The following is a 91,202-nucleotide window of genomic DNA, read 5'->3' as shown; positions in this document are numbered from 1 at the left end:
TTCCGGATCATGCGACCCGAAAACCTATCCGGTATTAGCATAAGTTTCCCTATGTTATCCCGGTCTGAGAGGCAGGTTGCCTACGTGTTACTCACCCGTCCGCCGCTAGGGTCCGAAAAACCTCGCTCGACTTGCATGTATTAGGCACGCCGCCAGCGTTCGTCCTGAGCCAGGATCAAACTCTCCAATAAAATTTGTTTCTGGTTCATCGCTTTTTCAAGCTGGCAAATCATTAAATGATAGACTCATCAACGCTTTCGCTGTTCAGTTTTCAAAGAGCATTTTTGTCAATCGCGCTTGTGGCGTCGACTCTTTTAACTATATCAGGTCTTGTCTCAAAAATCAAGGGTTATTTTTAGAAGTTTAGCTTTTTTTCATTCTCCTTAAAATTACCCTCAAAAGCGACAAGATTTATCTTATCAAGTTGGCATCGAAAAGGCAAGCAGAAAAGCCAAAGAAATTTTAACTTTCCTGTCAGACATCCAAAATGACGCGCATTTCATGCACGGGATCAACCAGAGCAGACGACCGCAGCTCGCTCGGCAACTCGTTCCACGCGGCTTGCCTGTTTTCCCTTCTCTAATTTTGCGAGACACAGACAAAGGCCGCGCTTCTCTGGATCTTTCATACGTGCAAGAGGATGAAGGCACTTCACTGCCTTACGGAAGCTTCTGGTGTAAGAAAATGGCAGCTGCACCGCAGCGCTTTGTCAGCTGTACATCATGCTCCAGCCGATCCCCCGCATGAGCGACGACTTGCCCACCCGACTCACGGAGCCTCCCCCGCGAAATATCGGCCCAATCTTACGCCGCGACGCAGCGACCTTCCCAACTGCCTGCAGACCGGCTCTACAGCATCTGCCCAAGCATGAAAAAAACAGCACATACGGGTTCCGGCGACAGGTGTACCGTAAAAGGCAAGAGACCGCCATAGACGAGAAAAACAGAATAAAAAACACGGACAGAACGCTCACGTAGATGCTGCTTCATGCGTACGTCCCAAAGCTCACCCGTTTCCACACGTCCGCGCAGTTTGCCAGGGAGAAATGGCAGCCGAGTTGATGGCAAGGGGTCCGGCATACTTTTTGGCCGCTCCCCCGCGCAGAGTCGAGATACAGCTTCGGATTATCGGAGATGCCCTTTACATCGTCTACAGGCAGCAAGTATCCGCCATCCGCAATCGCGGTGGTCTCGGAGTACGAGCGCAGCTTGCCGGACCAAATTTGCTGCCTGACTCTTGTGCAACTCTCTATGCAGTAATATTTTAGTATGCATTCTCTAATTTCAGAAACAAATTTACGGCAAAACATAAAAAAAGAGACAGACGTTTTATCTGTCTCTTTCGCAGGAAAAACGGCGAGCCGCTTTCCTTACATCATGCCCATGCCGCCCATGTCTGGCATTCCGGCAGGAGCTTTGTTTTCTTCTGGTTTGTCAGCAATGACTGCTTCAGTAGTCAGGAACATAGCAGCTACGGATGCAGCATTGGACAGCGCGGAGCGGGTAACTTTGGCAGCATCTACGATACCAGCTTCCAGCATGTTTACATACTCTTCGGTAGCAGCGTTGAAGCCGATACCTACTGCTTCTTTTTTCAGGCGCTCTACGATGACAGAGCCTTCCAGACCTGCGTTCGCAGCGATTTGGCGAACTGGCTCTTCCAGGGAGCGGAGGACGATTTGTACACCTACTGCTTCTTCGCCTTCTGCTTTTACAGCTTCAACAGCTTTGATTGCGTTGATCAGAGTTGTACCACCGCCAGGAACGATACCTTCTTCTACTGCAGCGCGAGTAGAGTTCAGAGCGTCCTCGATGCGGAGCTTTTTCTCTTTCAGTTCGGTTTCAGTTGCAGCACCGACTTTGATCACGGCTACGCCGCCAGCCAGTTTAGCCAGACGCTCTTGCAGTTTTTCGCGGTCGAAGTCGGAAGTAGTGTCTTCGATTTGTTGACGGATTTGTGCTACGCGGCTGTCGATGGCAGCTTTGTCGCCAGCACCTTCCACGATGGTAGTGTTTTCTTTGGTAACGACGACTTTGCCTGCGCGGCCCAGTTGATCCAGCTTGGTGGATTTCAGGTCCAGACCCAGTTCTTCAGTGATAACTTCGCCGCCAGTCAGAGCAGCGATGTCTTGCAGCATAGCTTTGCGGCGATCGCCGAAGCCAGGAGCTTTTACCGCTACAGCTGTGAAGGTACCGCGCAGTTTGTTTACTACCAGAGTAGCCAGCGCTTCGCCTTCTACGTCTTCTGCGATGATCAGGAGAGGTTTGCCGCTTTGTACCACTTGCTCCAGTACAGGCAGAACTTCCTGGATGTTGGAGATTTTCTTGTCAGTGATCAGGATGAAAGGATTGTTCAGAACCGCTTCCATCTTGTCAGTGTCAGTGATCATGTAAGGGGAAGCGTAGCCGCGGTCAAATTGCATACCTTCTACTACTTCCAGCTCGGTTACGAAGCCTTTGGACTCTTCAACGGTGATAACGCCGTCTTTGCCCACTTTTTCCATAGCTTCTGCGATCAGGTTGCCCACTTCTTGATTGTCAGCGGAAATAGCCGCTACTTGTGCGATAGAAGCTTTGTTTTCAACCGGTTTCGCAATCGATTTGATTTCTTCTACAGCAGCGCGAACTGCTTTTTCCATACCGCGGCGGATCACCATCGGGTTGGCACCAGCCGTTACGTTTTTCAGACCTTCACGGATCATAGCAGCTGCCAGAACCGTTGCAGTCGTAGTACCGTCACCAGCGATGTCGTTGGTTTTGGTAGCTACTTCTTTCACCAGCTGTGCGCCCATGTTTTCATAAGCGTCTTCCAGCTCGATTTCTTTTGCGATGGTTACACCGTCATTGGTGATGAGCGGAGAACCGAATTTTTTCTCCAATACTACGTTGCGGCCTTTTGGACCGAGGGTCACTTTCACCGCGTTTGCCAACGTTTCCACACCGCGGAGCATCGAGCGGCGAGCGTCTTCAGAGAACTTTACTTGTTTTGCCATCTAATCTCTACCTCCTGTTATGTGTTTGCTTGTTCAACTTCCTATGACTTGCTATATCAAGTTCATTAACCGACAATCGCGAGGATATCGGATTCACGCAGCACGAGGTATTCTTTATTGTCTACCTTTACTTCAGTTCCGGCGTATTTGGAGAAGATCACTTTATCGCCTTCTTTTACTTCCAACGCGATGCGCTCGCCGTTGTCAGCAACACGACCGGAGCCTACTGCGATGACGCGGCCTTCTTGCGGTTTTTCCTTTGCCGTATCAGGCAGAACGATACCGCTCGCAGTCGTTTCGTCTTTGGAGATAGCTTCGATTACCACACGGTCACCCAATGGCTTAAGCACTAAAAACACCCTCCTCAAGAAATATAGGTAAACAGATTTATTGTTGTTAGCACTCGCTTCATATGAGTGCTAACACCCAACTCCTATAATAATGAATCACTATCTACTTTGCAAGTAGTTTCCCTCACTTTTTTCCATATCCCAGCCCTCCTGACGGCAACTCTCGCAAATCCTCATCTAGCAAAAAGTGTTCTGCCAAACCGTCGCGCTCATATAAATCAAATAGAGTCAGACAAGCTAACCAAGGAGGGATCTGCGCATGCGCAAATGGCTGCTGATTGGTGCGTGTGTTCTGTCGATTGCGGGCATCAGCCGTTTCTTCTCATCCGAGCATTCTTCCCTGATCCGGGTCAACCTCTACCCTGCTACCCTCTACTGGGACGGCCGCAAAGTCGTCTCGAACCAAAAGTCGGGAGCAAGCGCCGGTATCCTCCCTCAAGATGTGCCGCCTGCGCTGGAATACAAAGGCACGCTCTACGTTCCGCTCTCTGTCGTCGGCCGTCAGTTGAACAAGCCGGTGGGCTGGGACGCCGCTTCCTATTCCGCCTGGGTTGGACAGCCCCCCGCTGCGCTTGCCAAGCAAGTTTTGCCAGCATCGCCGCAGCCCGCCGTTCCCGCTATCACATCAGCGACGACTCCATCTGGTAACGCTGCTGCACCTGCCAGTACGACGGCGGCGGCATCGGCCAAGGCACCGCAGCCCAATAACCTCTTCGGACTTACACTCGGCATGTCCGCCGCTGACGTAACCAGGCAGCTGGGAGCGCCTGGGCGCAAAGAACCGAGCAGCCTTGGCTACCAATGGTGGATTTACAACAGCGATCCGGCCCGTTACGTGCAAGTCGGCATCGGAGCTGACGGCAAAGTCGTGGACCTGTACTCGCTCGCTCCGCAGGCCAGGCTGGGAGAGATCGGCATCGGCACGCCCCTGCAGGCTCTGGAGCGTTTGCACCCTCTGCAGAACGTGGTCTCCTTCTCATACATGGGCGCAAACGTGCAAATCACCAACCAGAAACAGCAGCGGCCGCTCGTCATGGAAAACGGTGTCGCTGCCATCTACTATCTGGACAAGCAAAACAACGACAAGGTGACCGCGCTGCGCCTGATCGATACACAGATGCTCCTGCGCGGGGGCTTTTATGAAACGAAGTGGACATATCAGGGACAAGCTCCTGATTTCGACCCGCCCGCCCTCTCCGTGCAGGAGCGGGAGATGGTCAACGCGGCGTACGAGCGGCAGATTCTCGATCTCGTCAACGTCTCCCGTTACCGCGCCAAACTGCCCCCGTTGCAATGGAGCGAAGCGGCCGCACAGGTGGCGCGAAGCCACAGCCTCGACATGGAGACCAACGACTTTTTTGACCACGTGTCGGCAACGACGGGCAGCACTCCGTTCGACCGCCTGAAGCAGGCGAAGATCTCCTACCGAATGGCCGGCGAAAACATTGCCGCAGGCTATCCGGATGCCATCGAAGCGCACGAAAGCTGGATGAACAGTCCCGGCCACCGGAAAAACGTGCTGGAAAAAGGCTTTACCCAGCTCGGCGTAGGCGTCATTTCCGACTACTACACCCAGACCTTCCTCACACCCGCAAAATAAAAGCGTTCCCGTACAATCGGAACGCTCATGGAAGCCGAACCTGTTCTTTCAACTTTTGGACACCGCGGGCAAACTCGACAACGACCGTCTCGTATTCTTTGGTATGCAGGATGAGCCATGGCGCCCTCCCGCCGCGCTTGGGCATGATGACAAACATTTCTGCAATATCCGCATCGATGCCGGCCGAGCGAAGCACCAGACGCTTGGGAGGCGTCAACGGGATTTTCACAATCATGACGTGGTCGAGAGAAGGACTGAACTCGAGGACACGCCCGCTTACGCTGTCCAGTATATGCTGCGCTTCCGCCTGCAGAGCTTCGCTGTTGTCGAATGTCGCCACCACTTTCTGCTGATCCGAGTCAAACAGTTCGATTTTCTCCGCCACTGCCGCACCGGGCGACGAGAAGAGCAGCGCCACACATAAAATCAGCCACATACTGCCGACACCTCCTGTCATAACCGTATTAGTATTGCCCGCTTCCATCCGGACATACGAAAAGGGGCGTCTCCAAGTCAAAAAATCGACTTTTGAGACGTCCCTTCGTCTTGATCTGCTAACGAACGGCTTCCTCCGTTTCGTAGCCGTATTCTCTTTCCCACTCTGCTTCTTCCCTGAGCTGCTTGCGATAGACAACCCGCGACAGCCAGATGCTCATCTCGTACAAGAGCAAGAGCGGGATGGTCACCAAAATGTCGCTCACGATCTCGGGCGGCGTCAAGGCAATCCCGACGACCGCGAGACCGAAGTAAGCAAAGCGGCGCATTTTCGCAAGCCTCATCGGGTTCAAAATGCGAAGCCGCGTCAGGAACATGACGATGATCGGGAGCTGAAACAGCACGCCGAACGGGATCACCATGTTGAAAAGAAAGCCGAAATACTCCGCAATGCCGTAGTTGGGGTCCGCGCCAATAGTCGCGGTCATGTTGGTCATGAACTGCATGATCATCGGAAAGACCACGTAGTAGCCGAACACAATACCGATCAGAAACAGGATGCACGCAGCCGGAATGAAGTAAAGCGCCCCCCGCCTTTCATTCTCTTTCAGCCCCGGAGAAACGAAGCGCCATAAATGGTACAGCGCCACCGGCAGCGTCACCACAACCCCGATCAAAAACGCGAACTGCATGTACACGCGCAGCGCGTCTGACGGATGCAGGGAGATGATCGGAACGCCATCAGCGATCGGCTCCTGCTTCAAATATTCAATGAGCGGTCCAGCCAAAAAGAAGCCGGCAACCAACGCGACAACAAATACGGCCAGCACCCACAGAATGCGCTTCCGCAGCTCTGCCAGGTGCTCAACCACTGTCATTTCCTGATCCTTCATGGCAGCCACCTTGCCCAATCAAGCCTTTTGTTGTTCCTTTTCCATTCGGGAACGCTCCAATTCCATCTGTTCCCGGATTTCTTTCTCGATGCGCTCCCGCTCCAGGCGCTCGCGAATCTCGCGCTCGATCTTTTCACGGTCAAGGGCATCCTTTTCCGTCACAGCCGCCGCTTTGGCAGCACCGTCTTTTCCTTGCTCCTTGCGCTTGGCTTCGTCCTCGTCATCGTCGTCGCTCGTCAGGCTGCGAGTCGCATTCTTGAATTCCCTGAGCGTGTGACCGACGGCACGCCCCAGCTCCGGAAGCTTTTTCGGTCCGAACAATACCAATGCCAAAATCAAAATAAGAATCAGTCCAGGAATCCCAATTGTACTCATGCTCGTTCACTCCTTTTTCCTGTTCATTTCCAGTCTAACCAACTAGGACTTCAGTAAACCGCCGTAACCCAAGCGCGTCATGTCCGCAGCCTCGATGCGCTCTCCAGCCAATATCCGCGGCAGAAAGACGTCAAAGGAGGTGACTTTCTCATGCATCACCGCGCCGGGCAGGCCGAGAATCGGCGTATCTCCCTTGTAGGCGACCATCAGCATCGAGCCGGGCAGCATCGGCGTCCCGTAGCGTACCACCTCTGCGCCTACACCGGCAATCGCTCCCGGCGTACGGTCGTCCGGATCGACAGACATGCCGCCGGTTACCAAAATCATGTCGACGCCTTGCTCAAGGAAGTAATGAATTTCCCGTTCAATCCATTCCTTGTCGTCAGGGGCAAAGCGCTGCTCCACGATCTCCGAGCCGAGCGCCTCCACCTTGTTGCGGATGACCGGCCCGAACTTGTCCGCGATTCGCCCGGAGAAGACTTCTCCCCCTGTAGTGACAAGGCCGATCCGCTTTTCCTGGAACGGCTTTACTTGCACGATTGGCCCGTCGAACTGCCTGGCCAGCTCTTCCAGTTCGACGATCCGTTTTTCTTCTATAATCAGCGGAATGATTCGGGTAGCGGCCAGCGTGTGCCCGGGATGGACCACCTGATCGCCGTAGATAGTGGAAAACGCGATGCCTTCCAGCTCGTTCAGCGCATGGACGGCGGCTGCATTGATCTTGGCCAGCCCTGTCCTCGATGCCTTCATGGAGACTTTGCCTTCGTACGGCTCCGTCAAAGTCAAGCCTGCACCCGCTACCGCCCTGGCGATCCGCAGGCCGGCCTCCTCCTCGTGAATAAACCCTTCCGGCATTTCCAGCACGTAGATGTGCTCCTTGCCGATGGAGAGCAGGGGCTCGATGTCTGCCTCCGTCACGACGTGGCCCTTTTTGAAAAGACGTCCCTTAAACTCGCCGGGCAAAATTTGCGTCATATCGTGCGGAAGCATCATGCCAATCGCCTCGCGCACCGGCACTTCTCGCAACTTCGGTTTCTCTACCATCCTAACCCGCCCCAATCTTCATTCGCCTTTCCCGTCCCCTGCAGGATGTGCAAGGCGTCCGACAGCATGTCCCCGATGGCGTTGTAACAAATCTCCACGCCCATCGGATTGCCTGGCAGGTTGATGATGAGAGAATTGCCCCGCGTACCCGCTACCGCTCGCGTCAGCATGGCACGGCGAGAATGCTGCAGACTGGCACGGCGCATTTCTTCGGCCAGCCCAGGTACCGGCCTGTCGATCACCCATCCCGTCACTTCCGGAGTGACATCCCGCGGACTAAGTCCCGTTCCGCCGGTGACAATCAAAAGATCGCATTTTTCCCGATCTACGAGCTCGATCATGTTTTCCTGCAGATCTTCCATATCATCCGCGACCGCCCGGTAGATCGCCACGTCTACATGCAACCATTCCGTCGTCAATTTACGAATAATCGGGATGCGGTCGTCTACGCGCGCTCCTCTGGCGATGGTGTCGCTTGCCGAAATAACGCCTACCTTCCATTTGCCCACAGCTCATTCCTCCGTTTGCTCATTCGATTGTATTGTACACTTTTTTGTTCCTGTTGTAGATAGTGCCCTCCGAAAAGAACACTCCTGACACAAAAGATTCACGATTGAATGAAGCCGCTCTCGGTTACCAGTCCATCCAGCAAGATGTCGTGCGGCTCCCGCGGAACTGCATCGACGACCTGCATGGCGAAAGCGACGCCCACGAGCAGCGGGCGGCGAACCAGACCTGCGAGAAACCGGTCGTAATAGCCTCCCCCATAACCCATCCTGCCGCCCTGCCGGTCAAATGCGACTCCGGGCACAAGCACCGCATCGAGCCGATCCAGATCGGCGGCAACGGACAGCGCCGGGTCGGGTTCCCATATCCCGTATACGCCTTGCTTCAGCATGTGCGGGCCTTCGTACCGGTACGGGACGATCCGCCTCCCGGAAGAAATGGTCAGAGGCAGCCAGATTTCCTGCCCCCTCGCCATCGCCTCCTGCACAAAAGGCAAGATGTCCAGCTCCGCTCCGAACGGGTGAAACGCCATGATCGCCCGCGCCTGCGCCAGTCTCTCGCTTGCGGCCAAATGGCGGCACGCCTGGGCGGAGTATGACGCGCGCATGGCGGCCGGCATCTGCTGGCGCTCCTCGATGATCCGCTTCCGAAGCTGTTGTTTTTCCTCTTTTTGTTCCATACCCGACCTCTCTCCTCTCCCGCTCCGCCGGTAACATGCCCCAAGGCTTGTCCCTGACGCTCTCTGTAAGCTACACTGGCATTAGTCTATAAAGAGGTGAACCTGATGATTTTGCTGCAAGCTGAACATATAGAAAAAACGTACGGCATTGAAACCATTTTACAAGACATCTCCTTGCAAATACAAACAGGGGAAAGAGTCGGCCTCGTCGGCGTCAACGGCGCAGGCAAATCGACGCTGATGAAAATTCTCGCCGGAGAGCTAAGCTGCGACTCCGGGACGATCCGCATCCCCAAGGACGTCACTCTCGGCTATTTGGCGCAAAACAGCGGACTGGAATCCGAGCGCAGCATCTGGGACGAAATGCTTTCTGTCTTCACACACCTGCAGCAGGAAGAGCAGGAGCTGCGGGAGTTGGAGGCCAAAATGGGCGATCCTGCTGTCATCGCGGACGAGAAGCGCTACCAGCAACTGCTGGAAAACTACTCCCACCGCTCCGAGGCGTTCAAGGAAAAGGGCGGATACAGCTACGAGGGCGCCATCCGCGGCGTGCTGCACGGCCTTCGCTTTGCGGACATGGATTACCAGACGCCGATCGGCACGCTGAGCGGCGGGCAAAAGACCCGCCTGGCACTGGCGAAGCTGCTGCTGCAGTCGCCGACCATTTTGCTTTTGGACGAGCCGACCAACTATCTGGACATCGAGACGCTGACCTGGCTGGAGACGTATTTGCAAAACTACCCGGGCGCGATCCTCGTCGTCTCTCACGACCGCTACTTCCTCGACAAGCTGGTGACGATCGTCTATGAAATCGAGCGCCATCGGGCCACCCGCTACGTCGGCAACTACAGCCGCTTTCTCGACCAGAAGGCCGCCCGACTCGAGCAGGAGTTGAAGCGGTACGAGAAGCAGCAGGAGGAAATCGCCAAGCTGGAGGATTTCATCGCCCGCAACATCGCCCGGGCGACGACGACCAAGCGCGCGCAGAGCCGGCGCAAAACTTTGGAGAAAATGGAGCGGCTGGACAAGCCGATCATGCAAAACAAGTCCGTCAACTTTTCGTTTGACGTGTCCAAAATGAGCGGGAACATCGTCATGAAGGCGCAAAATGTAGCCATCGGGTACCCGGGCGCCGTGCTGTCAAGCGGGCTGACCTTCGAGCTTGAACGGGAAGAGCGGGTCGCACTGGTCGGACCGAACGGCATCGGCAAGTCGACCCTGCTCAAGACGATCGTCGGCGAGCTGCAAGCGCTCAAGGGCGACGTCCGGTTCGGCAGCAACGTGACAATCGGCTACTACGACCAGGAGCATCGCAATCTGAACCTAAGCAATACGGTGCTCGGCGAAATCTGGGATGAGTACCCGCAAATGCCGGAAAAAGACGTGCGCACCTTGCTCGGCAACTTCCTGTTCAGCGGGGACGACGTACAAAAGCGGATCAGTGATCTGTCCGGCGGCGAGCGCGCCCGCGTCTCTCTCGCCAAGCTCATGCTCAAGCAGGCCAATTTCCTGATCTTCGACGAGCCGACCAACCATCTGGACATCTACAGCAAGGAAGTGCTGGAAAATGCACTGTACGACTATCCCGGCACGATCCTGTTCGTGTCCCACGACCGCTACTTCTTAAACAAAATCGCGACCCGCGTCCTGGAGCTGTCACCGGGCGGCGTCACGAACTACCTGGGCAACTACGATTACTACGTGGAGAAAAAACAGGAGCTGGCCGAGCTGGCAGCCGAGCAGGCCGCACAACCGGCGAAAAAGCAAGGGGCAGCCGCCCAGCCGGAGAAGTCTTCATACGAACTGGATAAAGAAGCAAAACGGCGCGAGCGTCAGCGCCAGCGCCGTCTGGAAGAAATCGAAGCGACGATCCAAAAGCGGGAAGCGGATATCGTCCGCTGGGAGGAAGAACTGTGCCTGCCGGAAATCTACAGCGACCACGTCCAGGCCAAGGAGCGCAACGACCTGATTCAGGCTGCCCGCGAAGAGGTGGAGCGGCTGTACGACGAATGGAGCGCTCTCTCCGAGGAATAGCGAAGCACATCCCCGTCATGTCGAGCACTGCTCGTCTTTCGGTTCTCCCAGCGCCGCGTACAAGGCGGGCACGACGAGAAACAGGATGCAGGTCGCAGCCGTGACGATGCCGGAGTCGTTGAGCGCAAGTCCCGCCAGCGAACCGGCGATGACTCCGGCGAAGCCTTTCATCAAAAACGGCGTGTCGGCAGCCAGATGGCGCAAAAACCTGTTGCTCCACAAGGCCAGAAGCCCAAGGACGAGAAGCGAGACGACGAACACCTTGCTCCAGATGGAGAGGCGGATCAACCGCACGTTCATCGCGATTTTGCGTTCGATCATCTGCCCGACCTCATCCCACTGGCCGTTCACGATCCGCTCGGCAACCATGCCGATATGCGTCAGCGGCTGATCGGTCCACAGACTGAAGGCGATCAGCGCCATAACTCCCCCCATGAGGCCCCCTGTCAAAAGCAGGAGGCCTTTTTTGCCAATCGTCCAGCCTTGCAGCCGCGAGATCGTCACGGAAAAGCCGACGAGCCCCGCCAGAAAACCGCCCGCATCCGTCCCCAGCCCCGGTGCCGCCATGTAATACAGCACCACCGCAAAAAAGAAAGTCGCCAAATACGGGCGCACGCTTTTCCAGGCGAGCTCATACAGCGCTGCCACCAGCATGATCGCGCTCCCGATCAACACCCCCTCGAACTCGTTGCCCAGCCCGTAAAACCTCGCGCCGATCACCGGGTCGTAGCCGAGATAGGAGCGGCTCATCAGGTGCGCCCCTGTCCATCCGTCCGCCAAAAGGCTTGCCACCGTCACGCCGCAGACGATGGCAGTCGTCTGCGCCAAGGAACGCTGCTCCAGCCAAAAAGCAGCAAGCAGCGCTGCCACGATGAGGGCTCCGAGCACGAGCGGACCGGGAGCCATCCAGCCAAGCGCTCCTTCCAGAAGCAACAGGACCGGAAAGCAGAGCATGGCGAGCAGGGACAGCCGCACGCCTCGCCGCAGCCGCTCCAGCCTGCAGGCTGCCTGCATCCGTTTACCGATCATCCATAACAGGGAGGCAGAAGCCAGCGTGATAATTTGCAGCATGACATACGAGTAGAGGACGGAAGGTCGCGTGGCGTAAGTGTGATGAATACGCTCGACCATCGGCAGCAGCTGCGCCACTCCTCCCCCTCCATCCGTGCGGAAAGGATGGCCGTCCACTCCTTTCGGGATCGGAATTTCCAGCCACGAGAGAACGGTCGGCAACACATCCAGGCCGCTGACGAGGCCGGGCTGGCGCGTCGTCGCGGAAGTCAGCAGTCCCGGTTTGCCCCCACCCCATACGAGCACGGGAGGAAGGAGCGCTTTTTCCTTGGCCGACCGCGGATTGACGGACGGTGCAAGCAGCAGCACAAGCTGGTTGTCCCGCCGCTTTGCAAGCAGCTGATCCAGAAAGTCTCCCAGCTGTGCCAACACCCGCCTGTACTGACTCTCGAACCGGTCCGGGTGCATCTCGTCCGCCAGCTGATACAGCCGGGACAAGTCGGAAAGCTGCACCGTCACCAGCCCTGATATCCGGTCTTCCCGCAGCTTCTGCATCAAGTAGGGATAATTCGTTTCCAAGCCGTAGGGAGCCATCGGATTGGCAACGAGCGTCCGGGTAGTCAGGTCGCCTGCCGGAACCTTCCCCTGTGCGTCCATGGCGAACAGGACGCTGTGCCGCTGCCGGATTCCTTCCCCGTAGTCTCCGTTGCCGTAGACCGCAACCGGTACTCCATGCTTGGCAAGCGTCGAGCCGAGCAGGCCGATCTGCGGGGAATACGGCTTGTCTGCATTGTCGGCGAGCAGGCGGAAAATACCGGGAAAAATGATCGATGAGCGCGCCAGCTGCTGCGCTTCTCCCGCTGCCCCCAGCTCCTGTGCGCGTTCGCCTGCCGTCTCGTTGGGCGACAGCGCCTCCCATGGATGATAGGCCGTTCCGCTGCGCTCCGTATAAAGCGCTTGCCCCCCGCTCCCCATCAGCAAACAGCCGTTTGCCGCCGTCCTTGCTCCCGGTGTCCGGATCGACAAGGCCCCAGCTCCGGCTTTGCCCAACCATTTATCCACATGTGGATACTCGCGCAGCCGTTCCAGGTCGGAAAACGACAGCCCTTCCACAAACAACGCGATCACCTGCCGTTGTTCCCTAACTCCGGCTGCATTTCCGTTTATTGCTCCTCCAAACAATATCAGGAATGACATACAGACCATGATGACCCTGTTCTTCACTGCTGACCTCCTGTTGATAACCGTACCGCTCTTATCCACATATTCCACAAAACAATCCACAGGGCTGAGGGCGATTTTCCCGGTCATTTTTCGTGTTATCACCAGTATTCACAGGAGGGGGTAGGAACAACCCGAAAAGTTATTCGGATGCTGTGGATAAATAAAAACATCCCCGTCCAGCCGCCTTCTGAAAGGCAAGCATGGACGGGGACCGTTCAGCCCTGTCAATGTCCGGACAGCGGCAGCCCCGGCACTCCGTTCAGATCGAGTGCGGCGAACTGCCCTTTTTCGTAGCGGATGTATCCTGCTGCAGCAATCATCGCGGCATTGTCCGTACAAAGAGACAACGGCGGAATGACCAGCGGGATTCCTTCTTCCTGGCAACGGCTCTGCAGCCGCTCCCGCAATCCGCGATTGGCGGCGACACCGCCCGCCAGCAGCACCTGCTTCGCCTTGTGCTCCCGGACTGCTCGCAGCGTTTTTTCCACGAGCACTTCTGTCACGGAGTCCTGAAAGCTGGCCGCCAGATTGGCCGGTTCGATGGTCTCGCCACGCTGCGCCGCGTTGTGCAGCGTATTGAGCACCGCCGACTTGAGACCGCTGAAGCTGAAGTCGTACGAATCCGGCTCCAGCCACGAGCGCGGCAAGGGCACATTGGGCACGCCTTCATGCGCGAGCCGGTCGATGTGCGGGCCGCCCGGATACGGCATCTGCAGCGCGCGCGCCACCTTGTCGTACGCCTCGCCCGCCGCATCGTCGCGCGTCTCGCCCAAAATCTCGAACTGGCCGTGCTCCCGCATCCAGACGAGCTCGGTATGCCCGCCGGAGACGACGAGCGCGATCAGCGGGAAGTCCATTTCCGCCACCAGCCGGTTCGCGTAAATGTGACCGGCGATGTGGTGCACGCCGATGAGCGGAATGCCCCGCGCCAGCGAAATCGCTTTGGCCGCCGCCACGCCGACAAGCAGCGCGCCGACCAACCCCGGTCCGTACGTCACCGCGATGGCGTGGATGTCGTCCAACGTCTTACCCGCTTCGGACAATGCTTCCTCGATCGTCAAGGTGATGTTTTCTACGTGGCGGCGCGAAGCCACCTCGGGCACTACCCCTCCGAAGCGCTTGTGGATATCGGCCTGCGAGGCGATTACATTGGAAAGCACTTCCCTGCCGTCGCGCACGACAGCGGCAGATGTCTCGTCGCAACTGGTCTCGATTCCGAGAATATAAGTCGGCTCTCCCGACTGTTTGTGCGTTTGGTACGCCTGTTGCACGCGCATATCGTAGCGCGACGTATATGTCCTGTTCATTACAATTTCACCCACATAATAATTGCGTCTTCGTCATTGTCGGAATAGTAGCGTTTGCGCACACCGTGCTCCTTGAAGCCGAGCTTGGTGTACAGGTTGCGTGCGACGGTATTTGACGGCCGCACCTCCAGCGTCATGCTCTTGGCGTGAAACATTCTCGCCACGTTCATCATCTTGATCATGAGGGAAAGGCCGATCTTTTTCCCCCGGTACAGCGGATGGACCGCCACGTTGGTAATATGCGCCTCATCGAGGATAATCCACATTCCGCAGTACGCCACGATGCGGTTTTGATGGACGACCACGACATACCGGGCATTGGGATTTCTCGTCAGCTCGCCGACGAAAGCTTCATGGGGCCACGGGGTGCTGAACGACAGCCGCTCCAGCTCTGCGACGGCAGCGACGTCCTGCATCGTCATAAAACGAAATTCCAGCTCGTGTTGTTGGATCATTGCCATTACTCCTTTGCGGAACCCTCCTGCTTTTGGGCCAGCCACTTGGCTTCTGCTTCCGCCAATTGAAGGTATTCAGGCACCAGCTCATGCGCGTTTTTGCCCTCCTGCAGCCGGCGCATCGCCAAATAGCCGATGTGCGCCGCTCGCGGGTGGTTGTGCGCCGGTGTGGCAAAGCGCGCTTGCTCGCCCAAGCCTTGCACGATCGCCTCCCGGTGCAGGCGAACATCTTCCCCGAGAAACAGAATCGGGTCACCTTGCGCCTGCTCGCGAAGCGCCGGCAGCCACTCCTGCAGAAGGATGATTTTCTCGCTCTCCTGCAAGGCGACGAAGTCCAGACCGTCTGTCCGGTAGCAGCCCGAGTAGACCTGTCCTCTGCGCGCATCGAACAGCGGCACGATCAGCCCGGGAAAGCCCGCGGCGTTCATGGCGACCGCCTGCAGGCTCGAAATGCCGACGACAGGCAGATTCAGCGACCACGCCATGCTCTTTGCAGTCGCCACGCCGATCCGCACCCCTGTGTACGAGCCGGGACCCTTGGCTACGCCGATTCCGCCAAGCTGCTCCGGAAGGGTATCCGTCGCATCCAGCAGCTCGGATATGCAGTCCATGAGCCGGGTTGAATGGTTTTTCTGCTGGTTGGTCGTCATCTCGGCCAGAACCCGTTCTTCGTCTACGACCGCTACACTCAACACCAGATTGGACGTGTCAATCGCCAGTACGCGCATCAAAATCAAACTCCTCACACAATTTCACGTAACGCTCGCCCTGCGGCACCAGCTCAATCAGACGTTCGTCCTCTCCGGCTGCACGCAAAAAGACCGTCAAACGGTCTGCGGGGAGCACATCCTCGATCAGGGAAGCCCACTCCACGACACAGACCCCTTCGCCAAAAAAGTAATCGTCCAGCCCGAGCGAGTCCACATCGTCGCCCACGCGGTACACGTCCATATGATAGAGCGGCAAGCGCCCCTGATATTCTTTTATGATCGTAAACGTCGGACTGTTCACCACTTGCCGCACGCCGAGTCCGCGACCCAGCCCCTGGGTGAACGTCGTCTTGCCTGCTCCCAGGTCTCCCTCCAGCGCCAGAAAGTCGCCCGGCTTAAGCGAAGCCGCGAGACTTTCCGCGAAACGGTGCGTTTCCTCTACGCCCGACAGCGTCCACTTGTACGCCATGCTTGTCCTCTCCTTTTCATTCACGCCGTCCAAAATGGTTGAAGCCCGCTTTCGCCAGCGGCATGCTCCTGCCTGCTCTTGCGCAGGTGACAGCCGGCTTGCCATCCGCACTCGCCTCCACGCTGCCGATGACGGCAAACGGAATCCCTGCTGCCGCAAACTGCTCCGCCAGCGCAGCCACGCCGTCCGCTTCGGCCGTCCCGACGAGCTGGTAGTCCTCGCCGCCGTAAAAAGCCCAGTCCAACGGGTCCTTCCCTGCCTCTGCGGCATAGGACGACACTTCCGCCCGGATCGGGACCTGGTCGGCGTCGATGGCGATCGCCACCCCGCTCGCCTCGGCAATTTCCCACAGTTCGGAGGCAAGCCCGTCGCTCACGTCGTTCAACGCGCCGCACGACCGGGAAGCCAGCAAAAGCCTTCCTGCCGTCACTTGCGCGGCAGGCCGCTGATGTGCCTCCACCAGCGGCTGCAACTCGGCGGGAAAGCGGCTGTTCGGGTCTTTTTGCTTCAGCAGCAGATGCAGTCCCGCCGCCGAGCTGCCCACATGCCCGGTCACGAAAACAGCCTGTCCCGGCTTGGCGTGGGAACGGCGCAAAGCACGCCCCTGCTCCACTTCCCCGAGCACCGTCACAGACAGATGCAGAGCATCCGGTGCAGAGACGGTGTCTCCTCCGATCAGCCGCACCCCGTACGCATCGCAGGCCGCGTAGATGCCCTCGTAAATCTCGCTCGTCTCATCGGCCGACCAGCCGGGAGATACCGCGATGCTGACCAGCGCGTACCGGGGCAGCCCGCCCATCGCCGCGACGTCACTGATATTGCTGATGACCGCCTTGTAGCCGATGTCGCTCGGGCGCATCGTCTCCTTCAAAAAATGGACGGTCTCGACCATCGCATCGCAGCACGCCACCACTTCCATGGCAGGCGACGGCGCAAAAACAGCGGCATCATCCCCGATTCCGACGGTCAAGCCGTCTCCCTCCTGTCCGTCCGAGCGGCTCGTCCATTGCCGGATCAAGGAAAACTCGTCGTGTGCCACTTCCAACGCTCCTTTACGGCATAGTCCATCCATTATAACGCTGCTGTCCAAAGGCGTGCAAGAAAGCCGCTCTTCCCCACGGTTCAGCACCCTTCACGTGGAAACCGGCTCTGGCAGCTCGCGCAAAACCAGCTTGCCGCTGCACCGGCCGCAGCGATAGCGGGCCGGATCCATTTTGCGCTTGCGCTTGTAGCTCATGCCGCACGCCTGGCAAACCAGCTCGTATCGATACGGCAGCCGCGTGCGTCCGCCGCCTACCTGCTGGCAGTAGCGGCTCCCGCCGACCTGCTTCAAGAGCTGCTGGAAGTCGCGGTCCGCGTGACGGTACCCCCGCTTGGCCAAATGCAGGTGGTAGTGGCACAGCTCGTGCTTGATGATCGCCACCAGCTCATCCATGCCGTGTTCCTCCCAATGCTTCGGGTTCAGCTCGATGTCGTGGGAGCGCAGCAAATACCGCCCGCCCGTCGTGCGCAGACGGCTGTTGAAGCGCGCCTGGTGGCGAAAGGGCACGGCAAAAAATTTGGCGGAGATGTCCTCCACCAGCTTCTGCAATTCCTGATCGGTCATCTCGTCTCCTCCGCTCCTGTCTTTCTTTCACCATAGCAGTTCCGGTTGAAAAGTGCCAGACAGATAGGCTACACTGATTCATAGAAAAGTAGAATGGTGGAGGAGCTTATGCGCTATTTGCTGTTGCAGGAAGGCACCGGACTTCGGTTCGTCGCGCTGCCTGAATCGCATATGTATCAACTGGTCGCTCTCTTCAAGCGGCTGCACAAGGAAATCGACAAACTGACTATCACAGATCGTCCCGAGCTGCCGCACGTCGTCGCGGAATGTGCCGACCTTGAGCTTATCAGCCAAGACTATGTGATCGCAGACGGGCTGGATTACGTGAGCCAACTGGAACGCCGCTTCGCTTCCTTGCAGGAGAACGAATACCCGCTCATTTCCCTTTTGACGGAAATCCGCGCCCTGCAGGCACAGCTGGAGTATTTGCAGGAAGAAGAGTAAAGAAAAAACAGGTACCTCCAGTTCGTCCTGTGCATACACTGGCCAGTAGACGAATAACTCCAGGAGGTACCTTCATGCCACAATGGATGCGCAGGCAATTGCAGCGTGCCTTCAGCGGGAAGGATGTTCGGCAGATCCGTCTGCTGAACAGTTGTTGGTTTTTATATTGGGAAAAACATGGCGGCCGTCCCGAATAGCAGGACGCCGCCTTTTTGTTGCCGTCATACGCGGCATCGCCTCAACCCTCTGTCGGCGCGATCAGCGTCAGCCCGACCCGTTGGCGCTTCTCGTCGATTTCCACGACCCACACATCCACGATGTCGCCCACCGTTACCACCTCGAGCGGATGCTTCACATAGCCTTTTTTCAGGCGCGAGATGTGCACCAGCCCGTCGTTTTTCAGACCGATGTCCACGAAGGCGCCGAAGTCCACGACGTTGCGTACCGTTCCCTGCAGCTTCATGCCCACGGCAAGATCGGATAATTGCAGCACGTCGCTGCGCAGCAGCGGCTTCGGCAACTCGTCGCGCGGATCGCGGCCCGGACGCAGGAGGCTTTCCACGATGTCCGCCAGCGTCGGCTCGCCGATGCCCAGCTTCTGCGCCGTTTCAGCGACGTTCAACGACTGCAGCTGCTTCCGGCACTGGTCGCTGCCGATTTCCTCCGGCGCGATTCCGATCATCTGCAGCAGCTGGTGAGTCGCTCCGTACGACTCCGGGTGAATCGGAGTCTTGTCCAGCGGATTGGTGCCGTCCATGATGCGCAAAAAGCCGATGCACTGCTCATACGTTTTGGCTCCGAGACGCGGCACGCCTTTCAGCTCGTCGCGCGAGGCAAACTTGCCGATCTCCTCGCGCTTTTTCACGATGTTGCCCGCCACCTGCTTGCTTATGCCCGAGACATACTGCAGCAAGGACATCGAAGCGGTGTTCACGTCCACCCCGACGTGGTTCACTGCCGATTCGACGACGAATTGCAGGCTGTCCGCCAGGCGAGCTTGGGACACATCGTGCTGGTACTGCCCGACCCCGACCGATTTCGGATCGATTTTCACCAGTTCAGCCAGCGGGTCCTGCAGGCGCCTTGCGATCGAGACCGCGCTGCGCTCGGCGACGTCCAGGTCGGGAAATTCTTCCTTCGCCAGGGCGGATGCGGAATAGACAGAGGCCCCTGCCTCGTTGACGATGATGTACTTCACGTCTTTTTTCAGTTCCTTGAGCACGTCCGCGATAAACTGCTCGGTTTCGCGCGACGCCGTGCCGTTGCCGATCGCCACCACGTTGACTCCGTACTTTTCGATCAGCTGCTTTACCTTGGCGGACGCTTCCGCTACCTTGTTGTTCGGCGGCGTCGGATAGACGACCGTTACTTCCAAAAGCTTGCCTGTCTCATCGACGACGGCCAGCTTGCAGCCTGTCCGGTACGCCGGGTCGACCCCGAGCACGACCTTGCCCTTGACGGGGGGCTGCAGCAGCAGGTTGCGCAAGTTTTCCGCGAAAATGTGGATGGCCCGCTCTTCTGCGGTCTCCGTCAGCTCTGCGCGTACTTCCCGTTCGATCGACGGGGCGATCAGCCGTTTGTACGCGTCCTCTACTGTCGCTTCCAGCAAGGAGCGCACTACGGTGTCGCGGGGAATGGCGCGTTTCTGAATCCACGGCAGTATTTCCGTGACCGGCGCCTCGACCGTCACCTTCAAAATGCCCTCGCTCTCACCGCGGTTCATCGCCAGCACGCGGTGCGGCACGATCTTTTTCAACGGCTCGCTGTAGGCGTAATACATCTGGTATACATTTTTTTCATCGGCTTCTTCTGCCTTTTGCTCCGACAGCAGCAGACCTTTTTGCTGCGTACACTGCCGCACCCATTGGCGAATATCCGGATCATCTGAAATATGCTCGGCCACGATGTCCATTGCTCCCTGCAGGGCAGCTTCCGCGGAGTCGACGCCTTTTTCCGGGTTCACGTACTTGGCAGCTTCCGCCTGCGGGTCGCCTGTTTTCGGCAAGCTGAGCAAGTAGTTCGCCAAAGGCTCCAGCCCTTTTTCCTTGGCCATCGTCGCCCGCGTACGGCGTTTTTGCCGATATGGACGGTACAGGTCTTCCACTTCCTGCAATTTGGACGACTGCTCGATCGCGGCCTTCAGCTCATGGGTCAGCTTGCCTTGCTCCTCGATCAGCCGGAGAACTTCCTCCTTGCGCACAGCCAAATTGCGCAAATAACGAACGCGTTCTTCAATGGCGCGAATCTGCGTCTCGTCCAGCTGCCCGGTCAGCTCTTTGCGGTAGCGGGCAATAAATGGGACTGTGTTTCCTTCATCCAACAGGGCAATCGTGCGCTGTGCCTGATGCGGCTTGATCCCTGTTTCCTTGGCGATGGTCTGGATCATCAGCGTAAGTTCCATACATGTCCTCCTGCGCTCGTTCTTCGCGTTTATTGTACCATACTTGCCGAATCGACCCGGAAACCGGATCAGAAAAGCGGACGCAAAAAAGGAGCGTCAGCCGACGCCCCGTATCGCTTCCTTTTCTGTTACATGACCGTTTCGTGCAGCCCCACTTTCAGCGCTTCCCGCAGCTTTCCCAATGCGCGGCGCTGCAGCCGCGAAATGTGCATCTGCGACATGCCGAGCAAATCGCCCGCCTGCTTTTGGCTCAGGTTCTGGTAATAAGTTAATTGAATGATTTCCTTCTCACGCTTGTCCAGTACGTGCAGGGCACGCTCCAGCATGAGATTTTGCTCTACCTGGCCATAGCCGGGCTCCTGCACGCCGATCAGGTCCAGCAGCGTGATTGTGTTGCCATCGCTGTCCGCTTCCAGTTCGCTGTCCATGGAAAGCGAATGATAGCTGCGTCCCATTTCCAGCGTCTCCAGCACCGCTTCTTCCGACACACCGAGACAGCGCGCAATATCTGCGATTTGCGGTGAACGCTGCAACTGGACTGTCAGCTCGTCGACAACCCGTTTGATCTTCGGACTGAGCTCCTTGACCCTGCGCGGAACGTGGACGCTCCAGGTCTTGTCCCGAATGTACCGTTTGATCTCGCCCACGATGGTAGGGATGGCAAAGCTCTCGAACGTCCGGTCAAACGACGGATCGAACCGGTGCAGCGATGCCAGAAGTCCGATCATTCCTACCTGGATCAGATCTTCGTGCATGATTTGGCCGCGGACAAACTTTTTGGACAACGCCTCAACCAGCGGAGTGTACGCTTGCACCAGCAACTCCCGCAGCGAAGCGTCGCCCGTCTCCCGAAACTGGTAGATCAGCTTTCTCAACTCCTCGGGACTATACTTCTTCTTCCGAGACTGTCCGGTCATCACCTGCCACCCCATCCCGAAGAACATACTTGGTCATGGTGACCGTCACACCGTTTTCCGAGCGAATCTCCACTTCGTCCATGAGGGCGTGGATCAAATACAGACCCAATCCTCCCTCATCCAACTCTTCGACGCCTCTCCCCGCATAGATAGGCCCAAGCTGGTCGGGGGCAATCTCGCTTTCCAGCCCTCTGCCTTCATCGGTGACAGCGATGACCAGCCGGTCCGGATAAACATGGCAGTCCAGCGCGATCACGCCGTCCTGCTCGTCCGGCCGGTACGCGTGAATGACCGCATTGCTGCATGCCTCTCCTACCGCCAGCTTGATATCCTCGATCTCGTCAAAGGAAAAGCCAAGGCGATGAGCCACCGCCGATACCGTCAGCCGCGCAACCCCCAAATAGTCGGGCAGGCTGGGCAGCCGAAGCGAAATGATGTCTTTCCCAAGTCTGCTGCTGTCCATTACTCGCTCGCTCCTTTGCGGATGGAGATCAGCTCATACAATCCCGTAATGCGAAACAGCCGCTCCACCCGGGAAGACAGATTCTGTACCGCGAGCACGCGCCCCGTCTGCTTGCACGCTTTCATTACAGCGATAAAAATGCCGATCCCGGTGCTGTCCATATACTCTACGTTTGCCAAATCGACGACGATCGACGCCGCGTCCGGCGACTCCACCAATGCCATGATTGCTTCTTTTACTTTCGGTCCCGTAAATGCATCGACATCCCCAAAAAGGTTCACTTGATGCTCCGTCTCGCTGCTTATCGTTTCGATAGTCAGGTCCATCCGCATCTCCCTCCTGGTGCAGCTCAAGTTCTTCGCAATACAATCATGGTGTAATCATCCGGCAGTTCAAACCTGGAGAGCAGCAGCAGCTTGCTGTAGAGCCGATCCGCCATCTCTTGGGCCGATCCTCCGACTTCCGCTGCCAGAAAAGACACCAGCTCGTCCCTTTGTAAGTAATATCGGTCAAATTTCCTCTCCGTTACACCATCAGTCAGAAGAACCAGAACATCCCCGACTTCCAGGCGAATTTCCTGCTCTTTATACTGGCAGTCGGAGCAAATACCCAGCGCCTTCCCTTCCCCTGCCATGTCGTAAAAACGGCCTTCCCGCGCCCGGTACACAAAGCCCGGCTCGTGTCCCGCCACCGCATACCGGAAGCTGTGCCGGTTCGTATCGTAGAAGCCGAACAACATGGTGACGAACATGCTGGGATCGATGTTGCGTTCGACAATCCGGTTGAGGTGGTGCAGCATTTCTCCCGGCCCGTGCAGCATCTCGCCCAGGCTCTCCATCGCGTACTTCAGCATGGACGTACACATCGCGGCGGATATTCCCTTGCCCGTAATATCGGCAATCGTCAGGCAGAACCGCCCGTCGTCGTGAGACACAATGTTGTAGAAGTCTCCGGAAATCTGCTTGGCCGCCACGCTGATCAATCCGATGTCCACTTCCGGAGTGGACGGAAGCTCGCGCGGCAAAAGTGATTTCTGCATGGCAGACGCTACCGCCATCTCCGATTGCAGCTGCTTGTGCTTGCTTCGCAGGCTCGTCACGGCCCGGTGCTCATTGCCGTATTCGATCATCAATTCTGTCAAAATGGTGAAGGACGCCCGCACGAATTCCGGAACGTCTCCGAACTTCTCCAGCGCTCTTCCGTGCAGGTCGATCAGCTCTTCAGGTGAGAAATCCTGCAGCAAAAGCCATTTGCCCAGCTGCTGGGCATCGTACAGCTTGTCCTCACCCTGGCCTGCGAAATAGTCCCGGAGAAGTCGCAGATACTCTTCCTCAATACCCCGGGTCATCATCTCGTTCACCTTCCCCTGTTACCTAGCGCCATTTTACGATCTGAACCCGCGTCCCTTCCCCGGGAACACTCTGGATGTCGAATTCATCCATCATGCGCCTCACACCGGGCAGTCCCGCCCCCAAGGCCCCGGAAGTGCTGTAGCCGTCCTCCAGCGCCTTGCGAATGTCTGCAATTCCTGGTCCATGGTCTACTGCCGTCACTTGCAAGCCGATTGCCCCGTCGCGCTCAATCGGCGATATCGTAATCGTTCCCTTGCCTGCATACAAAAAAATATTGCGAGCCAATTCAGAAATGGAGGTGGCCATGCGAGACTGCATAATCGTGCCAAATCCCAGCTCCCGCGACATATTTCGACCTGCTTGCCTCGCTGCGACAATATCCGACTCTGTCTCTATCTTGATTGTCTCAGGATACAAATCTGCCACAATCAAAAAACTCCTTCCGCCCTCACAAGGTAGGTAGAAATGAAATGGATAAGGATAAAACACCTCTACCGAGGCCTGTACAAGGATGAACGGCCCTCATCAAATTGTGTCACATTTTGTCTAATATTTACTACCACACATTCGCTATGCATACATGATTTCCCTGCCCAACAGCAAAAAAACCACTTGCTTCACTCAAGTGGCTTTTCCTCTCCAAAGGTCTGATCCATTGTATCAAAAATCAATGAGTCCCAGGCTGATTTGCAGGGATTCATTCACCCGATCCATCATCTCGTCGTCGAGATGCGTGATCTTGTCGGTCAGCCGTTGTTTGTCAATGGTCCGAATTTGTTCCAACAGAATGACGGAGTCACGATCAAATCCATATGTTTTTGCGTCAATCTCAACATGCGTAGGCAACTTGGCCTTTTGAATCTGTGCCGTTATGGCTGCGACGATGACCGTCGGACTAAATCGATTTCCAATGTCGTTCTGAATAACTAAAACAGGCCGAACGCCTCCTTGCTCAGAGCCAACGACCGGTGACAGGTCCGCGAAAAATACATCGCCACGTTTGACAATCACTGGTCACACCCCGCTAACTAAGCGGACAAGAGTATGGTCAGCCTCTTCCTCAGCGCCAAAAGCCTCCGATGCCATTTTCAGATTGATCTTCGCCATCTCCATATACCCTTTTTGCATCGTTTCGCGGATTGTGCGTTTTTTACGCTCCTTCAGATACAGATGCATCGCCTGGCGAATGAATTCGCTGCGATTGGATTTTTCCTTCTGAATCACGCCGTCCACTTCTTGAAGCAAGTGTTGTGGCAAACTGATCATGATGCGTTTCGTGTTTGACTTCGACAAGACAAATCCACCTCCAACCATGACCGTAACTTTCATCCGCTAAGCATGTTCCCCTGCCTGTGACAGTATGAACAATACCATTATGTCGAAACCATTGCAAAAATATACCTGTCCGTACGCCTTGCAGGGAAAAAACCCCGCTTTTTGCACTTACCTAGTATTCGCGCTCGAAAGCTAAATTCCTGCCGTTTTTTGCTTGCCAGTTATTTACACTCTCCTTGGGCGCATGTTTCGCGGCGATCGGGTGAAACACCCCTGTCTGCCTACCGTTCCGGAAGTAGACACGGGGGATGCGGTAATTCAGCATGCAAGGCACTTCGTAATTGATCGTGCCAATGAGGGCGGCTATCTCATCCAGCGAAATCTCGTCTTCGCCCTGCCTGCCGTACAGGACTACTTCGTCATCGACCTGCACAGTTCCCTGCTCGATCCGCACCATGACCTGATCCATGCAAACCCTGCCAACAATGGAAGCACGCGTTCCATTGTACAAGACTTCTCCCCGGTTGGACAACAGGCGAGAATATCCATCTGCATATCCGATCGGGAGCGTCGCGATCGTCTCCCCAGGCTGGGCGGTATACGTCGCGCCGTAGCTGACGGTAGACGGCTCGGTCGCCGTCTTCACGTGGGCGATCCGCGTCTTCAGGGAAAGGGCCGGTACGAGTGCCACATCCGCACGCTCTTTCATATAGGGTGAAGGGTATAATCCGTATAAACCTATGCCCAAACGGATCGTATCATACCCCCATTCGGGAAAAGCAATCGCCGCTGCCGTATTGCAGCAGTGAACCTTCGGCAGCTGCTTGCCTGCCGCGCGGAGGGGTTGGAGCAAGCTTTGAAACGTTTCGTGTTGTCGTCGCACATGGGTGGTATCCGGTTCATCGGCACAGGCGAAGTGGGTAAAAATGCCGGTCCAGGTGAGCTTGGGGCTTGCCTCGATGGTGTCTGTGACGCGAAGCAGCTCTTCGACTGTGCGAACGCCCAGACGTCCCATGCCGGTGTCCGTCTTGATATGGATGCCGACAGGCGCGAGGTCTGCCTTTTGCAACACGCGGTTCGCTGCGGCTATCCAGTCCGGATCGTAAGCCGTCAGTTCGACCTGCAGCCGGCTGGCAGGCTCCACGGACTCGGCCGGCGTATAGCCGAGCACCAGAATCGGCGCCTCAATCCCCGCCTCGCGCAAGACGATCGCTTCATCCAGCATGGCGACCGCCAGCGAGTCCGCCCCGCTCAGCAGCGCCTGTCTGCCTACCTCAACTGCGCCGTGGCCGTACCCATCGGCCTTTACCACTGCCATGATGCCGGTCGACGCCGGCAAATGCCTCCTGAACGTCTGCACGTTGGCCGAAATCGCGTCCAGATTTACCTCAACCCAAGTGTCACGACAAAACGGTTTCATGCTTATCTCCTCTTGTTCACTTTGTTATAGTAAAACAAACGTTCGTTCAAGTGCTTGAGAAATTCGCGGGAAACCATCAGCGACTCCCGTTTTCCGCCCACTCTGTAGAAATGGCGGCCTTCGTAAATCTGCTCCACTTCGGACAGCGGATAGCTGGCTTCCTTGCCTGACATCGAGATGATCAGGTGGGTTTTCGTCAGCTTGTACACAGGGCGCAGGATGGCTTTGTACAACAGGGGCGACAGACCTACGACCGCAATCGCGATCGCAAAGGCGAGCACCTTGAATGCTGTGTTGTTGCTGGGAATGATCTGCCCGAGAATGAGCATCCCCAGCACAAACACGACAGTCTCCATGACGCGCATCCGCACGCTTTTGCGCAGGAGCATGTCCTTGTACGTGGATGCTTCCTCGTACAAAACATCCGTAGACGGTTTTTTCATGAACTGCATGCCACCTCATTACGATAGAAGTTACTTTGACTGTATCGCGTTTGCCTGCCGCATGTCAATTCGCGAAAGGGGCAGTTGCCTAGGAGCGAGCCGGTAGTGAAGAGCGAGAAGCGCGGAAGTGCAAAGGAACATGACGGGCAGCAAAAAGGCAGGGAGCCTTGTCCCTGCCTCGTTGGTTCGGTCAGCTTATTCAGCGGTTTCTTTGATTTCTGTTCTTTCTTTTTTCTCATGCTTGTTTTCGATCATTTGCTTCACGAGCTTCTCCAGATCAGCGCTGCGTTTGTCTGCTTCTTCCTGGGTCAGCTTGCCGGCCTTCACTGCTTCCGCCAGCTTTTCTTCATGCTGCTTCACCAGCAGGGCGACGACATCGTCTTCCGATACGCCTTGTGCTTGCGCTACCTCTGCCAGCGTTTTTCCGGCTTTCAGCTCTTCCTGCAGCTTGGCTTCGTCCAGCTTCAGCAGCGCCAGCAGGTCTGCGTTCTTGCCAAAGACGAAGCCGAAGCCTTTGTGAACGCGCATCTGATGAGCGGCTTCCACCATTTTTTTCACGCGGTCAGCAGCGTTTTCGCTCATTTTGTCCGCTTGCTCCTGCGTCAGCTTGCCGGCTTTTACCGCTTCCGCCAGTTTGTCAGATTGCTGTTTGACCAGCAGGGCGATGACATCGTCTTCCGATACGCCTTGCGCTTGTGCTACCTCTGCCAGCGTTTTCCCGGCTTTCAGCTGTTCTTCCAGCTTGGCTGCATCCAGCTTCAAGAGAGACAGCAGCTCTTCGTTTTTGTCATAGGCAAATCCGAAGCCGACCGGCCCTCTGCCTTGATGGGTGCTTTCCAGTTCTGCCTTGATCCGCTCTGCGGCTTTTTCGCCCATTTTGTCCGCTTGCTCCTGCGTCAGCTTACCAGCCTTCACCGCTTCCGCCAGTTTGTCAGATTGCTGTTTGACCAGCAGGGCGATGACATCGTCTTCCGATACGCCTTGCGCTTGTGCTACCTCTGCCAGCGTTTTCCCGGCTTTCAGCTGTTCTTCCAGCTTGGCTGCATCCAGCTTCAAGAGGGACAGCAGCTCGGTGTTTTCCTTGTGGGAGATGCCGAAGCCGCCGCGGTGCTGCATTTTGCCTCCGAATTTCACATCTGCCGGTTTATGGATATCTTGTGTTTGCGCTTGTGTTTGCGTAGTGTCAGCTGCCAGCGCGCTGCCCAGACTTCCGATACTCAGCACGGCCGCCATCGTTCCCAAAAGCATTCCCAGTTTTGCTTTGCTAAACATATTATCCTTCCATCCTTTCATCACTTGGTTGGTATCTTGCACCATTTTTCGGTACAACCATAGTGTACATGGGCTTTTTTTGATTTCCGTTTGAGAAAAATGGAAAACTGTAGGGAATTTTTCGCCGCTTCTTCCACATTTCACTCACAAGTGCGGAAAAGGACAAAAAAAAGAGGGCGGCGCACCGTCCCCTCTTTGCGATTGATGATTATTTGCCGCCGATGCCGTACGTCGACTGGGCGACCTTGACCATTTCTTCCTCCGGCAAATCTCCTGCCAGCATGAACTCCACGCCATCCAGCTCCCATGTGAGGTAGCGGCGGCCGTCATTCGTCTGCGCCAGCACCCCGATCGTGAAGCCCAGATCGATCGGCATGCCTTGCTCGTAGGAGACAGAAGTAGCAGTCGGACGCGCTTCGGTCAGCTTGTAGTTATAGGAGCCTTTGTAGCTGAGGACGACGGTGCGCTGACCATCGCGCGTCACCGGTTCGATGTCGCCCTGCTGGACGCCTTCGGGCACATAGGTCGGCACGATGACGCCGAACTGGCTGGATGGCACTTGCGCGGCCCCGATGTTTGGCTGCGCCATGGTCGGAATGGAAGGCAGCGAGCTGGTGGTCATGTTGCGGTCTTTGTCAAAAGCATCCTTGTCGAAGGATGGATTGAACACAAATTCAGAAAAGTCAATCTTTACAAGCGGATTCATACTCGAATCCATAATTTCCGCGTGCGTCGGTTTGAAATCTTCTGTCAGCCAAATTTTTTGTCTGGTCAGGGAGCGATTGCCGCTGTAGTTCGCTTTGACTTCAAACACGTACTGCTTGTCATCCATCTTCATCTGGCGCTCGGTATCGTCGATAATGCTGCGAGCAAGCGTCTCGTACAGGTAGAGCGGCCCGTTGTTTTCCGGCCAGCCGCTTTGGAAGCGGAAGCTCTTGTTCAGATGCGGCGTGAGCACGAACACCCCTTCGCTGTTCCGCAGGATGATCTGAGTGATGCCGCGCTGCTTGGACGTCAATGCTACCCGGTAGTTGGTCGGTTTTTCGTACCATACCTGCACGTCATACTGCATGGGAGTAGAGCCGGTTTGCATGGTCAGTACGGCTTGAGACTTGTAGCCAGTCATTTTTCCCAGCGTACCGCTCAAGTCGCTCACCACGTCTTCGGGTGTTTTTTGACCAAAGCAGCCGCCGAGCAGCAGAGTGAAGACCAACAATAACACCAGTGGTAAAGCTGCCCGTTTCATTCAATGAACTCCTCCTTGTCAACATTTTCGACAAAGAAGGGCATCCCTGTCTATTTCCTGGGAAATCTGTCAGTCTTTCGCCTCTGGCAGCGCACATCGTGTCTATGTTCTGCACCATTTTCTGGAGAAGGACGCGATATCGCACGATCGGCTTACAGACTTACCCTTCCTGTAAGAGCAGGTAGTCCCTCCTGATCTACGCGATATAAATGTATGTCCATCCTCGTCCCAATATGCAGACAAGTTTAACACTCTTCCACGACTACATAGGCGATGGCATGAGACTGGCTGTGCGAGATGCTCACGTGCACCCGTACGCGCTGCGGGTTCAGACCCAGCCGGCTGTATACGTGCGGGCTGAAGGACAGCTGCGGCTTGCCTGAATCGGTCGGCACGATTTCCATGTCCAGAAAGCTGACGGCCTCGCCGATCCCCGTCCCGAGCGCCTTGGCCCCTGCTTCCTTGGCTGCGAAACGACCTGCTATGTATTCTGCCTGCCTCGCCTCTGATTTTCCCGCCAAAAGCTGCTGCTCCCTGGGGGTGAGTAAGCGGCCAATCGCTTTCGGCTGCCTTTTGACGAGAGTGGAGATTCGCTCAATTTCGATCATATCAACGCCGATCCCGACAATCATGGCTTCATTGCTCCTGTCTTGCAAATTTCTGCTGTCAACGTACCACTCCCCATCATTGTTGGCAAGGAAAAATAAAAACAACCCCCGCATGATACGGGGGCCGTCTTGCCTCGCGCGACTACTCGGTAGCCTGGCTTTGTTGAGAAGCGGACTTTTGTGCAGACTTTTGGTTCTGGCGGCGAACCTCCGACACGTTTGTCTCGCTTGCGAATTCAGTCGCATTGTTTTGCGCTTCGCTTGCCTCATTCATAGCATTTTGCTTGTTTTGCTTAGGCATTGTTCCATTCACCTCCTCGACGTCGCTGAATATAATTTGTACCGTCCCCCATTCAGGTATCCGCTCCTGATTTTTCCAGCTTTTGCGCAGGCCATCTTCCGGAACGGCCGCGCCGCACGGGACATCCGCAAAGGGCGGTTGTCAAAGGCAATCGGGGGCACTTTAGAAGGGAAGAGACATGCAGGAATTGCCCTCCAAAGAGCGAAGAAGTGTGTTCCGATTCTTGATACCTGAAAGGAGCGCCAGCAAAATGGCTACCGTCATTATTTACACGCAAACAACCTGCGGCCCATGCCAGGAGGAAAAAATGTGGCTGACCAGGCAGCAGGTCGCTTTTGAAGACAGAGACATCCGCAAAAACGACACGTACTTCCAGGAGGCGATCCGGCTGGGCGCCAGCATGACCCCTGTTACCTACATCCGCAAAGACGATGGCGAGGAAATCGTCATTCACGGATTCGACAAGGACGCCCTGCGGGAAGCGCTGTCTTTGCCCGAACAAGGATAAGAACGCGCTACCGGAATCACCGGAACGAACAGGCCTGGGCTTATTCGTTTATTCCCAAATAAAAATAATAAAGCGCCAGACCTGATAAGATCTGACGCTCTTGAAACCGATCAGCCGAAAGAAGGTTCATTCTCGGCTGATTTTTGTTTGATGAAAGGCGACATGTCCGGCAGATGGGACAGAATCTGCTGAACAGCAGGAGCACACTCCGTATTGACTGAGTAAAAAACCCATGGTCCTTTTCTACGCTCTTTTACCAAACCATGTGTCTTTAGCTTCGCTAAGTGCTGGGAAACAGAGGGTTGGGAAGTTTGCAGAATCTCCACGAGATCACGGACACATAAGGACTTGACCTGCAGGAGCGCCATGATTGTCAGTCGCGTCTTGTCACCAAGGAGCTTGTAAACCTCGGCCAAAAACAGTACCTGCATTAAATCCGTTTCCATACGAACCCACCTTTGCCTTGCTTATCTGTTTCCCAGTATACAATATGTTTGATTCGGTGGGGAAGAGAAGAACAGAAAAGTTCCCAGAATGCTCACTACAAATCGCGCAGTCGCATGGCCTCGACCAGCTTGTCGGCCGTGCGGGCAGCCAGCGCCATTACTGTATTTGTCGGATTGCTGGCACCGGATGTAACAAAGGTAGAAGCACCTGCGATGAAAAGATTGGGAATGTCGTGCGACTGGCCGAATTCATTGACGACCGACGTCGCAGGATCGCGTCCCATGCGGCATCCTCCCATCAAATGGGCTGTATCCGAGACGACATGCTCGGGCACCCCGCCCATCGCTTCCACGATCTCCTTCATCTTCCCGATGGCGTGCCGGTACAGCAGCCGGTCATTTTCCTGATAGCTGAAGGTGACCTTGGCAATCGGCATCCCGTACTCGTCCTTTTCCTCGCTCAGCGTCACGGCATTGTCCGGATGAGGCAGCACTTCCCCTACCAACGTCACCCGCGCGTACAGATTGTAATCGAGCATCGTCTCCCGCAGCTGTTTCCCCCAGAGAAACGAGCCGTCCTCCCGTTCCGCCGAGATCGCCCCTGCCATGGCGACAGGCCTTGCGCCGTGCGCACTCAGCGTGTAGCCGCGGGCAAACCCCCGGTTCCGGTCCGTTTCATAAAAATGCTGGGTCAGCGCGAGCACAGGCGTCCCTTTGTACAGCCGCACTTCTTCCGGGAGGCGTCCGTACACATCGTGGCTGGAGTGCGGCATGATGGCTTTGCCTACCCAGCCGCTGGAGTTGGCGAGCCCGTCCGGAAAACGGGAGTTCGCGGAATTCAGCAGCAGCCGCGGCGTCTCGATGACAAAGCCGGCCAAAATAACGACACGGGCCATCTGCCGGTGCGTCAATCCGTCATGGGTGAAGAGCACGCCGCTCACCCGGTCGCCTGCCGTCAAAATTTCCGTCACCATGCAGTCGGACAAGACTTCCGCCCCTTCCACAATAGCTTTGGGGATGTGGTGAATCAGCCCGCTGTACTTGGCGTTCGGCATGCAGCCCTGATTGCAAAAGCCGCGATTGATGCAGGGCGGCCGGCCGTCAAACGGGGCGGACAGAATCGCCAGCGGGGCCACGACGCTGCCGTACCCGAGCTTCTCGCACGCTTCCCGGAACAGCTGCGAATTGGCGCTGATCGGCTCGCGGACCGGGTACGGGTACGGGCCGTGAAATGCTCCCCACGGAAAATGCGACGGGCCGGAGACGGCAATTTCCCGCTCGATCTTGTCGTAGTACGGAGCCAGGTCCTGATACGTGATCGGCCAGTCCTCGCCCACGCCATCCAACGTCCGGGTACGGAAATCGCTCTCGTGAAAACGGAGGAACACGCCCGTAAAATGGACGGTGCCCCCGCCGACGCCGCGCCCGGAGTTGTTGTGGCCCAGCCGCAGCGGATCTGCCCCCGCTACGATCCGAGTCTGTTGCCAGGCTAGCCTGCGCATGGACAGCTCGTCGCTGGCAAAGTCGCTCTGCGGGTCCCAGAACGGCCCTGCCTCGATGACGACGACCCGCAGCCCCGCCTTCGCCAGCTCATAGGCGAGCACACCCCCGGCCGCTCCGGCACCGACGATGCACACATCGGCCTCGTCCTTGTATTTGCGCTGGTCCAGGCTGCGCGAGCGGTACCCGTCGTAATGGTCGCTGTGATGTGTGACGCGCTCATCCATTGCCATTTACTTTCGCCTCCCATGGATCTGTCAAGCCTTTTTCCACCCGGACGTACCCCCGGGGATAGGCAGGACCGCCGTACCCGATCTCTGACCAGACCAACGGATGCGAGTAGTAAGCCGACACTGTGTCGTGCAGGAGCTGCTTGAAAAAATCTGCGGGCGGGACATCGCCCCACGCCGCCTTGTCTTTGCACTCTCCCAAGGAAACGGCTCGCATGATCGCCTGCTGCCCTTCAGGTTTCAACCCGATAAAACCTGCCCCGTACACCGCATGGCTCTCGGCGTCGATCCCGGCCAGCCCTTGGCGGTACAGCTGTTTTTTCGGCGGGACCCCCTCTTTTCGCTGGGCTTCCCCGATGGGACTGGCTGTAGATTCGTCCAGATGCTGCGTCACGTAGGTCAACACCTCGAGTCGGTGGTCGTCTACGAGCACGCTGACTACCGTCTGCAAGAGCAACGCCTCGGCTTGCGTAAAAAACTGGTGGGAGACTTGCGGGCTGCGGCGGGCACCTACGACCTTTTTCGTATGGGCGTCCCACTTCGTATGCTGCTCCCACACGTCATAGTTTGGGTAGCGGCTTTCTTCTGCCATTTTCCGTCACCCCCAAAACAGGGCGATGAGCCCCAATGCCGCAACTGCCGTCAAGAGCAGCGGCAAAATAATGGGCGGCCCCACCATGAAGTTTTGCCCCTGGGAATACCCGCCTACGCGCTGTCCGACCCCGACGGTATGCAAATAGGCGCCGTATACTCCGCCCGCCATGCCGACTACCATCAAAAAGGCAAACAGCCACCGCAGCCAGCCAGCGTTCATGAACGAAAGGACAATCGCGGTAACCGCAAACAGCGGCAGCTCAATGACCGGCACCCACATCGCCCAGTGACGAAAGTTTTGCCGGGAATGAAACAGTGTAACCTGTATCGCAATCATTGCAAAGGCGAGTCCGGAGAACAAAATGAGGACTCGCTCGATTGGCCAACCATGCCACATGGAAGCTTCCCCCTTTTCAGTGCTGTGCCTATTTTTTCCTTGGGGGATGCTCGTTATGCAATCTTTCGCGTCCGGCGCTCAATCAAACCACTTTAGCGTGACATACAGGCCGATCAGCGTGACCAGCAGAGTAGGGACGGTGAGGATGATCCCTGTACGGAAATATTGTCCCCACGTGATCTTGACGTCCTTTCTGCCCAGGACGTGGAGCCAGAGCAATGTCGCAAGCGAACCGATCGGGGTGATCTTCGGTCCGAGATCGCTGCCGATGACATTGGCGTAGACCATGGCCTCGCGCATGACCCCGTTCGCCTCGGTCGAACCAATCGCGAGCGCGTGGAACATGACCGTGGGCAGATTGTTCATCAGGGAGGAAAGAAGCGCGGAAAGATACCCGGTCCCGATGGTCACACCCAATAGCGAACCGTGGACGATCCACCCGGCCAGCAGCGACTTGACCAGATCTGTCAGTTTGGCATTGTGCAGCCCCCAGACGACCACGTACATGCCGATGGAAAAAATGACGACCACCCACGGCGCTTCCTTGACGATGCGGCGCATCTCGACGGTCGGACTGCTTTTCGCCGCCAGACTGAAGATGAGCGCCGCTCCCGCGATGATGAACGAGACGGGCGTGTGCAAAGATTCGCTTAGAAAGAACCCGGCCAGCAGCAGCGCGAGAATCGGCCAGGCCAGACGGAACAGTCTGGGGTCGCGGATCGCGTCGCGCGGACTTTTCAGCTGCGCCAAATCGATCTGCCCGGGAATGCTTTTGCGAAAGTAAAGAAACAGCATCGCCAGGCTGGCAGCAACGGAAAACAGCGTCGGCAAAACCATCCGGGAGGCGTACTCCGCAAAACCGATCCCAAAGTAATCGGCGGATACGATGTTGACCAGATTGCTGACGACGAACGGCAGAGAGCTGGTGTCCGCGATAAATCCGCTGGCCATGACAAACGCCAGCACTACCTTCGGATCGAGCTGCAGCGCCCGCACTTGCGCCAGCACGATCGGCGTCAATATCAGCGCTGTACCGTCATTGGTAAACAATGCCGAGACGATCGTCCCCAGCAGGATGGTATAGGCAAACATCCACCGCCCGTTTCCTTTTGCCAGCCTTGCCATGTGCAGGGCGGCCCATTCAAAGAACCCGATCTCATCGAGGATGAGCGAGATAATGATAATGCCGACCAGCGCGAAGGTAGCATTCCAGACGATCGCGGTCACTTCCTCTACGTCCGCGAACGTCACGACTCCGGTAACCAACGCCAGGAGCGCTCCCCCCACTGCTGGATAGCCGATCGACAATCCGCGCGGCTGCCAGATCACCAAGGTAAGCGTCGCCAAAAAAATAAGAAATGAGATCCACTCCACTTGCGATTTCTCCTCTATACTCTTCTTTTTGTCCTGTACCCATCTTGTCTGCAATGAAAAAAGAGCAGACTCGAATGAGCCTACTCACCTACCTTACTACAATTCATCATTATCCGAAACGTCCGGTAATGTAATCTTCGGTCCGCTTGTCGCGCGGATTTTGGAAAATGGCGGGCGTCGCGTCATACTCGACCAGCTCGCCGTTCAGGAAAAAGGCGGTCTTGTCGGAAATGCGCGCCGCCTGCTGCATGTTGTGCGTCACGATGACGATCGTGTAGTCGTCCTTCAGTTCCTCCAGCAGCTCTTCGATTTTCGCTGTCGAGATCGGATCGAGAGCCGACGTCGGTTCGTCCATCAACAAAATCATCGGCTGGACAGCCAGGGCACGCGCAATGCACAGACGCTGCTGCTGACCGCCGGACAAGCCTGTCGCCGGCTTTTTCAGCACGTCCTTTACCTCATCCCACAGCGCCGCTGCCCGCAGGCTGTTTTCCACGATCTCGTCCAGCCTGTGGCGGTCGTTTTGGCCGTGCAGCCTTGGTCCGTAAGCAATGTTGTCGTAGATGCTCTTCGGAAACGGATTCGGGTGCTGGAACACCATGCCGATATTTTTGCGCAGCCGCTCTACCTCTACTCCGGAGCTGTAGATGTCTTCGTCGAACACCTTCACGCTCCCCGTGATCTTCGTATGGGCGACCGAGTCGTTCATCCGGTTCAACGTCCGCAAAAAGGTAGATTTCCCGCAACCCGACGGACCGATCAGGGCTGTAATCGAGTGAGCTTCCACATCGAGCTCTATATGGTAGAGGGCCTGCTTGTTACCGTAGAAGAGGTTCAATTCCCGGACTGCAATCACACTCATACGGTCTTATCTCCTTCGCAAATGGCGTCAATAGCGTGCTATCCCCATCATGATAGCTGGCCAATATTGCGGCTGTGTATGGACTTTGTTAAGTTTCCTTTAAGTTTTTCCGCAAAGTTAAGTTCTGGTAAAGGTTGTCGGCAAACCGTATACGCTCTGCTGCTTGCCCTCTACAATAAAAGCTGAACGTTCTGTCATAGAAGGAGAGAGCACTTGATGCGGAGGAAAAACCAGGAAAAAATGACATCTGTTCAGTACCGCTCCATCTTCACGCGGCTGTTCTTCGGCATCCTGTCCATGGTAGTCGGGATGATGGCAATCGCCGCCTTTTTTATCAGCAATCAATCCGAAGCGATGCTCAATGAGAAAGCGAACCAGCAACTGAAGGACGCAGCCAGCTCCGCCATGCAAAAGGCAAGCAGCCGCGTGAGCACCATCGAAACCGCCTTGCAGTCCTTTGGCTGGTCGTACAAAAATAGCAAGCTGACAAACGGCCAGCTGTTCGGCATTTTGTCCGACATCGTCACGGCCAATCCGACCATCTCGGAAATCCAGGTAGCGACTGCGGACGGACGCTATTTGACCTTTCCCGGCTCTCCTCTCGCAGCCGACTACGACCCGCGAAAGACCGACTGGTATGCAGGCGCAATGAAGCAGCAAGGCGCTTACTTTTCCGACGTTTTCCAGTTTTCCCGGACGGAGTTTCCCAAGATCGCCGTCTCCCTGCCTTTGCACGACGAGGACGAGCAGACGGTCGGCGTGGTCGTCGCTTTCGTGTCCGTCCCCAAGCTAAGCGAATTTATCGGGCAGATCAAGCTGGGAGAAACCGGCTACGCCATGATCGTCGACCGCCACGGGAAGCTCATCGCCCATCCGGACAAGGCTTATGCCCTCAAGCGGCCCGCCATGGACCAGTTCCCCATCGTCCGGCACGTGATCGCCGGCCAGAGCGGCTTCGAGCAGGTGAGCTTGAACGGAGTTGATTACTTCGGAGCCTTCCAGTACGATCCGGCATTGGGCTGGGGCATGATCGTCCTCCAGTCGGCTGAGGAAATCAAACGCGATGTCCACTCCCTGCAGCTGACGATTCTGGCGATCTCCGTCGTCGGGGCTGCCGCCCTCGCCGTCCTGCTGTCCATCTTCGTCCGCAAGATCATCCGGCCGCTGCAGGAAGTGCAGAAAAAGCTTTCGGCGTTTAGCGAAGGGCATCTGCACCAGGTCATGCAGGTTCAGACCAACGACGAGCTCCGCCAGCTGGCCGACAGCTTCAACAGCATGAGCGGGCAGATTCGCTCCATCATCGGCAAAATCCAGCACGTCATCGTGGACGTCAAACAGGTGGCGCACCACGTCGGCCAAGGCTCCCGCCATTCCCACGCCATGCAAAACGAGGTCGTCGCCGTGACGGAAAAACTGGCGCAGGAGATGGATCATCAGCAGGTGCAGATCGCGAACATCCACGAGACCATGGCCGACATCACGGAAGAAATGTCCCGCATTACGCACTCGATGGAGACGGCGGGCGAACAAAATCAAAAGTCGCGCAAGCAAAGTGCTATGGCTGCCTCCTCCATCGATGCGCTGACAGCGGACATGCACAAGATTTCGGAGGACATGAAATCCTCGCTCAATGCCATGACGGCGATGAGAGAAAGCATGGCGGACATCCGGGACATTCTCGACCTGATCGCGCAAATCTCCAAACGGACCAAGCTGCTGTCCCTCAATGCGCGTATCGAAGCCTCACGCGCAGGTCAGGCCGGGCGGGGCTTCGGCATCGTCGCCGATGAAATCCGGCTGTTGTCGGAACAATCCGAGGAAGCGACCTCCCGGATCGAACATGTCATCCGCTCGGGAGAACAGCGGATGGAGCGCGTCGCCGATTGTCTGGAGCTGACCGATCACGCGACCGCGAGCGGCATCCGGACGCTCCATCAGGCGACAGACATTTTCCGGCAGACGATCCACATCAGCGAAGCGTTGACGGCGCAGTTCGCTGACATCCGGCAGCTTGCGGCATCCGTTCAGGAGCAAAGCCAAACCATCCAGGAGCGGGTGGACAGCCTCTCCCTTTCCGCACAGGAAGTCGTCAGCGGTACCCAACAGGCGGTCGCGGCCACCCAGGAGAGTCTGTCGCTATCCGAGCAGTTCCTGCACGATTCCGAACGGCTCACCGCTATCATCGAAGATCTGGAGCAGGAAATCAGTTTTTTCCGGACGACAGAGAAGGCATCCGCCTGATCGCAATCTCCGGTCCGTTCGTCCAGGCTCCCTCCCATCCCGCTGCACTGGTGCTGCCCACAGCAACCAAGCAACAGCAAAAAAGGCCGATCGCCCCAAATTTTCGGTGGCGACGGCCCTTCTTTTTCAATTTGCTTTTGCATGGAATCAGCCAAAACGGCCGCTGATGTACGCTTCCGTCTTTTCGTTTGCCGGCGAGGTAAAGATTTTCGACGTCTCATCCATTTCGACCAGCTCTCCCAGCAGGAAGAAGGCGGTCTTTTCGGAAATCCGTGCTGCCTGGTGCAGATTGTGCGTCACGATGACGATCGTGTACTCTTCTTTCAACTGCATGACCAGCTCCTCGATCTTCATGGTCGAAATCGGGTCCAAAGCAGATGCGGGTTCATCCAGGAGCAAAATGGTCGGCTGCATGGCGATCGCCCGGGCGATGCACAGACGTTGCTGCTGACCGCCGGAGAGCGAGAGCGCCGAATCTTTCAGGCGGTCCTTGACCTCGTCCCACAGCGCTGCCTTGCGCAAGCTGGTCTCTACCAGCTCATCGAGTTCGCGCTTGTCGCGCATACCGTGGAAGCGCGGGGCGAACGCGATGTTTTCGTAAATCGACTTGAAAAACGGGTTGGCGCGTTGAAAAACCATCCCGACGACCTGGCGCAGCCCTTCGATGTTGACCTGCTCGCTGTTGATGTCAATGCCGTCCACGACGATCGAGCCAGTGACGCGGCAAGTGGGCACGAGGTCGTTCATCCGGTTCAGGCTGCGCAGCAGCGTAGATTTTCCGCAGCCGGACGGGCCGATGAAAGCCGTCACCGAATGGCGCTCGATATCCAGGTTGATGTTGTGAACGGCGCGCTTCTCCCCGTAATAGACGGACACATCGCGCGCCTGAATGATCGCCTCTTGCATGGTGAGTGGTGACATGCTTTCCCCTCCTTAGTTTGAGCCCGACGTCATCTTTTTGTAGACCCATGTGCCAAACCAGCGGGCCGAGATGTTAAAGAGCAGCACCGCGATAATCAATACAGCGGCTGCCCCGTCGGCGACGTCGCGGGCGTCAGGCGTCAGCCCTTCGCTGTTCACTTTCCAGATGTGCACGGCCAGCGTCTCAGCCGGGCGGAACGGATTGAGCGGAGATGTCGAACTGGCCAGCGACATGTCGGCAAAATTGAGGTTGGGAGACGACATGCCTGCCGTAAAGAGCAGCGCAGCCGCTTCTCCGAATACGCGCCCTGACGCCAGAATCGCTCCCGTGATGATTCCCGGAAGTGCGGCGGGCAGGATGACAGAGACGATCGTCCGCCATTTCGTGATGCCAAGTGCGAGACTCGCTTCCTTTTGGCTGCGCGGCACGTTACGCAGGGCGTCCTCGGTCACGCGAACCAGCAGCGGCAGATTAAACACCGTCAGCGCCAACGCCCCGGAGAGCAAGGAGTATCCCCAGCCCGTCATGTTTACGAAAACGAGCAGGCCGAACAGACCGACGACGATGGACGGCAGGGAAGACAGCACTTCGATGCTCATCCGGATAAACTGGGTGAACCGGTTGTCCGGCGCGTATTCCGCCATGTAAATGCCCGCGCCGATTCCCAGCGGCAGCGAGATCAGCATCGTCAACACCAGCAGGTACAAGGAATTGAATAATTGCGGGCCGATCCCGCCACCCGCCTTGACAATATCGGGCGGAGACGTGAGGAAATCGAGATTCAGCTTGTGCGCCCCCTGCGTCAAAATAAAGCCAAGCAGGCCAAACAGCGTACTGATGATCAGCACCGCGATCAAGGTCAGGACGACTGTGGCGGCGCGATCCATGACTCGTGCTCTCATCTTATTTCACCATCCTTTTTTTGCCGAGAAACCGCAGGATCATGATGAAGACAAAGGACATGACGAGGAGCAGGAGCGCCATAGACCAGAGCGCATTGTTGTACGGAGTGCCTGCAATCGTATTGCCCATGTTCAAAGTAATTCCGCTCGTCAGCGTGCTGATCGGGTCCAGCAAACTCCCCGGGAGCTTCGTGGTGTTCCCGATCACCATCTGCACTGCCAGCGCTTCCCCGAACGCGCGGGCCATCCCCAGAACAATGGCGGTCAGACAGCCAGGGAGAGAGGAGTGCAGCACGACATTCCAGATCGTCTGCCAGCGGGTAGCACCCAAAGCCAGAGAGGCGTTGCGCAAATCTTGCGGGACGGCTTCGATCGCATCGGTGGCTACGCTGGTAATCGTCGGCAAAATCATCAGCGCCAGCACCAGTCCCCCTGCCAGGAGGCTGAAGCCGAGCACCTCAAATTGCTCCCGAATGAACGGTACGAGCAAGGTGAGGCCCACGTATCCGTAGACAACCGAAGGTATGCCGACCAAAAGCTCAATGACCGGCTTCAACACTTTTTTGCCGAAGCCCGGAAAGATTTCCGTCATGAAAATCGCCGCTCCGATCCCCAGCGGCGCCGCGATGAGTGCCGCGAGCGCAGTGACGAGAAACGAGCCAAGAATAAAAGGAAACACGCCGTACTTTGCCGGCTCGCCCTCCGGGTCCCACTTGACCTGCGTCAAAAATTCGCTGATGTCAACCCCGTTCACGAAGAAGGTGGAAAGCCCTTTCGATGCGATAAAATACGTAATCGACAAGACGACAACAACCAGCAAAGCCGCACATACCATCGCCACGGTCCTGCCGGTGAGGTTTTCCACGAGTTGGCGCCGGTTGTACGTCAGCATTTTGCGCGCAACCAGCGACTGACGTTCGCTGTCAGAGGTCTTCCTGTCATTTACGATCTTTTCCTCTACGATAAGCGTTGAGCCTTCGCGGTTCATGATCTCCCTCCCTGAAAAAACATGGTTCTCAGGCAAAGAGAGGGGTAAGTACCCCCCACCCCTCTGTTTCGCTTCTTGTAATACCTATTTACTTCTGAGTGACTTTGCCTGCAGCGTCGCGTTCGACTTTCATTTCGGTAATCGGCAGGAAGCCAAGGTCTGTGACGGTTTTCTTTTGCACCTCGTCAGACAGGATGTAGTCGAGGAAAGCTTTTGCGCTGCCAGTAGGCTCGCCTTTTGTATACATGTGCTCATACGCCCAGACCGGGTATTTGTTCGTCGCGATGTTCTCCGCATTCGCTTCCACGCCATCCAGCTTCAGCGCCTTCACCGAATTATCGAAGTAGGACAGCGCCAGGTAACCGATTGCACCAGGAGTTTCTGCGATAATTTTGCGAACAGTACCGGAGGAGTCTTCCGTGATGCCTTCCGCCTCTTCTTTTCCGTCCAAGGCAAACTTGTTGAACGTTGCGCGCGTGCCGGAAGATTTCGGACGGTTTACCAGCGTGATTTTCATGTCATCGCCGCCAACGTCTTTCCAGTTGGTGATTTTGCCGGTGAAAATGTCGATCAGTTGCTGCTTGGTCAGGTTATCTACTTTGACTTTTGGACTGACGGCTGCTGCCATACCGACGACAGCTACTTTATGGTCATTCAGCTCATTTGCCGGGATTCCTGATTTTTCTTCTGCAAAGATGTCGGAGTTGCCGATTGTAGCGGCGCCGCTTGCTACCTGGCTCAACCCAGTACCGCTGCCTCCGCCTTGCACTTGAATTTGCACACCTTGATTTTTCGCCATGAAATCTTTGGCCGTCTGCTCAACCAGCGGCTGCAACGCGGTCGAACCGACAGCAGTAACTGGCTCACCGGAAGCGGCAAGAGTGGAACCTGCGTTGTTCTGGCCCGCGTCCGAAGCAGGCGTCGAAGTTTGATCGCTAGACTGCTGTTGCGCCGGGGCTGGAGCAGCACTGTTGCTTCCGCAGCCTGCGAGCAATGCCCCTACAAAAGTCAAGGCCATAAACATCTTGCTGAGTTTTTTCATGGAATGAAAATCCTCCTTAACAGGAATCGGTTTGTTTTTTTCTCTCTTACAAGTACAAACTATACAGAGCGAATGTTGTTGTTTTGTGTTGCCATTGTTAAGCTTTTTTTAAGATGAAGGAAAGGCATGTATATGGCGGCATGACGGCTGACCGGAGCCGAAACACATAAAAAAACGGTACAATCTGTTCGAGCAGACTGTACCGCTTTTTTATGTTTCGCCAGGCTGTTGAGTTATTGATCGCGGGTCAGCGGTTCCAGCACTTCCATGTGACCCATGAGCGATTCTACCTTTTTCCCGTCTTCGAGAATGACGATGCGCTCCACTTCCGGGAACTGGAACAGCGTCTTCTTCAAGGCGTCGAGCGCCATCGCTTCGCCGCTCGATCCAAGGTTGTACTGGTTCTTGCTGTCGGCGTCGATCGTCAGCGTGCCTTTGTCAAACGTGACGGAATGGTAGTGGAAGTCGGACCAGAGCGCTGTATGCTCGTCCGCGTCTTTCGGCTTTTCCAACAACTCCAGCGCTTTTTTGTACTTTTCGATGTCTTCCGCATAGGAAATTTCCTGCTCTTCCTTTTGCAGCTCCATCAGGTTGTTGTCGGAATAGTAGACAGACACCGTTTGCCTGGTCAGCTTCGGCTCGTTTGTCGCAGGCGTCTGACTTTCGCCGGGGGACTGCTCTGCCGGAGCGGTTGGCTGTGGCACCGGTGCCGCCTTTTGGCCGCAGCCGGCGACGAGCAGCGTGGCCAGCAAAGCCATCCCTATCATGTGACGACGTTTCATCAAAAGCCCTCCTTACTGGTACGACAAGTAGTATTCCCGGATCGCGGCAACGAGTGCCCGGGCGATCTTGTCCTGGAACGCAGGATCAGTCAGCTTGGCATTCTCGCTCGGGTTGGAGAGGAAACCCGTCTCCGTCAGCACAGCCGGCATCTTCGTGTTTTTGATGACGTAGTAAGCGCTGGACTTGACTCCCCGATCCGTAAACTGCGTTGCGCCCTGCAAATGCTTGTGCACAATCTGGGCAAACGTCTTGCTGTTGGCGTTGTAGTAGAACGTCTCCGTCCCGCCTGCCGTCGGTTTCGGGAAGGAGTTGGCGTGAATGGAAAGGAACAGGTCGGCGTTTTGCTCGTTCGCGATGGCGACGCGCTCTGACAGCTCATAGAAGACGTCTGTCGTGCGGACCGGAACGACCTGGAACTCCTTGTACTGCTTCAGCAGCTCCACGACCTTGTTCGCTACTGCCAGTGTATAATCCTTCTCGTGGTTGCCTGCAGCACCCAGGCTGCCGGGGTCCTTGCCGCCATGTCCGGCGTCCACCACGATCAAATATCCAGTCTTTTGCGGCTTCGCTGTCAGCTTCACTTCGATGCCGTCATCCGTATACGCTACCTGATAATGGCTCTTCTGATTCAGCTCGATGACGACCCGTACGGTGTCAGGCGAGCTGCTGTACTGGCTGTAGCGCAGCGAGGAGATGAGCGGCTTTGCCTCAGGCTCGTCCACCACAGCAGCCGAAACATCCGAAATATCAGGCGGTTCTGCTGATTGCTCCGACGACTCGTCGCTTTGCTCGTCTTCCGAAAGCGTCAGGTCGGACACGCTTGCTTCCGCTGCACCGACGATCACGATGCCGTCCGTGCTCTCGCGGCTCAAACGGGCGAGTTTGTCGTCCAGTCTGGTCTGCGGCAGGTCCAGCACGATCCGGTTGGGGTTGTCCAGTACGAGCGTTTCTGCCCGGACCGGCATCGCCGTCTCGATCCGCACCACGTCTCCATCCTGGGACACATCGCTCAGACGGTTGCGACGCTCAATTTCCAACACATTCTTTTTCGGGTTCCAGTCGAAAGAGCCTCCCAGCTCTTTTTCCAGCTGCGCCACAGGGAGCGCGAGTTTGTCGTCAATGGTCTTGCCAAGCTCCGGCCGGTTCCATTGGTACCCTTTCAGCCCGAGCTGGTCTGCGACGGACTGCGCAGAAACGTATGCCGTGTCACCTACCTGGTACAGGGTGATCGCTTGCGCCGGGTTGCGGCCGTTCAGTTCGACCTGCGGGGTTTCATTGGCAATGACCGTGCGCGTGGTATTGTCCCAGCCTACGGTAACTCCCAGTGACTCTCCTACAAACCGCAGCGGCAGCAGCATCCGCTGTTTGGAAATGACAGGTGCCGTATCCAGCTTCACCTGTTTGCCGTTTACTTTGGCCAGCGTGGAGTCGAGCGTGAGGGAGAGTTGCTCGCTTCCCCTCGTGATGGTGGCTGTCCGCGCCGCTTCGTTCCAGTCCACATCCGCGCCCAGCCCTTCGGCAATGACGCGAACCGGCACGAGAGTCCGGCCGTTTTGAATCACAGGCGGAACTTCCGGAGAAACAGCTTGTCCACCGATCATGAGGTTGACGGGTTCCTCATCGGCACTGCTCGCCGCCGCCCACCCCGGAATGCACAGCAGGGCAAACAGGGAGAGCAGCAGAGGGTACAATCGTCTTTTCATCCTGACCTCCTCCGTGATGTCTGTCTGGTTTTGTTCAGTTGGCTTCAGCATTCGAGCAACGCTCACCATTCTATTAGACGCTAATTGATCTGTAAAGTTTATAGGAGAATGGAACCAAAAAACGTCACAAAATGCGAAAGACCGCCCCGACTCGACAGCGAGACAGTCTTTCCCTTCAGCGAAACCATCCGCGACGTTCTCTGCGGCTGACCGTTTCCACCTGATTGCCCGACAGCATGTTCAATCCGCCGTTCGCCAAAAACTGCTGGATCAAGGACAACACGGCGGGATTGGAGAGGACTTTGATCGATTCCGCCACTTTCGGATTTTTTAATTGCGGAAATGCGCTGCTCAAATGCGGCAGCAGAGGCAGCAAATCCTCCAGGGCAAAGGCAGGCTTCGGTTTTTCCACTTCTTTGGGAGCGGGCGGCCGACGCGGCCCGAACAGGATGCTGCCGCGCCGCTGCCCTCCCCCAGAACGCGCATTCATCTTGACCAGCGCGTTTTTCATCTCCTGCAGCTCCTGGCGCACATGATTAATCTCGCGCATCAATTGCTCGTTGCTGCTGTTTTGCTCCTGCGCGAGCTTGTTCATCGTCTCAAGCAGATGGTGTTGGGAGACGGCCAGCTTATGCCCTTTTTTCGTCTTGACTGAGATAGTCCCACCTCCCTCCTCGTTTTCGGGCCATTATTTGAAGCGTTTCTTCAAATTGTTCAGTTCCTTCGCGTCAAAGCCCTTTTTCGACAGCTTGCTGATCAGGCTCCCTACATTTTCAGTCCTCGCCATGGTACGGAACTGGGCGACATAGTTGTTCAATTCTTGCTCGGTAAAGTTCTTGCCCGACTTCTTGCCCAAGTCGCGAATGACTTCTTTCAGGCCGGCGTCCGTTTTCAGCTTTTCCTTGGGAATCGACCTGACAAAGTTAAGCAGTTTTCCTAAGTCCATCACGAATCCCCCCGCATGACAAGTTTGTTCCTTTTCACTCTATGTCAGGAGCCTTCGGATGGATTGGTCATCTGTCCATAAACGGGGAAAAAAAGAAGAGAGGCGGCTTTGCGCCACCCCTCTCCTGCATGAGTCATTCTTATTCCGCTTTGTCAGCGTATTTGTAGTCGACAGAGCCCAGACCGTCGATGACAACACCGGTAACCTTGTCGCTTTGTACCCAGGAATCGGTGTAGAAGTAGATTGGCATGATCGGCATTTCATCCATCAGGATTTGTTCTGCCTGTGCCAGGATTGCTTTACGCTTCTCTGGATCTTTTTCCAGAGCGGATTGGTTCAAGAGCTCTTTGTACTTCGGATTTTCCCAGTTGGTGTCGTTGTTTCCGCCTTTTTTGTCCTTGTACAGCTCCAGGAAGTTGATTGGGTCGTTGAAGTCACCCAGCCAGCCCATGCGGCCGATTTGGAAGTTGCCTTGGTGCAAGTCTTCCAGATAAACTTTCCACTCTTTGTTTTCGAGCTTCACGTCTACGCCCAGGTTTTTCTTCCATTGGTCCTGGATCGCTTCGGCAATCTTTTTGTGCGCTTCGGAAGTGTTGTAGGACAGGGTGATCGGAGGCAGTTTGGTGAGGCCTTCCTCTTTCATCCCTTCTTCCAGCAGCTTTTTCGCTGTTTCGATATCGTTGTCCTTGAAGTAGCCGTCTTGTTTCAGCGCCATGGACGGCGGTACTGCGCCTGTCGCTGGCAACTGACCGGATTGCAGAACGTTGTCGATCAAGGATTGACGGTCAATTGCATACGTAAACGCTTTACGGATTTTCACGTTGTTGAACGGAGCTTTTTCCGTATTGAATTTGTACCAGTAAGTACCCGCGATCGGCTGTGTTTTCATTTTGCCGGAGTCTTTCAGTGCCGGGATGGCGTCTGTCGGAAGCGAGCTTGTAGGTGCACCAGCCCAGTCGAGTTCGCCGTTGTCAAACATGGACAGCTCGGTGTTCTCGTCTTCTACCATGGAGAATTCGATTTTGTCCAGTTTTACGTTGTCTTTATCCCAGTAGTTTTCGTTTTTCGCCAGAACGAGCTTGCTTTTGTGCTCCCAGGATTCCAGCTTGAACGGACCGTTCCCTACGTGGGTAGAAGCGTCGATTGCCCATTTTTCGTTGGCTTCGACGACTTTCTTGTTTACCGGATAGTAAGTGTAGAACGCAGTCAGCTCGGTGAAGAACGGTGTCGGGTTCTCCAGGGTTACTTCCAGCGTTTTGTCGTCCAGCGCTTTTACGCCCACGTCATCTACTTTTGCTTTCCCCTTGTTGAATGCTTCCCCGTTCTTGATGTAGTACAACTGGTACGCGTAGTTGGAAGCCGTTTTCGGGTCCAGGGCGCGTTTCCAGGCGAATTCAAAATCTTTCGCCGTTACCGGGTCGCCGTTGCTCCATTTGGCGTCGCGCAGTTTAAATGTATACGTTTTGCCGTCCTCGGAAACGGTGTAGCTTTCCGCTGCAGCTTCGTGTACTTTACCGTCTTCTCCTGTACGAGTCAAACCTTCAAAAGCTGCACGCACGATGGTACCGGAAGTGGAGTCTTCTGCGATTCCAGGGTCAGCTGTCGGCGGCTCGGAGTGCAGGTTCACTTTCAGAATTTTTGGACCTGACTTCGTTGCTTCTTGCGCAGGAGCGCTTGCTTGGCCGTTGTCTGCGGGCTTCGCTGCGTCATTGCTGCCGCAACCAGCCAGCGCTGCACCAAGTACGAGGATGGAACTCATTGCTACGAAAACATTTTTTTTCATGCCATTTATCCCCCTTTTCTAAATCTTTTATCAATAATACATCCTGTTACATTGTTTTTGAACATGTTTTAGAATTATTTAATAAATTTTTATTTATTCATAAAAATAATTAATCAAAAATAAAATTTTATTTATCGCGAGAAATTTGTAGCGCGACCTGCATCTCCTCCAGCAAAATCTTGCTTACCCGTTCAGACAAAGTATTCCTCACGCCTAGAAAAATATGCGGTCGTCCCGAGAAGCGCGGACCAGCTCGTCGACTAATGTTCGGATTTTGCGCCGGCAAGATTCCTGTCAAACAAGCCGTTGGCAAAAAATAAACCCAACCAGCCCCGCAAGGCCAGTTGGGTATTTGCTGCCGTTCCGCTTCGTGATTCTTAGAATGCCGGAACGATTGCGCCTTTGTATTGTTCTTCGATGAACTTCTTCACTTCTGGAGAGGTCAGCTCTTTTGCCAGTTTTTGCATCGCTTCGGAGTCTTTGTTGTCCGGGCGTGCTACCAGGTAGTTCGCGTACGGAGATTCTTTGTCTTCGAGAATCAGCGCGTCCGTGGTTGGAACGAGTTTTGCTTCCAGCGCGTAGTTCGTGTTGATCAGTGCCAGGTCTACTTCTTCCAATACGCGTGGCAGCATGGCTGCTTCTACTTCTTTGAACTTCAGGTTTTTCTTGTTTTCCACGATGTCTTTGACCGTACCGCTGATGCCTACGCCGTCTTTCAGTTTGATTACGCCGTTTTTCTCCAGCAGAGCCAGAGCGCGCCCGTTGTTGGTCGGGTCGTTTGGCAGAGCGACCGTCGCGCCGTCAGCCAACTCGTCAATTTTCTTGATTTTTTTGGAGTACCCGCCGAATGGTTCGATGTGTACAGCTACAACCGGTTGCAGATCCATGTTTTGGTCTTTGTTGAATTGCTCAAGGTATGGTTTGTGCTGGAAGAAGTTCGCGTCCAGCTGTTTTTCGTTGAGCTGCATGTTTGGCTGCACGTAGTCGGTGAATTCCTTGATCTCCAGGTTCACGCCTTGTTCTTTCAGCTTCGGCTGGATGAATTTCAGAATTTCAGCGTGCGGCACAGGAGTTGCGCCGACCTTCAAGGTCACTTCTTGTCCCTGGGAGCCTTGGGCACCGCCCTCAGCAGGTGCCGGAGCCGCTTCCTGTTTGCTGCCGCAAGCGGCCAGCGAGAATGCCAATACCGTAGACAGTACAGATACTACTAGCTTTTTCATGGAAAAATCCCCCTTCTCCTCTATGCATGTTTTTGGTTGTTGAAACATCTATGGAAAGATCTCACTTGCGGCTGAATTTCAAAACCAGCCGATCCCCAAGGGTCTGCAAGATCTGCACCAACACGAGCAAAATGATGACCGTGACAATCATGACATCGGTCTGGAAGCGTTGATAGCCGTAGCGAATCGCCAGGTCACCCAAACCGCCCCCGCCGATCACCCCGGACATCGCGGTGTACGAGACGAGTGTCACCGTAGTGATGGTAATGGCTGCGATCAGGCCGGAGCGCGCTTCCGGCAAAAGGACGTTCCAGACGATTTGCCAATTGGAGGCGCCCATCGACTGTGCCGCCTCGATCACGCCCCGATCGACTTCGCGCAGCGAGGTCTCCACCAGACGGGCGAAGAATGGCGCTGCCCCGATGACCAGCGGCGGAATCGCCCCGAGCACCCCAAGGGAAGTCCCTACGATCAATTTCGTAAACGGAATGAGCAGGATCATCAAAATGATGAACGGTACGGAACGCAAGACGTTGACCACGACCGAAGCTGCCGAGTAAAATGCGCGGTTTTCCAAAAGCTGTCCTCGCGATGTGAGGAACAGGATGATCCCCACAGGCAGACCGATCAACACGGCAAACAGTGTCGAGAAGCCCAGCATCGTTAGTGTGGCCAATGTGCCATCGACAATTTCAGACCAGTCTACATTTTCCAATGCCATCTAAATCACCTCCACTTCGAGACCGCGCTGGCGCAGCGTCTCGATGGCCCGCCGGCTCTGCGCATCATCGCCTTCCAGCTCGACGACCAGCTGGCCGTACGGCGTGTCCTTCATGCGAGAGATGGTTCCTTGCAAGATGCTGAACACGGTGCCTGTCTCCTGCATCGTCTGGAACAAAATCGGCTGGTACGTCTGCTCGCCAAGGAAGGTGACGCGGGCGATCGTCCGCTTGCCGGATGCTTTCTCATGGGCAACGGCTTCGCGCAGCTCCGCAGAGTCTGCTACCTGCTCCACAAATTCCTGTGTGGTCGGGTGCTTCGGCTTGAGGAACACTTCCAGCACATTGCCCGACTCGACGATGCGTCCCCCGTCGATGACGCCGACGCGGTCGCAGATGGAGCGGATCACATGCATCTCGTGGGTGATCAAAACGATGGTCAAGCCCAGCTTGCGATTAATATCCAATAGCAGCGCCAGAATGGAATTGGTCGTCTGCGGGTCGAGTGCCGAAGTAGCCTCGTCGCACAGCAGCACCTTCGGGTCGTTCGCCAACGCGCGGGCGATCCCGACGCGCTGTTTCTGACCGCCAGACAGCTGGGCAGGATACTTGTCCCGATGCGCTTCCAGTCCCACCAGCTTCAGCAGCTCGTCCACCTTTTTGCGGATTTCGTCTTTGGGGCGCTTCGCCAGCTTGAGCGGAAACGCCACATTGTCGCCTACCGTGGCGGAGGACAGCAAGTTAAAGTGCTGAAAAATCATCCCGACGTGGCGGCGTTGTTCCTGCAGCTTTTGATCGTCCAGGGAAGTCAGGTCCACCCCGTCGACGATGACCTGTCCGGAAGTCGGCCGCTCCAGCAGGTTGATGCAGCGGATCAGCGTACTTTTTCCTGCCCCGGAATGCCCGATGATCCCGAAAATTTCTCCCTTTTCTATCGTCAGATCAATTCCGTGCAGCGCAGGAATCGTCTTTCCTTGTACCTGATAGCTTTTTTGCAGATTGCGCAATTGAATCAACGAGTCCACCTCCTATACACAGGTTACTTTAATGAAAAAGTAAAAACCCCTTTTTCACAAACGAAAAAGGGGCTGCAACGTCTATCGCGTTCGCATCCACCCTTCTCATCTGTCAAGATCCAATCAATCTTGTAGGAATTGGCACCGCGACACCCATGTCAGACATGGGCCGGTTGCCGGGCTTCATAGGGCCTGTCCCTCCGCCTCTCTTGATAAGAAAGATTTCCACGTATATATTTTTCATATTTTGCAGTTCGATGATACAACTCGGATTATATCCTTTGGGAATGTCGCGCGTCAATAGAATACTAAGAAAAAATAGTTGTTTCACAATGTGTTTGTTTTATTGTGAATTTTCTCTATCATCTGTCTTGCTCTCCCGGGTGGGGAAGCGCTTCCGCTCCCGACCTGCTGCACGGGCAGCCTTCCTGCGCCGTTCCTCTTGCGCTTTGTCTACCTGCTGTCGCAAGCGGCTGGGCCAGAGGAAATAGCCGCACACCAGCGCGATCGCACCGCCGATCCCGGTATCGAGCACGCGCGTGAACAGTACGTCTGCCGACATCGGCGTCCCAAAGCCGAGCAGGACCACCATCAAGGGTGTCATCAGCATGGAGTAGACCGTGTAGCTGCGGCTGCGAAAGATCGGTCGAAGCGCAGCGAGGGCGGCCGCGAGCAGCAAGCCGGCCGTAGGCGGCAGCGAGCCGAGCAGGAGAGCGCCGCCCAGCAGAGCACCGGCCACGGTTCCAGCTCCCCTGCGGATGACCCGCGTCGCCACGGCAGCAAAGCTGCGCTGCAGCACGATGGCGACCGTCAACGGAATCCAGTACGACCTCTCCTGGTGGAGCAGCGCACCGACCGCTTCCGCCACCGCCATGCACAGGCCCATCCGCAGGCAATACTGCCAGCCGACAAACTCCTGCAAAGAGGCTCTCCACCATTTCAGCCTTTTGGAAAAAGACGGAGCAACCCGTCCCGGCGCTGCTTCTATCCTCTTCTCCCTGCCTGGAAATACCGCCGACACAAGCATGGATGCGCACGCTCCCCAGAGCGAGCCTGCCCCAAACAGGGCGCCCACTGCCCCTGGATGGTGCTGTCCGCCGTAGCTGTTCCCGCCCATCCCCGCGCCCATTACCATAAAAATGATAAACTGTGCGCTCGCGACCGCCGCCTCCCTGCCAAGCCCGCCCACGAGCGCCGCCAGAGCAGAAAGGAGTACCATCCCTGTCCCGTACATCCAGCCGTGATGACCAAGCAGGCCGCCGAGCAGCATCCCGAGTGCCCCGGCGAACACCCTGCGCAGCAGCGCGCCCACTCGCAAGATCATCGGCCTGTCTGCGTGCTGCCGTGAAGGTTCCGCTTCCTCCCCTTCTCCGCTGCTGGCGTGGATCATCGCCCCGTAGGCTGCCAACAAGCCAAGCTCCGTCTTGCCGCACAACATTCCCGCCGCAATCGGGCCGGCCATTCCGATCAGGCAAGCGGCGACCTGCGGCAGTTCGTTCCGCTCCCGGTTGAATATTCGCAGCATCTTCCTGCTCCTCTCATTCCTCGTTATACCGGCAGCATAGCACACCATTGTTGACATCTCATGTCAGTGATTCAATAATAGGAGCAAATTCACGGAAGAGGACGGAGAGTGAGCGATGCGGGCCGATCGACTGTTGACCATTATGCTGCTCTTGCAATCAGAAGGCAGGCTGACCGCAAAGGAGCTGGCCAAACGGCTGGAAGTATCGGAGCGTACCATTTATCGGGATATGGACGCGCTCTGCACGGCAGGCGTGCCGATCCATGCCCATCCGGGAACGGACGGAGGCTTCTTCCTGCCTCGCGATTACCGAATCCGGCTCGACGGCTTGACCAGGCCGGAGATTCACGCGCTGTTTTTGCACCAGCCCAATCAACTGGCGCAACAGCTGGGGATCGGCGATGCGCTGCGCTCCGCCTTGCTCAAGCTGCTGCATGCCCTGCCCGCCCCCGTTCGCGGGGATGCGGACTGGATTCGAGACCGCATTTTTCTCGACTCAGACTCGTGGCGGCCCTCTGCGGAAAACGTCCGCTTTTTGCAAACCGCCCAGCAAGCCATTTGGGAGGAGCGATGCGTGAACATGACCTACGTGTCCCGCCAAGGAAATGTTGCCGAGCTGGAGATGAAACCGTACGGCCTGATCGCCAAAGGAGGCATCTGGTTCCTCGCAGGCGAGAGCGGCGGCCAGGTGCGCGCCTTTCGGTTAGCCAGAGTCCGGTCGCTCGACATCACCGGGGAGCCTTTCCGCCGCCCCGACGGCTTTTCGCTGCAAGCCTTTTGGCGCGAATGGGTGACGCATTGGGAGGAAAAGCGTGCGCGTTTTTCTGCCGTTCTGGATCTGTCGGCGGAGGGGGTCGCGTTACTGGCAAAAGGAAGTGTCCTCCCGGGCGGAACTACTCCTGCCTCTCAGCCTTCTTTGGCGCGGAAAGACTGGGTACGGATCACGCTGCCCTTCGAGAACGAGGAAGCCGCCCTTGCCTGCCTGTTTGCGCTGGGGATACACGCGGTCGTCGTGGAACCGGCCGCGCTCGCCAGCCGACTGCAGGCGCAGGCGGAACAACTGGCGCAGTTTTACAGGACGGGGACGGGCGAAAGTGGGTAAGGGAAAACCCGTCTGCTTGCGCGGGCCATTCAGACAGATGCCGCGCTCTCGAGTCCCGGCTGGCCTGCGACCGCTCGCTTTCTTTCCAGCACCAAAAAAGCAGCACGCTCACTGCGGCGTGCTGCTTTTCGTTCCTTCGTCTGTGACAGAGGCATTCGTATCCGCGACCGCTGGCTGGAGCTTCTGCCGGATAAATGTCTGCACTTCCTCTACATCTGGCACGAGGACAGAGCCTGCCTGACGGGATTCCCGGAACATTCCCATCGGCGGCAGCTGGTATTCACCCGGATTTTGCGTGTCCAGATTCAGCCCCAGCGCGGACAGCTTCAGCATGTCCAGCGCGCTGATATTGGTCTGAACGTACGGCGTGACCTCTTTGAGGATCATTGGCAGCTGCAGCAGCGTCGTCCCTTTTTTCATCTGGTCGGCTACTGCCGCCAGCAGCTTGCGCTGGCGCTCCGTGCGCGTGTAATCGGAAGTGGCATCGTGGCGAAAACGGACGTATTGCAGCGCTTTGTTGCCGTCCAGATGCTGCAGACCCTTTTTCAGATTGATGTCGTAGACGCCTTTGTCTGTCGGGTCGTGGTAATACATGTTCTTCTCCACATCGAGCTCGACGCCGCCGACCGCGTCGATCAGCGCCTTGAAGCCTTCAAAATCGGTAATGACGTAGCGATCGACCGGCAGTCCCGTAAACTGGCTGACCGTCTTCATCGCAAGCTGTGGCCCGCCCTCCACGATCGCCGCATTGATGCGCGAGCTGCCGTTGCCCGGAATGTCCACATACGTATCGCGCAAAATCGAAAACAGATCGTACCGCTTCGTTACCGGGTCAATGCTGACCAGCATCATGGAGTCCGAACGAGGCAGCCCGTTATTTTTCATGCCCCGGCGATCGACCCCCATCAGCAGGATGTTGACGCGATCATTGCCATCCCACTGCGGGATTTCCGCAGCCTTCGTCGCCGCACCACCGTCAAGAGGCGGCGGGGTAATGACATTCGGCTCCTGAATGTCTTGGGCAAACTGATAAAAGGAATACCCGTAGTAGCCTGCCGTCGCGGCAACAACTACAAGGATGATGAACAACATCCGTTTCCATATTCGCATAGAGAATGACTCCACCTTTAGTCTCTGTATCAATGGGAATTTGACTTTCCGCTTTGTTTAGTATACTCGAATCCGCGGAAAGTGGGGCAGCCTTTATTTGGCTGACTCTTTAATAAACATTTTTGTTTACAAAGTATGATTAGTTGGTTATAATTTTCCTAAATCTTACCTAAAAGGGATGAGTCCTATGTTCTCACCAACTTCTCTCTTGCAGCGTTACCCCCGGGAAGCCTTGCTTTTTCTGGTCGCCAGTTTTATCAACGCCTCCGGCAGCGCTTTCATGTGGCCATTAAACACGTTGTATGTACATACGGTTCTGGGCCGCTCCATGACCGAGGCGGGCTTTGCCTTAATGTTGCAATCCCTCGCCGGAATTATCGGGCAATTTGCCGGAGGCGCCCTGTTTCATCGCCTTGGAGCCAAGCGCCTCATCGTCGGGTCGCTATTCATTCAAGGCTGTCTCCAGCTGGCGATTCCGTTTACCGGCAGCTGGCCCCTCTACCTTGCCATCATGATCGGCCTTGGCTTTACGCTGAACCTCTCCTCCCCTGCCATCCAGGCTTTTATCGGCTTCCGCTGGAAGGAGCAGCGGCGGGAGTTGTTCAACGTCATCTACGTGGCCAACAACCTTGGCATGGCCATCGGCACCTCGCTTGCCGGGATCGTGGCGGCCATTTCCTTTCAACTGACGTTTATGCTCAACAGTGCCAGTACGCTGCTGTTTGCCCTTTTCTTTTTTGTCTTCATGAAACACATCTCGCACCGGGAGCTGGTCGGCGATTCAGCGGCTCTCGCCGAAAAGCGGAGCCTCAAAGAGACGTGGCAGCTCTTGTATCGCTACCAGCTTTACTTGTTCATGGCGCTCGGTGCCGGATTGATCTTCTTCTCCACATCGGTCTGGAACACGGGGGTCGCACCTTATGTGACGGGACTGGGCATGCCATTGTCCGCTTACAGCTGGCTGTGGACGATCAACGGCATCATTATCTTCGCCGGTCAGCCCGTGACGAGCCTGATCAAACGGCTGCTGCAGCAAAGCCTGCCTGCCCAGATGGTGGCCAGCGCCGCCGCCTATGCTGGCGGATTCGGCTTTATGCTGCTGTTTCACAACAGCTACGCTGCCTTCGTGCTCGGGATGATCATCACGACATTCGGGGAAATGCTGCTTGCCCCGACCATCCCGACGTTCATCACCGAAAAGACGAGCGAGTCTGCGCCCTTTTACCTGGGGGTCGTCGGCGGCATCACGGCGCTGGGCCGACTGCTGGGACCGCTCGCCATGGGCTACATGTTCGATCGCGGCGGCATCCAGCCGGCTCTGCTGCTGGCGATGTCCATGTCGCTGACGGCTGTGCTCTTTTGTCTGGGGCATGCCTCGTTTCATCGGGTCAGCCGCGAACAGACCGGGGCAACTCGCTGAAGGCGCGTTTGCGATTGCTCCGCTGTTTTTCCTGCACTTGCCCGGGCCTTGGTGCCGGGGCGGAAAAAGGGGAAAGCTCGTGTGGTCGGCAGGAATTTGCATTCTCCCACCACGCAAAAAAGGGGCGTCTCCAAGTCAAAAAATGACTTTTGAGACATCCCCTTTTTCCTTTTTCCTGTTTCCCCAACCCAATCTACTCGCCAGGCTCGCGCTCCTGCTCCCAGGGCAGCCTGGGCAGCTGATACCATTCGCCTGCCATCCATTCGCGGGCTTTCCAGCGGAGGACGTCGGGGCGTACCAGCGGCATGATTTCCTGAAAGAGGGCGACGCGCTCGATGTCGGTCATGGGCGCGAAACGATTGGCGGCTGCAAGGTCGGCCTTAAGCTCTTCCATTTTGCTCACGCCCAGGATGGCGGTCGTAACCGGCAGGCTCCAGGTGTAGCGCAAGGCCTGTTCCGTCCACGGGGCGAGCTGGCCGAGGCCCATCACTTTCATCCCGATCACCGCTACACCTTTTTCTACGGCGAGCGGTACAAAGTCGTGCGCGAAGCTGTAAATAAAATGATCGAGCGCCGACAGGGCCACGAGGGCGCTGTCGAACGGGAAGCGGCGGATGGCTTCCGCCAGCAGGCGCGGGTCCGTGTGGCCGCTGATGCTGATTTTGCGGATCAGCCCCTGCTCTTTGGCCTCGATCAACGCTTCCAGCGCCCCGCCCTTGGCGAAAATCGCCTCGAGGTCATGCGGCTTCATGATGTTGTGCATCCGCCACTCGTCGATGTAATCCGTCTGGAGGCGTTTCAGGCTGCCTTCCAGATCCCGCAGGGCGAGGTCGCGGGTGCGCCCGCCAGTCTTGGTCGCGATCCACACCTTGTCGCGCAGCCCTTTCAGCCCCAAGCCTACCCGTGTCTCCGACTGTCCGTCGCTGTAGCTGGGAGCCGTATCGAAGTAGTTGACTCCCGCCTCCACGGCACGCCGGATGATCGCGATCGCTTCCTCCTCCGTGCAGTCATGCTCGTCTACAATGCGCTGGGCACCAAACCCCAGCAGCGAGACCTGATGCGGGTCTCGTCCAAATGAACGGGTCTGCATCCGACCAAATCCCCTTTCCTCTCGTTAGAAAATATGATTGGCTCACACACGCAAAACAAGACGCCCGAGCTCGAGCGCCTTGCCTATTTCCGGCAACGATTAGTTGCTGTATGTTTCGTACGCGTTCGTCAACAGGTTTGCGATCGTTTGCAGATCGTTGTTCTCGATCTGGTGACGCTCGATCATCGTCATGATTTTTCCGTCTTTCATGATCGCAAAGGACGGGGAGGACGGAGCGTAGCCTTCAAAGTATTCGCGGGCTTTCGCAGTCGCTTCCTTGTCTTGTCCGGCGAAAACGGTGTAGAGGTTGTCAGGCTTTTTCGGGTGCTTCAGGGAGTGCACAACCGCCGGACGAGCCAGACCTGCCGCACAGCCGCACACGGAGTTCACCACGACCAAGGTCAGTCCTTTGGCGTTTGGCAATGTTTGTTCGACTTCTTCTGCCGTGCGGAGCTCCGTAAAGCCATTGCGGGTCAGCTCATCGCGCATCGGCTGAATTACCTGGTTCATATATGCTTCATAGGACATCATAGGGCAACTCTCCTTTATGCTTCACGTTTTCCATTACTTCCATTATAGCCGGATCATGTCCGGGCGAGAATCGGGAAGTGCTCCGCAGCTACACTTCCATCAAAATGGTCAGGATCATCGGGTTGCGGCCCGTTTTTTCGTAGATGAACGGCTTGATTACTTCGTTGATCTGCGCCTTCAGCTCCGACCACTCCTTGATTTTCTTATCCAGCGCTTCCTGCAGGCGCTGGCGCACGAGCATGGTCGCTTCCTGGATCAGCGATTCGGAACCGCGCACGTATACGAAGCCGCGGCTCACGATGTCCGGCCCGGTCAAAATCTTGAAGTTCTTCATGTCCAGGCTGACGACGACGACCATCAGGCCATCCTCCGCCAAATGCTTGCGGTCGCGCAGGACGATGTTTCCTACGTCTCCCACGCCGCTGCCGTCGATCAGGACGATGCCCGCCTGCACTTTGCTCAGCCATGCTTTTTCGCGGGTGCAGTTCAGCACGTCGCCATTGTCCATGATAAAGATGTTGCTCTCGTCGATTCCCACCTGCTGCGCCAGCTTGGAGTGGGTCTTCAGCATCCGGTACTCCCCGTGGATCGGGATGAAGTATTTGGGACGGATGAAGTTCAGCATCAGCTTCAGCTCTTCGCTGCTGCCGTGGCCGGAAGCGTGGATGTCGAAGTCCTGGTTGAGCACGACATTCGCCCCTGCGCGGTACAGCTTGTCGATCGTCCGGCTCACGTTGATGGTGTTGCCCGGGATCGGAGAAGCCGAGATGATGACCGTGTCCTCCGGGTAAATGGAAACGGTGCGGTGGGAGCCGGACGCGATGCGCGTCAAGGCTGCCATCGGTTCGCCCTGGCTGCCCGTGCAGATGACCAGCACCTGATTGTCCGCGTAGTTGTCGATGTGCTTGATATCGATCAGCATACCTTCTGGCATCTGGATGTAGCCCAGTTCTTGTCCGATCAAAAATACTTTTTCCATGCTGCGGCCGATGACCGCCACTTTGCGGTTGCACTGCTCGGCTGCGTCCACGACCTGCTGGAGGCGATGTACGTTGGAGGCAAAGGTCGCGAGGATGATGCGCCCCCGCGCTTTGCGCACCACGTCGAGAATGCCTTCCCCTACCGTACGCTCCGACATGGTAAAGCCGTAGCGCTCGCTGTTGGTACTGTCCGACAGCAGAGCCAGCACATCGCCGCTCGCGCCGATGCGGGCAATCTTGCCGTATTCCGTCCGCTGCCCCACCGGCGTCATGTCAAACTTGAAGTCGCCGGTGTGGATGACCATGCCCTCCGGCGTGTGCAGCACGATCCCGAACGAATCCGGAATACTGTGGTTCGTCCGGAAGAAGGTCGCCTTCAGCTTGTCGAAAGGAATCTCCGTGTCTTCGGAAATGGGAATCAGCTTGACATCGTTTTGCATGCGGTGCTCTTCCAGCTTCGCCTTGACCAAGCCCAGGGTCAGGCGTCCGCCGTACACAGGCACCTTGATTTGCCGCAGCACATAAGGGATCGCCCCGATGTGGTCTTCGTGTCCGTGCGTCAACAAAAGCGCCTTGATTTTATGCTGGTTTTCTACCAGATACGTAACATCGGGAATGACCAGATCGATCCCGAACATCTCGTTTTCAGGGAATTTCACCCCGCAGTCGATAATAACGATCTCATTTTCGTACTCGACGCAATACATGTTTTTTCCGATCTCGCCGAGGCCGCCCATTGCGAATATCTTAACGTCGCTCAATCTCTTTCCTCCTAACATCATCGTGCATGATTTTGGAAACCCGAACCAAGCATGCCATTCTTATTGTAACACAACGCGAGGCGTTCGTTTCATCCAGTCTTGCAATCTGTACGAGGGAAATGGGGCAATTCGCCCGTCCCTGCAGGCCATCCTTTTTACCTATTGGCAAATTGTACATAATCTATGAAGCCAAAAGCAAGAAAACCGGCTCTTCTGCAGGACATTCGGGCAAACTACTCGCACACAGAGTATTTCCAGTCCGCATGTCCTCATGAAAGGAGCCCGGGCCCGATGCTGTCCAAAGCAAAAACGATTGTCACCGCCCTGCTGCTGTCCAGCTCCATGCTCTGGACGATGCCGGCGGCCGCCCAGCCCCCCTATGCCAAATGGGGCCAAATCGCCATGCAGCAGACGATGAAGGCGTATCCGCAGGCGAAAATCATCGACTACCTCCACGTCGGCCGCAAAATCAAAACGCCCACCACGTCAGAGGAGACGTTCAAGCTCTTGCTCCAGCAGGGCAATCGCGTGTGGGCGTTGTTGGTTCATATTGAATTCGAGACAAAAACGGAAAAGCTGCTGCGCATCCGTTTCGAGGAGACGCGCTGACCCTAGTCGGCCAACTGCTCGATGTCCGCCATGATCTGATCCATGTCCATTTCGGCGCCCATTCCGTACGCGCGGCGCATGTTGCCGTCCCCGTCCACGAGGAACATGCGCGCCGTATGGGCAAAGGAACCGTCCGGCTGCTTCAGCACAGCGATGCCGAAGTCCTTCGTCACCTTCTCCACGGCCTGGGCATCTCCGCGCAAAAACTTCCAGCCGGTCGGGTCTGCCTGGAACTTCCCGGCGTACTCCTGCAGGACCTGCGCCGTGTCAGAGTCCGGATCGAAGGTGATGCTCACGAACTCCACCTTGTCCCCGAACAGCCCCTTCGTCTTCAGCTCTTTTTGCATCAGCGACATATTGTACGTTGTGGCCGGACAAATATCCGGGCATTTGGTAAACATGAACTCGACCAGGCGCACCTTTCCTTTGCTATCCGAGAAAGTGTACGTCGAGCCGTTGCTGTTTTCCAGCGAAAAGTCGCTGAGCGCCTTCATGACCGGAATTGTTTCTCTGGTCAGGTACTTGTAGCCAAACACGCCGACGATCGCCAAAATCAGGACACCCGTCAGCACGGGGAACCAGTGGCGCTGCAAACCTGTTTCCTGCTGCTGCTTCGCTGCTTCACTCACGAGTCGCTTCCTCCCCCCTAGCGTTTTTACTGCTCTGTTTCTCCTGGCCATGCGAGCATGCCGCCTACCATGTTGGCTGCATCATAGCCTTGGGCTGTCAAATATTCCGTCGCCATATGGCTGCGCGCACCGCTGCGGCAAACCATCACGATCGGCACGTCTTTGTCCAGCTCGTCGATGCGATGCGGCAAAAAGCCAAGCGGAATCAGCTTCGCCTGCTTGATGTGGCCCGCGTTCCACTCGTCTACCTCGCGCACGTCGATCACTTGTACGTTTTCATTCGCTTCCAGCTTCGCCAGCAATTCTTCCGGGGTGATTTCCTTTACGCCATTGCTCATGGTCGATGAATCCTCCTAATCATGTCGTTCTTTTTGCAAATAAGATCCGTTCATGCCATTTCCCATCATATCATACGGGCTTTCGCTTTTCTAACGGGCAAACTGCGCCCCGGCAGTTTGGAGTGCGCCCTTCCGCGTTCCTGACCGCGAAGCCTTCCATATAAAATTAAGAAAGAAATCGCAAGGCCATGCTCTACTTGCCGTTTTCCCTCTCCCGCTCGCCCGATATACCCATTTAATCCTCCCTGATAACTTTTCATTAATTATTGACAGCCAACTGCCTTTTTCATACAATTGTGACAACATCAGATATGCCGTTTTCATCAAGAGTGGTGGAGGGACAGGCCCGACGAAGCCCGGCAACCTGCATGTGAGCATGTGAGGTGCCAATTCCTGCAGAATCCATAGATTCTGAGAGATGAACGTACTTCCGTGTATGACCGGAGCCTTCTTCTACTCAGAGTGGGCTCCGTTTTTTCTTGTTTTCATCCTATCTATAGAAAAAGGAGAGATACTCATGTCGAATCAGCAACAATGGAGACCTGAAACGATTGCCGTACACGGAGGCCAGGAGCCGGACCCGGTGACTGGCTCCCGCGCCGTCCCGATTTACCAGACGACCTCCTACGTCTTCCGCGATACGGAGCACGCGGCTAACCTGTTCTCCCTCAAGGAATTTGGCAACATCTACACGCGCATCATGAACCCGACACAGGACGTTTTTGAAAAACGGGTGGCCCAGCTCGAGGGCGGCGTCGGTGCCCTGGCGACGGCCTCCGGGCAGGCAGCGATCACCTTTGCCATCCTCAACATCGCGGGAGCCGGAGACGAAATCGTCGCATCCAGCAGCCTTTACGGCGGGACGTACAACCTGTTTGCCCATACGCTGCCGCGCCTTGGCCTCAAGGTCCATTTTGTGGATCAGTCCAACCCGGACAACTTCCGCGCGTACGTCAATGAACATACAAAAGCGTTTTTCTGCGAAACGATCGGCAATCCCCGCATTGACGTAGCGGACCTGCAAGCGATCGCCGACATCGCGCACGAAAACGGCGTGCCACTCATCGTCGACAACACGTTCGCCACTCCGATCCTGTGCCGCCCGTTTGAGCATGGCGCGGACATCGTGGTCCACTCCACGACGAAATTCATCGGCGGACACGGCACGGCCATCGGCGGCATCATCGTCGACTCCGGCAAATTCAACTGGAACAACGGCAAGTTCCCCGGCCTGACCACACCAGACCCGAGCTACCACGGGGTCGTCTACACGGAGGCAGTCGGACCGCTCGCCTACATCATCAAAGCGCGCGTCCAACTGCAGCGCGACATCGGCGCCGCCGTCGCTCCGTTCAACTCCTTCCTGTTCCTGCAGGGCCTGGAGACGCTGCACCTGCGCATGGAACGCCACAGCCAGAACGCCCAGGCTGTCGCCGAGTACCTCGCCTCCCATCCGGCTGTTGAGTGGGTCAACTATCCGGGTCTGGTATGCGACGCGAACTACAAGCTGGCGCAAAAATATTTGCCAAACGGCGCAGGCGCCATCCTCACCTTCGGCATCCGCGGCGGCGTGACAGAAGGCAAGAAGCTGATCGATTCCGTGAAGCTGTTCTCCCACCTGGCCAACGTCGGCGATTCCAAGTCGCTGATCATCCATCCGGCGAGCACTACGCACCAGCAGTTGACCGAGGAGGAACAAGTCGCTGCAGGCGTGACGCCAGGGCTGATCCGCCTGTCGATCGGGACGGAGTCGATCAAGGATATTATTGAAGATTTGGAACAGGCGTTGAAGGCGGTAACGGAACAGATCACGGCTTGACCAAAAACAGGCAAGTCCCCCTGGCCATTCTGCTTGGGGGACTTGCTTTCCTATTACGCTCCCGATTGCAAAGCTCCGTCAATTGCCTTTTGGACCATCGACGTGCCTGATAATCCACGCATATACGCGCTCTCTTAGATCAGACCTGCCACTTCCGTCATCCTCGTTTTCCTCCGAAAATCTGGCTATCTCCGCGTCCGAGAGGAAACTTCCGTAGTCTGTATCGTCCAGACTGTCGATCAGTTCGGCCAAATACTTCTGAAACGGCTCGTCCTCATAGCCATGGACGTCATCTGTTCCCGAGGAATTGTCGGCGTAGACGGACGCGGGAATTGCCAGCGACAGGAGAAAGAGAGAAGCAGCTACCTTTTGTCTCCACTTTTTCAATTTCAATCACTCCTTCATTTTCATTTTGGTTTCGTTTCCACAAACGGAAACATATCCCACCGCATCATAAATGGTTTGCTGTGAATCGTAAATCCTCCGTCAGGTTGAGATTCGCTATTTTTCTCGAAGCAAAGCGAAAAGGCGGGGAGTAGTTCCCCACCTTTGCTTGCTATTAGCGGCGTTCGCCAGCTTTTTGAGTTCCTTCGAGGTTGAATGTGAGGTTCACTCCGTCGCCCTGGAAACGGTTTTGGTCTTCGTTTTTGTTCACAAATTCGATACCTACGTAGATTTTGTCGCTATCGCCAGGTCTCAGGTCGAAGTTTTGAGTCCACCAGCTGCTGATGTCCAGCTTGCCCATTGCTTTCAGTTCTTTCAGCGTTTTGCCGTTGTTTGGATTTACGATAATGCGTTGTGGAAGCGGAATGTTTTCATCGGTGCTCTTCAGGAGATACACTTTCAGGTTTTCATCGAAGTCTTCCGCGCCATTGTTGTTGTCAACATCGTTAATGGTGTAGTCGATGTTCATCAGCAGTTTGTCTACACTGATGCTGCCTTCGTTTTCTACTACAAAGGTTCTTTCCATCCAGTCACCTGGTTTCAGGTTAGACACGTTGAATACTGCGGAGGCTGGAGTAGCCCCGATTTTCATTGTACCAGCAGCAAATGTGTTGCCTTCGATTTTCGCTGTTGTGTTGAACCATGCGAACGTTCCTCCGCCGATCAGCGCTGCTCCCAACCCTACAGATGCCAGTGTTACTGCGAATTGTTTTTTCAAGCTCATTCCTAATTCCTCCCAATTTTTTATATAAGTTCATGTATGATGACTCGAAGCTTGGTAACAGATATTCCCTTGACCCTATTACCAACCCCCAAGGAATCACCCTGCCGGGTAATCGACTGCTTAGGCTCGTGTCTTGGCGGGTTCCTCTTGCTGCTTGATCATGCGCATGAGCTTCCATATTTGACTGATCATGAGATAGAGTCCGGGACCAGCCAGGAAGATCAGCATGCCTGTCGGTGATTTCACGAATTCGATGAAGTATCCGATATACGGAACCGAGTATTGTACCTTTCCTTTCACCCTGTCGGCGGTTACCGGATCGCTGTCTTTTCCATCGTTCGCATCACCCTTGGTGATCAACTTGCCATCGACGATATCGATGACACGGTGGGTAATGGTCCGTTTTTCCAGATCCTCGAAGGTGACGATATCGCCTTTGTGAATCTCGGAAAAAGGCACTGGCTTCACGGCAACGATGCTTCCCGTATCAAAGGTCGGTGACATCGATCCGCTCAGTACAACCATGATTTCATTCCCAAAAAGTTCGGTCTTTCCACCATTCATCTTTCCGATGAAGAGGAAGCTGCAGAGGGAGATCACGAGTACCAGGAGCAGCGTGGTTAATATCGATATTGCTTTTTTGAAGTAAACCACAATTTTTCAATCCCTCACTTTCCTTCTGTTCGGCTTGTTATCGTGCCGTTCACAGTTTTCATTTTACGAATTTCCTGAAATCTCAACTTCCTGCATCAGGGTGAATATCCCGAAATGCCGGTAGTATTTGCGTATACAACCAACCGATTCATCCGCCTCATTCTGAAGGATGAGAGCTTGTCATCCATTTCGTTGAGGCAGACGACGATCTGGCTGTTTTGCTGGCAGCAAGCGGCCGCACCCCCCTTCCGGAAAAAAGCCGGGATGGTTTTCACGAAAAAAAGGCGGGAATCCATCCCCGCCTTGTCCGTAAAACCTGTTTAATCTACAATAATGGCTGGCTTGTCGCCGTTGTCTCGCTTGATCCCTTCCCACTGTGTCGCTTCCAGATCAAAGGAAATCTTGATGGAATCCCCCTGATACTTGTTCTGGACGTATGTTCCATCCGGATTTTTTTGTTCATTATTGATAAAACCGATTTTCATTTCGATTTGATCATCATCTGCTGCATCGCTTCCAGACTTCGGATTCAACAGATTTCGATAGGCTATGTCAATCCGCTCCGTTTGCGTCAGCTCATACAGATCACGCAAGGTGACGGTATTTTTCCCCAACCGCCACTTGAGCTGCTTCAACAGATCCATATCGCTCGTCGTGTAGGGAGATTCTGCTTCTGTCTTGAAAAACTGAAATTCAAACTGGCTGAGATAGTCCAGAGCACTTGCCTTTTTCCCCGCAGCATCGTTGATGTTTACATGGCCGTCCGGGTCCGTTCCCTCACTGAAGTCGGTTTCCGGGTTGAAGTTCAGTTGCAGCAATACTTCCTTGATATCCAGTGACCCCGTATTTTTTATATCAAAGCGCCTGGTCATATAATCGCCAGGCTTTAAGCCTTGCAGATCAAACTTCATTTGATATCCGTTGACCGCCGCTACTTCCATATCCAGCGTGCCTGCCGCAAACGTGTTGTCGCTGATCGACGCCGTACTGCTAAACCACGCATATGTACCTCCGCCAAGCAAGGCTGCCCCGATCCCCACGGATGCCAGCGATAACGCCAATTGTTTTTTTACGTTCATTCCTATCCCCCTTCTTCAGCGGTAGCTGTACTGAAATCAAAGCCAGTGTTCGCTCCTCATTATTCATAATTGTATGTTTTTTAGGAATGAGCGGCTTCCTCCATCAGGGGAATTTGTCTAAACCGAAACGGTGGATTGTTGTCCTATACTTCAGGATGAGAGCATCTACTCCTTTCCGGCTGTTCTGCCATAAAAAGACCCGGCGAACATCGGGACTAACCCCCGTCCGCCGGGCAAATATGGGGTATTTTGTGCGGCCACGCGACCGGTCAGCTCACAGCGAAGCCGGTGCGCCCGCAGACGGTTCTCCCGGGGTACTTGGGGAACCGGATGGCGTCGACTCCTGCGTGTCGGGAGCCGATGAACCTCCCGAAGCCGCTGGAGCTGGCGGTGCCGGGCCGCTCGGGTCTGTCGATGGCGTGGCCGGTGTATCCGCTCCAGGTGACGGCGGCTGTGCAGGTGCCGTCGTGTTGCCTTCCGGGTCGGGGGTGTCGGGTGTGTGCGGCGTGGAGCCAGAATCTGCTGGCGTCGCAGGCGTGCCCGGTGTCGTCCCCGGGTTTGCCGGCGTGCCAGGCTGATTCGGCTGGCTCGGCGCCGCTTCCTCCGTCACACTCGTCGACTCATTGTATGACGTGCTTAGCGTCAACGGGATCGTCAGGGAGTAAAAACCGCCCAGCGCCGTCACGTGCAGCTCGCCGCGCTCCGTTTCGCTTTTTCGTTTGCCCCTTGCTTTCTGGTAGCTGTGCGCCACCTCAAAAACGATCTCTTTCCCGTCCTTTTCGCCGTATATGCGCTGAATGGTGACCTCGCTCGCTGCCTCGCCTGTTACCGTAATATTGGCCTCGTTCAAATCCAAAAATTCCCGCTGAGGCACAAACACCACGCGCTGGACGCCATTCGCCACGGAAAGGCTGCTGTCTGTCGTCTGGGAGGAAGAACCGTCCGCATTCACCGTGCGCCTGATCTTGATCCGCTTCTCTACCTTTGTCTTCAAAACGATCTGACTGGTGTCGGTCACGAAGACGTCTTCATTGCTGCCCGTTGATACGGGGGATACCTGCTTCTTTTCACTGGTCAAAAAGGAGAGTGTTTCATCCAGAGGCGCCAGCTGCAGCATCAATGCCGCCGTCACCAGCACCATCGCCAGTTTTTTCAAGTCACTCCCCCCTTACTCCGCGAAGATCGCATTCGGTGTCGCCTGCTTCGCCAAAAAGCGCAGCTCCAGCTCACCTTGCAGCGACTGATAGCCGTGGTCGACGCCTTCTGCTGGCAAATACACCGTAATGAAAAACGTTTTGTCTCCCTCACTCGCCGAAAACTCGCCCTCAGTCCCATTGGGGCGAGCGATTCCCGGCTGCTCCTGATGCAAGTCCTTCACCAGACCATCGTACACTTCCTGGGTGCCCTCCGTGATCCGGATGCGCAGCACTTCCTCCAGTTTTTGAGCCGCGCCAGGCGTTCCGCTGTCCTTTACACGCGCGATGATCTTGTAAAAAAAGTCCAGGTCACTGGCCCCTTTGGAGAGGGTCGCCTTGATTTGCCGGGCGTCTCCGGGGATCATCTTCGCCAGGTCCACCACCTGATTGCCGCCCTGCATAACCTTCCACTCGCTGCCGAAGCTGCTGCTGGAAATGTCGAGGAGGCCGACTGCAAACTCGTGTCCGGCGTCCCTCGCTTCCTGCCACATCCAGCTGTACGTCGTATCGCTCTGTCCCCAAAAGGACAGCGCGAGCCCGAGCAGAAAAACGCTGCCGATGATCTGATCACGGAGCGGGGCGATACGCGCTCTCGACCGCGTGCGCGTCCTCGACCACTCCTTTTGCTCATCACTCATAGACGTTGTTTTCCAGGTATACATCTGCCTTGTACAAATGGAGAGCCAGCTCCTTCGTCTCCTTGTCTTCTCCCGCGATCTCCTTAAATCCGTCAATGCCATCACCTACCCGGACTCCGCCGCTGTCCACCGCGTATTGGCCGACTTTGGCGAAATGGTTGTCGACAATCTGGACCTGCGACTCCTTGTCATTGGCGATGACGACCGCATGATTGCCGCCTTTGAACGTATTGCCGGCGATCAATACGGCCTTGATGGTCTGATCGAGTACGATCGCCTGATCTGCTCCTTCAAAGACGCTGTCTTTCACCGTCAAGCCTTCGAGGTATTTGCCGTTTTCGGCAGCGCTGTCTGCATCTGCGGAGTTTTCGCTCGCCCCCGCCGTGCGAATCGCCTCGGAGAACCCGCTGCCAAAGGTGCAGTTTCGGAAGCTCACGTTGGAGCCGACCAGCAAACCTGTACCGCTGCCTTCAAAGCGGATTCCGTCAAAGGAGACATCCTCCACCGACAGTTCGTCGGCTCGCACGACGACTTTGCCTTCCTGTCCCGGGGCTGCTTTCCACGTGATGTTCCTGGGCAGATCCAGCCCGCCCAGATCGTATGAGCCAGCCGCCAGCACAAAGGTCATTCCTTTGGCTGCCGCACCGTCCTTTTGCTTCGCGCTTTCCTCTTCTCCGATCCGCTCCGCCAGCTTCATCGTGTCGAGCAGCTTCTTGCCGCTTAGATCATCCGGCGTGAACGTCATGACGGGACCGCTCTGGGCAAAGTAGTCGCCGTTCTCCTGCTGGGTCGCGAGGAAGCCGAAGCTGACCTCTGCCGCCTTTTCCTGCACTTCGTTGCCCGTGCTCTCCGGCAAATAGACCGTATATTCCAGTTGATCCCGCTCGCCTTTATCCAGTTCCGGAATGACAACATTCGCCTGTGTCAAGGTGCTGACACGTCCGTGATAGATCAGCTCGTCGTCGCTGGTCCGGCGAATCTCCACCACCAGCTGGTCGTACACGACGTCATCTCCGTCGGCCTTGTTCGCCAGGAGCGCGTACTTCACAGGCACGTCGCTGTTGTTTTCGACGCTGATCGTCTTGGTCATCCGAACACCCGGCATGAACTTCTCATGCCCTTCCGCCTGAAATGTCGCGTGCGTCTCGCCGTCCAGCTTGATCTCCAATCTCCCTGCAGCGAATGTCGTCGATTCATCTGCCTGACTCGTAAAATACGCGTATGTGCCAAAGCTGGTGCTCACCGCGATCGAAGAGATGAATGCCGTCCCCAAGATGACCCGCTTCCACGGCCAGTTTTTCACCTGTTCCCACTTCATGATCGTTCCCCCTCAATCTTCTCGGTTTGAAGCGATGCTGGCTGACTGTCCTGCCTGCTGCCAGCCCGGCGCTGTGTATAGACCAAATAGGTTACAAATCCTGCGAAAATCACCGCCATGACAAGCGGCTCTTTGAAAAACTGCTGCAGGGCCGCCGCGAACGGAATGGTAAAGACGACTTTCCCCACCAGCCTGCCTGGAGCTGTCCAGCCGCCATCCGCTTCCTGATTGGCATCGCCTTTGGTTTGCAGATAGCCGTTTTCCAGCCGCTGGACGACGCGGTGCGTAATCAGAGACCTCGTCTGATCATCCTTCCAAAATGTGACGATATCGCCTGGCTGGGGAACAGCGCTCGCGTACCGGGTGACGACCACCATATCGCCAGCGTTGATCGCAGGAGACATACTGCCCGTCAGGACGGAGAGCACTCTCCAGTTGCCCATCCCGGGGATGCGATCGGCATTCCAATAGCTGCTTGCGTACAGAAAGAGATTCAAGATGAAAATAAGGGCCAGTAACAGAAGACCTATACGCTTTGTCCAGACGATTCCCACACCGTTCACCTCTTTCCCTCATTGTACGAGGTTCGCCCCCCTGTATCTTCCATCGTCGGAGGGACTATGCCAGCTTGAAAGGTGGAAGATTTTCAACCGCCAGACGGACGGCTTCTCATACTGAAGGAGGAGGAAGGATGAGAGAGCAAAAAAAATACTGCTTTTCGCAAGCAGTATTTTGGTCAGTCGGATTCAGTTGGCCGCCCATAAAACTACCCCACCATGGGAGGAACGTTCGACACTCTCGTGGGGGAATGGATCTGCACCGATTTGACGAACGCCTTGACCACCTTCTCGTCGAACGTCGTCCCGGCCATCGTGCAGATTTCCTCAAAGGCTTCTTCGATCGTGGCGGTCTGCCGGTACGTTCTTGTCGTGGTCATCGCCAGAAAGCTCTCGACGATTCCCAGTATTTGCGCCAGCAAGATGATGTCGTTGCCTTTCAGCTTTTTCGGATACCCGGACCCGTCAAAGCGCTCGTGATGATCTTGCAGGGCGCGGACTACGCGGGCAAAAGCCGGCTCGTCCCTGAACATTTCGTAGCCGAACTGGCAATGCTCCTGAATAATCTGGTATTCAAAGGCCGTCAGCTTTTCATCCGTCTCAAACACGTAGTCCGGGAATTTGATGCGGCTGACGTAGTGCAGCAGGGAGAGCAGCTTGATCTCCCAGTCGCTCACCTGCTCCTGGGGGAACTCGCGCAGCATGCGTTTGATCAGCCGGCTCATCTGCTCGATCTCCCGGCTGCTCGTCTGCGTTTTCCGCTCCACGATCGGGACCAGCGTATTGAGCAGGGTAATGGCATACTCGCGATTGTGCTCTTCCGTAGCTGCCCTGGCTTCTCCCATCCGCTTCTGGAGGGAGCAATAGCCGATCCACGTGCAAATGGCACTTGCCGCCGCGAGTGTCAGGTGGAAAAAGTCGTCCATGCTAAACACCCCGCTCTTCCCCCAATCCAGGCTGAAGGCGTAGAGCAGGTAGCTGGCTGCCCCCCACATGAACAAGACAGCCCGGTCGTAAAAGAAGCTGAGATAAAACGGATAGAGAATAAAGACGGTCCACAAGCCGCTGAACTCCTGCGGATTGTACAGGCAAAAAAACAGGAGCAGGCATATTCCCAAAAAAGCAGAAGCATGGAGCGTATACGTCTCTGGAAACAGATAACGCTTGTGCAGAATATAAACCGTCCAGCTGACAGCCGCGCAAACGGCCAATCCCACAATAGCTGTCCACTGGATCGCGATGATACCGCATGCTTGAAGGAGGACAGCCATCCCCGCGTCAATACTGACCAATGTGGAAATCCAGTAAAACATGGCATCCGCTAGGTAACTGGCGTGGTCTCTGTTTCGTTTCCTTTGCCTCATGACAAACCCTCTTTACTGTTTTTGCGTGGGGCGAAGGCGGTTATGGCGCAACTTTGACCAACCCCTTTTTCAGTGCGTACAGCACAGCCTGAGAACGATTCGGTTGCCCGGTCTTGCGAAGAATGCTGCTGACATGCGTCTTGACCGTCGCCTCGGAAATGAACAGGCGCTGCGCGATCTCCTGATTGCTCAAATTCTCGACGATCAGCTGAAACACTTCCTGTTCCCGGTCCGTGAAGATGATGTCGGACTCTTCCTTGCGCTTGCGCTGCAGCTTGGACTGGAAGCACGAATACCCCATCATCACCATGTCCATCGTATGGAGAATCTGCTCGGGAACCGTGTCCTTCATGATGTAGCCGTCCACGTTGGACTCCAGCGCCCGAAATACGTCCTCGCTCTCGTCAAACGCGGTCAGGATCAGGACCTTGACGTCCGGGAGCTGCTCCTTGAGCACCTTGCAGCTTTCAATGATCGATACTCCCGGCATCTTCAAGTCGGAGACGATCAGATCAGGCTTCACCGCCAGCGCCTTCTCCAGCACCTCATCTCCGTCGCTGGCTTCCGCGACCACTGTGTAGCGTGGAGAACTCTCCAGAATCATTTTCAACCCCTCACGCACGATGCGATGATCGTCTGCGAGCAGCAGTCTCACGCTATCCATGCATCTCCACCCCTTTTCTCGGTATAATCGCTATGATTTCCGTTCCCTCGTTAGGCTTGGAGCGAATATGGAAGGTTCCTCCTACTTGCGCGATCCTCTCCCGCATGCCCACGACTCCATACCGTTTGTCTTCTGTTGTTTTTGCATCCGCAACGAACCCGATGCCGTCGTCATGCACGCGCACCTTCACTTGCAGCGATGACGCCTCTACGCTCACCGACAGGACGCGCGCCTGCGCATGCTTGACCACGTTGACCGTCGCCTCCTCCACCATCCGGTAGATCGCATTGAGCACGTGCAGCTCTTCTTCCAGCACTCTCCCCTTTGAGGTAAAGCGCACCTGCAGTTCAGTCCCGACTGTCATCCGCTTCAGCAATTGCTCGATCGCTTCGGACAGCTGCTCGGACTCGCGAAACTCTCGCAAATGAGTAATGGTGTGCCGGACCTCTCCGTGACACCACTTGATCCGCTCCTCGATCTGCGCCAGCTGCTCCGCTACCTGTGTCTGGACTTCACCCGGCAGCTTGCGCTTGAGCTGGTACAACTGGGCCTGCAGGAAAAAAAGCTGCTGGGCCAGGCCGTCGTGCATATCCTGCGCCAAATCCCGGCGCATCTCCTCGTGCAAGGACTGGGCCAATTCGTACTTGATCCGGTTCTGCTTCCCATGCTGGCAGACGATGAGAGACACGATGCGCAGCAAGAGCCGCTCTCCCCGATGAATGACGCGCTTCGGGGAGACGGAAAAGACAAGGCATCCCCACGCCTCGCCGTCCAGGCGAAGCGGCATGCATATGTATGTATCTTTGCGTCCAGAGTAATCATCCAGCTGCTTGACCTGCATCCGCTTCCATTCCTCTGCCCCCATATCCAACAGAGTATTCAGAAAGTAGTCCCGCTTCCAACCTCCCTCTCCTTCCCGCTCGTGGTAAAGGCACAAGAAAGCCTGCTCCGCCCCGAAGACGCGCCGCACCAGCTGCTCCGTTGCCGCCGCCAGGCTCGTCTCGGGATGGGCAGCCACCTTTTGCATGTACAAAAGCACATGGCAGCATTTCGCGTAGAGCTTCTTGATGGACCGCAACAAAGCAGTAAGACACAGCGCCATGATTGCCCACAGCAAAATGTCTAGGATCAGGCGCAGCCCGGTAAAATCCATGTCGGGCGGCACGATGGACAGAGGCAGCGAATCCTGCAGCAGGGATGCGGACAAAATGAACAAAATCAGAATCAGCAGGACCTGCTCCAGCCGCAGGACCATCAACAGCCACAGCAGCGTCGAGTACGCGTACAGCAAAAACGGACTTTTCCACTGCCCGGTCTCCAAGATAAAAAGCAAAGCCAGTCCCATATCGACCAGTCCGAGCATGAACCATCTTCTTCGCGGGAGCGCATAGCAAAGAATGAGTGCATATGCCATGACGATCAAAAGAAAAATGGCAAACGATCGATAGTCTGAATCAGGAGCATCCATATAGAAAAAGCAGAAAACCAGAAGGAGCACCCATTGCAGAAAATAGATTGCAAGACGAAATTCCTTTAATAACCACTTCATCAGACAGTGCCCCGTCTCCCTTTGCCCATCTTTCTTTCACCGTACTAGGACCATATGTCTATCGTACTAGATAATGTCAAACATTGACAATATATGAAAAATGTCGAACGCTGATAACACCTTTATCTGTCAAGTTACATTTGTTCTACAAAAATTTATTTTGTCGATAAATTGGCAAAATCAGGATGCGGCTTGTATAATGATTACGCGAGCATTGCCCCTACCTCTTCAAAAAAAGGAGAATTCCCATGACCCTCTCTCCCGTAGATAACCTCTTGGCCAGCATCAACCACGTCATTGTCGGAAAAAGCGAACAAATCCGCCTGCTTATCACGGCCCTGCTCGCACGCGGCCATGTGCTGCTGGAAGACCTGCCCGGCATGGGCAAAACGGTTCTCGCCAAAACATTGGCACAAGCGATCGGCGGGACGTACAACCGGCTGCAATTTACCGCTGATCTTCTGCCGTCAGACGTGATCGGGCTGCACGTATACAATCAGCGCACACAAGAGTTCGAGCTGCGCAGGGGCCCGATTTTCGCCGATGTATTGCTCGCTGATGAAATCAACCGCGCCACGCCGCGCACCCAATCCGGCCTGCTGGAGGGCATGGAAGAACGCCAGGTGACCATCGAGGGCATCACCTTGCCGCTCCCGCCTGCCATGTTCGTGATCGCCACCCAAAACCCCATCGAATCGGAAGGCACGTATCCGCTTCCCGAAGCGCAGCTGGACCGCTTTTTGTTCAAGCTGTCGCTCGGCTACGGCACGCGGGAGGACTCCCGGGAGATTCTCCGGCGCTTTCGCAGCGACTCTCCGCTGGGCGAGGTCAAACCAGTCATTACCGTCGACGAAATCGCCGCTCTGCAGCAGCAAGTGACGTCCGTTCATGTGAGCCAGGCCGTGGAAGACTACGTCATCGACCTGACGGAGGCCACGCGCTCGCATCGCTCGGTGGAAGTAGGGATCAGCCCGCGCGCCATGCTCGCCCTGCTGCGTGCCGCCCAGGCTGCTGCCTTTGTCGCTGGCCGCTCCTATGTACTGCCGGACGACGTGAAATGGGTATTCCCCAGCCTCGCTACCCATCGGATTCGCCTGTCGATGGAAGCCGAGCTGCACGTCACGGAGGCGGAGGTCGCAGCGCAAATTTTGCAAAGCGTACCGGCACCGGTCGAAGAAAGCGTATAAGGCCATGAGCACGAAGCAGACCTTTCACGTCATCGGCTTCCTCCTGTTGCTGTTCGCCCTGTTCTCCGGCAGCTGGTTCCTCTGGCTGTTTGGCGGTCTGTTCTTTTTCATGCCAGCCGTCCAGAGCTGGTGGCTCGCAAACATGAGACGCTGGATCAAGCTCGAATGGAGTGCAGACCAAAGCCGGGTCATGCCGGGCACGCCAGTACGTGTCACCTTGCGTCTGCACAACCGCTCCTGGCTGCCGCTCCCGGCTACCTGGCTGCGGTTCACGCTCCCGGATCACGTCACAGTCGAGGGGGCAGACGAAGTGCGGCAGAGCAGGCAGCGGACGGTGGTTCGACTCCGCCTGGATCTGCTTGCCCGGCAGGGAGTGGAACGGGTGCTTACCCTCACCCCGCACAAGCGCGGAGTCGTTTGGCTGACAGAAGTGCAGTCCGAGTCGCTCCCTCTGTTCGCGGAGGAGGTGACTGCCCTTCCTTTGCAGGCTTCTTTATCCTTGCTGGTCTATCCCGCCCCGTTGCCTTTACCTCCCGTCTCGCTCGCGGATACCGACCCGGACGGCAGCCGGCTCCGACGGCAGCGCAAGCAGGAGGATGTCACCTTTCAGCGCGGCGTACGTCCCTACATTCCGGGTGACCGCTTCAAGCATATCCACTGGAAGGCGACCGCCAGGACCGGCGTCCATCAGACGCGGGTGTTCGAGCACACGGCAAGGTCCGACTGGCGCATCGTCGGCCATATTTTGCCTTCGTACGAGCCTTTGCTGCAGCGGCACAACGACAGTATCAACGAACGGACGATTTCCTGCCTGGCCGCGCTGTCCATCCTGTGCCGCAAGCGCGCGCTCGGCTACGAGCTGTTCCTCACCGTCCGGCAGCGTGGACGCTACCAGTACCATCTGGCGGCAGGCAGCGGAAAAAGCCACCACCTGCATGTGATGACCCAGCTCGCCCAGATGCATACTTTCGTCACGACTCCGCTCGCCCCGCTCCTCCGCCGATTGGAGACGAGCCCTGCCCGGGAAGCGATTCTGCTCGTCACCCCTCGTCTGGACGAAGCGGCCGAGCAGGCTATCGAACGGCTTCTCCGCCGCGGGCACAAGGTGGCGGTGCTGGATGTCGCCGCAGAGACGGCCGTGCTGCGCCGCTGCGAGCCGGGGCGTTCCGTGAGCGGAAGGAGGATCGCGCGATGACGTATGCGACGATTGGACGCTGGGCGCTTGCCTTTTGGCTCGAAGCGCTGCTTCTCGCAGGCGTCGTGATGCTGTTTGGCTTGTTGTCTGCAAGCCTTGAAAACTTTCTGCTGTTTGGCGTGTTCGTCTCGCTGCTTTTCGTCCTGGGCGGGATCGTCTTTCACGAAGGCGGACGGCATTCTCTCCTGCAGGCTTTGCTCTATCTTCTCGTCGCCGGTGCAGGTGCGCTCGCTTACCTGGTCTTCGGCTCCTGGATGATCGCGCTCCTCGCAGCTTCCCTGTACTACTGGCGCATTCATGCCGTGGCGTCCGCAGGCGTCAGCCATGCCGCCCTGCAGCGGCGGTTCGTGCTCGCCCTGATGGCCTGCCTCATGAAGCTGGCGCTGGCTGCCCTGTTCGGGGCAGCCGTTCACGCGGCAGCGTTCGATGCCACTCCCTACTACGGGATGATGGCGTTGACGCTCGGGAGCTACCTAGTGATCGGTCTGCTCGAATACGTCACACGCGAGCGCGACGCAGCCGTGCGCCCGCCGCTCCCGATCCGCGTCAGGCTGGGCGGACAGTTGCTGGCTTCACACTCGCTATTGCTCATCGGCTATGCGGCGGCCGCTGCTGTCGTCCTCGGGCTGCTCGGCCTTTTGTGGGGCTGGGCGAAGGGCCTGCTCGGCAGCGTCCTGTACCGGTTGAGCCAGCCTCTCCTGGAAAAGCTGACGGAATGGGCGGAAGGTCTGTCCGGCGTATTGGGGACAGACCCACGCGTGGACGACTTGCTCGCAAATCAGGGCCAAAGCGGAGACCAGAGTCTTTTGCCCGTCGATACGGGCGAGCCGCTGCTCTCCCTGCTGGAGCCGTATATGCTGGCTACCGTCTCCCTGGTCGTCATCGCTGCACTGGGCAGAGCGATCTGGAAAAGGCGGTTTCGCAAAAGCGATACGATCGTACAAACGGCTCCCGCTGCTGAAGCCGCGTGGACTCCCCTCCCGACTGAAGACAGGGAAGACGCCCGCCTTCTCCGGGAAGTGCGCCAATGGTTCAAAAAAGCGCCCGGCCGGGCAGACGATCCGGTCCGCTACGCCTACTACCAGTTTTTGCAGTACACCGCAGCTAAAGGCATCCCGATCCATCGCTTCGAGACCAGTCAGGAGTATTTGCGCCGGCTGCAACAGAGCTGGCACGACCCTTCGACCATCGAACTGGCGAGGCAGATCACCCGCTATTACGAGCAGTATCGCTACCGCGAGCAGTCTCTTTCTCCTGCCGACCTGACGGCGATGCAGCAGGCCGTGCGCGCCTTGCGGGAAAAGCCGTTGACCTAGCAGGTCCGGCCAACAAACAAAAAGCAGCCCCTCGCCACGGATTCATCTCCGCGCGAGGGGCTGCTGCTGTATCAAATGGTCATATGGCTTGATTAAAAGGCACGTCCGTACTGCTTCGGCGGCTCCAGCTCCTCCGGCGAGAGCGCCTGAATCGCGTGCAACGCCCAGTACGGGTCGCGCAGCATGCCGCGTCCGACCGCCACCAGATCGGTGTCGCCGTTGCCGAGGGAGGCTTCTGCCAGCTTGGGATCGTCCAGATTCCCGACTGCGATCACCGGCACGTCCAACGCTTGCTTGATGGCGCGCGCAAACGGCACCTGGTAGCCCGGATGGACACCCGGACGGCCGGCGGAGCCGATCGGTCCTTCTCCGCCGCTGGACAGATGGAAGACGTCGACGCCTGCTTCCTTGTATCTGCGGCACAGCTCCGTACTGTACTCCAGACCGTACCCGCCGTCCACGTATTCAATGGCAGAGACGCGCATGAGCAGCGGCATGTCTTCCGGAATGACCTTTTTGACCGCCTGGATCACTTCCACTCCGAACAATGCCGGGTCTTTTCCATATTGGTCATCCCGCTTGTTCGTCAGCGGCGAATGGAACTGGTGGATCAAATACCCGTGCGCGCCGTGAATTTCAATCGTGTCCATGCCTGCCTCGACGGCGCGTCTCGCCGAATCGGCAAACTTTTGTACCATTCCCTGCACTTCCTCGGTGGTCAAAGCCCGCGGCGTTTTGTAGCGGGAGCCGGGGAATGCGATTGCGGAGGCAGATACAGGCACTTCTGCATCTTCTGCCTTGCGTCCGGCGTGAGCGATCTGAACTCCGATTTTGGCGCCGTACTTGTGCACCTCAGAGACGATGCGGGCAAAAGCCGGAATTTGCTCATCCGACCACAAGCCCAGATCGCGGTTGGAAATCCGCCCGTCCGGCTCGACATCCGTCATCTCCACGATGATCAGGCCGGTTCCTCCGACCGCCCGGGAAACGTAGTGGACAAAGTGCCAGTCCGTCGGCGTACCGTCATGGGCCTCCACTGAGTATTGGCACATCGGCGGCATGACAATCCGGTTTTTCAACGTAAGGCCTTTTACTTGAAACGGGGAAGACAACAACGCCATTTGTTCCACTCCTCTGTTCTATTTCATGCGGTCAGGAAAGAAGCACCCCCCGTCCCGCACGCGCGCAACGAAGCCGCCCCACAAAAATCGGCGCAACCACGTTTTGCATTCATCATGCCAAAAGAACGCTGCGCATGCAATGCCTCCCTGCACTTTGGCGAAGCAGTATGCAGTTCTGTTTGCCTCCGGAATGAAACCGCCTTCATGGACAATAGCTCCCCGAGCTAGGAAGAATGGTGACGACCCACGCAAAAAAACCCTCTGCGGGAAAGTTTCATTCCCCAGAGGGTGCTCCTGCTCTCGTCTCCCCGATCCGTTTATTCCGGCATCGGGCCGATGTAATTCGACTGCGGGCGGATAATCCGGTTTTTGCCCGCCTGCTCCAGCACGTGCGCGCTCCAGCCCACCACGCGGCTCACTGCAAAGGTCGGCGTGAACAGGTCATCGTCCAGACCGACCGCGCGCATGACGGCTGCGGCGAAAAACTCGACGTTCGTATTCAGCTTGCGGCCCGGCTTGTATTCTTCCAGAAGCTGCAAGCCGACTTTTTCCACATGTGTCGCCAGATCGAACCAGCGGTCGCCCGCAGACAGTTCGGATGCCACGACGCGCAAGGCCGTCGCGCGCGGGTCAATCGTCTTGTAGACGCGATGGCCAAAGCCCATCAGCCGTTCGCCGTTCTCCAGCTTGTTGCGCAGCCACGGCTCCGCGTTTTCTTTGGTGCCGATCGCCTCGATCATCTCGGTGACCTCTGACGGCGCACCGCCATGCAGCGGTCCTTTCAATGTCCCGATCGCCGCCGTAATGGCCGACACCAGATCCGATTCCGTCGAGCTGACGACCCGTCCGGCGAAAGTAGAGGCGTTCATGCCGTGCTCCTGTGTCAGGATCAGATAAGCGTCCAGCGCGCGCACATGGGCAGGGTTCGGCTTTTCGCCTTTCAGCATGTACAGGTAGTTGGCCGTGTGACCCAGCTCTGGATTCGGCGCTGCCGGCTCCCGTCCTTGCAGACAGGCGAAGCGGTAAGCGACGATCGTCGGCATTTTCGCGGTCAGGGAAATCACTTCGTCGATAGTGGGCGGCCAGCCGTTCGCCGGACTGCCGAGCGCCGAGACGCCTGTGCGCAGTACGCTCATCATGTCCACATCCGCCGGGATGAGCCGCAAGATGCCTTTGACATGCTCGGGCAGTTCCCGATTCGCTTTCAGCTTGCCGCTGAACTCTGCCAGTTCCTCCGCGCTGGGTAAATGGCCGAACCAGAGCAAGTGGGCGACTTCTTCAAACGTATGGTGAATGGCCAGATCCCGCGCCCAATGCCCGCGGTATACGAGCAAGCCTTCCGTTCCGTCCACGAGACTGAGATCCGTCTCCGCTACGGCGATACCATCCAGACCAATTGCCAACGGGTGTTGTTTGCTCATTGATCCCACTCCTTGCATTGTCTTTTCTTTCCTTTAGTATACATAATTCGTATTCGTAAATAAAATAGAACAATATCAGCGCATTGATTATGAATCATTATTATAATATGGGCTATGTGCGCCCTGAAATTCCTACCGGCGGCATCGGCGCGTACAACGTGTACAACAGGTCGACGAAGTGCTGAGCCGGATCGGTGATGCCCCCTTTTGGCATCACGAGATAGGAAGCCACTCTGGGCAAGGTGAGACCGGGCGTCGGCAGCTCGATAAACCTGTTTTCAAACAAATCCCGGCTGATCGCCGTGCGGGGCAAAAAGGAGACACCCAGCCCCTCCTCAATAAATCGCTTGGTGATGTCCACCTGTGAGACAGCCATCGTGCGCAGGGACAAGCCGCGCTGGCGCAAGACCAGGAGCAGCTCATCCCAGTAGCCCGGATGATTATGGGTCAACAGCCGCTTCGTTTGCAGCTCCATCTCCCAGTCTGGCAAAGGAGAATCGATATCGCCCCCGTTGGTCGGCACGGCAAACACAACCGGGTCTTCGTATAGTAAGTACGTGGCAAGCTGGAATTCCCCCGGCACCATTCGGGAGAGGCCGATGTCAGCCTGTCCGCTCTGCACCAGAGGACCGATCTCCACGGAATCCGCGACTTTGATGGACAGATCGACATCCGGATAGAGCTTGGTGTACCGATGCAGCAAGTGGGACAGCCGCGCGCGGGCGATGATGGGAGAGACGGCGATCTGCAACTTTTCCCGATAGCCCTGCCGCCATGCCTGCAAGTCCTCCACCCCGTGATGCCACTCCTCCAAGAGTGCTTTCGCGTGCGGCAAATAGCGCTTTCCGGCGGCAGTCAATCTCACCCGCTTGCCCACGCGTTCAAACAGTTCGATCCCGAGTTCCTTTTCCAATTGCCTGATATGCTGGCTGACGGTTGGCTGAGCGATGTACAATGCTTCTGCCGTCTGATGAAAGTTTTCCGTCGTCGCCGCCACCATGAACGTTTGCAGCACGCGAAAATCCACTTGTTTTCCCTCCTGTTTCCTCGCTCTCAATGAAACGATAACCATTGCGTCAAATATGTCTCCCCGCCTGGAAGTAAAACCGGGGAGATTCATCCGATTTTTTGTCGTTTTTTCAATCGGGTCTAATTTCCTGTTTTTAGAAATTTTTTACTGCAACATACATTCCATGTACTCCCTTTATGGTACAATACAAAATCGAGTGCGCGAAACAGTTTCGCACTCCAAAAACATAAAGAGAGAAACCAAGGGAGGAACTTCATGGAAACTGCAACAAACGTGACCACGCCGCGCAAGAGCCTCAAAAAGCCGCTGCTGATCGCCGGTGTGGCAGCCGTCGTTGTCCTGGGTGGATTGGGAACGGCGTACGCGAAGCTGGATCTGTTCAAAAGCGCCAAAACCATCTACCTGCAGTCGGAAGCCGAAAGCATGCTGAAAATGTCCGACAGCATCTCGCAAGCCTACGGAAAATACGAAGCGTACATGCAGCCGTATCTGGAGAAGCCGGTCCATTCCACAGCCGAGCTCGGCGATATCAACCTCGATGCGACGATCCCGGACCCGCAGGCGCAGAAAGTGCTCGATCTGCTGAAAGACGCCAAGCTGGTCATGACAAGCAGCATCGACGACCAAAAGCGTCAGCAGTCCGGAAATCTGGAAGTGCATCTTGCGGACAAGAAGCTGGCCACCTTTGAATACTTCATGAACGACTCAATCGTCGGCTTCCGCCTCCCCGAATTTTACGCCAAATACGGCTACGTCGATCTGAAGGACCGCGCAGCGCTGCAGCAAAAGCTGGGCCAGGAGCTGCCGAAGCGTTTCATAACCTACCGCGACCTGTACAATGCCATGGCGATCAAGCAGGACGAAGTAAAGAGCGTGCTCACGCCTTACGCGCTGCTCTACGCCAGCAGCCTGAAAGACAGCCAGGTGACCCTCAAGAAAGACGCGGCATTCTCCGAGGAAGGTTTCCAGGCAGGCGCCCGGGAAGTGACCGTGAGCTTCACGCAAGAAGAGGCACGCGCTCTGGCTGCGCAAATCGCGGAGAAGGCCAAGGCCGACCAGAAGCTGTTTGACCTGATCTACAGCCGTTACCACAATGTCGCCGTGCTGATGGCGGACAGCGGCTATCCCGTCGAAGAGCTTTCCAAGGAAGATTTCAGGAAAAATTACGACAAAGGCTTGGATGACCTGCTGGCAAGCATCAAAAACGACACCTCGACCAGCAAGGAACAGCTGAAAATGGTCATGCTGATCGATAGCGACCACCAGATTTTGTCGCGCAAACTGCTCTTTACCGGCGAGCAAGGCAACGAGGAAAAAGTGTTCTGGAACAGCGCAACCTACCAAAACGGCGGCGACACGTACTACCGTTACTCCTTCCTCAATCCGGAAGATGCGCAGGACAGCGCGCTGACCATCACCTACAAAGCGTCCGAGAAGAGCGGCAAGACGACAGGCACCGTCGGCGTCGCCGTCAAAGAAGCAGGCGAAAACGCGCTCGATTTCAAAACGAACTTCGAGACAACCAAGGAAGGCAAGAAAGAGAACGGCACGTACAACTTCACGCTCTCGTTCCAGGACGAATATGAACCGAAGCCCGTTTCCCTCTCCGGCAATGTAACGGTATCCGAGACCAAAACGGACAACGGCATCGACTCGGAGGGCAGCGTGAAGATCGCCTTTGCCAATCCGTCTCCCGACATGCCAAAAGGCGTCAGCTTCAAGCTGAAAGCAAAGACCGAGTTCGGCAAGCCGCTGGACATTCCGGCGATGACCCCGGACAACTCCGTCAACGTGGCTACCCTCACCGACGAGCAAATGATGGGCATTCAACAAGAAGTCAGCCTCTCCGCCCAAAAGTTCATGGCAGAGCATCAGGACCTCTTGCAGCAGTTCATGATGCCGTAAGCTGCGCCGGCATAAAGCGCGGGAAGCAAGTTCCCGCGCTTTTTTGCGTTCGCTGTGTCTTCCCGATGGCTCCCGCCTTAGTCTGCCCGGCGCAAAAAGGCGCGGACGGTCTGGAAATAGGCTTCGCTTTCCTCCAGATAGCTGACGTGGGAGCTGTTTTCAAAGACGTGCAGCTTTGCCCCCGGCACGAGCGACTGATAGTATCCGGTCGACTCCGGGGTTGCTTCGTCGTATCGCCCGCAGACGAACAGCGCAGGATTGTCGATCTCATGCAGCCTTGGCGTATAATCGAACGTCTTGAGCGTTCCTGTCGGGCAAAATTCGGACGGCCCCCACATTTTCATGTAAATTTCCTTGTTTCCTCTGGGACGGCTCTCCGCCAAGGCGGCCGGCAACGGATCGATCCGGCAGACATGCCTGCTGTAGTACACTTTCATGGCTTCCTGGTACTCCGTGTGATCTGTTGTCCCCGCCGCTTCGTGGCGCGCAATGGTCTCTTGCACATCCGGCGGCAGTTGGGCCAGAAGGCGATCCGCATCTTCCTTCCAACGCATGGCACTCAGACACGGGCTGGAAAAAATGACGCTTTTCACGCCCTCCGGCTTGCGGTCGACGAGGTATGCCGCCGCCAGCATCGTACCCCAGGAGTGCCCCAAAATATGTAGTTCACGCAAATCGAGCGCTTCCCGAATCGCGATCAGCTCATCGACGAACCGCCCTGTCGTCCACAGGGAATCGTCTGCCGGCCGGTCCGAATGACCTGATCCCAGCTGGTCGTAAAAGATGACCGGACGCTCGTCGGCCAAAACGTGCAGCACCGCCTGAAGCGGGTCATGCGTGTTGCCAGGCCCGCCGTGCAGAACGATGAGCGGCGTCTTCCCGCGATGTTCTCCGCCCAGGAGGTTGTACCAGACTCTCCCTCCCGGAACTTCAATGAATCCTTCCTTGCGTTGCATGCTATTCCCTCCATTATATAAAGGATTCAATCAGCTGCTCTGCCCCTCCGTTGCAGCACCAATACAGCAAGTAGCAGATGGCCGCGTAAAAGACGAGGCGGTCTACGGTGCGGTACATCGCTTTGGACACTTTGATTCCCACCCAGCCTTGCTTGATCGGCCACAAAAACTGCACCCGCCCGACCAGCGCATCGCCAAGCAGATGGGACATGAGGCCGTAGAGCGCCGCCTGGGCGAGCGGCGTATCGCCAAAGAGAAGCGCCGGGAGCAGCAGCATCACCCATGAATGCGTCAGCGTCCGGTGCCCGATTCCTTTTTGCACCGCTGCCGATAACGGGCGGACGATGCTCCCGACCTTGCTTTTTGCCTGATCGACGTCAGGCAGCAGAGCCATCGCGCCGCCCACTGCGATCCCCTTCCAGGTAGGGTCCGCGCAGTAGCCGGCCATGGCTCCGAGCAGGAGATGTGTTTTCCACGTCATTTGCCTTCACACACTTTCATTGGTAGTCTAGTATCTTCTGCATCGCCCGTGTGCAGGCAAGCTGTTATTTTTTCCCTCAAGGCTTGAACCAGATGTCTTTGTAATCGACGAAGCCCAGGGCGTTCAGGGAGACGCCCGCAAGCTGCGAGTGATAGGCCGACTGCTGGAGGGAATGGAACAAAAACAGCATGGCATAGCGCTCCTTCAGCAGTTCCTCGGCCTGCAGCAAGCAAGCCTTTTGCCGCTCTGGCTCGGCTTCCCGCATGAGCTGGTCCATCGTCCGATCGATCGCCTCGCGTAGCTGCTCGTCCCACAGCAGACGGATAAAGCTGCGGTCAGATTTGTACATCTCCACCATTGCGAGCAGCAGCTGGTCGTCAAACACTTCCCCTGCCACGATCAGATCAGCCGCAAGCAGCGTCTGCGGCTTGTTCAGCTCCTCGATCGGCACGACGACCACTTCCACCGCGATCCCCATGCTGCCCAGCTCCTGCTGCAGCCAGGCTGCGTCCTGCTCGTTCCCCGCGCCTTTGTACGTGTACAGCATGAGCGTCTCTCCCCGGTAGCCGCTGGCCGCGAGCAGTTCGGCCGCCTCCTGCCGATCGAGCGGCGGCGGTGGTGGCATAGAGGCGGCTTCTTTCTGCCAATCGAGGATAAAGCCGGTTGCAGGCACGTATCTTGTACCTGCCACCTCGCGAATCATTTTTTTCCGGTCCAGCAGGCGGTCGACGGCCTCGCGAAACGCTTGATGCTGCTGGGGTCCTTTCCGGTTCAGATTAAAGGCGATGTACTTGCAGCCTTTTTCCATCTGCCGCAGCTCCTGCCATTTTTCCCTGTTCCCCTCCTGATCGAGCATCGGCTGCAGGACGTGCACTTCGCCTGCGATGGGCGGGATCGGCTGCTGCGGCTGCCTGTGCTCCGGGACGATCCAGATTTCCACCCGATCCAGATGGGCGCGTCCCAAAAAGTAGGAGGGGAACGCCTCCAAAACAAACATCCGGTCGCTGTTTTCCACCAGCGTAAACGGACCGCTGCCCACCGGCTCGCGGGGAAACAGGCTGCCTTTATGCTCGACCACTTCCCGGGGCACGATAGACAGGCGGTAAGACGCGAGGATGGGCAGCAGCAAATAATTGGGGCGCGACATCCGGAAGCGCACGATCGTGTCCCTGACGGCGACGACCTCCGCCACATCCTGTACCATCCAGCGATACGGGGAGCCGGTCCGCGGGTCTGCGATGCGCCCGAACGTCCAGACGACATCGCCCGCCGTCAGCTCCCGTCCGTGGTGAAACAGCACCCCTTTGCGCAAATAAAACGTCCACTCCGTCCCTTCTTCATTCGCCTCCCAGAAATGGGCGATGTGCGGCGTAAAGGTTCCCGTTTTCTCGTCGTAGCGAATCAAAGTGTCAAACAACTGCCTCACCATGTGCGATTCCGTCACCCGTCCCACGAACGCCGGGTCCAGCGCCGGAATCGTCCGGTAGAAAGACATCCGCAGCGTATCGCGCGTGCGCACCTCGTCCGTCTCGGTGCGAAAGCCGAACTGCCCGGACAGCCAGTCAAAAAACCGCTCCCTGGCCTTGCCCGATACTTTCCACTCATTTAGCAGCTGCATCGCTTTTTCCCAGTCGCCCTGCTGGACGTGCGCTTGCGCGAGCGGCAGGACGATCTGCTCGCGGGACGTGAGAAAACGAATCCGGGAGACGTGCCCCCTGCCCCTGCCCGGCAGCCATTCCAGCCATTGCTGCTCCACGAGCTGCCGTATGACCATCTTCGCATTGCGCACCGTACAGCAAAACACGTCAGCAAGCTCCTGGAGCGTGACCTGCTGCCACACGCCTTCCGCCACATGGGCAAAATGCTGGCGGAGCCGCAAGTAATGACAGGCGATCTGCACCGCTATCCACCCTCTTTGCCGTCTCGCTTGCTTCCCCGAGCATGTGAAACCCTGGCTGGACAAGCCATTGCCGCTCTGCCCAGACCTCGCCACAGCAAAAGGGGAAGCTCCCTGACTCTAACTTTACCCTTTTTCTTCCCCTTTTCCAAGCTACAATGAAAAGCAGGAAGGAGGAATTTCCCATGTCATCCGCCCAATATCAGACTGCCGCATCCGCCGCCGGAACGACGAAGCCTGCATCGATCTGGCGCAACCGGCCGTTTCTCATCCTGTTTTTGAGTTCTGCCTTCGTGACGTGCGGTGCAAAAGTATACGAATTGACGCTCCCGCTCATTCTCTACGACATGACGCGCTCGCCGCTTGCGGTGACGACAATGAAAAGCATCGAGTTTTTGCCCAATCTGTTGCTCGCCATGTTCATCGGCGTCTGGGTGGACCGCTTTTCCAAGAAGCGCTGGTCGCAATGGATGGTCTTCGGACAGATGATTCTTCTGTTTGTTCTGTATGCGCTGGCCGAGGCAGGCAAGGCCGAGATCGTCCATTTCTACATTGCCGGCTTCCTCTTGATGGCGTGCTACTACGGGTACAGCAACGCCCGCGTCAGCATGATCAAGCAGGTCGTGGAAAAGCCGCTGCTCACTTCGGCGAACGCTCACTTTTCCTTTTTGTTCACGCTGATCGAGATCATGGGGCCTGCGATCTCCGGGTTCATTTTGCTGCTGTCCAGTCTCCACAGCGGGCTGTTGCTCACAGGAATCGCCTACCTGGCCGCGCTGATCGCCGTCTCGCTTTTGGAACGGGAGAGGAAGCCCGACTCCCCGGTGGCGAAAGGCTCGTTCTGGCACGATTTTCGCGCAGGCTGGCGGGAGCTGCTCGCCAATCGGCCGCTGTGGCACATCACGATTCTCGTCGTCTTCCTCAATGCCACATCCGGGGTATACGACTCCATGATTATCTTTTTTGCCAAAGATCAGCTGAAGCTGGACAATTCCCAGCTGGGGCTTGTGCTTGCAATCGCGGGAGTGGGCGGACTGATCGGAAGCACGCTGGTCACGCGGCTGCGCAGGCGCTTTTCTACCGGCCGCCTGCTCGGGACGACCATTTTCCTGCTGGGCGTCTCCTACCTCATCATGGCGCTGGCACACCATACGTGGGTGCTTTGCCTGTCGCTGTTTTTGACGGGGATGATCGGCACGGTCGAAAGCATCTGCATCTGGACGTTTCGCCAGGAGACCACACCCGCTCACCTGATCGGGCGCATCAGCGGCATCACGGGTTCCATTTTCAAGCTGGGAATGGTGTTCTCGATCTACGGCTCCGGCTGGGTGACGGTCTGGAAGGGGCCATGGGCCGCTTTTCTGGCTGCCGCCGCCGGCAATCTGCTGATCTTCCTCGTCTATCGCCGCCTCTCCCTCTGGCGCCTCTCCTAGTGCTGCGGCAAGCAAAAACAGCTATCCCGACGTGCTCTGCTGCACGCAGGATAGCTGTTTATCCGTTTCGGAACCCTTCGTGCTGACAACCAGGCTGTCAGCAGGGCCGACTGTCCACTTCTTGACGGACGCTTCTTGCTCCACGACTCCCGGCCGGCCGATGCGGGAAGGCCGGGCCACGACATTGCCCCCCTGCCTCTCAGGCCGGCTCTCCCACACGACGACTGGCCTCGGTTTGCCTTGTCCGGCAGACTGTGTACTCATCCCTTATCGCCTCCATACTTTTGCTTCTTTCGGGTAGACAGCGAGGATCACCTGATACGTCTCCTGTCCGTCTGCATGGGTCTGATACTTCTTCACCAGCTGGTTGACCAGCTGCACGTACTCCTCCACGAACGCGCTGCGCTGCTCCGCACTGACGAGACGAATGGTGGCGTCCAGCGTGGCGCTCGGAATCTCGGTCTCCTGATCGGAGCGCTCCATCAGCAGCAGAGCATCCCGCTTGATCCGCTCCGCCGTATGGACCAGATGCGACAGGGCTCCCTGATCCTTCATCTGCTGAACCGTATCGCTCGCCCAGTTCAACGCTTCGGACAAGATGTACGTTCTGGCAATCGCCAGGTAGAGCACCTCGACCAAATTGCGCACCTGGCGGCTGCCGACCTTGCGCACCAGCCCCACCTTTTCCAGTGCTTTCAGGTGGTAGTTTACGCGCTGCGGAATTTCATTGATCCCCCGTGCCACTTCCGCTGCAGAAGCCGGCTCTGTCAAACGGCTCAAGATTTCGGCACGCAGCGGGTTGAGCAGGGCCATCGCCTGCTCCGGCGATTCGACTACGTACGTATCCAACTGTTCGTGGGCCACAAAAACACCTCGTGATATTATTCATTTACGAAAAAATAGTTTATTACGTGGTTTTTCGTTTGTCAAATGCTGGACGAGCCTGAAAAAGTTTGGCTTTGCCAAGCCCTTTAGCGAAGTCTTGGCTGCCCTTATACTGCATCAGAATCTTCGCCAGTCTTGGCTGTACGAAAAACCCCCGCTTATTCAGCGGAGGCTCTCCATCGTTGCCTTCTTCTTTTTTGCCGTCCGATTGCAACTCTTCGCGGCTGTCACGAATAATCTACGGTTTCCCCATCATCAGGCACCGTTACCCGTTCGGCCAGCTGCCGCTCGCCCAAATAGGCGCGCAGCTCGCTTCTGCTCAGCAGACAATGGTTCCACACTTCCATGTGCGCGACGAAGATTCGGCTGTCGGGTGCAGCCAATGCCAGCTGTGCGACGTCCTCCTTGGTCATGGTAATCGGGTCTCCGGTCAAAAACCGGGCAGCCCCGGCAAAGCTCACGATGACGTCCGGACGATAGGCGGCCAGCGCTTGCTCCACTTCCCCGCACCAGATCGTGTCCCCTGTCAAATAGAGCGTCGGCTCGCTGCCATCTGCAGCCTTTAGCACAAATCCAGATACGGGTCCCATTTTCTCCCCGATCTCGCCGGTGCCATGACGCCCCCCTGTCCGATGCAGCCGGATGCCTTCCCACTCGGCTTGCGAGTCCACCACGTTTACCTGTTCAAAGCCGTGCTCCAGCAGCTTTTCCCGGTCTGGCGGCTGGCAAAAAAGCGGTACGTGCTTCGGAAGCTGGCTCACCGCTGCGTCGTCCAGATGGTCGCGGTGCGTGTGGGTAACCAGGATGGCGTCCACGCCAGCGACCGCTTCGCTGACAGACATCGGCAGCTCCACGCCGGGATTGGGCCTTTGGTTGGGTGTATTCGGAGTCGCCGGCAGCTCCCCTGCCCGGCTGAACATCGGGTCTACCAGCAAGGTGCGCCCTTTATACGTCACGCGCAACGTCGCATGCCGCACGAGCTGAATGTGCATATTCGCTCTCTCCTTTGCCTTGTATACTTGTATAATGAAGGAACCTTGCCATTATTGTACGACGGATGCCGCTGATTCCGCGAAAGGAACAGCCTCCAATCGACTTTCACCGTGAAAGGAGATTGGCATGCTCGATCATACGGATCTGTCCATCCTCGCCCTGCTGCGAGAAAACAGCCGCCTGCAGTGGAAGGACATCGGCGAGCGCGTCCATTTGAGCGGCCAGGCCGTCGGCAACCGGATCAGGCGGATGGAGGAACAGGGCATCATCCAAGGATACACCGTACGCATCAACCTCTCCATCGCAAGGATCAAATAGTCCAATCGAATCCTGCTTACGTACACCTTCGCATTTTTATGGTTGCCGGATTATGTGAACAGGAGTAGAATGTTGGGTACCAAGAACGAAGGTTCTTGTGTTGCCAAAAGAAAGGAGGAGAATCGCCACGGAAGACTTTTTGTTTCTGCTTTCCCTGGAGGATTTCTTCGCCTTGTTCGCCATTTTTGCGGGGTGCTTCACTTCGATTCTCTGCATGAGACGAAGCGTGTCCCCGCGAAAACTGGCTGTGAAATGGCACCCTGGCGATACTTATCAACCAGACATTAATCCCGGACTGGTTGAGACTTATCCGATGGCGGCAAGGCAGCCGCTGCGCATCCGATTATTTCGGCGTATGCGGCACACAGATGGCGAAGCAGACACATACGATCACCTGATATTTGGCTAGACCCATTCGCGGAAACCCAAAAAGGAGGTAGATCTTATGATCGCCAAGTACATCGGAGAAGCTCTGTTGTTTGCTGTCAGCCTGCCTATCTTTGCATTCCAGACGGCCGAGGGCCTGCACGCGCTGGCAGACGCTTTCGTGCAAATGTCCGATTTCATTACCTGGAAATAACGAACATAGCCTGGCCGCCCCTTTTGGCGACCAGGCTTTTTTGCGCCCGTTGCTCGCAACTGCTGCTACTCGTCGCTGCGATGCTTGGGTTTACCTTTATCCCATCTCATGGTATAGTGGAACTATCATATAAGCAAATAACGATACAACTAAAGGAGGAGCCTGTCATCACAGGATTCTTTTTGTCTTTTTTCGGTAAACGGACAAAAAGGGGCCTGTGATCGCAGGCTCCTTTTGCTGTTTATTTCTGACTAAAGGGGGATTATGCATGCTTATTTTGCAAATAGCCGTCATCCTGCTCGCTTCCAAAATCGCCGGAGACATCAGCGTGCGCCTGGGGCAGCCTTCCGTTCTCGGCAAGCTGCTGGTCGGGATCATACTCGGGCCGAGTGTGCTCGGAATCGTGACAAACACAGAAAGCTTGCAGGGAATCAGCCAAATCGGCGTGATTTTGCTCATGTTCCTGGCCGGCCTGGAGACGGACGTCGACGAATTCAAGCGGACGGGCAAATCGTCTACCTCTGTCGGCGTCTTGGGCATTCTCGCGCCGCTGGGAATGGGGTACGCCGCCGGGCTCGCCCTCGGACTCACTTCCATGCAAGCGATTTTCCTCGGCCTGCTGCTCTCTGCCACAAGCGTGAGCATCTCGGTACAAACGTTAAAGGAACTCGGCATGCTGAAGTCCAGAGAAGGCGCGACCATCATGGGAGCGGCAGTGATCGACGACGTGCTGGTCATCATCGCCCTCGCCTTTTTGATGAGCTTTGCCGGCGGCGACGTCGAGCTGGGGGGTGTGATTTTGAAAAAAGTCGCGTTTTTTGCCATCGCCCTGTTCGTCTCCTGGAAGGCGGTTCCCTGGGTGCTGAAGAAATTTGCGCCGCTGCAAGTCACCGAGTCTGTGACAGCAGCGGGCCTGATCCTCTGCTTCCTGTTCGCCTGGTTTGCCGAGTACACGGGGGTGGCAGCCATTATCGGCTCGTATATCGCGGGAGTCGCCATCAGCCTGACTCCGCACAGGGAGGAGCTGACACACAAAGTCGAGACGATCAGCTACTCGTTTTTCGTCCCTGTCTTCTTCACCTCTGTCGGCGTGACGGTGCAGCTTGCCGGAATCCGGGAAAACCTGTGGGGGATCGTCCTGCTTAGCGTGCTTGCGATCGGCTCCAAGCTGCTGGGTGGGGCGCTCGGCGCGAAGCTGACCGGCTTTGCGTGGAGAAATTCATTGGCGATCGGCTCGGCCATGATCTCCCGCGGAGAAGTCGCCCTGATCATCGCCGCCATCGGGCTGGAGAGCCAGCTGCTGACCGAAGACATGTTTGCCGTGCTGGTTGTGGTTGTCCTCGTCTCTACTGTCGTAACGCCGCCAGTCATGAAACTGCTGTTCCGCGACATCGGAAGTAAAGCAGACCCCTCTCCGAAAGGGCAGACAAGATGTTAACCGTTCGGAAGAAATTAGTGATTCTTGATAAAATAAAGATGAAGATGATCCGGTAATAAAATGGTACACATGAAGGAGATAAAACCGTGGCAAAAAACAAACTACTAAGAATGGACAATGTTGGCATCGTTGTAGAATCCCTTGATGACGCAATCGCTTTCTTCGAGGAGATTGGCTTGAAGCTTGAAGGGCGAGCTACTGTCGAAGGGGAATGGGCTGGTCGGGTGACCGGGCTGGGTTCACAGTGTGTAGAGATTGCTATGATGGTTACCCCGGATGGCCATAGCCGACTTGAACTTTCGCGATTTCTCACCCCGACAACTATATCAGATCACCGAACTGCTCCAGTAAATGCCCTCGGTTATCTACGAGTCATGTTCACCGTTGAAGACATTGACGAAATGGTATCCAGACTCACTAAGCATGGTGCTCAGCTCGTTGGCGAAGTGGTTCAGTACGGAGACTCGTATCGGCTCTGCTACATTCGTGGAGTGGAAGGACTTCTAATCGGTTTGGCGGAACAACTCGGTAATAAATAAGTAACGTTCATAAAGAAGGCTTGAATCCCAAATATACAGGAGCCTCCGCGCCAATGGTGGTTCATTGTTCTACCTGAATTTTCGCACACATAGAACTAGGTTTCACTTTCGCGCAGCATTTTCCGATATTATTTTTTTCATGTATTCGTAGTCTTTGCCCAAAAGGAGACAAAGGAGGCAACATGAAAATCATGAAAATCGTCATCGCCCCTGATTCATTCAAAGGATGTCTTACGGCCCGGCAAGCAGGCGAAGCGATTGCTGCGGGCGTACGCAAGGCGCTGCCCGAAAGCGAGATCGTCATCAAGCCGATGGCGGACGGCGGCGAAGGAACGCTGCAATGTCTCGTAGACGCAACAGGGGGCAAACTGCTGCAGACCGTCGTCAAAAACCCGCT

The 91,202-nt window shown here is 56.3% G+C and carries 93 protein-coding genes, 1 rRNA gene, 1 pseudogene and 2 riboswitches (1 of these 97 only partly in view); of the genes and pseudogenes, 20 read left to right on the top strand and 75 right to left on the bottom strand.

Translation table 11 applies throughout. The features are described 5' to 3' along the window. The 3 genes from ACFSO0_RS06650 to groES all read right to left on the bottom strand — a co-directional run. Positions 1-191: ribosomal RNA gene (locus ACFSO0_RS06650) — 16S ribosomal RNA — on the bottom strand; the annotation flags it as partial. 1,178 nt (positions 192-1,369) lie between these two features. Next, on the bottom strand, positions 1,370-2,992 hold the full coding sequence (gene groL, locus ACFSO0_RS06645; RefSeq protein ID WP_376878090.1) for a chaperonin GroEL: 1,623 nt from the start codon (positions 2,990-2,992) through the stop codon (positions 1,370-1,372). Positions 2,993-3,057: 65 nt separating this feature from the next. Then, entirely contained in the window at positions 3,058-3,342 is a 285-nt protein-coding gene (groES, locus tag ACFSO0_RS06640; protein ID WP_023556652.1) for a co-chaperone GroES, read from the bottom strand. A 259-nt stretch (positions 3,343-3,601) separates the two neighbouring features. Between groES and ACFSO0_RS06635 the strand changes: the two genes are divergently transcribed. After that, positions 3,602-4,942 (top strand): CAP-associated domain-containing protein, encoded by a 1,341-nt coding sequence (locus ACFSO0_RS06635; protein WP_376878087.1) that lies wholly within the window; start codon positions 3,602-3,604, stop codon positions 4,940-4,942. Positions 4,943-4,967: 25 nt separating this feature from the next. On the opposite strand, the gene ACFSO0_RS06630 is transcribed toward ACFSO0_RS06635, so the two are convergent. The 6 genes from ACFSO0_RS06630 to ACFSO0_RS06605 all read right to left on the bottom strand — a co-directional run bounded on the left by ACFSO0_RS06630 (position 4,968) and on the right by ACFSO0_RS06605 (position 8,875). Beyond that, a complete protein-coding gene (locus ACFSO0_RS06630) occupies positions 4,968-5,378 on the bottom strand; it encodes a hypothetical protein (protein ID WP_376878084.1) in 411 nt (136 codons plus the stop codon). A 118-nt stretch (positions 5,379-5,496) separates the two neighbouring features. Further along, on the bottom strand, positions 5,497-6,270 hold the full coding sequence (gene tatC / locus ACFSO0_RS06625; protein ID WP_376878081.1) for a twin-arginine translocase subunit TatC: 774 nt from the start codon (positions 6,268-6,270) through the stop codon (positions 5,497-5,499). 18 nt (positions 6,271-6,288) lie between these two features. Next, positions 6,289-6,645 carry a twin-arginine translocase TatA/TatE family subunit gene (locus ACFSO0_RS06620; RefSeq protein WP_376878078.1) on the bottom strand — a complete coding sequence of 119 codons (357 nt, stop codon included), beginning with the start codon at positions 6,643-6,645 and terminating at the stop codon, positions 6,289-6,291. Between the two features lie 42 nt (positions 6,646-6,687). Further along, positions 6,688-7,689 carry a molybdopterin-binding protein gene (locus ACFSO0_RS06615; RefSeq protein ID WP_376878075.1) on the bottom strand — a complete coding sequence of 334 codons (1,002 nt, stop codon included), beginning with the start codon at positions 7,687-7,689 and terminating at the stop codon, positions 6,688-6,690. After that, entirely contained in the window at positions 7,683-8,198 is a 516-nt protein-coding gene (locus ACFSO0_RS06610; RefSeq protein ID WP_376878072.1) for a MogA/MoaB family molybdenum cofactor biosynthesis protein, read from the bottom strand. The genes ACFSO0_RS06615 and ACFSO0_RS06610 overlap by 7 nt, the downstream gene beginning before the upstream one ends. A 98-nt stretch (positions 8,199-8,296) precedes the next feature. Then, positions 8,297-8,875, bottom strand: coding sequence for a 5-formyltetrahydrofolate cyclo-ligase (locus ACFSO0_RS06605; protein ID WP_376878069.1), 579 nt, complete (start codon positions 8,873-8,875; stop codon positions 8,297-8,299). A gap of 105 nt (positions 8,876-8,980) precedes the next feature. On the opposite strand from ACFSO0_RS06605, the gene ACFSO0_RS06600 reads away from it, so the two are divergent. After that, positions 8,981-10,909 (top strand): ABC-F family ATP-binding cassette domain-containing protein, encoded by a 1,929-nt coding sequence (locus ACFSO0_RS06600; protein WP_376878066.1) that lies wholly within the window; start codon positions 8,981-8,983, stop codon positions 10,907-10,909. A 15-nt stretch (positions 10,910-10,924) separates the two neighbouring features. Here ACFSO0_RS06600 and ACFSO0_RS06595 read toward each other — a convergent pair whose 3' ends face one another. The 7 genes from ACFSO0_RS06595 to ACFSO0_RS06565 form a co-directional block, all read right to left on the bottom strand. Beyond that, complete coding sequence (locus ACFSO0_RS06595; RefSeq protein WP_376878063.1) at positions 10,925-13,048, bottom strand: hypothetical protein; 2,124 nt, start codon at positions 13,046-13,048, stop codon at positions 10,925-10,927. Positions 13,049-13,368: 320 nt separating this feature from the next. Beyond that, positions 13,369-14,451 carry a tRNA (adenosine(37)-N6)-threonylcarbamoyltransferase complex transferase subunit TsaD gene (gene tsaD / locus ACFSO0_RS06590; RefSeq protein ID WP_376878060.1) on the bottom strand — a complete coding sequence of 361 codons (1,083 nt, stop codon included), beginning with the start codon at positions 14,449-14,451 and terminating at the stop codon, positions 13,369-13,371. After that, complete coding sequence (rimI, locus tag ACFSO0_RS06585; RefSeq protein WP_376878057.1) at positions 14,451-14,906, bottom strand: ribosomal protein S18-alanine N-acetyltransferase; 456 nt, start codon at positions 14,904-14,906, stop codon at positions 14,451-14,453. The genes tsaD and rimI overlap by 1 nt, the downstream gene beginning before the upstream one ends. A 5-nt stretch (positions 14,907-14,911) precedes the next feature. Next, the gene (tsaB, locus tag ACFSO0_RS06580; protein ID WP_376878054.1) at positions 14,912-15,634 is read right to left on the bottom strand and encodes a tRNA (adenosine(37)-N6)-threonylcarbamoyltransferase complex dimerization subunit type 1 TsaB; all 723 of its coding nucleotides are present in this window, start codon (positions 15,632-15,634) and stop codon (positions 14,912-14,914) included. After that, complete coding sequence (gene tsaE, locus ACFSO0_RS06575; RefSeq protein ID WP_376878051.1) at positions 15,615-16,085, bottom strand: tRNA (adenosine(37)-N6)-threonylcarbamoyltransferase complex ATPase subunit type 1 TsaE; 471 nt, start codon at positions 16,083-16,085, stop codon at positions 15,615-15,617. Before tsaE ends, tsaB begins: the two co-directional genes overlap by 20 nt. A 16-nt stretch (positions 16,086-16,101) precedes the next feature. Further along, entirely contained in the window at positions 16,102-17,124 is a 1,023-nt protein-coding gene (thiL, locus tag ACFSO0_RS06570) for a thiamine-phosphate kinase (protein WP_376878048.1), read from the bottom strand. 93 nt (positions 17,125-17,217) lie between these two features. Continuing rightward, a complete protein-coding gene (locus tag ACFSO0_RS06565) occupies positions 17,218-17,691 on the bottom strand; it encodes a SprT family protein (protein WP_376878045.1) in 474 nt (157 codons plus the stop codon). A 108-nt stretch (positions 17,692-17,799) separates the two neighbouring features. Between ACFSO0_RS06565 and ACFSO0_RS06560 the strand changes: the two genes are divergently transcribed. Both ACFSO0_RS06560 and cmpA read left to right on the top strand, forming a co-directional pair. Next, entirely contained in the window at positions 17,800-18,135 is a 336-nt protein-coding gene (locus tag ACFSO0_RS06560) for a hydrolase/acyltransferase (RefSeq protein ID WP_376878042.1), read from the top strand. Positions 18,136-18,209: 74 nt separating this feature from the next. Next, positions 18,210-18,332, top strand: a complete 123-nt coding sequence (gene cmpA, locus ACFSO0_RS06555) for a cortex morphogenetic protein CmpA (protein WP_152985748.1) — start codon at positions 18,210-18,212, stop codon at positions 18,330-18,332. A 41-nt stretch (positions 18,333-18,373) separates the two neighbouring features. On the opposite strand, the gene ACFSO0_RS06550 is transcribed toward cmpA, so the two are convergent. The 14 genes from ACFSO0_RS06550 to ACFSO0_RS06485 form a co-directional block, all read right to left on the bottom strand. Further along, positions 18,374-20,536 (bottom strand): Tex family protein, encoded by a 2,163-nt coding sequence (locus ACFSO0_RS06550; protein WP_376878039.1) that lies wholly within the window; start codon positions 20,534-20,536, stop codon positions 18,374-18,376. 128 nt (positions 20,537-20,664) lie between these two features. Continuing rightward, complete coding sequence (gene sigB / locus ACFSO0_RS06545) at positions 20,665-21,453, bottom strand: RNA polymerase sigma factor SigB (protein WP_376878036.1); 789 nt, start codon at positions 21,451-21,453, stop codon at positions 20,665-20,667. After that, a complete protein-coding gene (gene rsbW / locus ACFSO0_RS06540) occupies positions 21,422-21,916 on the bottom strand; it encodes an anti-sigma B factor RsbW (protein ID WP_376878033.1) in 495 nt (164 codons plus the stop codon). The genes sigB and rsbW overlap by 32 nt, the downstream gene beginning before the upstream one ends. Beyond that, on the bottom strand, positions 21,916-22,242 hold the full coding sequence (locus tag ACFSO0_RS06535; RefSeq protein WP_376878030.1) for an anti-sigma factor antagonist: 327 nt from the start codon (positions 22,240-22,242) through the stop codon (positions 21,916-21,918). Before ACFSO0_RS06535 ends, rsbW begins: the two co-directional genes overlap by 1 nt. A 23-nt stretch (positions 22,243-22,265) precedes the next feature. Further along, entirely contained in the window at positions 22,266-23,267 is a 1,002-nt protein-coding gene (locus ACFSO0_RS06530) for a PP2C family protein-serine/threonine phosphatase (protein ID WP_376878027.1), read from the bottom strand. 22 nt (positions 23,268-23,289) lie between these two features. Beyond that, positions 23,290-23,700 (bottom strand): anti-sigma regulatory factor, encoded by a 411-nt coding sequence (locus tag ACFSO0_RS06525; protein WP_376878024.1) that lies wholly within the window; start codon positions 23,698-23,700, stop codon positions 23,290-23,292. Positions 23,701-23,928: 228 nt separating this feature from the next. Continuing rightward, positions 23,929-24,279, bottom strand: a complete 351-nt coding sequence (locus ACFSO0_RS06520; RefSeq protein ID WP_005830205.1) for a type II toxin-antitoxin system PemK/MazF family toxin — start codon at positions 24,277-24,279, stop codon at positions 23,929-23,931. A gap of 3 nt (positions 24,280-24,282) precedes the next feature. Continuing rightward, entirely contained in the window at positions 24,283-24,582 is a 300-nt protein-coding gene (locus ACFSO0_RS06515; RefSeq protein WP_025845698.1) for a CopG family ribbon-helix-helix protein, read from the bottom strand. Between the two features lie 133 nt (positions 24,583-24,715). Then, positions 24,716-25,963 (bottom strand): alanine racemase, encoded by a 1,248-nt coding sequence (gene alr / locus ACFSO0_RS06510; RefSeq protein ID WP_376878019.1) that lies wholly within the window; start codon positions 25,961-25,963, stop codon positions 24,716-24,718. A 2-nt stretch (positions 25,964-25,965) separates the two neighbouring features. Then, positions 25,966-26,406, bottom strand: coding sequence for a hypothetical protein (locus ACFSO0_RS06505; RefSeq protein ID WP_376878017.1), 441 nt, complete (start codon positions 26,404-26,406; stop codon positions 25,966-25,968). Between the two features lie 195 nt (positions 26,407-26,601). Then, positions 26,602-27,678, bottom strand: coding sequence for a coiled-coil domain-containing protein (locus tag ACFSO0_RS06500; RefSeq protein WP_376878014.1), 1,077 nt, complete (start codon positions 27,676-27,678; stop codon positions 26,602-26,604). Between the two features lie 208 nt (positions 27,679-27,886). Beyond that, positions 27,887-28,924 (bottom strand): DUF4367 domain-containing protein, encoded by a 1,038-nt coding sequence (locus tag ACFSO0_RS06495; protein ID WP_376878011.1) that lies wholly within the window; start codon positions 28,922-28,924, stop codon positions 27,887-27,889. A gap of 245 nt (positions 28,925-29,169) precedes the next feature. Then, the gene (acpS, locus tag ACFSO0_RS06490; RefSeq protein WP_376878008.1) at positions 29,170-29,556 is read right to left on the bottom strand and encodes a holo-ACP synthase; all 387 of its coding nucleotides are present in this window, start codon (positions 29,554-29,556) and stop codon (positions 29,170-29,172) included. Between the two features lie 118 nt (positions 29,557-29,674). Beyond that, the gene (locus ACFSO0_RS06485) at positions 29,675-29,833 is read right to left on the bottom strand and encodes a gamma-type small acid-soluble spore protein (RefSeq protein ID WP_376878005.1); all 159 of its coding nucleotides are present in this window, start codon (positions 29,831-29,833) and stop codon (positions 29,675-29,677) included. Between the two features lie 250 nt (positions 29,834-30,083). Here ACFSO0_RS06485 and ACFSO0_RS06480 point away from each other — a divergent pair, with 250 nt between their 5' ends. After that, positions 30,084-30,341 carry a glutaredoxin family protein gene (locus ACFSO0_RS06480; protein ID WP_376878002.1) on the top strand — a complete coding sequence of 86 codons (258 nt, stop codon included), beginning with the start codon at positions 30,084-30,086 and terminating at the stop codon, positions 30,339-30,341. Between the two features lie 110 nt (positions 30,342-30,451). On the opposite strand, the gene ACFSO0_RS06475 is transcribed toward ACFSO0_RS06480, so the two are convergent. The 6 genes from ACFSO0_RS06475 to pstB (ACFSO0_RS06450) all read right to left on the bottom strand — a co-directional run bounded on the left by ACFSO0_RS06475 (position 30,452) and on the right by pstB (ACFSO0_RS06450) (position 35,744). Continuing rightward, positions 30,452-30,787, bottom strand: a complete 336-nt coding sequence (locus ACFSO0_RS06475) for an ArsR/SmtB family transcription factor (protein ID WP_376877999.1) — start codon at positions 30,785-30,787, stop codon at positions 30,452-30,454. A 95-nt stretch (positions 30,788-30,882) separates the two neighbouring features. Next, positions 30,883-32,514, bottom strand: a complete 1,632-nt coding sequence (locus tag ACFSO0_RS06470; protein ID WP_376878105.1) for a GMC family oxidoreductase — start codon at positions 32,512-32,514, stop codon at positions 30,883-30,885. Next, positions 32,507-33,109, bottom strand: coding sequence for a gluconate 2-dehydrogenase subunit 3 family protein (locus ACFSO0_RS06465; protein WP_376877996.1), 603 nt, complete (start codon positions 33,107-33,109; stop codon positions 32,507-32,509). Before ACFSO0_RS06465 ends, ACFSO0_RS06470 begins: the two co-directional genes overlap by 8 nt. Positions 33,110-33,115: 6 nt before the next feature. After that, entirely contained in the window at positions 33,116-33,508 is a 393-nt protein-coding gene (locus ACFSO0_RS06460) for a hypothetical protein (protein WP_376877993.1), read from the bottom strand. Between the two features lie 78 nt (positions 33,509-33,586). Beyond that, positions 33,587-34,882: an arsenic transporter gene (locus tag ACFSO0_RS06455; protein WP_376877990.1), complete on the bottom strand. Its 1,296-nt coding sequence runs from the start codon at positions 34,880-34,882 to the stop codon at positions 33,587-33,589. A 109-nt stretch (positions 34,883-34,991) separates the two neighbouring features. Next, complete coding sequence (gene pstB / locus ACFSO0_RS06450) at positions 34,992-35,744, bottom strand: phosphate ABC transporter ATP-binding protein PstB (RefSeq protein ID WP_376877987.1); 753 nt, start codon at positions 35,742-35,744, stop codon at positions 34,992-34,994. Between the two features lie 216 nt (positions 35,745-35,960). On the opposite strand from pstB (ACFSO0_RS06450), the gene ACFSO0_RS06445 reads away from it, so the two are divergent. Then, positions 35,961-37,985, top strand: a complete 2,025-nt coding sequence (locus ACFSO0_RS06445; RefSeq protein ID WP_376877984.1) for a methyl-accepting chemotaxis protein — start codon at positions 35,961-35,963, stop codon at positions 37,983-37,985. Between the two features lie 147 nt (positions 37,986-38,132). On the opposite strand, the gene pstB (ACFSO0_RS06440) is transcribed toward ACFSO0_RS06445, so the two are convergent. The 13 genes from pstB (ACFSO0_RS06440) to ACFSO0_RS06380 all read right to left on the bottom strand — a co-directional run bounded on the left by pstB (ACFSO0_RS06440) (position 38,133) and on the right by ACFSO0_RS06380 (position 51,534). Next, positions 38,133-38,906 (bottom strand): phosphate ABC transporter ATP-binding protein PstB, encoded by a 774-nt coding sequence (pstB, locus tag ACFSO0_RS06440; protein WP_376877981.1) that lies wholly within the window; start codon positions 38,904-38,906, stop codon positions 38,133-38,135. 12 nt (positions 38,907-38,918) lie between these two features. Then, positions 38,919-39,809: a phosphate ABC transporter permease PstA gene (pstA, locus tag ACFSO0_RS06435; protein ID WP_376877978.1), complete on the bottom strand. Its 891-nt coding sequence runs from the start codon at positions 39,807-39,809 to the stop codon at positions 38,919-38,921. 1 nt (position 39,810) lies between these two features. Beyond that, the gene (gene pstC / locus ACFSO0_RS06430) at positions 39,811-40,701 is read right to left on the bottom strand and encodes a phosphate ABC transporter permease subunit PstC (RefSeq protein WP_376878102.1); all 891 of its coding nucleotides are present in this window, start codon (positions 40,699-40,701) and stop codon (positions 39,811-39,813) included. A 184-nt stretch (positions 40,702-40,885) separates the two neighbouring features. Further along, complete coding sequence (locus tag ACFSO0_RS06425) at positions 40,886-41,839, bottom strand: phosphate ABC transporter substrate-binding protein (RefSeq protein WP_376877975.1); 954 nt, start codon at positions 41,837-41,839, stop codon at positions 40,886-40,888. Positions 41,840-42,072: 233 nt separating this feature from the next. After that, the gene (locus ACFSO0_RS06420) at positions 42,073-42,621 is read right to left on the bottom strand and encodes a GerMN domain-containing protein (protein WP_376877972.1); all 549 of its coding nucleotides are present in this window, start codon (positions 42,619-42,621) and stop codon (positions 42,073-42,075) included. A gap of 12 nt (positions 42,622-42,633) precedes the next feature. Beyond that, positions 42,634-44,325 (bottom strand): N-acetylmuramoyl-L-alanine amidase, encoded by a 1,692-nt coding sequence (locus ACFSO0_RS06415; RefSeq protein WP_376877969.1) that lies wholly within the window; start codon positions 44,323-44,325, stop codon positions 42,634-42,636. Positions 44,326-44,500: 175 nt separating this feature from the next. After that, entirely contained in the window at positions 44,501-44,920 is a 420-nt protein-coding gene (locus tag ACFSO0_RS06410) for a hypothetical protein (protein ID WP_376877966.1), read from the bottom strand. A gap of 93 nt (positions 44,921-45,013) precedes the next feature. After that, positions 45,014-45,271 (bottom strand): hypothetical protein, encoded by a 258-nt coding sequence (locus tag ACFSO0_RS06405; protein ID WP_376877963.1) that lies wholly within the window; start codon positions 45,269-45,271, stop codon positions 45,014-45,016. A gap of 139 nt (positions 45,272-45,410) precedes the next feature. Beyond that, positions 45,411-47,054, bottom strand: coding sequence for a peptide ABC transporter substrate-binding protein (locus ACFSO0_RS06400; RefSeq protein WP_376877960.1), 1,644 nt, complete (start codon positions 47,052-47,054; stop codon positions 45,411-45,413). A 377-nt stretch (positions 47,055-47,431) separates the two neighbouring features. Beyond that, positions 47,432-48,274, bottom strand: coding sequence for a MetQ/NlpA family ABC transporter substrate-binding protein (locus tag ACFSO0_RS06395; protein WP_376877957.1), 843 nt, complete (start codon positions 48,272-48,274; stop codon positions 47,432-47,434). Positions 48,275-48,335: 61 nt separating this feature from the next. Beyond that, entirely contained in the window at positions 48,336-48,995 is a 660-nt protein-coding gene (locus ACFSO0_RS06390) for a methionine ABC transporter permease (protein ID WP_376877954.1), read from the bottom strand. Continuing rightward, positions 48,996-50,009, bottom strand: a complete 1,014-nt coding sequence (locus ACFSO0_RS06385) for a methionine ABC transporter ATP-binding protein (RefSeq protein WP_376877951.1) — start codon at positions 50,007-50,009, stop codon at positions 48,996-48,998. It abuts the gene before it with no gap. Positions 50,010-50,111: 102 nt separating this feature from the next. Then, positions 50,112-50,228: riboswitch (SAM riboswitch) on the bottom strand. A gap of 124 nt (positions 50,229-50,352) precedes the next feature. Beyond that, positions 50,353-51,534, bottom strand: a complete 1,182-nt coding sequence (locus ACFSO0_RS06380; protein ID WP_376877948.1) for an FUSC family protein — start codon at positions 51,532-51,534, stop codon at positions 50,353-50,355. Between the two features lie 115 nt (positions 51,535-51,649). Between ACFSO0_RS06380 and ACFSO0_RS06375 the strand changes: the two genes are divergently transcribed. Next, positions 51,650-52,636, top strand: a complete 987-nt coding sequence (locus ACFSO0_RS06375) for a helix-turn-helix transcriptional regulator (RefSeq protein ID WP_376877945.1) — start codon at positions 51,650-51,652, stop codon at positions 52,634-52,636. A gap of 108 nt (positions 52,637-52,744) precedes the next feature. Here the strand turns inward: ACFSO0_RS06375 and ACFSO0_RS06370 are convergent, their stop codons facing one another. Next, a complete protein-coding gene (locus ACFSO0_RS06370; RefSeq protein ID WP_376877942.1) occupies positions 52,745-53,746 on the bottom strand; it encodes an LCP family protein in 1,002 nt (333 codons plus the stop codon). 187 nt (positions 53,747-53,933) lie between these two features. Here ACFSO0_RS06370 and ACFSO0_RS06365 point away from each other — a divergent pair, with 187 nt between their 5' ends. Next, the gene (locus ACFSO0_RS06365) at positions 53,934-55,166 is read left to right on the top strand and encodes an MFS transporter (RefSeq protein WP_376877939.1); all 1,233 of its coding nucleotides are present in this window, start codon (positions 53,934-53,936) and stop codon (positions 55,164-55,166) included. Positions 55,167-55,359: 193 nt separating this feature from the next. Here the strand turns inward: ACFSO0_RS06365 and ACFSO0_RS06360 are convergent, their stop codons facing one another. The 3 genes from ACFSO0_RS06360 to rnjA form a co-directional block, all read right to left on the bottom strand. Next, entirely contained in the window at positions 55,360-56,256 is an 897-nt protein-coding gene (locus tag ACFSO0_RS06360; protein ID WP_376877936.1) for an aldo/keto reductase, read from the bottom strand. Between the two features lie 99 nt (positions 56,257-56,355). Then, the gene (locus ACFSO0_RS06355) at positions 56,356-56,787 is read right to left on the bottom strand and encodes a BrxA/BrxB family bacilliredoxin (protein WP_376877933.1); all 432 of its coding nucleotides are present in this window, start codon (positions 56,785-56,787) and stop codon (positions 56,356-56,358) included. Between the two features lie 88 nt (positions 56,788-56,875). Then, a complete protein-coding gene (gene rnjA, locus ACFSO0_RS06350; protein WP_376877930.1) occupies positions 56,876-58,546 on the bottom strand; it encodes a ribonuclease J1 in 1,671 nt (556 codons plus the stop codon). A 324-nt stretch (positions 58,547-58,870) separates the two neighbouring features. On the opposite strand from rnjA, the gene ACFSO0_RS06345 reads away from it, so the two are divergent. Beyond that, on the top strand, positions 58,871-59,137 hold the full coding sequence (locus ACFSO0_RS06345) for a YqzG/YhdC family protein (RefSeq protein ID WP_376878099.1): 267 nt from the start codon (positions 58,871-58,873) through the stop codon (positions 59,135-59,137). 2 nt (positions 59,138-59,139) lie between these two features. Here ACFSO0_RS06345 and ACFSO0_RS06340 read toward each other — a convergent pair whose 3' ends face one another. Both ACFSO0_RS06340 and ACFSO0_RS06335 read right to left on the bottom strand, forming a co-directional pair. Next, complete coding sequence (locus ACFSO0_RS06340; RefSeq protein ID WP_376877927.1) at positions 59,140-59,766, bottom strand: SCO family protein; 627 nt, start codon at positions 59,764-59,766, stop codon at positions 59,140-59,142. Between the two features lie 26 nt (positions 59,767-59,792). Further along, on the bottom strand, positions 59,793-60,104 hold the full coding sequence (locus ACFSO0_RS06335; protein WP_376877924.1) for a rhodanese-like domain-containing protein: 312 nt from the start codon (positions 60,102-60,104) through the stop codon (positions 59,793-59,795). Between the two features lie 317 nt (positions 60,105-60,421). Next, positions 60,422-60,529, top strand: a riboswitch (SAM riboswitch). 92 nt (positions 60,530-60,621) lie between these two features. Between ACFSO0_RS06335 and ACFSO0_RS06330 the strand changes: the two genes are divergently transcribed. After that, positions 60,622-61,923 (top strand): homocysteine synthase, encoded by a 1,302-nt coding sequence (locus ACFSO0_RS06330; RefSeq protein WP_376877921.1) that lies wholly within the window; start codon positions 60,622-60,624, stop codon positions 61,921-61,923. 78 nt (positions 61,924-62,001) lie between these two features. On the opposite strand, the gene ACFSO0_RS06325 is transcribed toward ACFSO0_RS06330, so the two are convergent. The 11 genes from ACFSO0_RS06325 to ACFSO0_RS06275 form a co-directional block, all read right to left on the bottom strand. Beyond that, the gene (locus ACFSO0_RS06325; protein WP_376877918.1) at positions 62,002-62,310 is read right to left on the bottom strand and encodes a hypothetical protein; all 309 of its coding nucleotides are present in this window, start codon (positions 62,308-62,310) and stop codon (positions 62,002-62,004) included. A 172-nt stretch (positions 62,311-62,482) separates the two neighbouring features. After that, positions 62,483-63,091: a TasA family protein gene (locus ACFSO0_RS06320; RefSeq protein ID WP_376877915.1), complete on the bottom strand. Its 609-nt coding sequence runs from the start codon at positions 63,089-63,091 to the stop codon at positions 62,483-62,485. Between the two features lie 120 nt (positions 63,092-63,211). Further along, complete coding sequence (locus ACFSO0_RS06315; protein WP_376877912.1) at positions 63,212-63,745, bottom strand: signal peptidase I; 534 nt, start codon at positions 63,743-63,745, stop codon at positions 63,212-63,214. A 320-nt stretch (positions 63,746-64,065) separates the two neighbouring features. Continuing rightward, positions 64,066-64,824, bottom strand: coding sequence for a TasA family protein (locus ACFSO0_RS06310; protein WP_376877909.1), 759 nt, complete (start codon positions 64,822-64,824; stop codon positions 64,066-64,068). A gap of 274 nt (positions 64,825-65,098) precedes the next feature. Then, positions 65,099-65,980: a hypothetical protein gene (locus ACFSO0_RS06305; RefSeq protein ID WP_376877906.1), complete on the bottom strand. Its 882-nt coding sequence runs from the start codon at positions 65,978-65,980 to the stop codon at positions 65,099-65,101. Positions 65,981-65,992: 12 nt separating this feature from the next. Further along, the gene (locus ACFSO0_RS06300) at positions 65,993-66,658 is read right to left on the bottom strand and encodes a hypothetical protein (protein WP_376877903.1); all 666 of its coding nucleotides are present in this window, start codon (positions 66,656-66,658) and stop codon (positions 65,993-65,995) included. Next, positions 66,651-67,976 carry a TasA family protein gene (locus tag ACFSO0_RS06295; protein ID WP_376877900.1) on the bottom strand — a complete coding sequence of 442 codons (1,326 nt, stop codon included), beginning with the start codon at positions 67,974-67,976 and terminating at the stop codon, positions 66,651-66,653. The genes ACFSO0_RS06300 and ACFSO0_RS06295 overlap by 8 nt, the downstream gene beginning before the upstream one ends. Then, positions 67,973-68,539, bottom strand: a complete 567-nt coding sequence (locus ACFSO0_RS06290) for a signal peptidase I (protein WP_376877897.1) — start codon at positions 68,537-68,539, stop codon at positions 67,973-67,975. Before ACFSO0_RS06290 ends, ACFSO0_RS06295 begins: the two co-directional genes overlap by 4 nt. 203 nt (positions 68,540-68,742) lie before the next feature. Beyond that, positions 68,743-69,897, bottom strand: coding sequence for an HD-GYP domain-containing protein (locus ACFSO0_RS06285; protein WP_376877894.1), 1,155 nt, complete (start codon positions 69,895-69,897; stop codon positions 68,743-68,745). 40 nt (positions 69,898-69,937) lie between these two features. After that, entirely contained in the window at positions 69,938-70,561 is a 624-nt protein-coding gene (locus ACFSO0_RS06280) for a response regulator (RefSeq protein WP_376877891.1), read from the bottom strand. Then, a complete protein-coding gene (locus ACFSO0_RS06275; protein ID WP_376877888.1) occupies positions 70,554-72,110 on the bottom strand; it encodes a sensor histidine kinase in 1,557 nt (518 codons plus the stop codon). Before ACFSO0_RS06275 ends, ACFSO0_RS06280 begins: the two co-directional genes overlap by 8 nt. 248 nt (positions 72,111-72,358) lie before the next feature. Here ACFSO0_RS06275 and ACFSO0_RS06270 point away from each other — a divergent pair, with 248 nt between their 5' ends. Genes ACFSO0_RS06270 through ACFSO0_RS06260 form a run of 3 tightly spaced genes read left to right on the top strand, consistent with a single transcriptional unit; the run spans position 72,359 to position 75,808 of the window. Further along, a complete protein-coding gene (locus ACFSO0_RS06270) occupies positions 72,359-73,297 on the top strand; it encodes an AAA family ATPase (RefSeq protein WP_376877885.1) in 939 nt (312 codons plus the stop codon). A 4-nt stretch (positions 73,298-73,301) separates the two neighbouring features. Next, positions 73,302-74,492: a DUF58 domain-containing protein gene (locus tag ACFSO0_RS06265; protein WP_376877882.1), complete on the top strand. Its 1,191-nt coding sequence runs from the start codon at positions 73,302-73,304 to the stop codon at positions 74,490-74,492. Continuing rightward, entirely contained in the window at positions 74,489-75,808 is a 1,320-nt protein-coding gene (locus ACFSO0_RS06260) for a DUF4129 domain-containing protein (RefSeq protein ID WP_376877879.1), read from the top strand. Before ACFSO0_RS06265 ends, ACFSO0_RS06260 begins: the two co-directional genes overlap by 4 nt. Positions 75,809-75,900: 92 nt before the next feature. Here the strand turns inward: ACFSO0_RS06260 and ACFSO0_RS06255 are convergent, their stop codons facing one another. From ACFSO0_RS06255 to ACFSO0_RS06245, 3 genes are all read right to left on the bottom strand, one after another. Beyond that, the gene (locus ACFSO0_RS06255) at positions 75,901-76,929 is read right to left on the bottom strand and encodes an NADH:flavin oxidoreductase/NADH oxidase (RefSeq protein WP_376877876.1); all 1,029 of its coding nucleotides are present in this window, start codon (positions 76,927-76,929) and stop codon (positions 75,901-75,903) included. Between the two features lie 317 nt (positions 76,930-77,246). Next, the gene (locus tag ACFSO0_RS06250; RefSeq protein WP_376877873.1) at positions 77,247-78,350 is read right to left on the bottom strand and encodes a citrate synthase; all 1,104 of its coding nucleotides are present in this window, start codon (positions 78,348-78,350) and stop codon (positions 77,247-77,249) included. A 112-nt stretch (positions 78,351-78,462) separates the two neighbouring features. Then, positions 78,463-79,377 (bottom strand): LysR family transcriptional regulator, encoded by a 915-nt coding sequence (locus ACFSO0_RS06245; RefSeq protein ID WP_376877870.1) that lies wholly within the window; start codon positions 79,375-79,377, stop codon positions 78,463-78,465. Between the two features lie 258 nt (positions 79,378-79,635). Between ACFSO0_RS06245 and ACFSO0_RS06240 the strand changes: the two genes are divergently transcribed. Then, on the top strand, positions 79,636-81,285 hold the full coding sequence (locus ACFSO0_RS06240; protein ID WP_376877867.1) for a hypothetical protein: 1,650 nt from the start codon (positions 79,636-79,638) through the stop codon (positions 81,283-81,285). A gap of 77 nt (positions 81,286-81,362) precedes the next feature. Here ACFSO0_RS06240 and ACFSO0_RS06235 read toward each other — a convergent pair whose 3' ends face one another. The 3 genes from ACFSO0_RS06235 to ACFSO0_RS06225 all read right to left on the bottom strand — a co-directional run bounded on the left by ACFSO0_RS06235 (position 81,363) and on the right by ACFSO0_RS06225 (position 84,622). Continuing rightward, a complete protein-coding gene (locus ACFSO0_RS06235) occupies positions 81,363-82,241 on the bottom strand; it encodes a proline iminopeptidase-family hydrolase (RefSeq protein ID WP_376877864.1) in 879 nt (292 codons plus the stop codon). Between the two features lie 13 nt (positions 82,242-82,254). Beyond that, the gene (locus tag ACFSO0_RS06230; protein ID WP_376877861.1) at positions 82,255-82,722 is read right to left on the bottom strand and encodes a metal-dependent hydrolase; all 468 of its coding nucleotides are present in this window, start codon (positions 82,720-82,722) and stop codon (positions 82,255-82,257) included. Positions 82,723-82,798: 76 nt separating this feature from the next. After that, on the bottom strand, positions 82,799-84,622 hold the full coding sequence (locus tag ACFSO0_RS06225) for an SgrR family transcriptional regulator (protein ID WP_376877858.1): 1,824 nt from the start codon (positions 84,620-84,622) through the stop codon (positions 82,799-82,801). A 182-nt stretch (positions 84,623-84,804) separates the two neighbouring features. On the opposite strand from ACFSO0_RS06225, the gene ACFSO0_RS06220 reads away from it, so the two are divergent. Further along, positions 84,805-86,052, top strand: coding sequence for an MFS transporter (locus ACFSO0_RS06220; RefSeq protein ID WP_376877855.1), 1,248 nt, complete (start codon positions 84,805-84,807; stop codon positions 86,050-86,052). A 21-nt stretch (positions 86,053-86,073) separates the two neighbouring features. Here the strand turns inward: ACFSO0_RS06220 and ACFSO0_RS06215 are convergent, their stop codons facing one another. The 3 genes from ACFSO0_RS06215 to ACFSO0_RS06205 all read right to left on the bottom strand — a co-directional run bounded on the left by ACFSO0_RS06215 (position 86,074) and on the right by ACFSO0_RS06205 (position 87,929). After that, positions 86,074-86,316 (bottom strand): hypothetical protein, encoded by a 243-nt coding sequence (locus ACFSO0_RS06215; RefSeq protein WP_376877852.1) that lies wholly within the window; start codon positions 86,314-86,316, stop codon positions 86,074-86,076. 3 nt (positions 86,317-86,319) lie between these two features. Next, on the bottom strand, positions 86,320-86,916 hold the full coding sequence (locus ACFSO0_RS06210; protein ID WP_376877849.1) for a winged helix-turn-helix domain-containing protein: 597 nt from the start codon (positions 86,914-86,916) through the stop codon (positions 86,320-86,322). A 248-nt stretch (positions 86,917-87,164) separates the two neighbouring features. After that, the gene (locus ACFSO0_RS06205) at positions 87,165-87,929 is read right to left on the bottom strand and encodes an MBL fold metallo-hydrolase (RefSeq protein ID WP_376877846.1); all 765 of its coding nucleotides are present in this window, start codon (positions 87,927-87,929) and stop codon (positions 87,165-87,167) included. A gap of 127 nt (positions 87,930-88,056) precedes the next feature. Between ACFSO0_RS06205 and ACFSO0_RS06200 the strand changes: the two are divergent. The 5 genes and pseudogenes from ACFSO0_RS06200 to ACFSO0_RS06180 all read left to right on the top strand — a co-directional run. Next, positions 88,057-88,224: pseudogene (locus ACFSO0_RS06200) on the top strand (AsnC family transcriptional regulator); the annotation flags it as partial. Between the two features lie 469 nt (positions 88,225-88,693). Beyond that, positions 88,694-88,828, top strand: coding sequence for a hypothetical protein (locus ACFSO0_RS06195; protein ID WP_376877843.1), 135 nt, complete (start codon positions 88,694-88,696; stop codon positions 88,826-88,828). A gap of 268 nt (positions 88,829-89,096) precedes the next feature. Further along, positions 89,097-90,266 carry a cation:proton antiporter gene (locus ACFSO0_RS06190; protein WP_376877840.1) on the top strand — a complete coding sequence of 390 codons (1,170 nt, stop codon included), beginning with the start codon at positions 89,097-89,099 and terminating at the stop codon, positions 90,264-90,266. A gap of 86 nt (positions 90,267-90,352) precedes the next feature. After that, positions 90,353-90,805: a VOC family protein gene (locus ACFSO0_RS06185; RefSeq protein ID WP_376877837.1), complete on the top strand. Its 453-nt coding sequence runs from the start codon at positions 90,353-90,355 to the stop codon at positions 90,803-90,805. A gap of 191 nt (positions 90,806-90,996) precedes the next feature. Beyond that, positions 90,997-91,202 carry the 5' end (the start) of a glycerate kinase family protein gene (locus tag ACFSO0_RS06180; protein WP_376878096.1) on the top strand. Its footprint extends 931 nt past the window's final position, so only the first 206 of its 1,137 coding nucleotides appear in the window; it begins with the start codon at positions 90,997-90,999; its stop codon lies off the right edge, out of view.

It is taken from the genome of Brevibacillus sp. GCM10020057, assembly GCF_042683565.1.
GTDB lineage: Bacteria > Bacillota > Bacilli > Brevibacillales > Brevibacillaceae > Brevibacillus.
This window is presented reverse-complemented; position numbering and strand designations above follow the sequence as displayed.

Bases quoted from the DNA above. Each gene is read 5' to 3' on its own strand.
- ACFSO0_RS06465 (WP_376877996.1), bottom strand. From the start codon at position 33,109: ATGGCAGAAGAAAGCCGCTACCCAAACTATGACGTGTGGGAGCAGCAT.
- groL (WP_376878090.1), bottom strand. From the start codon at position 2,992: ATGGCAAAACAAGTAAAGTTCTCTGAAGACGCTCGCCGCTCGATGCTC.
- pstB (WP_376877981.1), bottom strand. From the start codon at position 38,906: ATGTCACCACTCACCATGCAAGAGGCGATCATTCAGGCGCGCGATGTG.
- ACFSO0_RS06355 (WP_376877933.1), bottom strand. From the start codon at position 56,787: ATGATGTCCTATGAAGCATATATGAACCAGGTAATTCAGCCGATGCGC.
- ACFSO0_RS06475 (WP_376877999.1), bottom strand. From the start codon at position 30,787: ATGGAAACGGATTTAATGCAGGTACTGTTTTTGGCCGAGGTTTACAAG.
- ACFSO0_RS06480 (WP_376878002.1), top strand. From the start codon at position 30,084: ATGGCTACCGTCATTATTTACACGCAAACAACCTGCGGCCCATGCCAG.
- ACFSO0_RS06530 (WP_376878027.1), bottom strand. From the start codon at position 23,267: ATGATGACCCGGGGTATTGAGGAAGAGTATCTGCGACTTCTCCGGGAC.
- ACFSO0_RS06390 (WP_376877954.1), bottom strand. From the start codon at position 48,995: ATGGCATTGGAAAATGTAGACTGGTCTGAAATTGTCGATGGCACATTG.
- ACFSO0_RS06600 (WP_376878066.1), top strand. From the start codon at position 8,981: ATGATTTTGCTGCAAGCTGAACATATAGAAAAAACGTACGGCATTGAA.
- ACFSO0_RS06410 (WP_376877966.1), bottom strand. From the start codon at position 44,920: ATGAACAAGCTCGCGCAGGAGCAAAACAGCAGCAACGAGCAATTGATG.
- tsaB (WP_376878054.1), bottom strand. From the start codon at position 15,634: ATGCGCGTACTGGCGATTGACACGTCCAATCTGGTGTTGAGTGTAGCG.
- ACFSO0_RS06220 (WP_376877855.1), top strand. From the start codon at position 84,805: ATGTCATCCGCCCAATATCAGACTGCCGCATCCGCCGCCGGAACGACG.
- ACFSO0_RS06560 (WP_376878042.1), top strand. From the start codon at position 17,800: ATGCGCTATTTGCTGTTGCAGGAAGGCACCGGACTTCGGTTCGTCGCG.
- ACFSO0_RS06320 (WP_376877915.1), bottom strand. From the start codon at position 63,091: ATGAGCTTGAAAAAACAATTCGCAGTAACACTGGCATCTGTAGGGTTG.
- ACFSO0_RS06565 (WP_376878045.1), bottom strand. From the start codon at position 17,691: ATGACCGATCAGGAATTGCAGAAGCTGGTGGAGGACATCTCCGCCAAA.
- sigB (WP_376878036.1), bottom strand. From the start codon at position 21,453: ATGACCGGACAGTCTCGGAAGAAGAAGTATAGTCCCGAGGAGTTGAGA.
- ACFSO0_RS06195 (WP_376877843.1), top strand. From the start codon at position 88,694: ATGATCGCCAAGTACATCGGAGAAGCTCTGTTGTTTGCTGTCAGCCTG.
- ACFSO0_RS06535 (WP_376878030.1), bottom strand. From the start codon at position 22,242: ATGGACCTGACTATCGAAACGATAAGCAGCGAGACGGAGCATCAAGTG.
- rsbW (WP_376878033.1), bottom strand. From the start codon at position 21,916: ATGGACAGCAGCAGACTTGGGAAAGACATCATTTCGCTTCGGCTGCCC.
- ACFSO0_RS06400 (WP_376877960.1), bottom strand. From the start codon at position 47,054: ATGAAAAAAAATGTTTTCGTAGCAATGAGTTCCATCCTCGTACTTGGT.
- ACFSO0_RS06515 (WP_025845698.1), bottom strand. From the start codon at position 24,582: ATGGTTGGAGGTGGATTTGTCTTGTCGAAGTCAAACACGAAACGCATC.
- ACFSO0_RS06330 (WP_376877921.1), top strand. From the start codon at position 60,622: ATGTCGAATCAGCAACAATGGAGACCTGAAACGATTGCCGTACACGGA.
- ACFSO0_RS06295 (WP_376877900.1), bottom strand. From the start codon at position 67,976: ATGAAGTGGGAACAGGTGAAAAACTGGCCGTGGAAGCGGGTCATCTTG.
- tsaD (WP_376878060.1), bottom strand. From the start codon at position 14,451: ATGAACAGGACATATACGTCGCGCTACGATATGCGCGTGCAACAGGCG.
- ACFSO0_RS06620 (WP_376878078.1), bottom strand. From the start codon at position 6,645: ATGAGTACAATTGGGATTCCTGGACTGATTCTTATTTTGATTTTGGCA.
- ACFSO0_RS06605 (WP_376878069.1), bottom strand. From the start codon at position 8,875: ATGGAACAAAAAGAGGAAAAACAACAGCTTCGGAAGCGGATCATCGAG.
- ACFSO0_RS06370 (WP_376877942.1), bottom strand. From the start codon at position 53,746: ATGCGAATATGGAAACGGATGTTGTTCATCATCCTTGTAGTTGTTGCC.
- rnjA (WP_376877930.1), bottom strand. From the start codon at position 58,546: ATGTTAGGAGGAAAGAGATTGAGCGACGTTAAGATATTCGCAATGGGC.
- ACFSO0_RS06485 (WP_376878005.1), bottom strand. From the start codon at position 29,833: ATGCCTAAGCAAAACAAGCAAAATGCTATGAATGAGGCAAGCGAAGCG.
- ACFSO0_RS06285 (WP_376877894.1), bottom strand. From the start codon at position 69,897: ATGAGGCAAAGGAAACGAAACAGAGACCACGCCAGTTACCTAGCGGAT.
- ACFSO0_RS06270 (WP_376877885.1), top strand. From the start codon at position 72,359: ATGACCCTCTCTCCCGTAGATAACCTCTTGGCCAGCATCAACCACGTC.
- ACFSO0_RS06345 (WP_376878099.1), top strand. From the start codon at position 58,871: ATGCTCTGGACGATGCCGGCGGCCGCCCAGCCCCCCTATGCCAAATGG.
- ACFSO0_RS06275 (WP_376877888.1), bottom strand. From the start codon at position 72,110: ATGAAGTGGTTATTAAAGGAATTTCGTCTTGCAATCTATTTTCTGCAA.
- tatC (WP_376878081.1), bottom strand. From the start codon at position 6,270: ATGAAGGATCAGGAAATGACAGTGGTTGAGCACCTGGCAGAGCTGCGG.
- ACFSO0_RS06365 (WP_376877939.1), top strand. From the start codon at position 53,934: ATGTTCTCACCAACTTCTCTCTTGCAGCGTTACCCCCGGGAAGCCTTG.
- alr (WP_376878019.1), bottom strand. From the start codon at position 25,963: ATGAAACCGTTTTGTCGTGACACTTGGGTTGAGGTAAATCTGGACGCG.
- ACFSO0_RS06300 (WP_376877903.1), bottom strand. From the start codon at position 66,658: ATGAGTGATGAGCAAAAGGAGTGGTCGAGGACGCGCACGCGGTCGAGA.
- ACFSO0_RS06380 (WP_376877948.1), bottom strand. From the start codon at position 51,534: ATGCTGCGAATATTCAACCGGGAGCGGAACGAACTGCCGCAGGTCGCC.
- ACFSO0_RS06255 (WP_376877876.1), bottom strand. From the start codon at position 76,929: ATGGCGTTGTTGTCTTCCCCGTTTCAAGTAAAAGGCCTTACGTTGAAA.
- ACFSO0_RS06230 (WP_376877861.1), bottom strand. From the start codon at position 82,722: ATGACGTGGAAAACACATCTCCTGCTCGGAGCCATGGCCGGCTACTGC.
- ACFSO0_RS06215 (WP_376877852.1), bottom strand. From the start codon at position 86,316: ATGAGTACACAGTCTGCCGGACAAGGCAAACCGAGGCCAGTCGTCGTG.
- ACFSO0_RS06310 (WP_376877909.1), bottom strand. From the start codon at position 64,824: ATGAACGTAAAAAAACAATTGGCGTTATCGCTGGCATCCGTGGGGATC.
- ACFSO0_RS06615 (WP_376878075.1), bottom strand. From the start codon at position 7,689: ATGGTAGAGAAACCGAAGTTGCGAGAAGTGCCGGTGCGCGAGGCGATT.
- ACFSO0_RS06460 (WP_376877993.1), bottom strand. From the start codon at position 33,508: ATGTGGCATGGTTGGCCAATCGAGCGAGTCCTCATTTTGTTCTCCGGA.
- ACFSO0_RS06495 (WP_376878011.1), bottom strand. From the start codon at position 28,924: ATGAAACGGGCAGCTTTACCACTGGTGTTATTGTTGGTCTTCACTCTG.
- ACFSO0_RS06360 (WP_376877936.1), bottom strand. From the start codon at position 56,256: ATGCAGACCCGTTCATTTGGACGAGACCCGCATCAGGTCTCGCTGCTG.
- ACFSO0_RS06375 (WP_376877945.1), top strand. From the start codon at position 51,650: ATGCGGGCCGATCGACTGTTGACCATTATGCTGCTCTTGCAATCAGAA.
- ACFSO0_RS06260 (WP_376877879.1), top strand. From the start codon at position 74,489: ATGACGTATGCGACGATTGGACGCTGGGCGCTTGCCTTTTGGCTCGAA.
- ACFSO0_RS06405 (WP_376877963.1), bottom strand. From the start codon at position 45,271: ATGGACTTAGGAAAACTGCTTAACTTTGTCAGGTCGATTCCCAAGGAA.
- ACFSO0_RS06425 (WP_376877975.1), bottom strand. From the start codon at position 41,839: ATGAAAAAACTCAGCAAGATGTTTATGGCCTTGACTTTTGTAGGGGCA.
- ACFSO0_RS06335 (WP_376877924.1), bottom strand. From the start codon at position 60,104: ATGAGCAATGGCGTAAAGGAAATCACCCCGGAAGAATTGCTGGCGAAG.
- ACFSO0_RS06395 (WP_376877957.1), bottom strand. From the start codon at position 48,274: ATGAAAAAGCTAGTAGTATCTGTACTGTCTACGGTATTGGCATTCTCG.
- ACFSO0_RS06235 (WP_376877864.1), bottom strand. From the start codon at position 82,241: ATGCAACGCAAGGAAGGATTCATTGAAGTTCCGGGAGGGAGAGTCTGG.
- acpS (WP_376878008.1), bottom strand. From the start codon at position 29,556: ATGATTGTCGGGATCGGCGTTGATATGATCGAAATTGAGCGAATCTCC.
- ACFSO0_RS06630 (WP_376878084.1), bottom strand. From the start codon at position 5,378: ATGTGGCTGATTTTATGTGTGGCGCTGCTCTTCTCGTCGCCCGGTGCG.
- ACFSO0_RS06550 (WP_376878039.1), bottom strand. From the start codon at position 20,536: ATGGAACTTACGCTGATGATCCAGACCATCGCCAAGGAAACAGGGATC.
- tsaE (WP_376878051.1), bottom strand. From the start codon at position 16,085: ATGGCGTACAAGTGGACGCTGTCGGGCGTAGAGGAAACGCACCGTTTC.
- pstC (WP_376878102.1), bottom strand. From the start codon at position 40,701: ATGCTGACGTACAACCGGCGCCAACTCGTGGAAAACCTCACCGGCAGG.
- ACFSO0_RS06420 (WP_376877972.1), bottom strand. From the start codon at position 42,621: ATGAAACGTCGTCACATGATAGGGATGGCTTTGCTGGCCACGCTGCTC.
- cmpA (WP_152985748.1), top strand. From the start codon at position 18,210: ATGCCACAATGGATGCGCAGGCAATTGCAGCGTGCCTTCAGCGGGAAG.
- ACFSO0_RS06250 (WP_376877873.1), bottom strand. From the start codon at position 78,350: ATGAGCAAACAACACCCGTTGGCAATTGGTCTGGATGGTATCGCCGTA.
- pstB (WP_376877987.1), bottom strand. From the start codon at position 35,744: ATGAGTGTGATTGCAGTCCGGGAATTGAACCTCTTCTACGGTAACAAG.
- ACFSO0_RS06445 (WP_376877984.1), top strand. From the start codon at position 35,961: ATGCGGAGGAAAAACCAGGAAAAAATGACATCTGTTCAGTACCGCTCC.
- ACFSO0_RS06240 (WP_376877867.1), top strand. From the start codon at position 79,636: ATGGAAACTGCAACAAACGTGACCACGCCGCGCAAGAGCCTCAAAAAG.
- rimI (WP_376878057.1), bottom strand. From the start codon at position 14,906: ATGATCCAACAACACGAGCTGGAATTTCGTTTTATGACGATGCAGGAC.
- ACFSO0_RS06265 (WP_376877882.1), top strand. From the start codon at position 73,302: ATGAGCACGAAGCAGACCTTTCACGTCATCGGCTTCCTCCTGTTGCTG.
- ACFSO0_RS06415 (WP_376877969.1), bottom strand. From the start codon at position 44,325: ATGAAAAGACGATTGTACCCTCTGCTGCTCTCCCTGTTTGCCCTGCTG.
- ACFSO0_RS06190 (WP_376877840.1), top strand. From the start codon at position 89,097: ATGCTTATTTTGCAAATAGCCGTCATCCTGCTCGCTTCCAAAATCGCC.
- ACFSO0_RS06280 (WP_376877891.1), bottom strand. From the start codon at position 70,561: ATGGATAGCGTGAGACTGCTGCTCGCAGACGATCATCGCATCGTGCGT.
- ACFSO0_RS06470 (WP_376878105.1), bottom strand. From the start codon at position 32,514: ATGGATGAGCGCGTCACACATCACAGCGACCATTACGACGGGTACCGC.
- pstA (WP_376877978.1), bottom strand. From the start codon at position 39,809: ATGAGAGCACGAGTCATGGATCGCGCCGCCACAGTCGTCCTGACCTTG.
- ACFSO0_RS06635 (WP_376878087.1), top strand. From the start codon at position 3,602: ATGCGCAAATGGCTGCTGATTGGTGCGTGTGTTCTGTCGATTGCGGGC.
- ACFSO0_RS06505 (WP_376878017.1), bottom strand. From the start codon at position 26,406: ATGAAAAAACCGTCTACGGATGTTTTGTACGAGGAAGCATCCACGTAC.
- ACFSO0_RS06500 (WP_376878014.1), bottom strand. From the start codon at position 27,678: ATGTTTAGCAAAGCAAAACTGGGAATGCTTTTGGGAACGATGGCGGCC.
- ACFSO0_RS06205 (WP_376877846.1), bottom strand. From the start codon at position 87,929: ATGCACATTCAGCTCGTGCGGCATGCGACGTTGCGCGTGACGTATAAA.